At 45.0% G+C, this 111,525-nt stretch carries 125 protein-coding genes, 2 pseudogenes and 1 riboswitch (1 of these 128 only partly in view); of the genes and pseudogenes, 102 read left to right on the top strand and 25 right to left on the bottom strand.

Annotated elements, in window-relative coordinates; genetic code table 11:
- On the bottom strand, positions 1-947 hold the 5' portion of the coding sequence (locus tag RG959_RS02115) for a 4-hydroxy-3-methylbut-2-enyl diphosphate reductase (protein WP_342795759.1). It extends 10 nt beyond the left edge of the window; only the first 947 of its 957 coding nucleotides appear in the window; it begins with the start codon at positions 945-947; its stop codon lies off the left edge, out of view.
- Positions 948-1,008: 61 nt separating this feature from the next.
- Positions 1,009-1,374 carry a VrrA/YqfQ family protein gene (vrrA, locus tag RG959_RS02110; RefSeq protein ID WP_251271050.1) on the bottom strand — a complete coding sequence of 122 codons (366 nt, stop codon included), beginning with the start codon at positions 1,372-1,374 and terminating at the stop codon, positions 1,009-1,011.
- A gap of 139 nt (positions 1,375-1,513) precedes the next feature.
- Here vrrA and RG959_RS02105 point away from each other — a divergent pair, with 139 nt between their 5' ends.
- Both RG959_RS02105 and RG959_RS02100 read left to right on the top strand, forming a co-directional pair.
- Entirely contained in the window at positions 1,514-2,827 is a 1,314-nt protein-coding gene (locus RG959_RS02105; RefSeq protein ID WP_342795758.1) for a DEAD/DEAH box helicase, read from the top strand.
- Positions 2,828-2,841: 14 nt separating this feature from the next.
- Complete coding sequence (locus RG959_RS02100; protein WP_342795757.1) at positions 2,842-3,744, top strand: deoxyribonuclease IV; 903 nt, start codon at positions 2,842-2,844, stop codon at positions 3,742-3,744.
- On the opposite strand, the gene RG959_RS02095 is transcribed toward RG959_RS02100, so the two are convergent.
- Positions 3,734-4,000 (bottom strand): DUF2624 family protein, encoded by a 267-nt coding sequence (locus RG959_RS02095; RefSeq protein ID WP_315695125.1) that lies wholly within the window; start codon positions 3,998-4,000, stop codon positions 3,734-3,736. The genes RG959_RS02100 and RG959_RS02095 overlap by 11 nt on opposite strands.
- Positions 4,001-4,105: 105 nt before the next feature.
- Here RG959_RS02095 and RG959_RS02090 point away from each other — a divergent pair, with 105 nt between their 5' ends.
- The 3 genes from RG959_RS02090 to RG959_RS02080 are packed head-to-tail and all read left to right on the top strand — an operon-like array spanning position 4,106 to position 6,150.
- Positions 4,106-4,873, top strand: coding sequence for a metal ABC transporter ATP-binding protein (locus tag RG959_RS02090; RefSeq protein ID WP_342795756.1), 768 nt, complete (start codon positions 4,106-4,108; stop codon positions 4,871-4,873).
- Between the two features lie 13 nt (positions 4,874-4,886).
- On the top strand, positions 4,887-5,717 hold the full coding sequence (locus RG959_RS02085; protein ID WP_342795755.1) for a metal ABC transporter permease: 831 nt from the start codon (positions 4,887-4,889) through the stop codon (positions 5,715-5,717).
- Positions 5,718-5,733: 16 nt separating this feature from the next.
- Positions 5,734-6,150, top strand: a complete 417-nt coding sequence (locus RG959_RS02080) for a Fur family transcriptional regulator (protein ID WP_242233443.1) — start codon at positions 5,734-5,736, stop codon at positions 6,148-6,150.
- Between the two features lie 29 nt (positions 6,151-6,179).
- Here RG959_RS02080 and RG959_RS02075 read toward each other — a convergent pair whose 3' ends face one another.
- From RG959_RS02075 to RG959_RS02065, 3 genes are all read right to left on the bottom strand, one after another.
- Complete coding sequence (locus RG959_RS02075; RefSeq protein ID WP_342795754.1) at positions 6,180-6,776, bottom strand: hypothetical protein; 597 nt, start codon at positions 6,774-6,776, stop codon at positions 6,180-6,182.
- A 5-nt stretch (positions 6,777-6,781) separates the two neighbouring features.
- Positions 6,782-7,876, bottom strand: a complete 1,095-nt coding sequence (ispG, locus tag RG959_RS02070) for a flavodoxin-dependent (E)-4-hydroxy-3-methylbut-2-enyl-diphosphate synthase (RefSeq protein ID WP_342795966.1) — start codon at positions 7,874-7,876, stop codon at positions 6,782-6,784.
- Between the two features lie 95 nt (positions 7,877-7,971).
- Positions 7,972-8,505, bottom strand: a complete 534-nt coding sequence (locus RG959_RS02065; protein ID WP_342795753.1) for a DUF1189 family protein — start codon at positions 8,503-8,505, stop codon at positions 7,972-7,974.
- Between the two features lie 196 nt (positions 8,506-8,701).
- Between RG959_RS02065 and RG959_RS02060 the strand changes: the two are divergent.
- From RG959_RS02060 to pstB, 7 genes and pseudogenes are all read left to right on the top strand, one after another.
- Positions 8,702-10,335 (top strand): annotated as a pseudogene (locus RG959_RS02060) (Na/Pi cotransporter family protein).
- Positions 10,336-10,582: 247 nt separating this feature from the next.
- Positions 10,583-11,191 carry a superoxide dismutase gene (locus RG959_RS02055; RefSeq protein WP_242233446.1) on the top strand — a complete coding sequence of 203 codons (609 nt, stop codon included), beginning with the start codon at positions 10,583-10,585 and terminating at the stop codon, positions 11,189-11,191.
- Positions 11,192-11,351: 160 nt separating this feature from the next.
- The gene (locus RG959_RS02050) at positions 11,352-13,490 is read left to right on the top strand and encodes a peptidoglycan D,D-transpeptidase FtsI family protein (RefSeq protein ID WP_342795965.1); all 2,139 of its coding nucleotides are present in this window, start codon (positions 11,352-11,354) and stop codon (positions 13,488-13,490) included.
- 294 nt (positions 13,491-13,784) lie between these two features.
- Positions 13,785-14,753 (top strand): PstS family phosphate ABC transporter substrate-binding protein, encoded by a 969-nt coding sequence (locus RG959_RS02045; RefSeq protein WP_342795752.1) that lies wholly within the window; start codon positions 13,785-13,787, stop codon positions 14,751-14,753.
- Positions 14,754-14,849: 96 nt separating this feature from the next.
- Positions 14,850-15,794 carry a phosphate ABC transporter permease subunit PstC gene (gene pstC, locus RG959_RS02040; protein WP_251271042.1) on the top strand — a complete coding sequence of 315 codons (945 nt, stop codon included), beginning with the start codon at positions 14,850-14,852 and terminating at the stop codon, positions 15,792-15,794.
- Positions 15,794-16,678, top strand: coding sequence for a phosphate ABC transporter permease PstA (pstA, locus tag RG959_RS02035; protein ID WP_242233449.1), 885 nt, complete (start codon positions 15,794-15,796; stop codon positions 16,676-16,678). Before pstC ends, pstA begins: the two co-directional genes overlap by 1 nt.
- Before the next feature lie 44 nt (positions 16,679-16,722).
- Positions 16,723-17,532 (top strand): phosphate ABC transporter ATP-binding protein PstB, encoded by an 810-nt coding sequence (pstB, locus tag RG959_RS02030; RefSeq protein ID WP_251271041.1) that lies wholly within the window; start codon positions 16,723-16,725, stop codon positions 17,530-17,532.
- A gap of 45 nt (positions 17,533-17,577) precedes the next feature.
- Here pstB and RG959_RS02025 read toward each other — a convergent pair whose 3' ends face one another.
- Together RG959_RS02025 and RG959_RS02020 are read right to left on the bottom strand one after the other, a co-directional pair.
- Positions 17,578-18,009, bottom strand: coding sequence for an endolytic transglycosylase MltG (locus tag RG959_RS02025; RefSeq protein ID WP_342795751.1), 432 nt, complete (start codon positions 18,007-18,009; stop codon positions 17,578-17,580).
- Positions 18,006-18,374: a helix-turn-helix domain-containing protein gene (locus RG959_RS02020; RefSeq protein ID WP_342795750.1), complete on the bottom strand. Its 369-nt coding sequence runs from the start codon at positions 18,372-18,374 to the stop codon at positions 18,006-18,008. Before RG959_RS02020 ends, RG959_RS02025 begins: the two co-directional genes overlap by 4 nt.
- A 154-nt stretch (positions 18,375-18,528) precedes the next feature.
- Here RG959_RS02020 and RG959_RS02015 point away from each other — a divergent pair, with 154 nt between their 5' ends.
- From RG959_RS02015 to RG959_RS01975, 9 genes are all read left to right on the top strand, one after another.
- On the top strand, positions 18,529-19,095 hold the full coding sequence (locus RG959_RS02015; RefSeq protein WP_342795749.1) for a DUF4912 domain-containing protein: 567 nt from the start codon (positions 18,529-18,531) through the stop codon (positions 19,093-19,095).
- A 30-nt stretch (positions 19,096-19,125) separates the two neighbouring features.
- Positions 19,126-21,393 carry a glycosyltransferase gene (locus RG959_RS02010; protein ID WP_342795748.1) on the top strand — a complete coding sequence of 756 codons (2,268 nt, stop codon included), beginning with the start codon at positions 19,126-19,128 and terminating at the stop codon, positions 21,391-21,393.
- Entirely contained in the window at positions 21,390-22,253 is an 864-nt protein-coding gene (locus tag RG959_RS02005; protein WP_342795747.1) for a nucleotidyltransferase family protein, read from the top strand. The genes RG959_RS02010 and RG959_RS02005 overlap by 4 nt, the downstream gene beginning before the upstream one ends.
- 51 nt (positions 22,254-22,304) lie before the next feature.
- Positions 22,305-22,454, top strand: a complete 150-nt coding sequence (gene rpmG, locus RG959_RS02000; RefSeq protein WP_045850975.1) for a 50S ribosomal protein L33 — start codon at positions 22,305-22,307, stop codon at positions 22,452-22,454.
- Between the two features lie 44 nt (positions 22,455-22,498).
- Positions 22,499-23,062: a 5-formyltetrahydrofolate cyclo-ligase gene (locus RG959_RS01995; RefSeq protein ID WP_342795746.1), complete on the top strand. Its 564-nt coding sequence runs from the start codon at positions 22,499-22,501 to the stop codon at positions 23,060-23,062.
- Between the two features lie 54 nt (positions 23,063-23,116).
- Positions 23,117-24,661 carry a rhomboid family intramembrane serine protease gene (locus tag RG959_RS01990; RefSeq protein WP_342795745.1) on the top strand — a complete coding sequence of 515 codons (1,545 nt, stop codon included), beginning with the start codon at positions 23,117-23,119 and terminating at the stop codon, positions 24,659-24,661.
- Between the two features lie 16 nt (positions 24,662-24,677).
- Positions 24,678-24,887, top strand: coding sequence for a YqgQ family protein (locus tag RG959_RS01985; protein ID WP_342795744.1), 210 nt, complete (start codon positions 24,678-24,680; stop codon positions 24,885-24,887).
- 1 nt (position 24,888) lies between these two features.
- A complete protein-coding gene (locus tag RG959_RS01980) occupies positions 24,889-25,818 on the top strand; it encodes an ROK family glucokinase (protein WP_342795743.1) in 930 nt (309 codons plus the stop codon).
- A gap of 229 nt (positions 25,819-26,047) precedes the next feature.
- On the top strand, positions 26,048-27,916 hold the full coding sequence (locus RG959_RS01975; RefSeq protein ID WP_342795742.1) for an LTA synthase family protein: 1,869 nt from the start codon (positions 26,048-26,050) through the stop codon (positions 27,914-27,916).
- A 32-nt stretch (positions 27,917-27,948) separates the two neighbouring features.
- Here RG959_RS01975 and RG959_RS01970 read toward each other — a convergent pair whose 3' ends face one another.
- Complete coding sequence (locus RG959_RS01970; RefSeq protein ID WP_242233461.1) at positions 27,949-28,125, bottom strand: DUF2759 domain-containing protein; 177 nt, start codon at positions 28,123-28,125, stop codon at positions 27,949-27,951.
- A gap of 169 nt (positions 28,126-28,294) precedes the next feature.
- Between RG959_RS01970 and RG959_RS01965 the strand changes: the two genes are divergently transcribed.
- The gene (locus tag RG959_RS01965) at positions 28,295-28,924 is read left to right on the top strand and encodes an MBL fold metallo-hydrolase (RefSeq protein WP_251271031.1); all 630 of its coding nucleotides are present in this window, start codon (positions 28,295-28,297) and stop codon (positions 28,922-28,924) included.
- Positions 28,925-28,961: 37 nt separating this feature from the next.
- Here RG959_RS01965 and RG959_RS01960 read toward each other — a convergent pair whose 3' ends face one another.
- Positions 28,962-29,342, bottom strand: coding sequence for a Spx/MgsR family RNA polymerase-binding regulatory protein (locus RG959_RS01960; RefSeq protein ID WP_342795741.1), 381 nt, complete (start codon positions 29,340-29,342; stop codon positions 28,962-28,964).
- Between the two features lie 174 nt (positions 29,343-29,516).
- Between RG959_RS01960 and RG959_RS01955 the strand changes: the two genes are divergently transcribed.
- The 9 genes from RG959_RS01955 to RG959_RS01915 all read left to right on the top strand — a co-directional run bounded on the left by RG959_RS01955 (position 29,517) and on the right by RG959_RS01915 (position 34,592).
- A complete protein-coding gene (locus tag RG959_RS01955; RefSeq protein ID WP_342795740.1) occupies positions 29,517-30,209 on the top strand; it encodes a helix-turn-helix transcriptional regulator in 693 nt (230 codons plus the stop codon).
- Between the two features lie 87 nt (positions 30,210-30,296).
- The gene (locus RG959_RS01950; RefSeq protein WP_242233465.1) at positions 30,297-30,542 is read left to right on the top strand and encodes a DUF2626 domain-containing protein; all 246 of its coding nucleotides are present in this window, start codon (positions 30,297-30,299) and stop codon (positions 30,540-30,542) included.
- A 98-nt stretch (positions 30,543-30,640) separates the two neighbouring features.
- Positions 30,641-31,747 carry a competence type IV pilus ATPase ComGA gene (comGA, locus tag RG959_RS01945; RefSeq protein WP_483298839.1) on the top strand — a complete coding sequence of 369 codons (1,107 nt, stop codon included), beginning with the start codon at positions 30,641-30,643 and terminating at the stop codon, positions 31,745-31,747.
- The gene (gene comGB, locus RG959_RS01940) at positions 31,674-32,741 is read left to right on the top strand and encodes a competence type IV pilus assembly protein ComGB (protein WP_342795738.1); all 1,068 of its coding nucleotides are present in this window, start codon (positions 31,674-31,676) and stop codon (positions 32,739-32,741) included. The genes comGA and comGB overlap by 74 nt, the downstream gene beginning before the upstream one ends.
- A 17-nt stretch (positions 32,742-32,758) precedes the next feature.
- Positions 32,759-33,079: a competence type IV pilus major pilin ComGC gene (comGC, locus tag RG959_RS01935; RefSeq protein WP_309091571.1), complete on the top strand. Its 321-nt coding sequence runs from the start codon at positions 32,759-32,761 to the stop codon at positions 33,077-33,079.
- The gene (gene comGD, locus RG959_RS01930; protein WP_342795737.1) at positions 33,045-33,512 is read left to right on the top strand and encodes a competence type IV pilus minor pilin ComGD; all 468 of its coding nucleotides are present in this window, start codon (positions 33,045-33,047) and stop codon (positions 33,510-33,512) included. The genes comGC and comGD overlap by 35 nt, the downstream gene beginning before the upstream one ends.
- A gap of 7 nt (positions 33,513-33,519) precedes the next feature.
- A complete protein-coding gene (locus RG959_RS01925; RefSeq protein ID WP_342795736.1) occupies positions 33,520-33,810 on the top strand; it encodes a hypothetical protein in 291 nt (96 codons plus the stop codon).
- Positions 33,794-34,234 carry a competence type IV pilus minor pilin ComGF gene (comGF, locus tag RG959_RS01920; RefSeq protein WP_342795735.1) on the top strand — a complete coding sequence of 147 codons (441 nt, stop codon included), beginning with the start codon at positions 33,794-33,796 and terminating at the stop codon, positions 34,232-34,234. Before RG959_RS01925 ends, comGF begins: the two co-directional genes overlap by 17 nt.
- Complete coding sequence (locus RG959_RS01915; protein WP_342795976.1) at positions 34,167-34,592, top strand: hypothetical protein; 426 nt, start codon at positions 34,167-34,169, stop codon at positions 34,590-34,592. The genes comGF and RG959_RS01915 overlap by 68 nt, the downstream gene beginning before the upstream one ends.
- On the opposite strand, the gene RG959_RS01910 is transcribed toward RG959_RS01915, so the two are convergent.
- The 3 genes from RG959_RS01910 to RG959_RS01900 form a co-directional block, all read right to left on the bottom strand.
- A complete protein-coding gene (locus RG959_RS01910) occupies positions 34,593-35,360 on the bottom strand; it encodes a YqhG family protein (RefSeq protein ID WP_342795964.1) in 768 nt (255 codons plus the stop codon).
- A gap of 9 nt (positions 35,361-35,369) precedes the next feature.
- The gene (locus RG959_RS01905) at positions 35,370-36,950 is read right to left on the bottom strand and encodes a DEAD/DEAH box helicase (RefSeq protein WP_342795734.1); all 1,581 of its coding nucleotides are present in this window, start codon (positions 36,948-36,950) and stop codon (positions 35,370-35,372) included.
- Between the two features lie 112 nt (positions 36,951-37,062).
- The gene (locus RG959_RS01900; RefSeq protein WP_309091630.1) at positions 37,063-37,383 is read right to left on the bottom strand and encodes a rhodanese-like domain-containing protein; all 321 of its coding nucleotides are present in this window, start codon (positions 37,381-37,383) and stop codon (positions 37,063-37,065) included.
- Between the two features lie 218 nt (positions 37,384-37,601).
- Between RG959_RS01900 and RG959_RS01895 the strand changes: the two genes are divergently transcribed.
- Positions 37,602-38,438 carry a lipoate--protein ligase family protein gene (locus RG959_RS01895; RefSeq protein WP_342795733.1) on the top strand — a complete coding sequence of 279 codons (837 nt, stop codon included), beginning with the start codon at positions 37,602-37,604 and terminating at the stop codon, positions 38,436-38,438.
- Positions 38,439-38,635: 197 nt separating this feature from the next.
- Positions 38,636-41,197, top strand: a complete 2,562-nt coding sequence (locus RG959_RS01890; protein WP_342795732.1) for a vitamin B12-dependent ribonucleotide reductase — start codon at positions 38,636-38,638, stop codon at positions 41,195-41,197.
- 97 nt (positions 41,198-41,294) lie between these two features.
- Here the strand turns inward: RG959_RS01890 and RG959_RS01885 are convergent, their stop codons facing one another.
- The gene (locus tag RG959_RS01885) at positions 41,295-41,675 is read right to left on the bottom strand and encodes an SA1362 family protein (RefSeq protein ID WP_315695189.1); all 381 of its coding nucleotides are present in this window, start codon (positions 41,673-41,675) and stop codon (positions 41,295-41,297) included.
- Positions 41,676-41,712: 37 nt separating this feature from the next.
- Positions 41,713-42,651, bottom strand: coding sequence for a DUF1385 domain-containing protein (locus tag RG959_RS01880; RefSeq protein WP_315695191.1), 939 nt, complete (start codon positions 42,649-42,651; stop codon positions 41,713-41,715).
- A 107-nt stretch (positions 42,652-42,758) separates the two neighbouring features.
- Between RG959_RS01880 and RG959_RS01875 the strand changes: the two genes are divergently transcribed.
- The 29 genes and pseudogenes from RG959_RS01875 (at position 42,759) to RG959_RS01735 (ending at position 66,949) form a co-directional block, all read left to right on the top strand.
- On the top strand, positions 42,759-43,178 hold the full coding sequence (locus RG959_RS01875; RefSeq protein WP_342795731.1) for a hypothetical protein: 420 nt from the start codon (positions 42,759-42,761) through the stop codon (positions 43,176-43,178).
- 59 nt (positions 43,179-43,237) lie between these two features.
- Positions 43,238-43,675, top strand: coding sequence for a type II 3-dehydroquinate dehydratase (gene aroQ / locus RG959_RS01870; protein WP_342795730.1), 438 nt, complete (start codon positions 43,238-43,240; stop codon positions 43,673-43,675).
- Between the two features lie 4 nt (positions 43,676-43,679).
- Positions 43,680-44,741: a M24 family metallopeptidase gene (locus RG959_RS01865; protein WP_251271013.1), complete on the top strand. Its 1,062-nt coding sequence runs from the start codon at positions 43,680-43,682 to the stop codon at positions 44,739-44,741.
- Between the two features lie 20 nt (positions 44,742-44,761).
- A complete protein-coding gene (gene efp, locus RG959_RS01860) occupies positions 44,762-45,319 on the top strand; it encodes an elongation factor P (RefSeq protein ID WP_242233510.1) in 558 nt (185 codons plus the stop codon).
- Positions 45,320-45,427: 108 nt separating this feature from the next.
- Positions 45,428-46,534 carry an acyl-CoA dehydrogenase family protein gene (locus RG959_RS01855; protein ID WP_342795963.1) on the top strand — a complete coding sequence of 369 codons (1,107 nt, stop codon included), beginning with the start codon at positions 45,428-45,430 and terminating at the stop codon, positions 46,532-46,534.
- A 93-nt stretch (positions 46,535-46,627) separates the two neighbouring features.
- Positions 46,628-47,521, top strand: a complete 894-nt coding sequence (spoIIIAA, locus tag RG959_RS01850; RefSeq protein WP_342795729.1) for a stage III sporulation protein AA — start codon at positions 46,628-46,630, stop codon at positions 47,519-47,521.
- Positions 47,518-48,030 (top strand): hypothetical protein, encoded by a 513-nt coding sequence (locus RG959_RS01845; RefSeq protein WP_309087539.1) that lies wholly within the window; start codon positions 47,518-47,520, stop codon positions 48,028-48,030. Before spoIIIAA ends, RG959_RS01845 begins: the two co-directional genes overlap by 4 nt.
- 13 nt (positions 48,031-48,043) lie before the next feature.
- Positions 48,044-48,247 carry a stage III sporulation protein AC gene (gene spoIIIAC / locus RG959_RS01840; RefSeq protein WP_242233513.1) on the top strand — a complete coding sequence of 68 codons (204 nt, stop codon included), beginning with the start codon at positions 48,044-48,046 and terminating at the stop codon, positions 48,245-48,247.
- 99 nt (positions 48,248-48,346) lie between these two features.
- Positions 48,347-48,655 carry a SpoIIIAC/SpoIIIAD family protein gene (locus tag RG959_RS01835; RefSeq protein WP_242233514.1) on the top strand — a complete coding sequence of 103 codons (309 nt, stop codon included), beginning with the start codon at positions 48,347-48,349 and terminating at the stop codon, positions 48,653-48,655.
- A 3-nt stretch (positions 48,656-48,658) separates the two neighbouring features.
- Positions 48,659-49,744: a stage III sporulation protein AE gene (gene spoIIIAE, locus RG959_RS01830; protein WP_251271009.1), complete on the top strand. Its 1,086-nt coding sequence runs from the start codon at positions 48,659-48,661 to the stop codon at positions 49,742-49,744.
- 4 nt (positions 49,745-49,748) lie between these two features.
- Positions 49,749-50,249 carry a stage III sporulation protein AF gene (locus RG959_RS01825; RefSeq protein WP_315695208.1) on the top strand — a complete coding sequence of 167 codons (501 nt, stop codon included), beginning with the start codon at positions 49,749-49,751 and terminating at the stop codon, positions 50,247-50,249.
- Positions 50,242-50,790, top strand: coding sequence for a stage III sporulation protein AG (locus RG959_RS01820; protein ID WP_342795728.1), 549 nt, complete (start codon positions 50,242-50,244; stop codon positions 50,788-50,790). The genes RG959_RS01825 and RG959_RS01820 overlap by 8 nt, the downstream gene beginning before the upstream one ends.
- Positions 50,790-51,308 carry a SpoIIIAH-like family protein gene (locus tag RG959_RS01815; RefSeq protein ID WP_251271006.1) on the top strand — a complete coding sequence of 173 codons (519 nt, stop codon included), beginning with the start codon at positions 50,790-50,792 and terminating at the stop codon, positions 51,306-51,308. Before RG959_RS01820 ends, RG959_RS01815 begins: the two co-directional genes overlap by 1 nt.
- A 149-nt stretch (positions 51,309-51,457) precedes the next feature.
- Positions 51,458-51,940 (top strand): acetyl-CoA carboxylase biotin carboxyl carrier protein, encoded by a 483-nt coding sequence (gene accB / locus RG959_RS01810; RefSeq protein ID WP_309087548.1) that lies wholly within the window; start codon positions 51,458-51,460, stop codon positions 51,938-51,940.
- Positions 51,941-51,953: 13 nt separating this feature from the next.
- On the top strand, positions 51,954-53,312 hold the full coding sequence (gene accC / locus RG959_RS01805; protein ID WP_342795727.1) for an acetyl-CoA carboxylase biotin carboxylase subunit: 1,359 nt from the start codon (positions 51,954-51,956) through the stop codon (positions 53,310-53,312).
- A 16-nt stretch (positions 53,313-53,328) separates the two neighbouring features.
- Positions 53,329-53,748: an Asp23/Gls24 family envelope stress response protein gene (locus tag RG959_RS01800; protein ID WP_242233521.1), complete on the top strand. Its 420-nt coding sequence runs from the start codon at positions 53,329-53,331 to the stop codon at positions 53,746-53,748.
- A 102-nt stretch (positions 53,749-53,850) separates the two neighbouring features.
- Positions 53,851-54,243: a transcription antitermination factor NusB gene (gene nusB, locus RG959_RS01795; protein ID WP_242233522.1), complete on the top strand. Its 393-nt coding sequence runs from the start codon at positions 53,851-53,853 to the stop codon at positions 54,241-54,243.
- Between the two features lie 14 nt (positions 54,244-54,257).
- The gene (gene folD / locus RG959_RS01790; protein ID WP_315695219.1) at positions 54,258-55,109 is read left to right on the top strand and encodes a bifunctional methylenetetrahydrofolate dehydrogenase/methenyltetrahydrofolate cyclohydrolase FolD; all 852 of its coding nucleotides are present in this window, start codon (positions 54,258-54,260) and stop codon (positions 55,107-55,109) included.
- Positions 55,110-55,196: 87 nt separating this feature from the next.
- A complete protein-coding gene (gene xseA / locus RG959_RS01785) occupies positions 55,197-56,552 on the top strand; it encodes an exodeoxyribonuclease VII large subunit (protein ID WP_342795726.1) in 1,356 nt (451 codons plus the stop codon).
- Positions 56,542-56,772 carry an exodeoxyribonuclease VII small subunit gene (gene xseB / locus RG959_RS01780; RefSeq protein WP_242233525.1) on the top strand — a complete coding sequence of 77 codons (231 nt, stop codon included), beginning with the start codon at positions 56,542-56,544 and terminating at the stop codon, positions 56,770-56,772. Before xseA ends, xseB begins: the two co-directional genes overlap by 11 nt.
- Positions 56,769-57,650: a polyprenyl synthetase family protein gene (locus RG959_RS01775; RefSeq protein WP_242233526.1), complete on the top strand. Its 882-nt coding sequence runs from the start codon at positions 56,769-56,771 to the stop codon at positions 57,648-57,650. The genes xseB and RG959_RS01775 overlap by 4 nt, the downstream gene beginning before the upstream one ends.
- A gap of 92 nt (positions 57,651-57,742) precedes the next feature.
- Positions 57,743-59,638 (top strand): 1-deoxy-D-xylulose-5-phosphate synthase, encoded by a 1,896-nt coding sequence (dxs, locus tag RG959_RS01770; RefSeq protein WP_342795725.1) that lies wholly within the window; start codon positions 57,743-57,745, stop codon positions 59,636-59,638.
- A gap of 2 nt (positions 59,639-59,640) precedes the next feature.
- Entirely contained in the window at positions 59,641-60,468 is an 828-nt protein-coding gene (locus RG959_RS01765; RefSeq protein WP_315695228.1) for a TlyA family RNA methyltransferase, read from the top strand.
- Positions 60,469-60,601: 133 nt separating this feature from the next.
- Positions 60,602-61,051, top strand: a complete 450-nt coding sequence (ahrC, locus tag RG959_RS01760) for a transcriptional regulator AhrC/ArgR (protein ID WP_251270998.1) — start codon at positions 60,602-60,604, stop codon at positions 61,049-61,051.
- Between the two features lie 17 nt (positions 61,052-61,068).
- On the top strand, positions 61,069-62,760 hold the full coding sequence (gene recN, locus RG959_RS01755) for a DNA repair protein RecN (protein ID WP_315695230.1): 1,692 nt from the start codon (positions 61,069-61,071) through the stop codon (positions 62,758-62,760).
- A gap of 89 nt (positions 62,761-62,849) precedes the next feature.
- Positions 62,850-63,932, top strand: a complete 1,083-nt coding sequence (gene spoIVB, locus RG959_RS01750; protein WP_342795724.1) for a SpoIVB peptidase — start codon at positions 62,850-62,852, stop codon at positions 63,930-63,932.
- Between the two features lie 186 nt (positions 63,933-64,118).
- A complete protein-coding gene (gene spo0A, locus RG959_RS01745; RefSeq protein WP_315695234.1) occupies positions 64,119-64,895 on the top strand; it encodes a sporulation transcription factor Spo0A in 777 nt (258 codons plus the stop codon).
- Positions 64,896-65,070: 175 nt separating this feature from the next.
- Positions 65,071-66,012, top strand: a pseudogene (locus RG959_RS01740) (tyrosine-type recombinase/integrase).
- 436 nt (positions 66,013-66,448) lie between these two features.
- Positions 66,449-66,949 (top strand): hypothetical protein, encoded by a 501-nt coding sequence (locus tag RG959_RS01735; protein ID WP_342795723.1) that lies wholly within the window; start codon positions 66,449-66,451, stop codon positions 66,947-66,949.
- A gap of 514 nt (positions 66,950-67,463) precedes the next feature.
- Here RG959_RS01735 and RG959_RS01730 read toward each other — a convergent pair.
- Positions 67,464-67,625: a YjcZ family sporulation protein gene (locus tag RG959_RS01730; protein ID WP_342795722.1), complete on the bottom strand. Its 162-nt coding sequence runs from the start codon at positions 67,623-67,625 to the stop codon at positions 67,464-67,466.
- Positions 67,626-67,981: 356 nt separating this feature from the next.
- A riboswitch (cyclic di-GMP riboswitch) is annotated at positions 67,982-68,070 on the top strand.
- Between the two features lie 37 nt (positions 68,071-68,107).
- Here RG959_RS01730 and RG959_RS01725 point away from each other — a divergent pair.
- From RG959_RS01725 to RG959_RS01695, 6 genes are all read left to right on the top strand, one after another.
- A complete protein-coding gene (locus tag RG959_RS01725) occupies positions 68,108-68,320 on the top strand; it encodes a hypothetical protein (RefSeq protein WP_342795721.1) in 213 nt (70 codons plus the stop codon).
- 222 nt (positions 68,321-68,542) lie between these two features.
- The gene (locus RG959_RS01720; RefSeq protein WP_342795720.1) at positions 68,543-68,731 is read left to right on the top strand and encodes a holin; all 189 of its coding nucleotides are present in this window, start codon (positions 68,543-68,545) and stop codon (positions 68,729-68,731) included.
- 56 nt (positions 68,732-68,787) lie between these two features.
- The gene (locus RG959_RS01715) at positions 68,788-68,967 is read left to right on the top strand and encodes a hypothetical protein (protein WP_342795719.1); all 180 of its coding nucleotides are present in this window, start codon (positions 68,788-68,790) and stop codon (positions 68,965-68,967) included.
- 116 nt (positions 68,968-69,083) lie between these two features.
- Complete coding sequence (locus RG959_RS01710) at positions 69,084-69,461, top strand: hypothetical protein (protein ID WP_342795718.1); 378 nt, start codon at positions 69,084-69,086, stop codon at positions 69,459-69,461.
- 117 nt (positions 69,462-69,578) lie between these two features.
- Positions 69,579-69,905, top strand: a complete 327-nt coding sequence (locus RG959_RS01705) for a hypothetical protein (RefSeq protein WP_342795717.1) — start codon at positions 69,579-69,581, stop codon at positions 69,903-69,905.
- A 637-nt stretch (positions 69,906-70,542) separates the two neighbouring features.
- A complete protein-coding gene (locus tag RG959_RS01695) occupies positions 70,543-70,767 on the top strand; it encodes a hypothetical protein (protein WP_251270990.1) in 225 nt (74 codons plus the stop codon).
- 153 nt (positions 70,768-70,920) lie between these two features.
- Here the strand turns inward: RG959_RS01695 and RG959_RS01690 are convergent, their stop codons facing one another.
- On the bottom strand, positions 70,921-71,514 hold the full coding sequence (locus tag RG959_RS01690) for a restriction endonuclease (RefSeq protein ID WP_342795716.1): 594 nt from the start codon (positions 71,512-71,514) through the stop codon (positions 70,921-70,923).
- A 301-nt stretch (positions 71,515-71,815) separates the two neighbouring features.
- Here RG959_RS01690 and RG959_RS01685 point away from each other — a divergent pair, with 301 nt between their 5' ends.
- Both RG959_RS01685 and RG959_RS01680 read left to right on the top strand, forming a co-directional pair.
- Entirely contained in the window at positions 71,816-72,334 is a 519-nt protein-coding gene (locus tag RG959_RS01685) for a DUF6241 domain-containing protein (RefSeq protein WP_342795715.1), read from the top strand.
- A gap of 483 nt (positions 72,335-72,817) precedes the next feature.
- Positions 72,818-73,126: a replication initiation and membrane attachment family protein gene (locus tag RG959_RS01680; RefSeq protein ID WP_342795714.1), complete on the top strand. Its 309-nt coding sequence runs from the start codon at positions 72,818-72,820 to the stop codon at positions 73,124-73,126.
- 527 nt (positions 73,127-73,653) lie between these two features.
- Here the strand turns inward: RG959_RS01680 and RG959_RS01675 are convergent.
- The gene (locus RG959_RS01675) at positions 73,654-73,893 is read right to left on the bottom strand and encodes a DUF2627 domain-containing protein (RefSeq protein ID WP_342795713.1); all 240 of its coding nucleotides are present in this window, start codon (positions 73,891-73,893) and stop codon (positions 73,654-73,656) included.
- Positions 73,894-74,060: 167 nt separating this feature from the next.
- Here RG959_RS01675 and lpdA point away from each other — a divergent pair, with 167 nt between their 5' ends.
- Genes lpdA through RG959_RS01655 form a run of 4 tightly spaced genes read left to right on the top strand, consistent with a single transcriptional unit; the run spans position 74,061 to position 78,743 of the window.
- Positions 74,061-75,476 carry a dihydrolipoyl dehydrogenase gene (gene lpdA, locus RG959_RS01670; protein WP_342795712.1) on the top strand — a complete coding sequence of 472 codons (1,416 nt, stop codon included), beginning with the start codon at positions 74,061-74,063 and terminating at the stop codon, positions 75,474-75,476.
- Positions 75,477-75,490: 14 nt separating this feature from the next.
- Positions 75,491-76,498 (top strand): thiamine pyrophosphate-dependent dehydrogenase E1 component subunit alpha, encoded by a 1,008-nt coding sequence (locus tag RG959_RS01665; protein ID WP_342795711.1) that lies wholly within the window; start codon positions 75,491-75,493, stop codon positions 76,496-76,498.
- A complete protein-coding gene (locus RG959_RS01660) occupies positions 76,498-77,481 on the top strand; it encodes an alpha-ketoacid dehydrogenase subunit beta (RefSeq protein WP_315695249.1) in 984 nt (327 codons plus the stop codon). The genes RG959_RS01665 and RG959_RS01660 overlap by 1 nt, the downstream gene beginning before the upstream one ends.
- Before the next feature lie 20 nt (positions 77,482-77,501).
- Positions 77,502-78,743: a dihydrolipoamide acetyltransferase family protein gene (locus tag RG959_RS01655; RefSeq protein WP_342795710.1), complete on the top strand. Its 1,242-nt coding sequence runs from the start codon at positions 77,502-77,504 to the stop codon at positions 78,741-78,743.
- Positions 78,744-78,779: 36 nt separating this feature from the next.
- Here the strand turns inward: RG959_RS01655 and RG959_RS01650 are convergent, their stop codons facing one another.
- Positions 78,780-79,640: a DUF1002 domain-containing protein gene (locus RG959_RS01650; RefSeq protein WP_342795709.1), complete on the bottom strand. Its 861-nt coding sequence runs from the start codon at positions 79,638-79,640 to the stop codon at positions 78,780-78,782.
- Between the two features lie 186 nt (positions 79,641-79,826).
- On the opposite strand from RG959_RS01650, the gene RG959_RS01645 reads away from it, so the two are divergent.
- The 5 genes from RG959_RS01645 to RG959_RS01625 all read left to right on the top strand — a co-directional run bounded on the left by RG959_RS01645 (position 79,827) and on the right by RG959_RS01625 (position 86,296).
- Complete coding sequence (locus RG959_RS01645; protein ID WP_342795708.1) at positions 79,827-81,356, top strand: methylmalonyl-CoA mutase family protein; 1,530 nt, start codon at positions 79,827-79,829, stop codon at positions 81,354-81,356.
- Positions 81,353-83,536 carry a methylmalonyl-CoA mutase gene (gene scpA, locus RG959_RS01640; RefSeq protein ID WP_342795707.1) on the top strand — a complete coding sequence of 728 codons (2,184 nt, stop codon included), beginning with the start codon at positions 81,353-81,355 and terminating at the stop codon, positions 83,534-83,536. The genes RG959_RS01645 and scpA overlap by 4 nt, the downstream gene beginning before the upstream one ends.
- Complete coding sequence (meaB, locus tag RG959_RS01635) at positions 83,533-84,615, top strand: methylmalonyl Co-A mutase-associated GTPase MeaB (protein ID WP_342795706.1); 1,083 nt, start codon at positions 83,533-83,535, stop codon at positions 84,613-84,615. Before scpA ends, meaB begins: the two co-directional genes overlap by 4 nt.
- A gap of 198 nt (positions 84,616-84,813) precedes the next feature.
- Positions 84,814-85,251, top strand: a complete 438-nt coding sequence (locus RG959_RS01630) for a BrxA/BrxB family bacilliredoxin (RefSeq protein WP_251270977.1) — start codon at positions 84,814-84,816, stop codon at positions 85,249-85,251.
- Between the two features lie 58 nt (positions 85,252-85,309).
- Complete coding sequence (locus RG959_RS01625; RefSeq protein ID WP_251270976.1) at positions 85,310-86,296, top strand: aromatic acid exporter family protein; 987 nt, start codon at positions 85,310-85,312, stop codon at positions 86,294-86,296.
- On the opposite strand, the gene RG959_RS01620 is transcribed toward RG959_RS01625, so the two are convergent.
- Positions 86,289-86,345: a hypothetical protein gene (locus tag RG959_RS01620; RefSeq protein WP_311316129.1), complete on the bottom strand. Its 57-nt coding sequence runs from the start codon at positions 86,343-86,345 to the stop codon at positions 86,289-86,291. The two genes, RG959_RS01625 and RG959_RS01620, sit on opposite strands and share 8 nt — an antisense overlap.
- Positions 86,346-86,507: 162 nt before the next feature.
- Between RG959_RS01620 and mce the strand changes: the two genes are divergently transcribed.
- The 3 genes from mce to RG959_RS01605 all read left to right on the top strand — a co-directional run bounded on the left by mce (position 86,508) and on the right by RG959_RS01605 (position 89,664).
- Entirely contained in the window at positions 86,508-86,918 is a 411-nt protein-coding gene (gene mce / locus RG959_RS01615) for a methylmalonyl-CoA epimerase (RefSeq protein ID WP_251270975.1), read from the top strand.
- The gene (locus RG959_RS01610) at positions 86,915-88,465 is read left to right on the top strand and encodes an acyl-CoA carboxylase subunit beta (protein WP_342795705.1); all 1,551 of its coding nucleotides are present in this window, start codon (positions 86,915-86,917) and stop codon (positions 88,463-88,465) included. The genes mce and RG959_RS01610 overlap by 4 nt, the downstream gene beginning before the upstream one ends.
- A gap of 83 nt (positions 88,466-88,548) precedes the next feature.
- A complete protein-coding gene (locus tag RG959_RS01605; RefSeq protein WP_342795704.1) occupies positions 88,549-89,664 on the top strand; it encodes a M20/M25/M40 family metallo-hydrolase in 1,116 nt (371 codons plus the stop codon).
- A gap of 421 nt (positions 89,665-90,085) precedes the next feature.
- On the opposite strand, the gene zwf is transcribed toward RG959_RS01605, so the two are convergent.
- Entirely contained in the window at positions 90,086-91,585 is a 1,500-nt protein-coding gene (gene zwf, locus RG959_RS01600; protein ID WP_342795703.1) for a glucose-6-phosphate dehydrogenase, read from the bottom strand.
- A gap of 128 nt (positions 91,586-91,713) precedes the next feature.
- On the opposite strand from zwf, the gene rnz reads away from it, so the two are divergent.
- Positions 91,714-92,631, top strand: coding sequence for a ribonuclease Z (gene rnz / locus RG959_RS01595; protein ID WP_342795962.1), 918 nt, complete (start codon positions 91,714-91,716; stop codon positions 92,629-92,631).
- Here rnz and proC read toward each other — a convergent pair.
- Positions 92,628-93,449: a pyrroline-5-carboxylate reductase gene (gene proC / locus RG959_RS01590; RefSeq protein WP_342795702.1), complete on the bottom strand. Its 822-nt coding sequence runs from the start codon at positions 93,447-93,449 to the stop codon at positions 92,628-92,630. The two genes, rnz and proC, sit on opposite strands and share 4 nt — an antisense overlap.
- A gap of 153 nt (positions 93,450-93,602) precedes the next feature.
- Between proC and RG959_RS01585 the strand changes: the two genes are divergently transcribed.
- Complete coding sequence (locus RG959_RS01585) at positions 93,603-94,568, top strand: MBL fold metallo-hydrolase (protein WP_342795701.1); 966 nt, start codon at positions 93,603-93,605, stop codon at positions 94,566-94,568.
- Positions 94,558-95,334 carry an SDR family NAD(P)-dependent oxidoreductase gene (locus RG959_RS01580; protein WP_342795700.1) on the top strand — a complete coding sequence of 259 codons (777 nt, stop codon included), beginning with the start codon at positions 94,558-94,560 and terminating at the stop codon, positions 95,332-95,334. The genes RG959_RS01585 and RG959_RS01580 overlap by 11 nt, the downstream gene beginning before the upstream one ends.
- A 23-nt stretch (positions 95,335-95,357) precedes the next feature.
- Here the strand turns inward: RG959_RS01580 and RG959_RS01575 are convergent, their stop codons facing one another.
- Together RG959_RS01575 and RG959_RS01570 are read right to left on the bottom strand one after the other, a co-directional pair.
- Positions 95,358-96,320: an alpha/beta hydrolase gene (locus tag RG959_RS01575; protein ID WP_342795699.1), complete on the bottom strand. Its 963-nt coding sequence runs from the start codon at positions 96,318-96,320 to the stop codon at positions 95,358-95,360.
- Positions 96,269-97,192: an aldo/keto reductase gene (locus tag RG959_RS01570; RefSeq protein ID WP_342795698.1), complete on the bottom strand. Its 924-nt coding sequence runs from the start codon at positions 97,190-97,192 to the stop codon at positions 96,269-96,271. The genes RG959_RS01575 and RG959_RS01570 overlap by 52 nt, the downstream gene beginning before the upstream one ends.
- A gap of 67 nt (positions 97,193-97,259) precedes the next feature.
- Here RG959_RS01570 and RG959_RS01565 point away from each other — a divergent pair, with 67 nt between their 5' ends.
- The 15 genes from RG959_RS01565 (at position 97,260) to RG959_RS01495 (ending at position 109,553) form a co-directional block, all read left to right on the top strand.
- The gene (locus tag RG959_RS01565) at positions 97,260-97,805 is read left to right on the top strand and encodes an NUDIX hydrolase (protein WP_342795697.1); all 546 of its coding nucleotides are present in this window, start codon (positions 97,260-97,262) and stop codon (positions 97,803-97,805) included.
- 48 nt (positions 97,806-97,853) lie between these two features.
- A complete protein-coding gene (gene spoIIM / locus RG959_RS01560; RefSeq protein ID WP_342795696.1) occupies positions 97,854-98,483 on the top strand; it encodes a stage II sporulation protein M in 630 nt (209 codons plus the stop codon).
- 55 nt (positions 98,484-98,538) lie between these two features.
- A complete protein-coding gene (gene fur / locus RG959_RS01555) occupies positions 98,539-99,024 on the top strand; it encodes a ferric iron uptake transcriptional regulator (protein WP_242233560.1) in 486 nt (161 codons plus the stop codon).
- Between the two features lie 51 nt (positions 99,025-99,075).
- Complete coding sequence (gene xerD / locus RG959_RS01550) at positions 99,076-99,966, top strand: site-specific tyrosine recombinase XerD (protein ID WP_342795695.1); 891 nt, start codon at positions 99,076-99,078, stop codon at positions 99,964-99,966.
- 151 nt (positions 99,967-100,117) lie between these two features.
- Complete coding sequence (deoB, locus tag RG959_RS01545) at positions 100,118-101,299, top strand: phosphopentomutase (protein ID WP_342795694.1); 1,182 nt, start codon at positions 100,118-100,120, stop codon at positions 101,297-101,299.
- Positions 101,296-102,111, top strand: a complete 816-nt coding sequence (locus RG959_RS01540; RefSeq protein WP_342795693.1) for a purine-nucleoside phosphorylase — start codon at positions 101,296-101,298, stop codon at positions 102,109-102,111. Before deoB ends, RG959_RS01540 begins: the two co-directional genes overlap by 4 nt.
- A 15-nt stretch (positions 102,112-102,126) precedes the next feature.
- Positions 102,127-103,431 (top strand): pyrimidine-nucleoside phosphorylase, encoded by a 1,305-nt coding sequence (locus tag RG959_RS01535; RefSeq protein ID WP_342795692.1) that lies wholly within the window; start codon positions 102,127-102,129, stop codon positions 103,429-103,431.
- Positions 103,432-103,550: 119 nt separating this feature from the next.
- Complete coding sequence (spoIIAA, locus tag RG959_RS01530; RefSeq protein ID WP_242233565.1) at positions 103,551-103,913, top strand: anti-sigma F factor antagonist; 363 nt, start codon at positions 103,551-103,553, stop codon at positions 103,911-103,913.
- Positions 103,898-104,338 (top strand): anti-sigma F factor, encoded by a 441-nt coding sequence (gene spoIIAB / locus RG959_RS01525; RefSeq protein ID WP_309087638.1) that lies wholly within the window; start codon positions 103,898-103,900, stop codon positions 104,336-104,338. Before spoIIAA ends, spoIIAB begins: the two co-directional genes overlap by 16 nt.
- A gap of 18 nt (positions 104,339-104,356) precedes the next feature.
- Complete coding sequence (gene sigF / locus RG959_RS01520; protein WP_242233567.1) at positions 104,357-105,094, top strand: RNA polymerase sporulation sigma factor SigF; 738 nt, start codon at positions 104,357-104,359, stop codon at positions 105,092-105,094.
- Between the two features lie 40 nt (positions 105,095-105,134).
- Positions 105,135-105,731, top strand: a complete 597-nt coding sequence (locus RG959_RS01515; protein ID WP_285879585.1) for a stage V sporulation protein AA — start codon at positions 105,135-105,137, stop codon at positions 105,729-105,731.
- 1 nt (position 105,732) lies between these two features.
- A complete protein-coding gene (locus RG959_RS01510) occupies positions 105,733-106,149 on the top strand; it encodes a stage V sporulation protein AB (RefSeq protein WP_342795691.1) in 417 nt (138 codons plus the stop codon).
- Between the two features lie 14 nt (positions 106,150-106,163).
- Positions 106,164-107,579: a spore germination protein gene (locus RG959_RS01505; RefSeq protein WP_342795690.1), complete on the top strand. Its 1,416-nt coding sequence runs from the start codon at positions 106,164-106,166 to the stop codon at positions 107,577-107,579.
- 106 nt (positions 107,580-107,685) lie between these two features.
- Positions 107,686-109,005, top strand: a complete 1,320-nt coding sequence (gene lysA, locus RG959_RS01500; RefSeq protein ID WP_342795689.1) for a diaminopimelate decarboxylase — start codon at positions 107,686-107,688, stop codon at positions 109,003-109,005.
- Positions 109,006-109,199: 194 nt separating this feature from the next.
- The gene (locus tag RG959_RS01495) at positions 109,200-109,553 is read left to right on the top strand and encodes a GNAT family N-acetyltransferase (protein WP_251270955.1); all 354 of its coding nucleotides are present in this window, start codon (positions 109,200-109,202) and stop codon (positions 109,551-109,553) included.
- 7 nt (positions 109,554-109,560) lie between these two features.
- Here RG959_RS01495 and RG959_RS01490 read toward each other — a convergent pair whose 3' ends face one another.
- A complete protein-coding gene (locus tag RG959_RS01490) occupies positions 109,561-110,076 on the bottom strand; it encodes a DUF309 domain-containing protein (protein ID WP_342795688.1) in 516 nt (171 codons plus the stop codon).
- Between the two features lie 144 nt (positions 110,077-110,220).
- On the opposite strand from RG959_RS01490, the gene RG959_RS01485 reads away from it, so the two are divergent.
- Both RG959_RS01485 and scpB read left to right on the top strand, forming a co-directional pair.
- Complete coding sequence (locus RG959_RS01485; RefSeq protein ID WP_342795687.1) at positions 110,221-110,949, top strand: segregation/condensation protein A; 729 nt, start codon at positions 110,221-110,223, stop codon at positions 110,947-110,949.
- Positions 110,946-111,518, top strand: a complete 573-nt coding sequence (gene scpB / locus RG959_RS01480; RefSeq protein WP_342795686.1) for an SMC-Scp complex subunit ScpB — start codon at positions 110,946-110,948, stop codon at positions 111,516-111,518. Before RG959_RS01485 ends, scpB begins: the two co-directional genes overlap by 4 nt.
- Positions 111,519-111,525: the final 7 nt, after the last annotated feature.

The following is a 111,525-nucleotide window of genomic DNA, read 5'->3' as shown; positions in this document are numbered from 1 at the left end:
GTTAACGTTGATTTTTTTACTTTAGGCAAAATTTTCTCAAGCGGCACTTTTCGCTCGCGTACCCAGGTTGATTCATCTTCGGGGTCAAATGCCGCTAAAAACTGAATCACTTCTTTTACGATAGGTGTTGGTGTAGAAGCGCCGGCGGTGACAGCCACTGTTTCGGCATCTTTAAGCCAATCAATATTAATTTCAGAAACATCAGACACCCGGTATGCAGTGGTGCCGGCAATTTCAATAGACACCTGCGCAAGCCGATTGGAGTTATTGCTTTTCGGATCTCCTACGACAATCAGTACATCTGCTTCACCGGCTTGTTCAGCCACTGCTTCCTGCCGCACTTGCGTCGCAAGGCAGATTTCTTTATGCATTTCCGCATGTGGATACTTTTCTTTGATCGCATCCATAATATCAATAACATCCCATTGGCTCATGGTTGTTTGGTTTGTAACGATAATTTTATCATTTTTCATGTCCAGCGCCTTAACATCGTCTGCATTTTCCACAAGGTGAACAATTTCTGGTGCCACACCAACGGCGCCTTCCGGTTCCGGATGCCCTTTTTTTCCGATGTAAATCACATGATAGCCTTCTGCTTTTTTAGCCCGGATTAAATCATGGGTAACGGTAACATCCGGACAGGTTGCATCGATTGTCGTTAAGTTTTTTTGGCGGGCAATTTCCCGTACTTCCGGCGACACACCGTGAGCCGTGAAAATGATTGTGCCTTCTGATACCTGCTCAATAATGTCTTTTCGGTTTTTTCCGTCAAGGGTAATGATGCCTTCCGCTTCAAAAGCATCTGTAACATGTTTGTTGTGTACAATCATGCCTAAAATATAGATCGGACGCGGCAATGTTTTATCAAGAGCGGCGTTACGGGCAATAACCATTGCATCAACAACACCGTAACAGTAACCGCGTGGTGAAATTTTTATTATTTTCATACAGCATCCTCCTCCAGCTTCTCACTTTATTATAAAGGAGAAAGCAGGGAAAACAAAGCGATCAATCAAGCCGGCCCGGAAACCAGGGCACAGACTCAGCTGTCCGCTTTTTTTCACGCTGTGGAGGCGGAGTGCTTGCCGCTTCTTTTACTTCTTGCTGTGGATCGCTTTCAGGGTCCGGCATGGATTGTACGGTCCGGTAAAGCCTCCACATAGCCGGAAGGTTTTTAACAAGTGGGCCGTACTGTTCAATCAACGGCCTCATCTGTTCAGCAGTCACCATGACCTGTCTGGCTTGTTCCAGCCATCGTCCCGATTTTGCGGCTGTACCGAAGAACGGAGGCATTGGCGGCTGAACAGGCGGGTGGGTAGGGGGAGGAGTATAAAAAAATCCACGTCTGGCATTCGGTGCATATCGAGGCAGCAACGTAGTCACCCTTTCCTTTTTCTCTATCGTATTCATATTGGAAAGATCATGTGCGTAAACCTTCTTTTGCTTTCTTAACGCTTTTAGTATATTATCGTAACGTGCATAAACTTTGAACGTGAAAGGAATTTGATGCCATATGGCAAACTATACATTTGAACAATACGGTCTAAAGCCGTTTATTTATAAAGGAATCGAAGCGCTGCGCTTCAAAGAGCCTACGCCAATTCAACGTAATATGATTCCGCTTATCCTAAAAGGTGAAAGCGCAATTGGACAATCCCAAACGGGCACAGGAAAAACCCATTCATATGTACTGCCTATTTTAAACCGTATCGAAACCGACAAAAAAGAAGTGCAGGCTGTAATTACAGCTCCGACGCGCGAACTAGCCACACAGATTTATCAGGCATTTCAAAAAGTGGCAAAAGAATCGGAGGAAGAAATTTCTATCCGTCATTTTGTCGGGGGAACGGATAAAAAACGGGATATAGAGCGATTGAAAAACCCACCACACATCATGGTTGGGACACCGGGAAGAATTGCTGACCTTATTGGCGAAAATGCGATTTCTGTTCACAAAGCGGACATGCTTGTTGTAGATGAAGCCGATTTAATGCTTGATATGGGCTTTATCAATGATGTAGATCGAATTGCATCCGGTATGCCAGAAGAGCTTGGCATGTTTGTTTTTTCTGCTACTATTCCGCAGAAACTAAAACCTTTTTTGAAAAAATACATGGAAAATCCGGAATACGTACACATTGAGCCCAAACGCGCATCTGCCGCTAACATCGAACATTTGCTTGTAGCGGCAAAGAGCCGTGATAAAGTAGACGTTGTGTATGATCTACTGCAAGCCTTTAATCCGTATCTGGCTGTTGTATTCACAAACACGAAGCAAAAAGCGGATGAAGTAGCGGATAAGCTGGCGGCAAAAGGCTTGAAAACCGGTCGTATCCACGGTGACCTGCCGCCTCGTGAACGGAAAAAAATGATGAAGCAGGTTCATGACCTTGAGTACCGTTATATTGTCGCAACAGACCTTGCTGCCCGCGGTATTGATATCGAAGGCGTTAGTCATGTAATCAATTATGAGCTGCCAGCAGATCTTGACTTTTACATTCACCGGGCAGGCCGTACAGCCCGTGCCGGTGCATCCGGCATTTGTGCAACAGTTTATCTTCCGGCTGATGAAGATGCGATCGCAAAACTGGAAAAACGCGATATTACGTTTTCGAATGGTGATATCAAAGGTGGAGAAATCGTTGAAACAGCCGATCGTAATCGCCGTAAAAAACGGGAGAAAAAAGAAGATAAGATCAATCCGAAAGTCAGAGCGGTCACAAGCCGCCCGCAAAAAGTGAAGCCGGGCTATAAAAAGAAACGGAAAATGGAAGTAGCAAAAATTGAAAAACGCCAGCGCCGTATTGACGCCCGCAATAAAAAGTAACAGGGAGTTTAAGGATGTTAAAAATTGGATCACATGTTTCGATGAGCGGTAAAAAAATGCTGCTTGGTGCTAGTGAAGAAGCTATTTCTTACGGCGCATCTACCTTTATGGTGTATACAGGCGCCCCTCAGAACACACGCCGAAAGCCGATTGAGGACTTGAATATCGAGGCCGGGTGCCGCCATATGGAGCAAAACGGCATCAGTGAAATTGTCGTTCATGCTCCTTATATCATTAATCTTGGCAATACCATCAAGCCGGAAACATTCGAGCTGGGAGTAGATTTTCTTCATATGGAAATCGAACGGTCAACAGCAATTGGTGCGAGCCAGATTGTGCTTCATCCAGGCGCCCATGTTGGAGCTGGAACCGAAGCAGGGCTGAAAAAAATTGCGGAAGGTTTGAACGAAGTGCTTCAGCAAAACCAGTCCGTGCAAATTGCGCTGGAGACGATGGCTGGAAAAGGAACGGAATGCGGCCGCCAATTTGAAGAAATCGCGATGATTATGGATATGGTCCATCATAACGATAAATTATCGGTCTGCTTTGATACGTGCCATACACATGATGCGGGTTATCCAATTCGAGAGGACTTTGACGGAGTTTTAGATCAATTTGATCGAATGATCGGTGTGGACCGCCTTAAAGTGCTGCACATCAATGACAGCAAAAATGAGTGCGGCGCCGGTAAAGACCGGCACGAAAATATCGGCTTTGGCTATATTGGCTTTGATGCGCTGTCTTATATCGTGCATCATCCTCAGTTGACCGATATTCCTAAAATCTTGGAAACACCTTATATAGGAGAAGATAAAAATACAAAAAAACCCCCATACCTTCAGGAGATTGCCATGCTTCGAGGCAAGCAATTTGATGAAGGCATAAGGGAAAAAATTGTAGCAGGCGTTATAACTTAAGGAAGTGCATATATGGACGGAGCATTTTTTCAAGCGCTGCGGCTTCTCGTTTGCCGAGAATCCTTTCAGCTGCTTGAAAAAGCTCGGTCCTTTTTGTTTCGGAAAACAAATCAACTTCGTGGCGGGCGAGCCAGTCGATAAACTGATCCGCCTGCTTTTCGGTCAAGGAAACTTGGAATTTTCTTGCTTGCTCCATCAGTTCAGCTTTTGTGATGGTTTGAACACGGCGATTGATCATTTGATGAAGAGGCTGCATACCGGGCTCCTTTCCTAAGGTCACTTCATTTACTTGAGAGCGGCCATCCTGTATACTGGATAGTGTTTAAATCGTAATCATTCTTACCTTAAAGGAGTTCTATATATGAAGGAAAAACCGCCTGTCATTGATATACGCGACGTGAACTTTCGTTATGACCGCGAAAATGTTCTCGAGCGGATCAATCTGTCGATTCCAAAAGGTTCCTTCGTCGGCCTGGTTGGCCCAAACGGATCTGGGAAATCAACATTATTAAAAATTATATTAGGCTTATTAAAAGCCAAAGAGGGGCACGTAGAACTTTTTGGTGTCCCGCAAGATAAATTTAAGGAATGGGACCGGATCGGTTTTGTTTCGCAAAAAGCGAATTCTTTTAATACCGGTTTTCCGGCAACTGTTTTTGAAGTCGTCATGGGCGGACTCGTTAAAAAAATAGGATTGTTCCGTCGTCCGGGCTCTAAAGAAAAGGAAGCGGTAGAACAGGCTGTTCGCGCTGTTGGAATGGAGTCTTTTTTAACACGCAATATCGGTGATTTATCCGGCGGCCAGCAGCAGCGTGTATTCATTGCCCGGGCTATCGTATCCAATCCATCTGTTTTAATTTTGGACGAGCCAACGGTTGGGGTAGACAGCCAAAATGTCGAATCATTTTACCATATGCTGACGCATTTGAATCAAGACCTGGGGATGACGCTGCTGCTTGTCACGCATGACATTGGCGCCATTACCGACAAAGTGACACATGTAGCCTGCTTAAATAAGTATCTGCATTTTCACGGCAGTATGCAGCAATTTGTAGAACTGGATGAGCAAGAACTGTCCGATTTATATGGACACGGCATCCGCCTGCTTGATCATCATCACGATCACTGAAGGGAAGACCATTATGATAGAAGCTATTTTCACCTATGAGTTTTTGCAGAATGCGTTTTTATCCGGTGCGATTATTGGTATTATCGCGCCGTTGCTCGGCGCATTCATAGTAGTACGCCGTTTGTCTCTCATTGCAGATGCGCTAAGCCACGTTACACTGTCAGGCATTGCGGCAGGCCTGCTTCTTGGACAAACCTTTCCTGCGCTTTCCGCCATAAACCCGCTTTATTTTGGAATGGTATTTTCCGTTGGGGGCTCCCTGCTGGTGGAACGGCTGCGAAACGTATATAAACATTATCAAGAGCTGGCCATCCCGATTATGATGTCCGGAGGAATTGGACTTGGCGTTATTCTGATTTCCATTGCAAACGGGTTTAATACAGATTTGTTCAGCTATTTATTCGGCAGTGTCAGCGCGGTGAGCCGAAATGATTTATATGCTGTTATTGGAATCAGCATCATTGTTCTCGTTACAGTGTACTTACTGTATAAGGAATTGTTTGTTTTATCGTTCGATGAAGAGTATGCAAAAGCCTCAGGTATCCCATCTAAGGCCGTACATCTCGCATTTATTATTTTAACAGCTCTTGTGATTGCCGTTTCAATGAGAATCGTCGGTGTTTTGCTTGTGTCGGCTTTAATGACACTTCCTGTTGCGGCTGCTATGCGGATTGCGAAAGGATTTAAGCAAACCATCTGGCTGTCTGTTTTATTTGGAGAAGTTTCCGTGATTGCCGGCTTAATCAGTGCTTTTTATCTTGACCTGGCACCGGGCGGTACGATTGTTGTAACGTCTATTATTATTTTGTTAGGCGTCATTTTGTGGAAAAAAGAGAAAAACTAGTAAAGAGGGGTCCATCATGAATTTAACAAAAGCGATGGAAATCATGAAAGAAAAAGGCTATAAGCAGACAGGAAAGCGGGAGGAAATGCTGGCACTGTTTGCAAGACAGGATAAATACTTAACGGCAAAAGATGTTCTCGAAGAAATGAAGCATGACTATCCGGGCCTGAGTTTTGATACGATTTACCGGAATTTGGCTCTTTTTGCTGAAATGAATATATTGGAAGAAACCGAGCTGTCGGGCGAGCGCCATTTCCGCTTTGCCTGTTCTCATAATCATCACCATCACCACTTTATTTGCATGGAATGCGGAAAAACAAAAGAAATAGATATGTGTCCCATGAACGAAGTGAGGGAGCTCGCAGGCTGCGAGATCACTGGACACAAGTTTGAAGTATACGGCAAGTGTGAAAAATGCATGAAAAAAGCGTGACCAAAAGAAATTCTTTTGGTCACGCTTTTTTATGTGTGTATAAGTGGGCGGATTTCGCCTTGCTCAAGCCACTGTTGCACCCATAAATCCGCTTCATGCCAATTATTCACGCGAACGACACGATCAGGAACGGGATCTTGATTATAAGGTGTGTTAAATAAAACAACGGGAATGTGCAGCTCTTCCGCCAGCGTAACGGCATTGTCGTGTTTATCTTCAAAGAAAATATCCACCTTGTGCCGTTTTGCTGCTTCCACTTTATCGTGAGAGCCGATTAATTCAATATGATCATAATAAATTTGCTTATCTTGAAACCACTGCTCAGTGACATCAAAAAGATGCTGGCGTCTTGCGCTTATAAAAAGCAGGTGAAACTGTTTCTGCCATTTCGCTAAAATGCTGTCCGCTCCCTCCGCCAAAGGGGAAGCGGCATAAATAGCAGGCTCTGTTTGATCAAACCAATCCCGCATTTTGTCTGGCGAAATGTTCAAAGCAGCCGATAAATCATACTGTTTGATATCCTCAAGAGTAATATTAAGCGAGAAAGCTTCGTTAATAAAAGGAACGAGGCTTGCTGGACAAGTGACTGTACCGTCAATATCTATACCGAACCGTTTTTGTGACATTGCAATCACTGCTCGACCGCAAGCGCTTGTTTCCGGTGATACTCTTCCGCAATCAAATCGATCTCTTTTTTCAATTCTTCAACCATTGTTTCTTCCGGTACTTTGCGAACTGTTTTACCGTGGCGGAACAGGAGGCCTTCACCGCGGGCGCCAGCAATACCGATGTCCGCTTCGCGTGCCTCACCTGGACCATTTACTGCACAGCCAAGTACCGCTACTTTAATAGGTGCTTTAATCTTGGAAATATATTCTTCTACTTCATTTGCAATCGAAATCAAGTCGATTTCAATTCGGCCGCATGTTGGACACGAAATAAGTGTAGCGGCATTGGCGGCCAGGCCAAATGATTTCAGCAGTTCGCGTGCTACTTTCACTTCTTCAACCGGGTCGGCACTTAGTGAGATACGAAGCGTGTTCCCGATTCCTTTGCTTAAGATGGCACCAAGGCCCGCAGCACTTTTTACAGTTCCTGCAAAAAGAGTGCCGGATTCCGTGATCCCCAGGTGCAGCGGGTAATCAAATGCTTTTGCTGCTTTTTCATATGCTTCAATGGCTAAGTTTACATCCGATGCTTTCATGGAAACAATGATGTCATGGAAATCAAGATCTTCTAAAATTTTAATGTGATGAAGAGCACTTTCAACCATGCCTTCTGCTGTCGGATAGCCGTACTTTTCAAGAATTTTGCGCTCTAAGCTTCCAGCGTTAACGCCAATTCGAATGGGCACACCTTTCGCTTTTGCTGCGTTTACAACAGCTTCCACTTTCTCACGGCGTCCAATGTTGCCCGGGTTGATACGGATTTTATCAACACCTGCTTCAATCGCCTTGAGTGCTAATTTATAATCAAAATGAATATCAGCAACGAGCGGAATGTTAATTTGGCTCTTGATCGCCGCAAGCGCATCTGCAGCGCGCTCGTCCGGAACGGCAACGCGTACAATTTGGCAGCCCGCTTCTTCAAGGCGGTTTATTTCAGCAACTGTTGCTTCAACGTCGTGTGTTTTTGTTGTGGTCATACTTTGAATAACAACCTGGTCGTTTCCGCCAATCGTTAAATTGCCAACTTTCACTGGACGGGTTTTCGTGCGGTGGGTGATTTCACTCAATGGTGATTCGCTCCTTTAAAAGTTAATCTGACTATCATATCTGTTTCATTCTATCAGAGGAACGGCTGTTCAGACAACAATTCCGTTCACTGCATTGCGGGAGGAAGATAGCGTGCAGAAAAAAGAACCATAGTAAGAACAAGCAGCCAATCAAACCAATAAGTGTGTAAGAAGGTTAGGTTGCTTATATCAGCTGCTGCCATTACACAAAGCGGTAAAGTCAAAGAGTAAGCGGCCATCCTAAATAGATGGCGGTATTCGCCGCGCTTTTTTAAGAATAAGACAAGTATTAAAGCAATTAAAGCAAACGACGTTGTTTTTAGGAATAATGTAAATGAAAGAAAGAGATAATAGAAAAAAAGTACAGTGAGCAAAAAAATGGCCTCATTTACCGGCTGATTCCGGTGAGTGGCTATGAAAGGAAAAAGCTCTTTTACTTTATCTGCTGCCCAGTCGGCATTTGTAAATATATAAACGAAAGATGGCCAAAAAGCCGGTAGGAACATGATAAATGAAAGAAAAAATATATAGGTGATTGTTTTACCGATGCTTTCAAATCGAAAAGATGCAATATATTTCGGAGAGTATAAACTTTTACTAAATCTTTTGAATAATGACATGTGAGCGGAATCCTTTCTATACGAAATTACCATTTATTATATAGAAGGAAGACTTAGGAATCTATCATATTTAGTTATAACGGTTATTGTTTGTAATGTTATTGTAACAATAGGGGAGTTTTTTTAATCAAATGTAAATTTTTAAGGTAGAGGCTTTACTTTTATAATATAAAAACATCTGAGTGGAGCTGAATAAATGGAAATTAATATCCAAGAAATTCTTTTTCGATTTTTTGGAGGTTTAGGTATATTTTTATACGGTATTAAGCAAATGGGGGATGGACTCCAGGCTTCGGCCGGCGACCGCCTTCGCGATATTTTAGACCGATTTACCACAAACCCCTTAATGGGCGTTTTAGCCGGAATTTTAGTAACAATTTTAATCCAAAGTAGTTCTGGCACCACGGTAATTACGGTTGGGCTGGTCAGTGCTGGTTTTATGACGCTTAAACAAGCGATAGGAGTAATTATGGGTGCTAATATCGGCACGACTGTGACAGCATTTATCATTGGTATTGATATTGGTGAATATGCGCTTCCAATTATTGCTCTTGGATCCATACTCATTTTCTTTTTCAAAAGCAAAAAAACAAACAATGTGGGCCGGATTATTTTTGGGTTTGGTGCGCTTTTCTATGGCTTGGAGCTGATGAGCGGAGGAATGAAGCCGCTTCGCAGTCTTGAAGGATTCCACGATTTAACGGTTAGCATGGCGTCGAACCCTGTTTTAGGTGTTGTTATCGGCACGTTGTTTACGGTGCTTGTTCAAAGTTCTAGTGCCACAATTGGTATTCTCCAAGGCCTTTTTGCTGAAGGGCTTCTTAATCTGGATGCAGCTCTTCCTGTTTTGTTTGGAGATAACATCGGGACAACAATTACAGCGGTACTTGCTTCAGTTGGTGCATCTATTGCGGCTAGACGAGCTGCTGCAACCCATGTGCTATTTAATATTATTGGTACGATAATCTTCTTGGTTATCTTGCCGCTGTATACAGCTTTGATTAGTTATTTGCAGCAATCTTTAGGGCTCAATCCGGAAATGACGATTGCCTTTGCACACGGGACCTTTAACGTAACCAATACGATCATTCAATTACCATTTGTGGCAGTGCTTGCAGCGATTGTAACAAAGCTTATTCCTGGTGATGATGCAATTATTGAATACAAGCCGAAGCATTTAGATCCGATTTTTATTGAATAATCTTCCTCGATCGCGTTAAGCCAGGCGAAAGAAGAAGTTGTTCGTATGGGGAACTTTGCAGTTAAAGGCATGGAAGAAACACACGAATATTAAAAACGAGACAGCAAAAGCATGCTTCAAATGCAGAGCAAATTGAGCAAGCGATTAATAACCTTGATCAAAAAATTACTGATTATCTTGTGCAAGTCGGCGCAAAGCAATTGAGTTCTACAGATTCAGAGCGGCATTCCAGTTTATTAGATGCTGTTCGTGATATCGAAAGAATCGGGGACCATGCAGAAAATATATGCGAGTTGGTGGAATATCAACAAGCCAATAAAGTAGTTATTTCAGGATAGGCGGCAGCAGATCTTAATGAAATGTTTGAACTGACTACAGAAACTGTTTCAAAAGCAATTCGTGCCTTGGATGCTAACGACTTGGCTCTTGCACGCCAAGTAGCAGAGCAGGAAGAATTAATTGATAAGATGGAACGGAAACTTCGGAAACAGCATATTCTGCGTTTAAATGAAAGAAAATGCACAGGACAGGCAGGCGTCGCTTTTGTAGATATGATCTCAAACTTAGAACGTATGGGTGACCATGCTGTAAATGTAGCAGAAGCTGTTTTAGGCACTCGTGATTTATAAGTAATAAGCCGCCGTTATGGCGGCTTTATTTTATGTATGAGCATAAGGCTGTTATTGGCACGAAAGTAATCCGTTGAAAGGCCTTGTTTAACGGCTTTTTAGAGGCGTGGGAAGAAGCATGTTGAGTGTTGGTTTGATCGGCCTTCACTTTGCTTTTTGTTATGGGCATAATCATTGCGCCGTGTTCACAATTTTGTTAATCTTAGTTATGTTAGGTAAATCACTTTATTTTGGGAGGAATTAAACAATGGCTTTTGAATTACCACAGCTACCTTATGCGTATGACGCACTAGAACCCCACATCGATAAAGAAACGATGAACATCCATCACACAAAACATCACAACACGTACGTTACAAACTTAAACGCAGCCCTAGAAGGAAATGAAGAGCTTCTTTCTAAATCAGTAGAAGAAGTGATTGCAAACTTAGATGCAGTTCCTGAATCTGCACGTACTGCGGTTCGCAACAACGGCGGCGGCCATGCAAACCATTCTCTTTTCTGGCAGCTTCTTTCGCCAAACGGCGGCGGCGCGCCAACTGGAAAGCTTGCGGAAGCAATCGATGCAAAATTCGGAAGCTTTGACGCGTTCAAAGAAGAATTTGCAAAAGCGGGAGCTACACGCTTCGGTTCAGGCTGGGCATGGCTTTCTGTTGCAAATGGCCAACTTGACCTTTCAAGCACACCAAACCAGGACTCTCCAATTATGGAAGGCAAAACACCAATCCTTGGCCTTGACGTTTGGGAGCATGCGTACTACTTAAATTACCAAAACCGTCGCCCAGATTACATAGCTGCATTCTGGAATGTAGTAAATTGGGATGAAGTTTCAAAACGCTACGAAGCAGCTCTTTAATATAAGTACTCATAAAAGCCGGTCCGATTATCGGGCCGGTTTTTTGGTGGAAAAAACCCGTTGATTTCGATACAATGAATAATAGAGTAAATGAAACGAAGAAAGGGTTAGGCGGTTGAAAAAAGCGAATAAGAAGAAAAAAACGCATGTACCGTTTCGGATGAACATGCTGTTTTTTGTGGTTTTCCTATTGTTTTCGGCTCTGATATTCCGGCTTGGTATTGTCCAAATTGTACAGGGAGAAGATTATCAGCGCAAAATTGAGCGGACAGAAGATGTAACAGTGAACACAAGCGTGCCGCGCGGGAAAATTTATGACCGGTACGGGAAAGTCGTAGTAGATAACAAGCCGCAAAATGCAATTACGTATACACGTTCTTCCAATGCGAATCCAGAAGAAATGATGAAAACAGCAGAAAAGCTTGCCCAGTTAATTGAAAAAGAGACGGATCAAGTGACGGAGCGTGATAAAAAAGATTTTTGGATCACGAAACACCCGAAAAAAGTAGAGGCGAAAATTACCGATGCAGAATGGGCTGCTTACAAAGAGGACAAGCTTACAGAAGATGAAATTTATGACATGCAGCTGGATCGGATTACAGAAACAGATTTAAGTGAGCTGACCGCGGCAGAACTTGAAGTATTAGCCATTTACAGAGAGTTTACAGCCGGTTATGCGCAAACCCCGCAAATTGTTAAAAATGAAAACGTGACAGATGTAGAATACGCTGTAGTGAGTGAGAACTTATCATCACTGCCAGGTGTGAATACGACCACCGACTGGGAACGTGCGTATGCATACGATGGTACGTTAAAAACGGTGCTTGGCAATATTTCTTCTTCTAAAGAAGGACTGCCAAGGGAAATGGCGGACTACTATCTGGCACGTGGTTACAGCCGTAACGACCGGGTAGGGAAAAGTTATCTGGAATATCAGTATGAAGATATTTTGCGCGGTCAGAAAACAAAGATGAAAAATGTGACCGATAAATCAGGAAATGTGCTTGATTCGGAAATCATTACCGAAGGCCAGCGTGGAAATGATCTTGTTTTAACCATTGATATGGATCTTCAAACAGCTGTAGAAAAGATCATTGAAGAAGAGCTGACAAAAGCAAAATCAAGTTATCATCCATTTTTAGACCGGGCATTCGTTACCATGATGGATCCAAACACGGGTGAAATTCTTGCCATGGCAGGGAAACAATACACGACTTCTGATGGGAAACCGAAAATTGTCGATTTTGCGCTCGGTAACATGACCACATCTTATGCAATGGGCTCGGCTGTAAAAGGAGCGACTGTTTTAACAGGATACATGACCGGGGTCAATGAACCAGGTGAACGCATCGTTGATGAGCCGCTTTATTTTGGCAGCTCGGCCAAATCAAAAAGTTCGTGGTTTAACAGAAGTGGCGCTATGAGTATTAGTGATACCTATGCACTGATGCGTTCTTCCAATGTATACATGTTTAAAACCGCTATGGAAATTGGCGGTTCCCATTACGTACGAAACGGCGGCTTGGATATCAATGATGAGGCTTTTCCGACCATGCGGAAATATTTCGGCCAATTTGGGCTCGGTGTCAAAACCGGCATTGATTTGCCGAATGAACAGGCCGGCTATAAAGGATTTGTTGACCAGCCTGGTAAGCTTCTGGACTTCTCCATTGGCCAGTTTGATACGTATACGCCGCTTCAGCTTGCACAGTACGTATCTACTATTGCAAACGGCGGCTACCGCATGCAGCCGCAAATTGTAAAAGAAATCAGGGAGCCGATTTCTTCAACCAATAAAATTGGTCCGATCGCGGAAGAAATTGAGCCTAATGTATTAAATACGCTGGAGCTTGAACCTGGATGGATCGAACAAGTGCAGGAAGGCTTCCGCCTTGTTGTTCAGGGATCCGAAGGAACAGCGGCAAGCTATTTTGGGGATGCCCCGTATAAAATGGCAGCCAAAACAGGAACAGCTGAAGGTGTATATGACGGTCCTTTAAAAGAAAAAAATAAAAACCAAATGACCTGGAATGTGACCCTTGTTGGATACGCTCCTTATGACAACCCGGAAGTAGCGATGGCCGTTGTCGTTCCGTGGGCATATGAGGACAGCTCAAGTTCGATTCCGATCAACCATTATATCGGACGTCGGGCAATGGATAAGTATTTTGAGCTGAAAGAACAAAGAGCCAGTGAGAAACCAGCCCAGGCCGTGATTGATCAGGATATTGTGCCAAAAACAGGCACAGAAACATCTGATGCAGACGAATCTGAAACAGAGGAATCTGAAGACGAATAAAAAACAGCCTTTCCGCTTACTTTAACGGAAAGGCTGTTTTTTGTTGAAAAGATTATACCTGTTTTGATGGGTTTAACGAATGTATAAAAACGACAAGAAGGGATGTCAGAAAATTTTAAAAATAATTATTTTTTATAGTAATCGCTTTCAGTGATAAAAATCAACATTTATTTCTTAAAATCGTCTTCGATTTACAAAACCTTAACATTTCATTAAAACCTTATTAATACTCATCCTTTATTGTATTCAATGTAGCAGATAACAAAAAAACAAACTCGCAGGGGGAAATCAAGAATGAAACCAGTTAAAGTTCTCACACTATCAGCACTAGTAGGATCAGCGCTTGTAATGGGTGCATGCGGCAATAACAATGCTGATAATGGAGCAGGAGGAAATGGCGAAGAAGGACAGGATGCACAGCTTCAAGGCCAAATCTCAATCGATGGTTCATCAACAGTTTATCCGATTGCTGAAGCAGTAGCAGAGGAGTTTATGCTTGAACAGCCGGATGTAAAAGTAACAGTCGGATTGTCTGGTACAGGCGGCGGATTTGAAAAGTTTATCGCTGGCGAAACACAAATGAGTAATGCATCTCGCCCGATTAAGGATGAAGAAGCACAAGGCCTTAAAGATGCGGGTATTGATTACACAGAACTTCAACTTGCTTATGATGGACTATCTGTAGTCGTTAACAAAGAAAATGAGTGGGTAGACCAATTAACAATAGACGAACTGAAAAAGTTATGGCTTGATAATGGCAAAACAAAAAAATGGTCTGATATTCGTGAAGGCTGGCCGGCTGAAGAAATTAAATTCTACTCTCCAGGTACAGATTCCGGAACATTTGATTATTTCGATGAAGTAATTCTTGACGGAGGTCAAATCGACAAGTCCGCTACACTTTCTGAAGATGATAACGTTCTTGTACAAGGTGTAACAGGAGACAAAAATTCAATTGGTTACTTTGGTTATGCATACTACCTTGAAAACAAAGACAACTTGAAAGTGGTACCAATTGTAAATGGAGAAGGAAAAGCCGTTACACCAGACACTGAAACAATTAAGAGCGGCGAATATGAGCCACTTTCACGTCCATTGTACACATATGTAAGCAACTCGGCTGTTAAAGAAGAAGAAGCAGTAAAAGCTTATACACAATTTACACTTGAAAATGCAGCAGCTCTTGCAGAAGATGTAGGATATGTAGCTCTTCCTGAAGAGGAGTACACAAAGCAGCTTGAAACAATTGAAGGCTTAAAATAATTGTCACTGGATTAAAAAAAGCGGATAAAGAAAAATACACCAATAGAGGGCAGAGCCCTCTATTGGTGTACATGGGTTGAAAGGAGCAAGATTGGGTTGAAAACAACAAACAAAGAACTCAGTCCTGTTCAACAGCTGCTTGAAAAAAAATATAATAGCGGCTTTTTGAACAGAAGTGAAAAAATTATTCCGGTGGTTTTGTTTCTTATGGCTGCCGTTTCAGTGTTAACTACACTCGGAATCGTTTTAACACTGATTTTTGAAACGATCACTTTCTTCGGTGATGTTTCGATCGTTGAATTTTTTACAGCTAAAGAGTGGTATCCATTCTCAGGAACGGATCCTGTTTACGGTATTTGGCCGCTTGTATTGGGCACATTAAAAATAACAATAATTGCTTCATTATTTGCTATCCCAATCGGGCTTGCAGTAGCCTTGTATTTAAGTGAATATGCAAGTGCGCGCACACGTAAAATTATGAAGCCAATTCTTGAAGTGCTTGCAGGTGTTCCAACGATTGTTTACGGCTTTTTTGCCTTAACATTTATTACTCCGGTTTTACGCGGTATTTTCCCTTCGCTTGAAATGTTTAATGCGATCAGCCCGGGAATCGTAGTCGGAATCATGATTATTCCAACGATTGTTTCCCTGTCTGAAGATGCTCTTTCTTCGGTTCCAGAATCTGTTCGCCAAGGTGCGCTTGCACTCGGGTCGACAAAATGGGAAACCGCATCAAAAGTTATTTTCCCGGCAGCTCTTTCCGGTATTCTTGCATCGATTGTGCTTGGTGTCTCCCGCGCTATCGGGGAAACGATGATTGTATCCATTGCAGCAGGATCAACGCCATCTGCATCCTTGGATTTAACAACATCCCTACAAACAATGACATCCTACATTGTACAGGTTACGACTGGTGATGCAGGATTTGGCACGACGATTTATTACAGTATTTATTCTGTCGGCTTTACATTGTTTATTTTCACCCTTCTGATGAATATACTAGCTCAATTCATCTCGAAGCGTTTCAGGGAGGAATACTAATGGAAAACACTGCACGGGTTAAATCAGAAGAAATGGTAAGCCGTATTGACGGCCGCTTAGCAAAAAATAAAGTCGTCAAAGGAATTTTCTTGACGGCAACGATTTTTACGTCCATTATTTTAATTGTGCTGCTCTACCGTATCATTTCACAAGGTGCTCCTTATTTAACATGGGACTTTTTCCAGAATTTCGCGTCGCGCCGTCCTGAGCAGGCGGGAATTAAAGCAGCTGTTATTGGTACGCTTTGGATGATGAGTGTGGTTATTCCAACAGCCGCTATTTTGGGAGTCGGTACAGCGATTTACCTGGAAGAGTACGCAAAGAAAAACAAGTTAACTCGCTGGATTCAAATGAATATTTCAAATTTAGCGGGTGTGCCTTCTGTTGTATTCGGTCTTCTTGGCTTAACTATTTTCGTTCGTGTGTTTGGCTTTGGAAATAGTATTTTAGCTGCAGGCTTTACAATGGCTCTGCTTGTTCTTCCGGTTGTCATCGTAGCAGCCCAGGAAGCGATACGCGCTGTTCCAAAGGAACTTAAGGAAGCATCATTTGGTCTTGGTGCAACAAAGTGGCAGACGATCTACCGAGTAGTTCTTCCGTATGCGATACCGGGTATTGCAACAGGAAGCATCTTAGCTTTTTCACGTGCTATTGGTGAAACGGCTCCGCTTATTGTTGTCGGCATTCCAACATTCGTTGCGTTTCTGCCATCTGGCTACTTGGATTCATTTACAGCACTTCCAATGCAAATTTACAACTGGACAAGCCGTCCGCAAGTTGACTTCCATAACCTTGCAGCTGCGGGTATTATCATCCTGCTGGCCGTGCTTATTTTAATGAATTCTGTTGCAGTTTGGATCCGCAACCGTTATCAGGCAAGATAATAAACCTTGGGAAATCGCGATTGAAAACTTGGAGGGAATGTAAAATGGCGTTAACTGCTGTAAATACAACGAAAAACAATCAGTCTGTTCAAAACGAGGAACTGTTCGTATATAACACTAAAAATTTAAACTTATGGTATGGAGAGCACCATGCTCTTAAAAACATCAATTTAGGTATTAAAGAGCGGGAAGTCACAGCAATTATTGGTCCATCAGGCTGTGGAAAATCAACATACATTAAAACATTAAACCGCATGATCGATCTTGTGCCAGGTGTAAAAACAACGGGGCAGATTGAATATCGCAACCGGGACATTTTCAGCAAAGATTTTCTTGTAGAAGAATTGCGGACACGTGTCGGCATGGTATTCCAAAAGCCAAATCCGTTCCCGAAATCTATTTATGAAAATATTGCATTCGGCTTGAAAATTCACGGTATTAAAAACAAGCAAATCATTACTGAAACAGTGGAAAAGAGCTTGCGTGGAGCAGCTCTTTGGGATGAAGTAAAAGACCGCATCCACGAACCTGCTTATGGTTTGTCAGGTGGACAGCAGCAGCGTCTTTGTATTGCGCGCTGCCTGGCTCTTGAGCCGGATGTGATTTTAATGGATGAGCCAACTTCTGCATTAGACCCGGTTTCAACTCTAAAAGTAGAAGAACTTATTCAAGAACTAAAAGAAAAATACTCCATCATTATCGTGACACACAATATGCAGCAAGCTGCCCGTATCTCTGATAAAACAGCTTTCTTCTTAAATGGAGAAGTTGTGGAGTTTGATTCTACGGATACCATTTTTAACAATCCTGCAGATAGTCGTACAGACGATTATATTTCAGGACGCTTCGGATAAAAAAGAAAAGCCGGCGCTTTAGCGCCGGCTTTTTTGTTATGCTGTTTATTTTGTTAGTGCATCAGCCACTTCTTTTTCTGTCATGTCCTTTTTTAAAACAAACGACCCTGTTTGCAGCTTATTTGCGTATCCATTGGCTGTTAAAAATTGATTAAAAGCTGCCTGGTCCTGGATGATGCCGGATTCTTTTAGTTTGGCCGCAATTTCATTAGAAGACATGCCGGATTCAATTATAACTGTAACGGATTGAACAGCCGTTTTGGGGGCTGTCGTTTCTTTATGGGCAGAATCAAGCTGTTTTTCTGTCTGTTCGTTTTCTTTTTTTTGAACGACATAATTCTCTGCCTCCAGCCGTTGAATCATTTGTTGTGCTGATAGTTCAATAGGGCGCTCGGGCGCTGTTTGATCAGAAATATACAGGGCTGCTGAAGCCGCAAGAAGACCGAAGCCGAAAGCGCGAATAGGCTGTTTCCTCATATCGATGAACTCTCCGTCTGCATGTTTTCATCCAAAATGCTCTTTACCTGCTCGGTTGAAAGAGAGGATTGTGCAGCAATTTGGGCAATAGGTGTGCCTTGCTGATAAAGGGCAATCACCTGGCTTTGAATAATTTTATTTACAGCAGCAGCCGGCTTTTTGGTATGTACTGCAGGTGTTTCTCCAATGAGCAGCTCTTCCTCAAGCACTTTTAATTTTTTGTTAAATTGATAGTGCTCCTGTAACATTTTCATGGATAATTCCTCAATTTCTTTTTCCAGCTGCCGCTGTTTATCGGGCAGAAAAAAGGACAGCAAAATAAAAAAAGAACCGGCGCAGGCCAATCCGATGGTTAGTTCATTCATATGAAATCTCCTTTCGTTTTCTTTGTCCATATTGTACCACATTGTATCCGCAGGAAGGGGTGCGTTGGGCAATTGCCGCCTGCTATTGAACGTGATACCATAATGATATAATGATATTTTGATTAGGAAAACTGCCGGATCGAGGTGATACATATTGATTGAGGAGATTGTAAGGCTGAAAAATGAGAATTTCTCTTGGGAACAAATTGCAGCAACATTATCTATTCCAAAGCAGCAGGCAAAACAAGAGTGGCAGTATGGACTAACAGAAAAAGCAAAGCGGAACGTACAAAATAGTCTTCATACTGTATTGTTGTCGAAAGAACGAATTTATTGCAAATGGCATCTCGATCCTTTTTTATTAAGGGCGGCTTTCTATTGTGAAGCTCCGTTAAATCCTGATGTACTGGATCTTCGTATTTTTGACGTAACAGATATTTATTTTAATGGAACGAACGCTCACTCCATGACATGTGTAAAAGTAAACAAGGAGGATGGCTTCTGGATACTAAAAGGGTTAAAGAGCAATCGTTCTTACCTTTGTGAAATCGGCTATTTAACAAAAAACTATTCTTTTTGGCCGATTCTGCAATCACATCCGGTTCATACTTCATACGAGCGCAGTACAGACTATATACTTAAAGCAGGAGAAGCGGAAGCGTTTTATCAACATACTTTCAACGAGCCAGCCTGGATCGAACATCCAGATTGCTTGCAATAAACCGATACTAGCTGAAGGAGGTAAGGGAAAATGAAATATTCTTTTTCAAATATTATGATGGTTAATCATCCCTTTCGGCCTCTTGCTCTGGCTGGGTCGACAGCAGACAGCGAGGAAATCATCACACTGATGAAGGCATATGGAACCCTGCTGGAAGCAGCAAGCCGTACGGAGCCTGGAAAGCCGGTCACAGGCGTTGTGAATTTATTTACATTGGGCTGGATGAATGGAGCTCGAGGAAAGATGGCTGTCGCTTCTTTTATGAAGCTTCAATCGGACGGGGTACTGCCTGCGGTTTTACGCGCACATAACGGGTCTTTTATTCAAGCTTTTAAAGAGTTGATGACACAGCAAAAGCTTGTGCTGCTGCCCGTGTCTCTCAGCCAGTTCCCTTTGACGGCTTATACATTGAAAGGGGCAGCAAAGGAAGACTTAAAACGAACTTCTGCTATATGGAAAGAACTATTCGGCACTCCGCCTTTATCCATATGGCTTCCGCGTGGCGCTTATACACCTGGTATAGACGAACTTCTTTTGCAGGAAGGCTGTCAGTTCGTATTTCTTCCGTATGATGCTTTTCCTTTGGGGGAACAGGAAGGGGTTCAGTGGATGTCTCCGCGCGGCCTTGAACTGATTCCGTATCGGAAGGATCATCAAGAAAGCGGAACAACAGGCGTCACGCTTTTTTCTTTAGCGGGGCAGAGCGCCTGCATGCATTGGGAATATATTCAAAAAAAGCAGGTGTCCTCGTCTGATGGTTCTTCTGCAAAGCGTGTGATTCATTTTCCACTCGTGTACGAAAACTTGAATGAAGGACATACATTGATTACGGCGGAAGAACTTCATCGTTGTGATCCTATTATTCATTTAAAAGAAGAGTGGGACGAAAAGTATGCCCTCGCTATTTCAGAAGCGGCAGGTGTTTTAGATCTGGAATGGGCTTACTGTATTTATGCGGCTGTTTATGGTTTAAAAGAGGAATTAAAAAGCGCTATTGATTCCTTGCGCTATTTATTAGATGGAGCCCATAAAGAGTTTCCTGACCTCGATTATGCACACCAGCGCATGCGTCTTCATTATGGAGTAACGCTTCAATCCAAACAGATTGTTGGAGGCGTAGAAAGAATGGAAGGAGCTGTCCTGCTGCTTTCATGGGAGTATCCGCCAAACATTGTCGGGGGAATGGCACGGCATGTTCATGGACTTGCAGAAGCACTTGTTGCGTCTGGACGTGAAGTGATTGTTTTGACATCTTCCCACCATGAATCAGCAGAATATGAATGTGTCAATGGCGTTCACATTTATCGATCCGGCCCGCTTCATAAAGGAGAGCAGGATTTTTTAAAGCAAACCTCCGATTTGAATCTGTGTCTTTTTCAAAAAGCGATGGAGCTGATGCATAAGCACGACATTGCTCTTATTCATACCCACGACTGGCTGACAGGAGACGCGGCAATTCTGCTTGCCGAACAAAAGCAGCTGCCGCTCATCTCTACTATTCATGCCACCGAGCATGGACGGAATAATGGGCTGCATAATGAGCTGCAGCATGCGATTGCGTCAAAAGAGAAAAAGCTCATTGAAGCTTCCGATACGGTTATTGTGTGCAGCCAGCCGATGAAGGAAGAATTACGGGTTTACTATGAGGGATCAGGGAAAGATATATACGTGGTGCCGAATGGTGTGGAATTTGAAGAAAGCGTATCAGGCCTGACAAGGTTTCGCTCTATGGAGCCCTTTATTTTTTCAATCGGCCGTATGGTGTTTGAGAAAGGTTTTCAAACATTCTTTGAAATGAACTTAAAAAACTTGAAAAAAGAAAACATTCAGTTTATTATTGCGGGTAAGGGTCCTCTATTAGAAACATGGCGTGAAGAAGTGAAAAAGCGCGGACTTGAGGATACGATTCATTTTGTCGGCTATGTGAGTGATGAGGAAAGAAGGGCTTTGTTTCAATCTTGTAAAGCGGCTGTATTTCCAAGTCTGTACGAACCGTTCGGTATTGTGGCTCTGGAAGCCATGGCGTTCCGAAAGCCTGTAATCGCAGCTGCAACAGGCGGGTTAAAATCGTTTGTTTTACATAAACAAACCGGGCTTTTGTTCGAACCAGGCAATGCCGAAGACTTATCCAAGAAAATAGCGGCTGTTTTGGATCAGCCCGGTTATGCAAATGAACTAGGTTTGAATGGACATGAAATGGCAAAAGAACTTTACAGTTGGGTACACATCAGCGCACAAACAGAAAAGATCTACGATCAGACCGTTTTCATCAAAAAAATGGAGGGAGTTCGTACATGATAGGTATTCTGCTTGCTGGGGGGCGTGGAAAAAGGCTGCGCCCGATAACTGACCACATACCAAAGCCAATGGTCCCATTGTTGGGTAAACCTCTTTTAGATTACAATTTAAATGTTTTTAAAAGAAATAAAATTTACCGCGTGATCATGACGGTTTGTTATAAAAAGGAAGTTATTCAGCAGCATGCAGGTTTCGGCCATCAAAATGGACTTGATATTCAATATATAGAAGAGTGCGAGCCTCTGGGTACTGCCGGAAGTTTATTTGCCTCCAAAGGGTTATTTAAAGAAACACTCGCTGTTTTAAGCGGTGATGCACTGACCAATATACCGCTTCGCCAGGCGTATAATTTTCACAAAGAAAAAGGAGCCCGTGTAACCATTGTTACGGCGAGAGCAGAGCACCCTGAGCATTTTGGTGTCTGCCTCACAGATCAAAGCGGAAAGCTTCTTTCTTTTCTTGAAAAGCCTTCTAACGTGCAATTGTGGACGAATCAAGTAAGCACGGGAATTTATTTGGTTGAACCGTCCTTGTTTGAAGATTACGCACTTTATGGGAAAGCAGATTTCGCCCAGGATGTATTTCCAATGCTTCTGGCCAATCAGGAGCCGGTTTATGTGTATGAAACAAATGCATACTGGCAGGACATTGGCACCCATCCCGCATACAAGCTGGCTGAGAAGCGGCTTAAGCGGGGAATACCAGGAATTACGAACCGTCTGCAGCCTGTTTACCCGCTTTCGAATACATTTCCTGCTTCTATACTGAACGAAAACGATGGACTTGCAGAGCGGTCCGATTGTTATTCACCAATGTTGAAAAAACAGGCTGGCATTTCTGATGAAAAGGTGCTATTATAGTAAAGTCGCAAACGACTTGAAAATAAGCGAGACAAGTTTGGAGGGAAAAACATGCGTGTAAACATTACATTAGCTTGCACTGAGAGCGGTGACCGTAACTATATCACAACTAAAAACAAACGTAACAACCCGGATCGTCTCGAGTTGAAAAAATACAGCCCGCGATTGAAAAAAGTAACAGTGCATCGTGAAACAAAGTAAGCAGCAGGAGACTTTCCTGCTGTTTTTTCTTTTAGGAGGAACCAATGGATAAAAAGATACTGAGGGATGGGATAAAACAGCAGCTTGCTGCAATGAGCCGGCCCGTGTATGAGCAAAAAAGCTTTCAAATTGCCAGAAGATTGTATGCGCTTCCGGAATGGCAGGAATCAAACAAAATTGCGGTTACGATTTCAGCGGATTTTGAAGTAGACACCTGGCAGATTATTCGATCTGCGTGGCTTGCCGGCAAAAAAATTTGTGTGCCAAAGTGCCATCCGGATACAAAAGCCATGTATTTCTATCAATTGGAGAAGTTTGAAGATCTTGAAACGGCGTATGCGGGGTTGTATGAACCGATTCCTCAAAACACAACATTGATTGACGCGAAGGAGATCGAATTAATGATTGTGCCCGGCCTGCTTTTTAACCGGAAGGGGTTCAGGGTTGGCTTTGGCGGCGGCTACTACGACCGTTTTTTATCTTCATACATAGGACAAACGATTTCATTAGCGTTTTCCATTCAATTACGGCCGGATATTCCCGTTGAAGGGCATGACATCCCTGTTCAGAAAGTTTTGACGGATAGTGAAACAATCCTCTGCTCATAAACGTCCTTCTTTCTTTACCGTCTGAATGAGTTCCGTTATAGTGGAATCAACAGGATGGACGAAAGTAGTGATGAAATGACAACGCAAACAAATTTGATATTTTGGCGTCTTGCTTATTTTTTTGTCGTAGAGCAGGAGTATACATTAACAAGGCTGAGCCAGGATCGCAGAGAAATGCTGCTTGAAAATCGTTCAGTAAAAGAAGCGGCCATTATTAGACTTTCTCAGCAAAATCTTGGCTGGGCAGCTTCTCTGGGACGTGACATTGAACAAACGGCCTGGGTCGGTGAGCGCCTCCGAAAGCAAAGAGGGATGAGAAAGCTTAATATGCTCAATGTAATGGTGTCTCCTCATCTGCCCGTTGACGAATTTTCGCAGTTCATGAAACCAGTTCAAAGCGGAAAAACAAAAACAGCTGTACTGCTGTTTACTGAAGAAAACCTGGGAGGTCCGCTTCAAGAGCTGGAACAGTTTATGGAGTCTGTACCGGAGCAGCGGGATTTTGAAGGGGCTGAAGACGAAGCGGCTGCTTATGAGCGTGCTGTTTTATCCCATGAAGTAAAACGAAAAGAAGAAGAAAATCGGTTTTTTTACTACGGAAAGCCTTTTTTCACGTATGTTTTTACCGCGGTTAATGTCATCATGTTTTTTTTAATGACGATCGCAGGAGGCAGCACAGCGACTGATGTGCTTATACAATTTGGCGCAAAATTCAATCCTCTTATTTTAGAGGGAGAATGGTGGCGTTTTATCACACCGGTTTTTCTGCATATCGGACTGCTGCACCTTTTAATGAATTCAATGGCTTTGTACTATTTAGGAACGGCGGTTGAACAAATTTATGGCCGGCTGAGATTTTTGTGGATTTATTTGTTTTCCGGCTTTACAGGGAGCCTGCTCAGCTTTTTGCTGACTCCTAATCTGTCAGCGGGAGCGAGTGGAGCTATTTTTGGGCTGTTCGGTGCCCTTCTTTATTTCGGGGTAACCAAGCCAAAGTTGTTTTTTCGGACGATGGGCATGAATGTCCTTGTTGTGATTGGAATCAACCTGGCATTTGGATTTACAGTACCCGGAATTGACAATGCCGGACACATTGGCGGACTTGTCGGCGGTTTTTTAGCAACGGGCATTGTTCATTTTCCGAAAAAGCGGCGTATTCTGCAGCAGCTGTTGTTTTTGGCAGCAGCTTCGACATTTGTGGCAGCCGGTTTGTTCTTTGGGTTCCAGCACGGGTATGCCGCTCTTGACGCGCAGTCTGTGAATATTCAGGCCGCAGACAAGCTTCAGGACGGAAATAAGCAGGAAGCTGAACAGATCTTGTCGAACTTTATTCAAAAAGGCGGCCAGCCTTCTGCCGAAACGTATTTTTATTTGGGTGTAATTGAAGCGGGGGACGGGCGCTTGGAGGAGGCTGCCTCTCATTTTAAGCAAGCCGTCCGGTTAAGAAGTAATTTTCCTGAAGCACATTATAATCTGGCGCTTATTTATTCTAGCCAGGGACGGCAAGAAGAAGCGCTGCAGGCAGCCGAACAAGCCGCAGCATACGCTCCTAATGAGCAAACATATGAAGATTTAGTTCGCAAGCTGAATAATGAGTGAAAAGCAGGGTGAAAAGATGGAAACGATTTTTGATGTACAGCAGCTGCTGAAAAGATACGGTGTTTTCGTTTATATCGGCAATCGTGTAGCAGATTTACAATTAATGGAGCTGGAACTGAAAGAACTGTATCAGTCTCAGCTGATAGAGCCAAAAGAATATCAAATGGCGCTGCTTATATTACGACAGCATATTGCAATTGAAAAAGAAAAAGAACAGGGGAAATGATATGGCAGAGAAACGGCTCGCTGCTTTTGATATTGGCGGCACAACGGTTAAATTAGCTTTTTTAACAACAGAGGGAGAAATCATACGAAAATGGTCGATTCCAACCGACCGTACGGACAAAGGAAGTAGAATAGTAGCAGATATTGCCCGTTCTTTTTATAAAGAATTAGAAGCAGATGGATTAACGACTGCCGATGTGCTCGCAGCAGGAGTGGGGGCACCGGGTCCTGCCGATCCAGTATTGGGGACGATTTCTGGTGCGGTAAATATCGGCTGGCCGAATGGATACCCTCTAAAACAGCTTCTAGAAGAAGCGATTGAATTGCCTGTTTTTATTGAAAACGATGCAAACTGTGCTGCACTTGGCGAAATGTGGAAAGGTGCAGGAGGAGGCGCAGGCGACGTAGTTTGCATTACACTTGGCACAGGTGTCGGCGGCGGCGTTGTGTCAAAGGGAATGATTATTACAGGGGTAAATGGAGCGGCGGGAGAAATCGGCCACATTACGGTTGTAACAGAGAATGGATTCCCTTGTAACTGCGGCAAGCGCGGCTGTCTTGAAACAGTAGCTTCTGCAACGGGAATTGTTAATTTGTACAAACAACAAGGCAAAGACGCGCCTGATGCACGCACAGTATTCGAACAAGCTGCGGCAGGAGATGCGGCAGCGCAATATGCGGTTGACCGCTGTGCTTTTTATTTAGGTCTTGCGGTTGGAAACATTGCTAACACCTTGAACCCAGCTAAGATTGTAATTGGCGGCGGCGTTTCAGAAGCAGGTGCGGCTCTTATGCAGCCTTTGGAGAAATACGTAAGAGAGTTCACGTTCCCACGGGCGATGGATGTGCTTACGCTTCAAAAAGCACAGCTTGGCAACGATGCCGGTGTGATCGGTGCAGCTTACTTAGCAAAAGTAATGTCAGTTTCATAAAATAAAAAACAGTTCCGCTGGGACTGTTTTTTATTTTATGAAACTTTTTTTAATCGTATGCGTATGAATAAGGGGCGGAATTGTCGCGGAACTATTATAAAGCTTTGCTTTTTCGTTCTGATTGATTTTTTGTAAAAAAAGTATTAAGATTGTGAAAGACAATTTACACTAGGTTAAAGTGTATGCAATTCCCCGATCACTTTTATAGAAGTAACGAGGAGGCTGAAAGATGAAAAGAACAATACGCAGCAACATTTCTCTTATTGCTGTAACCGTTTTGTTCTTATGGATGAAAACATACATCGTCTATAAAACAAGCTTTAACATGGATATTGAAAACTCACTGCAGGAATTTATTTTGCTGATTAACCCGCTAAGCTTTATTATGCTGGTAATGGGAATTGGCTTTTTCTTTAAAAGCGACAAAGCACGCAATCGTTATTTGCTGGGCATGAGCTTTTTCTTAAGTTTTCTGCTTTATGCGAACGTTGTGTTTTATCGCTTTTTTAATGACTTTATTACGCTGCCTCTTTTATTTCAAACAAGTAACTTTGCTGATTTGGGTAACAGTGTTACAGAAGAATTTAATGTAGCGGATATTTTATATTTCGCCGATGTCATTCTTTTATTCCTCCTGCTTAAGTTCAAGCCGTCATTTGTGAAGTTTCGCCCAATGTCAAAAATGAACCGCCGCGCTTATTTTTTATCAGCTGCTGCGCTTATGTTTTTGAACCTTGGACTAGCAGAAGTGGAACGTCCGCAGCTTTTAACAAGAACTTTCGACCGTGAAATGCTTGTGAAAAACATCGGAACGTTCAACTATCACCTTTATGACATTTTTCTTCAATCCAAATCATCTGCCCAGCGTGCACTGGCAGATGGCAGCGAATTAACTGAAATTGAAAACTATGCTGACGCCAATTATGCCGAACCAAATACAGAGCTGTTTGGCGCTGCCAAAGGAAAAAACCTGATTATGGTGTCCGTTGAGTCAACACAGGCTTTTGTTTTAAACAATACCGTAAACGGCCAGGAAATTACGCCATTTCTGAATGATTTTGCAAAAGAGAGTTTAAACTTCACTAACTTCTACCACCAAACCGGGCAGGGGAAAACGTCTGATGCAGAATTTTTAACAGAAAATGCACTGTATCCGCTGAGCCGCGGTGCCGTGTTTTTTACTCACTCTGGCAACCAATTTAATTCAATGGCTGAAAAGCTTGAGGAAAATGGCTATTTTTCAAATGCGATGCATGCGAACAATAAAAGTTTCTGGAACCGGGACATTATGTATGATTCGATTGGATATGAACGTTTTTACAATGTAAATGATTATAAGGTGAATGAAGATAACAGTGTAAACTGGGGAATGAAAGATATTCCGTTTTTTGAACAATCGGCCGAGCTGATGAAAACCATGCCGCAGCCGTTTTATTCAAAAATGATCACGCTGACCAATCATCATCCGTTCTACTACGACAAAGAAGACCAGATGATTGATGAATTTAATTCATCAAGCGGCACATTAAATCGTTATTTCGTTACCGTTCGTTACACGGACGAAGCATTAAAAACGTTTGTGGAAGATTTGAAAAAAGCAGGCCTTTATGAAAACTCTGTAATTGTTTTGTATGGGGATCATTACGGCATTTCAGAGAATCATAATGAAGCCATGTCTCAATACTTAGGTAAAGAAGTGACGCCATACGTATCAGCTGAGCTTCAAAAAGTACCGTTTATGATTCACATTCCAGGCGTTAAAGGCCAGGAAATTGATACGGTCGGCGGACAGGTGGACGTGCGGCCAACACTGCTTCATCTTCTTGGCGTTGATACAAAAGGAGATATTCAGTTTGGACAAGATTTACTTTCCAGCGAGCATGAAAGCTTTGCCGCATTCCGTGACGGCCGTTTTGTGACAGAAAATTATGTGTATGCCGGCGACGTATGCTGGGATAAAAAGACGGGCGAGCAAACGGATGCTTCCTACTGTGCGCCTTATATTGAAAAAGCAGCTGCTGAATTAAATTATTCAGATCGGGTTATTTACGGGGACCTGCTTCGTTTTTATGATCCAGATGCTGCAAGAAAAGAATAAAAAAAAGCCCCTGATTTTTATCAGGGGCTTTTTTAATGGGCAGCTGGATAGCCGTGATGCAAAACCGTCATGATGGTAAACCAGCCGATTACACCAGCTGTACCCAGACTAAAAACGATGCCGAGCAGATTTTTGTTTTTTACAGCGCTGATGGTACTGAAAACGGCAAGAAGGGCAATAAGAGCAAAAATAATCGTTAACCCGTTCATTTTTCCAGGCCTCCTTATATAAAAAGCCATAAAAACCCATGTAAGCGTAAAACACACCCCTATTGTATAAGGTTTTTCCATATTTGTCGAGATGAAAGCGGATAATTCTTTTAACAGCTGCAGTTTCCTGTTACGATATCAATTGAATAAAGAAAAAGGTGGAGATGATATGGATTGGACGCAATTGCCGCTTGGTCCTCTGCAAACAAATTGCTACATACTTTCTCATGAGTCAAAATGTATTGTTTTTGACCCGGGTTCAGAAGGAGATCAGCTTGTGAGCTGGCTGAAGGAAAACAAGCTTGACCCGCTCGCTGTTTTGCTGACTCATGCTCATTTTGACCATATTGGGGCTGTTCGCCCGCTGAAAGAAGCTTTTAACATGCCGGTTTATCTGCATGAAAAAGAAGCAGAGTGGCTTGAAAATGCCGATCTGAACGGCTCAAGCCGCTTTGGCATGGGAAGCATTACGGCACCGCCGGCTGATGTTTTGATCCGTAATGAAGAAGATTTAACGATTGATCTGTTTACATTCAAACTGCTGCATACACCGGGCCATTCACCGGGCAGCGTATCTTATTATTTCGAAGAAGGCGGCGCCTTGTTTGCCGGTGACACTCTTTTTATGGGCAGCATCGGCCGTACAGACCTTGCTGGCGGCGATCACCAGACACTTCTTACGAGCATTCATGAAAAAATTATGTCACTGCCTGAGGAAACCATTGTGCTCCCGGGACATGGCCCGGCAACATCCGTGATCACGGAAATGGACAGCAATCCTTTTTTAAATGGTTTTTAAAAAAACAGAGAACGCCATTACGGTGTTCTCTGTTTTTTTATCCGGTATATTTCATAACCTGCTTTTTTTTCGTCAGGCTTCTTAGCTTTTCAAGATTATATCCAACCACAAGCGATTCTCCGTCCGTTAAAATCGGACGCCGCAGCAATTTAGGCTCTTCAATAATCAAATCGACAACGGCTGAAAGGGGCATCTCATCGACGCTTACATTTAACGATTTAAACGTTCTGCTTCGGGTGGCAAGCAGTTCATCAAGACCTTCTGAAGTCATGGATAAAAGATTTAGCAGCTCCTGGCGTGTAGGAGTTTCACGGAAAAGGTGGCGTTCCTGAACATCAACTGAATGGGCAGACAGCCATTTTTTTGTTTTTCGGCATGATGTACAGCTTGGATACGTATAAAAGGTAACAGCAGACATAAATACTCCTCCTTTTTTATTCTCAAATACACTATACAATACTTGTACAATTATTGTACGGTGATTACCCTCTTAATTGTGTCCAATTTCGTAACACGCTTATAAGTATGACTTTTATCATTTTTCACCATAAAATTGTTGCTTATAATAATTAAAAAATGACGAGGTGATAAAATGAACTCTGTTTTAAAAGTAACAGGCGCACTTGCTGATGCCACACGTTATTCCATTTATGAATATATTTTAAAAGAACATAGAGACCTGACAGTACAGGATATAGCCGCTCAATTTGGCATTCATCCGAACGTGGCACGCCTTCACTTAACAAAGCTTGAAGATGTCAATTTAATTGGTTCCTGTCTGCAGAAAACAGGAAAAGGCGGCCGGCCGGGTAAGATATATAAGCCGGCGGAAAGAGCTGTGCAGCTGGCTTTTCCACATCGCGATTACCAGCTTTTGTCGGATATTTTGCTTGGGGCTCTGGAGCTTTTTGGAGAAGACGGAGTAAAAATGGCGGAAGCGGCCGCTCAAAAAGCCGGCCGGCGTTCTGTAGAAGCAGAAATGAAAGGGGCTGTTTCCTCCCTTCCAAATAAAGAACGTCTTCAATTGCTTAAAACGTTGACTGCAAGAATTGGTTATACAGCGCATGCGGAAGAAACAGAAAAGGGGATCGTTGTTCAATTTGCTATTTATAACTGTCCATTCAAAGAATTGCTTCAGGAAAAAGCTGCAGCAACATGCCGGATTCATAAAGCGTTTTTACAAGGAGTTATGGACACCTTATTTGGGCCTGCTGTTTTAAGCCAGCATTCTACGATGCTGAATGGATGCAAGGAATGTATCTATCAGTCGGTTGCAGTAAACTGAATAAAAGAAACGCTTACATTTTTGTCTCTTATCCTTTATAATAGTGATATTAATGGACCAAGCTTTGAAAAAAGGGAGGGATACATAATGGATCGGATGTTTCGTGTTATGGCATTTTGGACCGGTATTTTTTCTTTAATGTTTTACTTGGGCCATATGAATATTACGGCTTTAATTTTTCTTGGCCAAACTGGATTTTTCTTATTACTCGGCTATTTACGTCTTTCTGAACGAATGTATATTTATGTGTTTGGTGCTTATTTAACCGTTTTTTTTGCCGCCTTTACTTATTGGTCAACCTTTATGATGACGCCGGGAAGCGGAGGGCATTAAAACAAGCAAAGCCTTTAAAGCGGAAAGCTTTAAAGGTTTTTTTGTTAAAGTTTTGTAAATATTTTGAAAAAAACAAGTCTAACCCGGCATATTGTTGTATGCTCAAAGGGAGAGAAGGTGATAATTTGCAGGTTGAGCAAAAAATGGAGCAAATCTTAAAAGAAGCTGTTCAAATGCAGGCCACCGACCTTCATTTAATGCCAAAACAAAACGGTTATTTGCTTAAAATTCGTGTCGGCGGCCAGCTGATAAAAAGTGAAACCTTTTCCATACGGGAGGGCGAACGGCTGATTGCTTATTTGAAATTTACGGCTTCGATGGATATCGGTGAAAAACGAAAGCCTCAAAGCGGCTCCTTTCGCCAGACGGTTGATCAGTTTCCCCTATCGCTGCGTGTTTCCACGCTTCCCGCTGTACCCCACAAAGAAAGCCTCGTGATCCGCCTTTTGCCACAGGAACATGTTCCATCTCTTTCCCAATTAACGCTGTTTCCTTACACAGCGGTCAAGTTAACCTCGTTATTAAACCATTCAAACGGCCTCATTCTGCTTAGCGGCCCAACCGGGAGCGGAAAATCCACTACACTTTACTCTATGATTCAGCATTGTGCCTCCCATTTAAACAAACATGTCATTACACTCGAGGATCCCGTTGAAAAACAGCAGGATGCTTTCGTACAAATTCAAGTAAATGAAAAAGCCGGCATTACGTATGCAACGGGCTTAAAAGCCATTTTACGCCACGATCCTGACGTGATTATGGTCGGTGAAATACGTGATGAAGAAACTGCACGAGCCGCTGTGAAAAGTGCACTTACGGGACACCTGGTTCTTTCGACCATTCACGCTCGCGACGCTGCAGGTGTTATCGGCAGGTTAAAAGAGCTCGGTATTACTCAGCATGAAATGACACAGACACTGATCGGCATTACCGCACAGCGGCTTGTCCGTATCTGCTGTCCGGACTGTGGTGCTGCCTGCAGGGAGGAATGTATGCAAAAAACAAAGCAGGCGATCGTTTGCGAATTACTATTGGGAAAAGCACTGTTTTCTATACTGGGGAACAAATCATCGCATCAGCCGGTATCTGTTTATCAAAAGCTGCAGGATGAGCTGCGAAAGGGGATAGCATATGGATTTATCACACGCGAGGAATGGGCTCGCTGGTGTTTTAGCGAAACGGACTTCAGCGAAAAATGGAGCTGATTTTATTACAAGGCTCGGGGAAATGATGATAAAAGGTTTTTCCATTGGAGAAGCGGTAGAATTTCTGTTGATGAACATACCGGATATAAATAAAAGGCAAACAAACTTGATTCAAAAGCAGTTGCGGGAGGGCGTTCCGCTTCACGAAATTCTGCCGGTGCTTCATGTTCCTTCCCTTATCTGCCTGCAGATTTTCTTTGCTGAACAGCACGGAAATGTTCAAGAAACGCTCGTGCATGCAGGAACACAGTGGAGCAAGACTGAACAGGCGAAAGAAAAGCTTGTACGGCTTCTGCAATATCCGATCTTCCTGCTGGCTTTGCTTATCGTATTGCTCGCGGTCTTAAATACTTTCGTTCTTCCTCAGTTTCGGGATCTTCACGCTTCAATGGGATATGAACCAAAAGGGATGATCCTGCTCCTGCTTTTTTTTCTTCAATGGGCACCCCCGGCCGTCTTAATTACAGCCCCTGTTCTGACTGGTCTGCTTCTTCTTTTGTATACCCGCTATAAACTTCTTTCTCCGCAAAAAAGAGCGGATATGATCATAAAAATTCCGTATATGAAAACTCTATTTCAGCTTTATTTTACCCGTCTTTTTGCCAGGGAATCTGCTCAACTGTTAAGCAGTGGATTTTCGGTGAACGAGCTTCTCCATGTATTTGAAGAACAAACGATTTATCCCATGCTTCGTGAAGCTTCAAAAAAAATAAACAGCCAGCTTATGTCGGGTACTTCTTTGAAAGAAGCCATTGCGAATATCACTTGGTTTGACCGAAAGCTGCCTGCTTTGATCGGCCATGGAGGGGCAAATGGCAGAATGGGAGAAGAGCTGCTTCTTTACGCATCATTCTGTGACCAGCTGATTGAAAACAAAATAAAAAAAGCAACAAGCATTATTCAGCCGGCCGTTTTTTTAATGATTGGCACGGTTGTCATGGCTGTTTATCTGTCGGTGATGCTGCCGATGTTTGAGATGATTGGCTCGGTTTAAAAAAGGAGGAAAAAAGAATGAAGCGATTCTGGAAGAATGAACGAGCATTTACACTGATAGAAATGATGATCGTCTTATTGGTGATTACCGTTTTGCTTTTCATTGCGATTCCAAACGTGGCAAAGCAAAGTAAAAATATCAATGCAAAAGGCTGTGACGCGTTTGTTCATATGGTGCAGGGGCAGGTACAGGCGTACCGGATTGATAATGGATCACTGCCTTCCTCTGTCAGTACACTCGTTACAGATGGGTACTTAAGAGATGATGAAACGACCTGCCCGGGTGGGGGGGCTGTTACGATCGATGCGGAAGGAATTGTGTCAGCCGGTGGGTCATAAAGAAGAAGGCTTTACACTTCTGGAAATGATGATTGTGCTGATGGTTTTTACTGTCTGCTTCGGAGCAGCCCTTATTCCGCTTCGGACGATTGCGGAAGACGTGCGCAACCGTCAGTTTTTTCACCAGGTAGAAAGGGATTTGTTTGCAGCCCAGGCATATGCTGTTTCGAAAAACGCAAATATTGTTGTAGACTTTTTTGAAAATAAAGACCGGTATTATCACATCTACACATTTGAAATACCGAGAAAAACGATTATCAAGCGTGAGATCCCCGAGCGTTTCATATTTGATGAGAGGGGTTTAGATACGATTGCTTTTTTAAAAACAGGTACGACCAGCCGATTCGGCACGTTTTATTTTACAACAAATGAAAAAACCACCAAGCTGATTTTTTTAATTGGAAGGGGACGTTTTTATTTTTCGGAGGAATGAAAGAGGGATGACATTAGCGGAAAGTCTGCTGGCTTTAACCGCTCTTTTTATAGCGGCAGGTGTTTTGCTGCCTTTTAGTTTAAAACTAATGGAGGGCACCTCCTGGCGCTGGGAGCAGCAGGAAGGAATGAGAAAGTTATATGAAGAAGCCGAATCCCGGATTTTTTCGGATGCTTCCTTTTCTTATGAATTGGATGGACCAGCCGCCAGGGGAAAATTGGTTTGGGAAGAAGACGGAGGAAGGGCGAAAGCGTGTGTATTCATTCAAGGGAAAAAGAGATGTGTGGAGGAGCAATAACGGCTTTACACTCATTGAATCTCTTATTGCATTAATGGTCTTTTGTGCGTGTGCTGCTTCGATTCCACTGCTTTATGATGGCGCTTATCGGGCTGTGGAAGCTGGAAAAGCCGAGAAAAACACGGAATGGGAGCTTTTTATCATTCAGCTGCGCAATGAAATGCAGGGATCTTCGAATTGGCATGTGTCTGGGACAAGACTCGCGTACCAAGCAGCAGCTTCTGGTGACATGCTAGTCACGGTTAGTCAATATCGTGACAAAATTAGAAGGCAGATCAACGGGCAAGGACATGAAGTGATGCTGCAAAATGTAAAAACGGCTTCGTTTTCAGAACAAGGAGGGAAAATGTACATACATGTTACATTTTCAAACGGTGAACAGGAAGGAGCGGTCATGTATCCTTTCTATAAGAAAGCACATTAAGCGTCAGCAGGGAATGATTTTTCCGCATGTTTTGCTTATTTTAGTACTGATTATGGCAGCATCTGTGTCAGCTGCAGATGCTGCCGTGACCAAATGGAAAACAGCGGATCATTTAACAAACTATTATGAGTTTCGTGTGGCTGAGCTGATGGCGCTGCGGCGTGTTTTAACCCAGTCAGAGCCTGCTTCTTTTGAGATAGAAACAAATCTGGGCACAACAAACGCTGCAGTAACGGAAACAGCTGAACAAAACTGGCAGATTCGAATCACAACAACTCATACTGACGGTTTTTTCCGTGCCACTTATGTATACGATCCCCGCTTGGAATCGTTTCTCAGCCGGGTTGAATACCATTAATTATTTTGTCTGAGCCAGATAGAAAAGCCCGCCATTCAAAACGGAAACACGGATCACTGGTTCAAAACGGCGCATAATGGCTGCTTTTTCCCGTTCATAATGCGTATTATCCTCTTCCTCCTGGTCAAAAAAAGACTGAAGAAGCTTAAGCTCTGCTTTTTGTTTTTTAAGAGCCGTTTGAGCCCAGCCATGCTCTTCTTCCATCAAGTCTCTCCATAATTTTTGCTTTAGCCGGTTCAAGCCGCTTGCAGGTGTAATAAGAGGCGAGAGCACATAATGGTAAGGACTGATCGAGTGGCTGAGAGACAGAGAGCCTGCTTGTTCCAAAAATTGATCCGAAAAAGCTCCGTTGATTAAATGAAGAGCAAGCGGAACGAGCTTTTCTTTTTTGCTGTTTGCTTCATAGGAAAGGTGAAAATGAACAAACAGCCAAGGATCAAGCTGAATGGTTCCCGATCCGTTTGTTGTTTCATACAATTTGACAAACGATGCTTTTTTTTGAGCATAGGAAAGAAGCTGATGAAAACGGGGGGACCCGAATGTAACATATTCTTCCTGGTGTTTGAGCGGCCGGCCAGGGTCCTTTGTGAAAAAGGTGACGCTCATCGGGTCGCCTGCCTGGCCTAGCCGGTCTTTGTAATGCCAGTAAAAAGGGCGGTTCATCAGGGAACGATCTGCTTCTTCGGTTAACTGAACCTTTAACGAGTGTTCAGATTCTTCAAGAATAGGACATTCACAGGCAGTAAAAAAGGAACGAAGAAAAGACATCAATGTTGTTCACTCCAATGCAGCTGCAAGGTTTTGCATTTTTATTTCCCACTCTCTAACACTTTTGGAAGAGTGGAATGTATCATGCAAGTGTTCTTCAATCCAGTTTTGATCCAAAATATTGTCCAGCTTTCCGATAGCCGTTTGAAAAAGAGCGATCTTTTCGTAAAGCAAAGAGAGCATGCGGTCTTCCACTGATTGTTTATAGGCAAGATGATAAATGTGGACGTTCTCAGTCTGACCGTAACGATGTACACGTCCAATTCGCTGTTCAAGTTTCATCGGGTTCCATGGAAGGTCAAAATTGATAACATGGCGGCAAAATTGAAGATTCAATCCTTCACTGCCCGCTTCCGTAGCAATCAGCACCCGCGCTGGACCTTTGAAAAGTTCAATCATCCAATCTTTTTTTCCTTTTTTGAACTTTCCTTGGAAAGAAACAGCTGGAATTTGATGATAACGAAAAAACAGCTCCAAATATTCCTGTGTTGCCCGATACTGAGTAAAAATAAGCACCTTTTCATTTTCCAGGCCATTCACAATTTCTAATGCTTTTTCAGCTTTGGAATTTCGGTCAACAGCTTGAGCGAGCGCAGCGACTTTTGTTTTGTCAAACCCTTCCTGCTTTTGCAGAGTCGCCAGGGCCGCATACTTGCTGCTGCATGCTTCCCGCTGCAGCGTCAGAAGTGTAATGGAGCTTGGCAGGCATTCGGACAGCGAATCATAAAACGCTTTTTCTTCTTTTGACGGGTCGATCCGAATAGTTTGAATAAAGCGTTTTATAGGCTCACTTTCCACATCTGTCCGGGTATTGCGGATCATGACCTGCCTGAGCAGGGCGTGAAAAGCATCATGGTTTTGAACGGAGCGCTTTCCATCTTTAAATTGAGACTGGAAGAATCCGTTGCTGCCAAAAAGCCCGGGTCTTAAAAGAGAAACCAAGTGAAACAATTCATCTGCGTTGTTCTGAACCGGTGTCGCTGTCAGCAGCAGGCAGTATGTTTTATTTAAGCGGCTGACAAACTGGTGATTTTTTGTAGCAGGATTTTTCAATCGGTGTGCTTCATCGATGATAATCATGTCAAATAACGTATCCGCAAATGCATCGGCAAACTTCGGCTGTTTGGCCGAATCAATCGATGCAATCTGAACGCCGTGCCAAGACCAGTCAGGATTTTTCCGCTGGACGAGCGCGAAAATTTGAAATTTTTCACGCAGTTCTTTGGCCCACTGGCTGACCAGGGAAGCGGGTGCTAATATAAGGATGCGGGAAGCAAGGCCCCGCAGCATATATTCTTTTAAAATAAGTCCGGCTTCAATGGTTTTTCCGAGGCCCACTTCATCTGCTAAAATAGCGGTTCCGCTCATTTCTTCCATTACGGTCTGGGCCGTTTTCAGCTGGTGGGGAAGAAACTGCATATGCGGCAGAAAATCAGGCGCCAGCAACCCATCAAAGCGGGAAGGCAAAATTTGCTTTTTCATCTCGGCTGTTAAATTAAAAAGTGCCCAGCCGCCGGGTGTTGAAGCGGTTTTTAAGTTTTGCTCGAGTGCATCTGCCCAAGTATCATCATACATAATAGCAGGCTTCATTTATCTCGAAGTCTCCTTTCGATTTCATGAGCTGTCCCTAGCCTGCCCTTAAAAAGGGGAGAACATACACAAGCGGACAAACAAAAACAGCCCTGTTTAAACAGGGCTGTTTTTATTTTGTTTTAATTTTTCCGGTCCATTTTTTAAATCCGCCTTGCAGATGGTAAATGTCGCGGTATCCTTTTCTGTATAGCATTTGTGCAGCACGGCCGCTGCGAAGGCCGCTCTGGCAATACAAATAAACAGGCTTGTCCGGGCGAATTTCTTTCATTCGCTGCTTCATTTGCGTAACAGGAATGTTCCGGGCTCCTAAAATGTGGCCGCCATTGTATTCATTCGGTTCGCGCACATCAACCAGCTGCGCTTTCCGGTATCCTTTTACAAATTCTTCCTGACTGAGCGGTTTTACTGCACGCTTTTGGGAAAAGTACATAAAGATCGCGTACAAAATAATGGCACCGAGTACCGCGGCAATAGAATAAAGCAACGTTGTGTTCCCCTTTCGAATAAACTGCTCCCTTTATTATATCGATATGGTTATAAGAAGAAAAGAAAATTCTCTTTAAAAAAAGAAGCGTGTTCGCCTTTGAATTTCAGGGTCAATTTGATAGACTGAGTGAGGAAATTTACTAAGAAAAGAAGGCGTATATGATGGCAAAAGAAACATGGGCTTTTCTTGATACTGGAAATCAAAATGCAGCTTATAATATGGCTGTGGATGAGGCGCTTCTTGATTGGCACAGCAAGGGCCTGATCCCGCCCGTCGTCCGCTTTTATGGCTGGGAGCCGGCGGCGCTGTCCATTGGCTATTTTCAAAAAGCGGAAAAAGAAGTGGATTTTGACGCTGTCCGAAATTATGGGCTTGGCTTCGTGCGCCGTCCGACTGGCGGAAGAGGCGTGCTTCATGAGCATGAGTTAACGTACAGCGTGATTGTGAGTGAAGAGCATCCAGACATGCCGACAGGTGTAACAGAAGCATACCGGGTCATTTCTGAAGGCGTGCTTCAAGGATTCCGTAAGCTTGGACTTGCTGCAGAGTTTGCTGTCCCGCGGACAGAGGAGGAAAAAGCAAGTTTAAAAAATCCGCGTTCAAGCGTTTGTTTTGATGCGCCAAGCTGGTATGAGCTTGTCGTTGAAGGAAGAAAAGTGGCGGGAAGCGCGCAGACCCGGCAAAAAGGGGTAATATTGCAGCACGGCTCTATCCTGCTTGATTTGGATGAAGACAAGCTGTTCAGCTTGTTTCACTATCCAAACGACCGGGTAAAAGAGCGGATGAAGAAGGCGTTTGGAAACAAAGCAGTTGCGATTAATGCGCTGCGGGCTGAACCGGTAACGCTCGATGAAGCACGTGTTGCGTTCAAACAAGGGTTTGAAGAAGGGCTCAATATTCACCTTGAACCGCTCGTTTTAACAGGTGGCCAAAAACGTCAAATTGAAACAATTCAAAGAGATCGGTATGAAAATCCGGATTGGAATTTTCGCAGATAAAAAGAGGTTCGACAAAATTATTTTTTTTTTGCTTTTTTCTCTTGGATTTCAAGGCCTGCCAGAGGATGAGCAGAAGGGCGGCCGCTTGACAAACCGCAAGATCTAAATCAATATATAGAATATAAAATTAAAAACAAACACAATATATTGTGTTTGTTTTCGCTTTTTTTCAACAGAATACAAAAGGAGTTGTTTCCATGTCTGCTACGTCCGCTAAGGTTATGTCACTGAACGTTGACCAGTTAAACAAGGACATCAGCATTTTCCCGCAGGTTTTCCCGATCACGCCGGAAATGAACATTACACACAAAGGCGTTTCCCGCCTGGTTATGATTGACCGATATTCATTTAAAGATACTGAAAAAATTACCCTGTCTGAAGGCGACTTTGTTGTTTTAACAATTAAAGAAGATCCTAAATTCCCAGCTCGTGGGACAGGCTTTGTCGTATCGCTCGATCGAGAAGCGAAAAGAGCATCGATTTTGATTGATGAAGAATACCGCAGTGCGATCGATGATCCAAAAGAAGCAGAAACAGGTATTATTCACCGCAGTCTTGATGTGATTGAAAAACCGCTTGAAGTTTTTTACGAGCAGATTGCTAAACGCAATGCAGCAGGGCTTTCATCTGTTGAAAAAACAGATGAAAAGAAAAAAGAATGGTTCGATAAATTTTATAACGAACTTGTAAGCTTAAACTTTATTCCGGCGGGCCGTGTGTTATACGGAGCGGGGGCAGACACAGACGTGACGTATTTTAACTGTTATGTGATGCCATTTGTAGCTGATTCACGTGAAGGTATATCCGAGCATCGTAAGCAGGTCATGGAAATTATGAGCCGCGGCGGCGGTGTCGGAACGAACGGCTCCACTCTTCGTCCGCGCAATACCCTTGCCCGCGGCGTAAATGGGAAGTCGTCTGGATCCGTTTCGTGGCTTGATGATATTGCCAAGCTGACACATCTTGTTGAGCAGGGCGGATCACGCAGAGGTGCTCAAATGATTATGCTGGCAGATTGGCACCCCGATATTGTAGAATTTATTATTTCAAAAATGCAAAACCCGCGTATCTTGCGTTATCTTCTTGAAAATACAGAAGACGAGCAAATTCAAAAAGCGGCAAAGGATAAATTAAACTTTAAGCCGCTTACTGAACGCGAGGAGCAGATGTACCAGGGTGTGGTGAACTACAAAAACATCCCCGGCTACGGCGGCTTCAGTCCTGAAATTATCAAAGAAGCGGAAGAGAAACTTCGTACCGGCGGAACTTACAGCGTTCATAACGCTGAATTTTTAACTGGTGCCAATATTTCGATCTGCCTGACGAATGAATTTATGGATGCAGTGGAAAAAGATGCGGATTATGAGCTTCGTTTTCCGGCTGTAGAAACGTACAACAAAGAAGAAATGGCCTATTACAACGAAAATTGGCACAAAGTCGGCGATGTCCGTGAATGGGAGCGCGAGGGACATAAAGTTCGCACGTACCGCAAAATTAAAGCGCGCGAGCTATGGAATTTAATTAATGTCTGTGCGACTTATTCAGCAGAACCAGGCATTTTCTTTATCGACAATGCCAATGAAATGACCAATGCAAAAGCATATGGCCAGCAGGTTGTTGCAACAAATCCATGTGGTGAGCAGCCCCTTGCACCATTTTCAGTCTGCAATTTAGCAGCCGTTAACCTTGCTGAAATGGCGGACAAGGATTTGAAAACGGTGAACTTTGATAAATTAAAACAAACGGTTCGCACAGGTGTCCGTATGCAGGATAACGTGATCGATGCGACACCGTATTTCCTTGAGGAAAACAAAAAACAGGCGCTCGGTGAACGACGGGTCGGCCTTGGCGTAATGGGACTGGCGGACCTGCTTATTTATTGCGAAAAAGAATATGGTTCTCCAGAAGGAAATGCCCTTGTTGACCAGGTGTTCGAAGCGATTGCTGTAACAGCGTACGAAACGTCTGTAGAGCTGGCAAAAGAAAAAGGCAGTTTCCCATTCCTTGAGGGAGAAACACAAGATGAAACCAATCGTCTTCGTGAGGCATTTGTTCATACAGGCTATATGAAAAAAATGCCGGATCATGTACGGGAAGCTATTCTTCAAAATGGTATTCGCAATTCGCATTTGTTAACTGTGGCACCAACGGGTTCTACTGGAACGATGGTGGGTGTATCAACGGGATTGGAGCCGTATTTCTCCTTTACGTACTACCGCAGCGGACGGCTTGGTAAATTTATTGAGGTCAAAGCGGATATTGTAAAAGACTATCTGGAGCGCAATCCGGAAGCAGATCCGGATCAATTACCGGATTACTTTGTAACAGCGATGAGCCTGGCACCAGAAGCGCATGCAGATGTTCAGTGTGTGATTCAACGGTGGATTGACAGCTCTATCTCCAAAACCGTAAACGCACCGCGCGGCTATACAGTTGAGCAGGTAGAAAGCGTGTATGAGCGTCTTTATAAAGGCGGGGCAAAAGGCGGCACAGTTTATGTAGACGGAAGCCGTGATTCCCAGGTGCTTACGCTGAAAGCAGAAGAAAACACGTGGGATGAAGAAGAGAAAACAGAACCGAAACAACATGAAAACCACGTTGTTTTAATTGATACGATTCAGGATCTTCGTTCAACGAATGTGACAATTGGCAGTGAAGTCGGCAATACTTGCCCGGTCTGCCGCAAAGGAACAGTAGAAGAGCTCGGCGGCTGCAACACATGTACGAACTGCGGCGCCCAGCTGAAATGTGGATTATAAGAAAAAGAAGGCCTCCAAAAAGCCGCCCTTGAATAAAAAGGGCGGCTTTTTATATATTGCCGGCAATAAAAAAACCCTGCGCGGATATCCGGCAGAGTCATTCAGAAGAAGCTCGGGAGCTTCGCTTTCCTTTATTTCCTTGAATAAGGGTTAAATGTGAGGCTTTCTTGCGGCGGGCTGCTTTCTTTTTCGGCTTTCCTGTCGTGAAAGCAACAGATGGTTTCGATTTAAAACCTGTTTTTGTGGCGTAGCGTTTTTTGGATTGTTTCACAGCTTTAGAGTAAGCGCGGTTTTCGCTGTGGTTTCCTCCAGTCCGGTTACGCATAAACAGCCGGAGCAAGAACATCACAATCGCAACAGTGATTACAGCAAAAGCAATTTGCTGCACGAGCTGCCCGGGAGAGGTGATCATCATTGACACAAGACCAATGGCAGCGAGTGCAGTAATGACGGAAACGACAACAGTGCGAACATTCATTAAAGCCACCTCCCGGAAAAATAGTGTTACTTACATATTAGACAATTTCGTCTGCTTTTAATCCTTTTTCAGTACTTTCTTCAATGGAAATTAATTTCTTGAAAGAGGCGATCGCCACTTCCACTTGATCATCTGATGGGTCCTTTGTGGTTAAAAGTTGAAGCCAAAGTCCAGGATACCCAAGCCACTTTAAGCCGGGAACATCACGAACTTTGTTTGTGAGCTGCAGAACCTCAAAAGAAAGGCCAAGCACAACAGGAATAAGAGCAAGCCGGTTAAGCACTCGTACATAAAATGGCTCAGTCGGTACAAGCATATACACAAAAACACCAACAATAACCGTAAATAAAATAAAGCTGGATCCGCAGCGGTAATGAAGCCGGGAAGAGGCCTGCACATTCTGCACAGTCAGCGAAAGCCCATTTTCATAAGCATTTATTACTTTATGCTCCGCTCCGTGATATTGGAATACACGTTTAATAAGCGGCGTCATCGAAATGGCCCAAATGTAAACAAGCAGCAGGAGTAATTTAAACAGCCCTTCTACCAAGATCTGGGCCATATCACTTTGAAAAATAGGCCTTGTCAGTTCAGCCAGGCCAACCGGTACAAGGGTAAAAACAAATTTTCCAAACAGGAACGATAAAATCCCAACGAGCGCTACCCCAAACATAAGGGTAAACTTCGACGGCTCTTCTGCTTTTGCTTCTTCTTCACCCGGCGGGACATCATACCGGTCATTGGCAAAGTTTAAATGTTTAGACCCTGTCGCAGCAGCTTCTAAAATGGCAACGATACCGCGAAGAAGAGGAATTTTTTTTATTGTCTGGAGGGCGGGGCGAATCGTGCGGGGCAGATGGAAATATTCAATCGATCCATCGTTGCGCCGTACGGCGGTAACCGTATGATTTTTTCCGCCGAACATAACACCTTCAACAACGGCCTGCCCGCCATACACCGGCTTTTCATTACTCATGTGTTCGTTCCTTCTTTCGTTCATCCTTTAGCAAGGACGTATAGTAATCATATTTTAGCGATAATCCGGCTAAAATAAAAGCGGGACCTGCTTGAAGGAGGAAAGAAATGATTCGAACCAACAATTCTAAACATTCTGATTATTCAAGGCGTATGATAAGTGAGACCGGCGTGATGGCAGGCCTGCTGTTGCTGCTATTCAGCTGGCTTTCTTATACCTTTCATTTTATGAACTGGGACCCTGTCTTTATGCTTGCTGTTTTCCCGCTGCCGCTGCTTGTAAAATACGGAATTGCCTTAGTGATAAGTGTGCTTATTTCTATTGTACTCTCTTTATTATACTATGCGCTGTTCCGTAAAAGAAAGCCATTCACCGTTGGAATTTCCATAACTGTTTTCTTTTTTTTGTTTGTTTTTTTCGGTGCTGACCGGTCACTTCTGCACCTGGTCACCATTTTTTCTCTTTTGCTCGGTTATTTCCTGTTTATCAGCCTCACAATTTCCTGGCATTACGAAAGAGCCAAGTAGTCAGAAGCCGGGCAAATATGGTAAACTAGTCGGGAAAATGAATAGCCGGGGGATAAGAAATGAAGAAAATTTTGCTTATTAATGGGGTAAACCTGAACCGGCTTGGAAAGCGTGAACCGCATATTTACGGAACGACGACGCTTGCCGAGCTTGAGGAACGGCTGATCAAACGCGGGGCGCAGGCAGGCGTGGAAGTGGTAACCTTTCACTCCAATTTTGAAGGAGAAATTGTGGAACGGCTTCATCTAGCAGAGGATGAAGGAATGGATGGGATTGTTTTCAATCCCGGCGCATTCACCCACTACAGCTATGCCATTGCCGATGCAGCAGCAGGGATTAACGTACCAATTGTAGAAGTACATATTTCAAATATTCATAAGAGAGAAGCTTTCCGGCATCATTCAGTTACGGCATCTCACGCGGTAGGACAGCTGTGCGGCTTTGGGCTGTATGGCTACGAAATGGCACTCGACTTTTTGGTAAACAGGGAGGGCTGAGAAAATGGGACAGATTGAAAAGCTGCGCTCAAAAATAGCTGAGCAGGGACTGGATGGCTTATTTATTATGAGCCCTTATAATCGCCGCTATGTAAGCGGGTTTACCGGTACATCAGGTGCTGTACTCGTCACAAGCGAAGAAGCCGTTTTTATGACCGATTTTCGTTATACAGAGCAGGCAGCAAAGCAGGCAGCTGGATTTACGATCGTCCAGCATACAAAATCGATTTTCGAAGAAGCTATGCAGAAAGCAGAAGCACTTGGTGTACAGACGCTTGGTTTTGAAAAAGAATACGTTTCTTACCAGGAGTTTGAATTGCTTCAGAAGTATTTCAACGGGACACTCAAGCCGGTGGCAGGAATCGTGGAAAACTTGCGCTTGATTAAGACCGAACCAGAGATTAAGATATTAAAGGAAGCGTGTGACATCGCAGATGCAGCGTTCAAGCATATTTTGGATTTTCTAAAGCCGGGAGTAAGAGAAATTGATGTATCGAATGAACTTGAATTTTTCATGAGAAAATGCGGTGCAGATTCTTCCTCTTTTGATATTATTGTTGCTTCAGGTGCCCGCTCAGCTTTACCGCACGGTGTAGCGAGTGAAAAGGAAATCCAGTCAGGCGACTTTGTTACGCTTGATTTTGGCGCATACTATAAAGGATACGCATCGGACATCACCCGTACAGTAGCGGTTGGAGAACCATCCGAGCAGCTAAAGGAAATTTATGCGATTGTATTGGAAGCGCAAATGGCTGCGGTAGATCAAATCAAGCCTGGAATGACAGGTGCCGAAGCAGATGCTGTAGCACGCGATATTATTTCATCAAAAGGATATGGAGATGCATTTGGCCACTCCACTGGACATGGTCTTGGCCTTGAAGTGCATGAAAGCCCGAGACTCTCGGTAACAAGTGATAAACCGCTCGAATCCGGTATGGTTGTAACAGTGGAACCGGGCATTTATTTGCCGGGTATCGGCGGCGTCCGGATCGAAGACGATATCCTGCTTACAGACAGCGGGAATGAACGGCTCACACATTCTGCTAAAGAACTTATTATTTTGTAAAAACCCCAGGAGGAACACACATGATTTCAGTAAACGATTTTCGTACAGGCTTAACGATTGAAGTAGACAACGGCATTTGGCGCGTTGTAGATTTCCAGCACGTAAAACCAGGAAAAGGAGCAGCGTTTGTTCGTTCAAAGCTGCGCAACCTTCGTACGGGTGCCATTCAGGAAAAAACATTCCGTGCCGGTGAAAAAGTAGGGAAAGCACAAATCGACAACCGTCGTATGCAATACTTGTATGCAAACGGCGACCAGCATGTGTTCATGGATAACGAATCATATGAACAAATCGAAATTCCAGCATCTCAAATTGACTATGAGTTAAAATTCTTAAAAGAGAACATGGAAGTATCCATTATGATGTTTGGAACAGAAACACTTGGTGTAGAGCTTCCAAACACAGTAGAATTAAAAGTAACAGAAACAGAACCAGGCATCAAAGGCGATACAGCATCAGGCGGTACAAAGCCGGCAACTGTAGAAACAGGACTTACTGTAAACGTGCCGTTCTTCGTAAACGAAGGTGACGTACTGATCGTAAATACAACAGACGGATCATACGTATCGCGTGCATAATGATTTTTTAGGGCGTACCTGACAGGTATGCCCTTTTTATTTGCGTTCTGTCCTGCTTATTCGTACGATGAAAGAAGATAAAGAGAAAGAAGGTCGATCGTATTGTATATGAAAGAAAAAATCGAGCCGCTGATTCCGGCCTTTCAATCTAGGGAACCGGCATTAGACGAGCTGAATTCTTTTCCGTTTGAAAATATAAAAGATTTAAAGGAGATCAGCTATACAAAAGCGATGCTTCCACAAAACGGAGGAATGTCACTCGTTGATTTTATCCAGCATCAGGAATTGATCGCAAAAGGATGCGGGGCAACGGGCCTTTCGATTGGTTGGCACACCGGCATCCTGATGGAATATGCAGAGTACCGGCACTGGAACCCGGCGATTGCTGACTTTCTTGTAGAAGAAATCCAAAACGGCAAACTGGTCAATGCGGCAGCAAGTGAACGCAATGCAGGAAGCCCGCTTCGAGGGGCACGATTTAAAACAAATGCCGTTCGTGACGGCCAGGAATATGTAATCAACGGGGAAAAAACATTTACCTCTGCAGCGCCCGTCTTGGATTACGTATTTGTCTCTGCATCCATTGGTGAGACAAAAGAGGCAGCTGTGTTTCTTGTACCGATGTCTGCCGAAGGAGTTTCCATACGGGAAACGTGGGACAGTGTAGCCATGCGTGGAACAGCGAGCCATGATTTAATTCTCGAGAATGTGAGAATTCCAGCTGATTATATTGTGGAGAAGCTTGATCAGTCCCAGCGGCTTCGCCGAAAAGGGTCTCTTCTTCACATCCCGGCTTGTTACATTGGCATTGCCGGTGCCGCCCGTGATTATGCGCTCAAGTTTGCGGCCTCTTATACGCCGGCTGCACTCGATCATCCGATCGGCGAATTGCCGGTTATGGAGCAGTCTATTGGTGAAATGGAAACCAAGCTGATGGCTGCCCGTCAATTTTTGTACCGAACGGCAGAGCTGTATGACCGGGAACCAGAGAATCCGATCGGTCCGCAAATGGCCGCCGCAAAAGCGTTTGTAACCAACACGGCTATTGAAGTAACCGATATAGCCATGCGGATTGTCGGTGCCAGAAGCTTGTCTGCGAAAAACCCGCTTCACCGGTACTGGCAAAACGTTCGTGCAGGCCTTCATAATCCGCCAATGGACGATATTGCTTACCGGACGCTTGCCCAAAGTGCGCTGCCGCAATTTCGCTCATAAATATTAAACCGCCAATCTCTTGGCGGTTTTTTTTCATGGATAATATGCCTTCTTCAGTCATACAATGTGGAAAGAGCGGAAGGAGGCGGCGGATTGCCCTATAAAACCATTATCCCTTATTTACCCGAATCGACGCTACAAGCTGTCAGTCCTCTTTTGAGAAGCGATCCGGCGATTGAAGAAATCCGGCTTCGAACCGGGCAGCGTATAGAGCTGTCAGGACCAAAGCCGTACGTGCTGTCTACTTGTTTTTCTGAGCAGGACCGTGCCGCGTTTGTTCATAAAATCACCAAGCATTCTGTATACCGGCTTGAGGAGCAATTAAAGCGCGGTTATTTAACAATCGAAGGAGGACATCGAATCGGTCTGGCGGGACAAGCTGTTTTAAAAGCCGGAACGGTGTCTTCGATGACAAACTTATCATTCTTCAATATTAGGATCGCCAAGCAAAAAAAAGGAGCAGCTCTTCCGTTGCTGGCATCTTTATGTGAAGACGGATGGAAAAGTACGCTGCTGATTGGTCCCCCAAGGTCCGGTAAAACAACGCTGCTGCGGGATATTGCCCGCATTGCGGGTACGGGGGAGGACAAGCGGAATATAAAGCCGGTGAAAACATGCATCGTCGATGAAAGATCTGAAATTGCCGGCTGTCTCTATGGGGTTCCCCAGCTCGACGTTGGCATGAAAACAGATGTACTCGATGCATGTCCTAAATCGGAAGGCATGATGATGATGATCCGTTCGATGAGCCCGGAAGTTTTGATTGTGGATGAGATTGGACGGCCAGAGGATGCACAGGCGCTTTCTGAAGCTCTGCATGCAGGCATTGCGGTGATTGCCACTGTTCATGCACGTTCCTTAGAAGAAGCGCTTCGTCGTCCCGTTATTCGCCATATTAAAGAAAGCGGCTTGTTTGATACGTATATTGAGGTAAACCAGGAGCATGGCTTTACGATTTTAAAAAAGGAAAGGCAAGCGGCCGGATGAAGTGGGCAGGGGCTCTTTTTATTATCGCAGCGAGCTTGTTTATCGGCTGGCACAAGTCCAGGTCATACGGGGAGCGTGTTCGTCAAATTCGCCAGTTTGAAACAGCCCTAATGATGCTTGAGTCTTCTATTGCTTATGGTGCTGAATCGATGGAAACGGCTGCGCGCTCTATTTCCCAAACGATTGAAAAGCCTGCCAATCTGGCTTTTGCAGAATTTGCTGAAGCGCTGGCCGTCTCAGAAAAAAGTGCCGGTGATCTTTGGTCCGCTGTTTTAAAAAAGCAGGGAACCGGGCTGGCATTGAAAAAAAGGGACTTACAGGTTGTAGAACAGGCAGGCTGTATGCTGGGGACTGTAAACCAGACGGCAGAAGCGAGAAAGCTCCAGCTTGTTTTAAAGCAGCTTGAAAAGCAGCGGGAAGAAGCAGCGATCGAAGAAAAAAGGCTTTCCGGCATGACACGGTCCGTCAGCCTGCTGTGTGGACTTATGACAGCCATTTTGCTCCTATAGGGTGGGTCGATAGATGGATATGGACGTGGATTTACTGTTTAAAATTGCAGGCATTGGCATTGTCGCTGCTTTTCTGCACACCATTTTAGACCAGCTTGGAAAAAAAGAATATGCCCAGTGGGTCACGTTGTTTGGATTTGTTTACATTTTATTTATGGCGGCTACTATTGTTGGCCAGCTGTTTGAAAAAATCAAATCCGTATTTTTATTTCAATGACAGGAGCGGTGAATCATTGCCATTACTCATATTGCCGCTATTATACTCGTCGCTGTTTTTTTAGCCATTCTGCTTCATGAATATAATCCAGGTTTTTCATTGCTGTTTGTCCTGTTTACGTGCAGCATTCTTTTATTTCAATTTGCAGACGAAATGGCCAAACTGATCGCGGCCGTCCGGAAAATGGCTGCCTATGCAGGAGTGGAAGCCCTTTATATTGAGACCGTTTTAAAAGCGGTCGGCGTAGCCTTTATATCGGAATTTATCGCCAATATTGCGAAAGATGCCGGTCAGCAGGCTCTTGCAGCAAAAATGGAGATAGCCGGGAAAATTATTATTATGGCGCTTATCCTGCCGATTTTGACCATTTTGATTGAAACAGTGTTAAACATGCTTCCGGGGCGGTGATCCATGGGATCTATATGGCAGCCGATAATGGAGCAAGCGGATTTATCGGCGCTTGAAAAAAGGTGGAGTGAATTAAAGCAGCTGTACGGCCCTTTTTTGCCAAGAAAAATGGAGTTTGATTCCGGAAATATTGATTTAGCTGCTTTGTTTTCTCCCGAAAGCTGGATGTCGGCATTGAAGTCTTACGTGCTTTTCGAAGTTACCACACACGCGCAAAGCTTAGCCATTATTTTTTTGTTGTCCATTTTGGCAGCTGTGCTTAAAACAGTAGGACAAGCATTGGAAACGCAGACGGTAACGAAGACAGCAGAAGCCGCCGTATTGATTCCGATTTTTATACTGGCGATGGGCACATTCCGGCTCGCTGTCGAGTCTATTTCGGGTGCGGTAGAGCAAATGACCGTTTTCATGATGGCCTTTATGCCGGTCTTGATCGCTTTACTGACGATAAGCGGCGCTGTAGCCTCTGCTGCTTTATTTCCGCCGCTGCTTCTTTTTATGATGAACGCGTCCGGCATTTTAATTGACCAGATTATTTTGCCGTGCTTGATCTTCTCGGTTGTTTTCAGCCTGGTCAGTTTGCTTTCCGACCACTACAATGCCGATCGGATTGCTGCACTCCTTAGAACAGTCAGTATCTGGCTTCTCAGTGCGTTTATGACGGTGTTTCTGACCATTTTGACTTTAAGGGGCGTGACTGCTGCGGCGGCAGACGGTTTAACCGTCAAAACAGCAAAATTTATAAGCGGTACGTTTGTGCCAGTTGTAGGGCGCATGATGGCGGATGCCGCGGACACGGCTTCCGGGGCCGCTTTAATGATTCACAATACAGCCGGTGTGGCCGGCATTGGGCTTTTGGCGCTGACGGCCCTTTTTCCCGTCGTAAAACTAATGGTGCTCGTCATCCTGTATAAGGCATCTGCCGCCGTACTGCAGCCGCTTGGTGACTCAGCGGCTGCGTCACTTCTGGATATTATTGGAAAAACGATGTCATTTATGCTGGCTGCGCTGGCACTCGTGTCTTTTATGTATTTTCTATTCATGGCCGCTGTTGTAGCGGCTGGAAATGCCGCTTACATGATGAGGTGAGGAAATGCAGGGGCTTTTTGACTGGCTTGCATCAGTGCTGGCACTTCTTTTATGCGCTTCTATCGTAGACATGTTTTTGTCCGAATCACCGATGAAAAAATATGTCAGGCTGGCGGCAGGACTTGTGATCATGGCAGCCCTGGTCAAGCCGCTATTTTCTGCTGATTGGTCCTTTTCTTTTTCGAATGAGCGAACCGTTTCTTCGTTTGAGCAGGAAACGAAACAGCAGGTCGAGCAGTTGTCCGGTGTTTCTGAACTGGCTTCTGATACCTATGTCAACCAAGCGCTGCAGCAGGAGGCACAGGCGACTGTTTCTGCTTTTTCTTCCTGTGAAGTAACCACTGTTGAAGCAGAAGTGGCAGAAGAGCAAGTAAAACAGGTGGACATAGAGATGAAAGGGCAGTGCCCGGAACAAGAAATTGAGCGCCGTTTAACGGAAAAATGGAATATTGGGGCTCATCAGCTGAATATGGTGATGGAAAAGGAGGAAACAGGAGGTGGCTGACCGGCAATCGCTTTTAACATGGTGGAAAAATGGAAAAGCGGACAAGCCGCTGAAGTGGGCAGCAATCATGCTGGGCGCCGGTATCGCACTGATGGCGCTTAGTGATTTAACCGGACCGGAACAACCGCCTGAGAAAGAAGAAAGCAAGCCTGCTGCTGCGAATACAGAAGCAGATTGGAAAAAAAGCTACGAAACAGAATTAAGAGATGTATTAAATAAAATTGAAGGTGTCTCGGATGTTTCAGTAGTCGTAAACCTGGCTTCTTCTGAACGAAAGGTATACGAAAAAAACATTGTTTCTTCCGATGGAGAAAGTGAAAGCACGAGGGATGAACAAATCGCTCTTGTGCGGGATGGCGATGTAGAAAGTCCGGTCATGATTGAAACGCGCAGGCCGGATATTCAAGGAGTGCTCATTGTTGCCGGAGGGACAGAACGGGCTCAAGTCAAAAAAAGGGTGGTAGAGGCGGTCACACGGGTGCTTGGTGTTCCGGTGCACCGCGTAGCCGTCATGCCCGGAAAATCAGGAGGGAAAAACTAATGCCGAAAAAACAAACGGTTTGGCTGTTTACAATGGTTAGTTTAACGGCTGTGCTTGGTGTGTATTATATGACTGGTCCGGAGAAGCTGCTGCCAGCCTCTACCCTTGAGGAAAAAGTGTCAGAACCGGAAAAAGAAGTAGATGTAGCCGTCGAAGAAACGCCAACGGATGAAGTATTTGAAATGATCCGGCTTGAAGCGGAAGAAGAGCGCAGCCGCTTAAAAGAAGAATTAACCGCTAAAGTAGCTTCTGCGGACCTGTCAGCGGAAGCAAAAGATGAAGCTTATACAACGATGCAGGAGCTCGATGAGCAGGCTGCAAGCGAGCGGATGCTTGAAACGGTGATTAAATCAAAAGGGTATGAAGACGCACTCGTACGAACAATGGATGGAGAAGTTCGGATTACCGTCAAAGCGGACAGCCATTCCACCGAAGCCGCCAATGAGCTGATTCGGCTTGCCAAAGAGGAAATGGGCGACAAAATGCCTGTTTCGGTAGAATTTGAACCCTTAAAATAAAAAAAGCCTCCCGCTTTTCGTAAAGCGGGTTCCTTTCATTTAGATTCTATATTTGCTAATTGACGAAAAAAAGATAAAATGAGAAAAGGAGCTTTTTTGTTATGTAAAAACGGCTCGTTTATTTTTTTCCTAAAAGGGGTGCTCTGTACATGAAAGTACAAGAAATTAGAGAATTAATCAAACTGGTTGATCAATCAGGAATTGATGAATTTGTATTTGAATCAGCAGGAAGTAAGCTGAAAATGAAAAAATCAACAGGAACGACTACATATGCTGCAGCACCGGTATCACACGTTCAGCAAGTATCTGTTACACCGGAAGCGCCAGCCGCGCCTGTTATGCAGGAAACACCGGCACCAGAAGCGCCAAAATCAGCAGCGGATGATTCCAGCCTACATAAAATTACTTCACCAATGGTCGGAACGTTTTATCAATCGCCATCGCCGGATAAAGAAGCATATGTAAAAGCAGGGTCAAAGGTTCAGCCGGACTCCGTTGTCTGTATTGTGGAAGCTATGAAGCTGTTTAATGAAATCGAAGCAGAAGTGAGCGGAGAAATTGTTGAAATCCTTGTAAAAGATGGCCAGCTTGTTGAATATGGCCAGCCGCTTTTCTTGGTGAAACCGGAATAAAGGAGCATTTGCGATGATTAAAAAAGTATTGATTGCCAATCGTGGAGAAATCGCGGTTCGAATTATCCGCGCCTGCAGGGAGCTTGGGATCGACACAGTGGCGGTTTATTCAGAAGCAGACCGCGAAGCGCTACATGTACAACTGGCCGATGAAGCGTACTGCATTGGCCCGACTGCTTCGAAAGACAGCTACTTGAACTTTACCAATATTGTCAGCGTAGCGAAGTTAACAGAATCAGACGCCATTCATCCCGGTTACGGCTTTTTAGCAGAAAACGCAAGCTTTGCGGAATTATGCCGCGAGTTGAATATTACCTTTATCGGTCCGTCGCCAGAAGCGATTACGCAAATGGGAACAAAAGACGTAGCGCGCGATACGATGGAACAAGCAGGAGTGCCGATTGTTCCTGGTTCAGATGGGATCATTAAAGATATTGAGGAAGGACTGAAGGTTGCTGCCGAAATCGGATATCCGGTGATTATCAAGGCGACAGCGGGCGGAGGCGGAAAAGGGATCCGCGTAGCCCGTGATGAAGCGGAACTGGAAAAAGGCATTAATATGACGCAGCAGGAAGCAGCGACTGCTTTCGGCAATCCAGGTGTGTATTTAGAGAAATTCATTGAGGATTTCCGTCATGTTGAAATTCAAGTGCTGGCTGATACGCATGGAAACGTGATTCATTTGGGTGAGCGTGACTGTACAATTCAGCGCCGTATGCAAAAGCTGCTTGAAGAAACGCCGTCTCCGGCTTTGAACGAAGAAACAAGAGCCCAAATGGGTGAAGCAGCCGTTAAAGCAGCCCAAGCAGTTGATTATACAGGGGCAGGCACGGTAGAATTTATTTATGATGCGCATGCGGGCACATTTTATTTCATGGAAATGAATACCCGTATTCAAGTAGAGCATCCTGTCACAGAAATGGTCACCGGCGTTGATTTGATCAAGGAGCAAATCCGGGTCGCTTCCGGTGAAACATTATCACTGACACAAGAAGACGTCACATTTGACGGCTGGGCGATTGAATGCCGGATCAATGCAGAAAACCCGGAAAAGAATTTTATGCCGTCTGCAGGAAGAGTAGAAGGATACCTTCCGCCGGGCGGATTCGGGGTACGGATCGATTCTGCAGTGTATCCAGGCTATATGATTCCGCCTTATTATGATTCAATGGTTGCGAAATTAATTGTTCACGGGAAAACCCGGGAAGAAGCGATTGCACGGATGAAGCGGGCGCTTTCAGAATTTATGATTGAAGGTGTTCATACAACCATTCCGTTTCATCAGAAGCTGCTTGAGCATGAAGTGTTTGTAAGCGGAGATTTCAATACGAAATTTCTTGAAATCCATGATGTAATGCAAACTCAATCATAATCCGGAGGTGCTTAAAATGTCGGAACAGCAATCTGTAAATCAAGTACTTGAAATGAGCAATGGAGAGGGCGGCCATGGCCGTATTGAAATTGCTCCTGAAGTGATAGAAGTGATTGCCGGTATCGCTGCATCAGAAGTGGATGGCGTTGAAAAAATGCGCGGAAGCTTTGCATCGGGTGTAGTGGAACGGCTTGGAAAGAAAAACCACGGCAAAGGTGTCCGGGTTGATTTAACGGAAGACGGCATTAAAGTAGATGTTTATTGTGTTGTGAAATTTGGTGTATCGATTCCGCGTGTTGCCAAATTGATGCAGGAAGGAATCCGCCAGACACTTCTCAACATGACGGCACTCGAAGCTGACGAGATTAACATTCATATTGTTGGGATACAATTTGAAACGAAACAGCCGGAACCTGAATATCAGGATGAAGTATAAGTGAAAAAGCGCTCTGGCATTGCCGGAGCGTTTTTCGTATGTTTTCCACGGCGCTTTTTTATGCTATGATCAAAAAGGCATTAAACAAAAAGGAGCAATCGAATGAACAGACGTACGGCACGGGAAAAGGGCATCCAGGCTCTTTATCAAATGGATTTAAGTGGAGCGGAGTCAGCGGAAGCAGTTGCAAACGTATTAGAGGACAGCGACAGCGACAGCAGTTACTTGCGTGAAATCGTCACGGGAGTGGAACAGCACCGTGAGGAAATCGATACAATTATTAAAAATAATCTGGAAAAGTGGTCGTTTGACCGCTTGGCAAAAGTGGACCGGAATATTTTACGTCTCGCTGTATATGAAATGCAATATTCAGACGATGTTCCAGCAAAAGTAGCCGTGAACGAGGCAATTGAGTTGGCGAAATATTTTAGTGATGAACGAGCCGGTAAATTTATTAATGGCGTTTTATCAAAAATTAATCAATCAATGGACTAAGTGAGGGATTTTCAATGGCAGCTATTATTGACGGAAAAGCAATTGCAAAAGACATTCGTGCAGAATTAAAAGAAGAAATCGATGCAATGAAAGCAGCAGGTACAACACCAGGACTCGCTGTTGTGATCGTCGGAGATGATCCGGCATCCCATACGTATGTAAACAGCAAGGAAAAAAGCAGCAAAGAAATTGGCATTTACTCGGAAGTACACCGTTTTCCAGCCGATTTCACGGAAGAAGCACTTTTAGAAAAAGTGGATGAATTAAACCGTGACAAAAATATCCATGGCATTCTTGTGCAGCTGCCGCTTCCTAAACATATTTCTGAGGACAAGGTCATTGACGCCATTTCACCTGAAAAAGACGTGGACGGCTTTCATCCTGTAAACGTTGGTAAAATGGTCATCGGTAAAGACTCGTTTTATTCATGTACACCATACGGAATTATGAAGATGCTCGAGAAAGAACATATTTCGCTTGAAGGCAAGCATGTAGTGGTCATTGGACGCAGCAACATTGTCGGCAAACCAGCTGCTCTTCTTTCCTTAATGAACAACGCAACCGTCACAATCTGCCATTCCCGCACGAAAGATTTAGCGGCGATCACCCGTCAGGCTGATGTTGTAATCGCGGCTGTCGGCATTCCGAATTATGTGACAGCAGACCACTTAAAACCAGGCGCTGTTGTGATTGATGTCGGCATTAACCGCAATGAAGAAGGCAAGCTGTGCGGCGATGTAGATTTTAACAGCGCGAAAGAGGTAGCGGGTGCGATTACTCCAGTGCCAGGCGGCGTGGGCCCGATGACAATTACAATGCTTCTTTACAATACAGTCAAATCAGCGAAAGCATTCGCAGCGAAATAAATTCATAGCAGATGAATGAAACTGTCTTTTCGATCATGTTATAATCGGAAAGACAGTTTTTTAATGGACAGAAAAAGGTGATCGGAAATGGAACCAGGACGGCATTTAACTGTTAAAGCATTAACCAAATACATAAAGCGAAAATTTGATGCGGATCCGCATTTGAAAAATGTGTCTGTAAAAGGCGAGCTTTCAAACGTAAAGCACCACTCCAGCGGGCACTTATACTTTACATTAAAGGACGACAGTGCGCGTATCATGGCGGTTATGTTTGCCGCATCTGCCCGGCATTTGGCGTTCCGGCCGGAAAACGGGATGGAAGTAATTTTAACAGGGGATGCCACCGTTTATGAATCAAGCGGGCAGTACCAGCTGTATGTAAAAACGATGCAGCAGGAAGGCGCTGGGAATTTGTTTGCGGCTTTTGAGCAGTTGAAAAAAAAGCTTGAGCAGGAAGGGCTTTTTCGTCCGGAGGCAAAGCGCCGGGTTCCGGCGTACCCATCCGTTATCGCCGTTGTGACATCTCCAACCGGTGCAGCGATTCGGGATATTTTAACGACCATTAACCGGCGCTATCCATCAGCGGAAGTGCTCATTTATCCTGCGCTTGTTCAAGGAGAGCGTGCACCTGAGTCGATCGTCAGGCAGCTTCAGAAAGTGAACCAGGATGGCCGGGCGGACGTGGTGATTGCCGGGCGCGGCGGCGGCTCTATCGAAGAGCTTTGGGCATTTAATGAAGAAGCCGTTGCGCGGGCGATTCGTTCTTCAAAGGTTCCGGTTATTTCTGCTGTTGGCCATGAAACCGACTTTACTATTGCCGATTTTGCAGCAGATCTGCGCGCACCAACACCGACAGCCGCTGCGGAAATGGCGGTTCCCCATGTGGAGGAAGTATCGGAACGGATCAAAGCAAAAGAAAGCCGTCTGATGCGGGCAGCTTCAGAAATGGTCCGCTCTTCACGGAATCGTCATCAAGCCGTAATGAACTCATACGTGATGCGCAATCCAGAAGCGCTTTACAGGCAGCAGTTTGAGCGGGCAGACCGGCTGCATGAGCAGCTTATCCGCAGCACCAACGCTTTAATTGACCGCAAAAAAACAACAGTGCAGCATGCGTCGTTCCGCCTGTCGAGAACAGGACCCGGCCCGCGCATTGCATATGAGACAGAGCAGCTTGAGAAATTGAAAAAAAGCTTATACCGGCTGACTCAGTCGATTGTAAACGAAAAAAAATCGACATTTGGGCGTCATATTGCCATGCTAGAAGCGCTTAGCCCGCTGAAAGTGATGGAAAGAGGGTACAGCCTCGTATACAGTGAAGAGAAAAAATTAATCAAAACGGTTCAAGACGTACAACAAGGAGACCGCATCCATGTGCAGATGACAGATGGCACCATTTACGCACAGGTTGATTCAATTGGGAGGAACAAAGATGAAACGTGAAGACATCAGTTTTGAAGAAGCAATGGAACAACTAGAAAAAATAACAGCCCGCCTTGAAGAAGGGGATGTCCCGCTTGAAGAAGCGCTCGAAGAGTATAAACGCGGAATGGAATTGTCTGCTTTATGCCACAGCAAGCTGAAAAAAGCGGAAACAGAACTGGCTAAGCTTGTAACCAATGACGGCGACCAGCCATTTTTGCTGGATGGTGAAGACGCATGACGAATATTAAAACATACATCGAAGAAAAGCTGCCGTTATTTGAAGCGCATATGATGGAACGGATAGACGCGCTGCAGGCACCGGGTTCGCTTAAAGAAGCAATGATCTATTCACTCAAAGCGGGAGGCAAACGAATCCGTCCCATGCTCCTGTTTGCGGCGCTTGAAACGTACGGTAAAAAAGCGGACGCCGGCCTTGATGCAGCCTGTGCGCTAGAGATGATTCACACGTATTCGCTGATTCATGATGATCTGCCGGCAATGGATGATGATGATCTGCGGCGAGGAAAGCCGACCAATCATAAAGTATTTGGTGAAGCAACCGCTATTTTAGCGGGAGATGCCCTCCTAACGTACGCATTTGAAGTGATTGCGCGTTCCGAAGCGTATTCGCCGGAGCAGGCGGTTGAGCTGATTCGAATGCTGTCATTTGCAGCAGGACCGGCCGGAATGGTCGGCGGGCAAGTGGCGGATATGGAAGGGGAACAAAAAAAGCTGTCTCTCGGAGAGCTTGAATATATTCACCATCATAAAACGGGCCGTCTGCTTGCTTTTAGTGTAATGGCCGGCGCATTGATCGGCGGGGCGGACGAAATGGAAAAAGCGCTGCTGGAGACCTATGCCCGCCATATCGGCCTTGCTTTTCAAATCCGGGACGATATTTTGGATATTGAAGGCACTGAAGAAGAGATTGGCAAGCCCGTCGGCAGTGACGAGTCGAATGAAAAAAGTACGTATCCGTCCCTGCTGACAATGGCAGGAGCCAAAAAGAAATTAGAGGAAGAGCTGCAGGGAGCGCAATCTGCCCTTGCCTCATTAAAAAGACCAGCACCTCTTCTCGAAGCCTTTGCGGATTTGATTGCCAAACGCACGTCGTAAAATGCCGAAAATTGTTAGCACTCTGAGCGTGTGCTATAATAGCGGTACATTTTAACCAAAACTGAAACAGTCAGGAAAGTGAGCTGATCCACTTGGATCTATTATCCATTAAAGACCCATCTTTTGTGAAAAAAATGAATGTGCATGAAATGGAGCAGCTGAGTTCAGAAATCCGTAAATTTCTTATTGAAAAATTGTCGGTTACAGGCGGACACATCGGTCCGAACCTTGGAGTTGTTGAATTAACGATTGCCCTTCATCACTGTTTTACAAGCCCAAAAGATAAATTTTTATTTGATGTTGGACATCAGTCCTATGTTCATAAAATCTTAACCGGACGTGCCGACAAATTTGATACGCTGCGGCAATACAAGGGTCTATGCGGATTCCCGAAAACGATTGAAAGCGAGCATGACGTATGGGAAACCGGCCACAGTTCAACATCGCTGTCTGCGGCAATGGGTATGGCAATTGCCCGTGATTTAAAAAAGTCAGGCGATCATATCGTACCTATTATTGGAGACGGCGCTCTAACAGGCGGAATGGCACTCGAAGCGCTTAACCATATTGGCCATGAAAAAACCAATATGATTGTTATTTTAAATGATAACGAAATGTCCATCGCGCCGAATGTTGGAGCGATGCATAATATGCTTGGCCGAATGAGAACTGGCGGCAAATACAATAAGCTTAAAGATGAATTGGAAGTGCTGCTCAAGCGAATTCCAGCTGTAGGCGGGAAAGTAGCTTCAACAGCGGAGCGCATGAAAGACAGCTTGAAATATATGTTTGTTCCGGGCATGTTTTTTGAAGAATTTGGATTTACTTATCTCGGTCCCATTGACGGCCACAATTTTGATGATTTGATTAAAAGCCTGGAGCAGGCGAAGCGGACAGAAGGGCCAGTCCTTGTGCATGTGATCACGAAAAAAGGAAAGGGATACAAGCCGGCCGAAACGGATACGGTTGGTTCCTGGCATGGCACCGGCCCTTATAAAATGGACACCGGCGATATGATTAAAGCAAGCGGTGAACCGCCTGCCTGGAGCGCGGTTGTCAGCGAGACAGTCCGGGAGCTTGCTCGTACAGACGAGCGTATTGTGGCGATTACACCAGCTATGCCGGTCGGGTCAAAACTGCTTGGTTTCGCAGGCGAATTTCCGGATCGGATGTTTGATGTTGGGATTGCCGAACAGCACGCGGCAACCGTAGCAGCCGGCCTTGCCACACAGGGCATGAAGCCGTTTCTCGCCATTTACTCAACATTTTTGCAGCGCGCCTATGATCAGGTCGTTCATGATATATGCCGGCCAAATTTAAATGTATTTATTGGCATTGACCGCGCCGGTCTCGTTGGAGCGGATGGAGAAACACATCAGGGAGTGTTTGATATTGCATTCCTCCGTCATGTGCCGAATATGGTGCTGATGATGCCAAAAGATGAAAATGAAGGACGCCATATGGTAAATACGGCCATTCAGTACGACGGTGGGCCCATTGCGATGCGCTTCCCGCGCGGCAACGGGCTTGGCGTGGAAATCGATCCAGAGCTTGGGGTTATTCCAATCGGATCGTGGGAAGTGATCAGGGAAGGCAGCGATGCAGCTATTTTAACGTTTGGGACAACCATTCCGATGGCGCTTGAAGCGGCAGAGAAGCTTGAAGCCCGCGGAATCAGCGTAAAAGTAGTGAATGCACGCTTTATTAAGCCGCTTGATCATAACATGCTGAATGTTCTTTTCGCGCAAAAGATGCCGGTTTTAACGATTGAAGAAGCAGTGCTTGAAGGCGGATTTGGCAGTGCTGTGCTTGAGTATGCACACGAGGCAGGCCATCACGGTGCGGTCATTGACCGAATGGGAATCCCGGATCAATTTATAGAACACGGCAGTGTGGGTAAGCTGCTTGAAGAAATCGATTTAACGAAAGAAGAAGCGGTTCGCCGGGTAGCTGCTTTTGTTCGGGAAAAGCAAGAGGAACGTGCATAAACATGGCAAAAAAAGAACGTATTGATGTATTGCTTGTAGAAAAAGGATTAATTGAAACACGAGAAAAAGCAAAACGCGCTGTTATGGCAGGAATTGTTTATTCTAATGAAGAGCGAATCGACAAACCTGGGGAAAAAATTCCTGTTGATGCTCCGCTTGAAATAAAAGGAAAAACGATGCCTTATGTAAGCCGGGGCGGCTTAAAACTTGAAAAAGCACTGCAGGTGTTTGATTTGACCGTTCAAGACAAAACGTTAATTGATATTGGTGCTTCAACGGGCGGCTTTACTGACTGCGCGCTTCAAAACGGCGCAAAAATGTCTTATGCACTTGATGTAGGGTACAATCAATTAGCGTGGAAGCTTCGGCAGGATGAGCGTGTAGTCGTCATGGAACGAACAAATTTCCGCTATGTAACACCGGCGGATTTGGAGAGGGGCATGCCGGATTTTGCTGTTATTGATGTATCATTTATCTCGCTGTCCCTCATTTTACCTGTTTTAAAAACATTGCTTGTGCCGGGTGCTGATGTGATGGCCCTTGTAAAGCCCCAGTTTGAAGCAGGGCGTGAAGAAGTAGGCAAAAAAGGGATTGTGCGTGATCGCAAAGTACACCAGGCGGTTATTGAAAAAATCGTACAGCTGGCTTCCTCACTGGGGTACGATATCATCAATCTATCCCATTCACCGATTACAGGCGGAGACGGAAATATCGAATTTCTGCTGCATATACGCTGGACAGGTGAAGAAAAAAGCGGAAATATCAAGCTGCCTATTACACCTGAACAAGCCGTTAAAGCTGCACATGAGGAATTTAACCAAAAAAGCTAACAGATTCAGCTCCAAAAAAGCGGCCGATTCCGTAAGTGTAAATGGAAACGTGCCGCTTTTTCTATACTTTTTAAATTAGATACAGTATGATAATGTATAAGAAAGTATAATTATACATTATGAGGTGAACGATATGAATAAAGGACAACGACATATAAAAATTAGAGAAATGATTGCCAATAATGAAATCGAAACGCAGGACGAGCTTGTCGATTTGCTGCGTGAATCAGGATATAATGTAACACAGGCAACGGTATCGCGCGATATTAAAGAGCTTCACCTTGTCAAGGTGCCTTTAATGGATGGGCGTTATAAGTACAGCCTGCCTGCGGACCAGCGTTTTAATCCGCTGCAAAAACTAAAACGAACGCTTGTAGACAGCTTTGTCAGCATTGACTCAGCTGGTCATTTTGTCGTTATGAAAACCCTGCCAGGCAATGCTCAGGCTGTCGGAGCGCTTATTGATAATCTGGACTGGGAAGAAATTATGGGAACGATATGCGGCGATGATACATGCCTGCTTATTTGCCGCGCGCCAGAGCATACAGAGGTTGTCTCGGCTCGCTTTTTAGAAATGCTTTAATAAGGATGTGACCGATTGTGCTTCAGGAATTATCCATTCGCCATTTCGCCATCATTGATTCCCTGGCGCTCTCATTTGAACGGGGACTCACGGTATTAACTGGTGAAACAGGAGCAGGGAAATCGATTATAATTGATGCCCTTCAGCTTTTAACCGGCGGAAGAGGTTCAGGCGAATTTGTTCGTCATGGAGAAAAAAAGGCGGAAATCGAAGGGATGTTCACAATTCATAGTGAGCATCCATGTGCCCAAGTCTGCCGGGAGTTCGGCATCGATGTGGATGAAGAGACCATCATTTTACGGCGGGAAATTTCCGCGGCAGGTAAAAGCGTCTGCCGGGTCAATGGAAAAATGGTGACGCTGTCTATTCTCCGGGAAATAGGCGCCCGTCTGATGGATATTCATGGACAACACGAGCATCAAGAATTAATGAATGCAGGAAGCCACATTCGGCTGCTAGACGATTTTGGCGGTTCGGCTGTTTTGGGCGCACGTGCACAGTATGGAGAAGTATATGAGCGCTACGCGCATTTACAAGCTGAGATTCGCCGTTTAAGTGAAAACGACCAGCATCTGGCACACCGGCTCGATTTGATTCAATTTCAGCTCAATGAAATTGAAAAATCGGCGCTGGTGCCTGGCGAAGAAGAAAAACTGGAAGCAGAACGCCAGCAGCTGGCGAACTTTGAAAAATTATACGGAGCGCTGTCTGAAGCATACAATGCCTTATCCGGCGAAGGCAGAGCACTGGATTGGCTCGGAGTGGGAGTGAATGGGCTCGAATCCGCTGCCGACATTCATGAAGAATACAAAGCTCTTCACGAATCTGCGGCAAACAGCTTTTATGTACTTGAAGATACCGTGCGGGATGTGAGTTCACTGCTTGATACACTTGAGTTTAATCCAGAGCGGCTAAATGAAATTCAAAGCCGCTTAAATGAAATCAGCCAGCTCAAGCGTAAATACGGATCCACTATTGATGAAATTTTACAATACGGAGAATCCATTGCCAAAGAAATTGATCAGCTGACTCACCGTGATACGCATGTAAACCGCCTTCAAAAAGAATTGGCCGAAGTGGAAGTTCTTGTACAGAAGGAAGGAGAAAAGCTCTCCTCTCTTCGCCGCGAAGCAGCCGTGAAGCTTGAAGAAGCGATTCACAGAGAACTAAAAGAACTTTATATGGAAAAAACCGTTTTTAAGGTACATGTAGTGAATGAATCCGGGCAATTTAAAAGAGACGGAATGGATCAGGTTGAATTTTACATGACCACCAATCCGGGAGAACCGTTAAAGCCGCTTGTGAAAATTGCTTCCGGCGGGGAAATGTCCAGGGTGATGCTGGCAATGAAAACGATTTTTTCAAGACACCAGGGTATTACCTCCATCATTTTTGATGAGGTCGATACAGGTGTAAGCGGGCGGGTTGCCCAGGCCATTGGCGAAAAAATTTATAAAATTGCCATTCATTCGCAGGTGATGTGCATTTCGCATTTACCGCAAGTAGCAGCGATGGCCGATACACACTTATACATTCAAAAGAATCTGGAAGGGGAACGGACAAGCACGTCTGTAACACCTCTGGATGAAGAAGAAAAAGCGGCAGAAATCGGCCGTATGATTTCCGGTGTAGAAATGACCGACTTAACGAAAAAACATGCGAAAGAGCTGCTGGCTCTATCTGCAAAATTAAAGCAATCGGCTGTTTGAAAAGCCATCCATCTAGCCCCCTAATTACCGTTATAAGAACACGCACCTCCGGACAAAGTAACAACGCAGGATGAAAAGGAGGGAGTGGGATGGCGGTAGTAAGTCGGGGTCTTTTTTCATTTTTACTACTGTTTACGTTTTGGACGGCAGATGGAGCCGTCACGAAGGCAGAGCAGACAGAGACAGAGCTGCTGCAATCGGCTGGCTTTTTAAAAGCAGAGGAAAAGCGTGAACGTGTTTTTGTTGTACCCGGCGGACAGTCGGTTGGTGTACAGCTTGAAACAAAAGGGCTTTATGTAGTCGGCTTTCATTTTATCCAAACAGATACAAACCGTATTTCTCCAGGTGAAGAAGCAGGTCTCCTGCCAGGTGATGTCATTACACGTATAAATGGCCACAAAGTAACAGAACCTCAAGCCATTCGGCCGTATGTACAAAAAGCGGCTGATGGAAAAACCTCCGTAAAGCTCACAGTGTTACGCGGCAAGAAAACGCTGAGTCTTTCAGTAAAACCGATCAAGGATACAGAAACAAAAAGTTCAAAGCTGGGCTTATACATTAAAAATAAAACCGCAGGAATTGGGACATTGACGTTTTATGAACCAAAATCGAAAAAATTTGGCGCACTTGGCCACGTCATCAGCGACGTGCAGTCAGGAAAGCCGTTTGCACCTGTTAAAGGTACGCTTTACCCTGCCCACGTAACTGGAATCAAGCGTGCAACGGAAGGGATTCCGGGAGAGAAAGCGGCTGAGATTCCTACAGAAGAGAGATGGGGAACGGTCACATCTAATACGCCATTCGGCTTGTTTGGACGGCTGGATCGCGAATTGAGCAGAACAAAGTTGTATCCGGCGGCGCATCCGGATGAAGTAAAAGAAGGACCGGCGCAAATTTGGACGGTGACAAAGGACAATAAAATCGAAACATTCGATATTTCCATTGTTCGCACGGTTGAGCAGTCAAAGCCAGCCATTAAAGGCATGATTATTAAAATGACCGATCCCCGTTTAATTGAAAAAACAGGCGGTATCGTTCAAGGAATGAGCGGCAGCCCTATCTTACAAAATGGCCGGGTGGTTGGAGCTGTTACGCATGTTTTTGTGAACGATCCACTTTCCGGATACGGTGTCCACATTGACTGGATGCTTAAAGATGCCGGAGTGTTGTAGAGCGCAGCTGCGCTCTTTTTTTGGCGAATTTTTTCTGGAAAGAAAGTCGAAAAATGACAGAAAACGGTGTAAAATAAATATTTTGAATTTTTTAAAGGAATCCATTTCGCTTTGTCGAAAAAACCTTTAGAATAACCTTATGGATGGAGCATCGCCTTAAGGATTGAGAAGTGAGGAGGAAATGATTTGAGTAAAATAAAGGTAGCAATTGCGGACGATAACCGGCAGCTTGTACAGCTGCTTGAAGAAGTGATAACAAGCCAGGAAGATATGACAGTTGCAGGAACGGCATTTAATGGGCAGGAGTGTCTCGGCATGCTGCCGGAAACAGAAGCAGATGTGTTAATTTTAGACATTATTATGCCGCATATGGACGGGCTGGCTGTACTTGAGCGTCTCCGGGCAAGCGGCCAGAAGCAGCCTCATGTGATTATGCTGACCGCATTCGGCCAGGAAGATGTAACGAAAAAAGCGGTTGATCTGGGGGCTTCCTACTTTATGCTGAAGCCATTTGACATGGAAAGTTTAATCAGTCAAATCCGCCAGGTGGCCGGTGCAGAACAGCCGATGCGCCATGTAGAACGAAAAGAAGAGCCGAAAAAGCAAAAGAAAAATATTGACGCCAGCATTACGGCAGTGATTCATGAAATCGGTGTACCCGCGCATATAAAAGGCTATTTGTATTTGCGCGAAGCAATTACAATGGTATTTAATGACATTGAACTGCTTGGCTCAATCACAAAAGTACTTTATCCAGAAATTGCCCGGAAATACAACACAACACCAAGCCGGGTGGAACGGGCGATCCGGCATGCGATCGAAGTAGCTTGGAGCCGCGGCAATATGGAATCCATTGCGGCTTTGTTCGGGTATACAGTATCTGTATCCAAGGCCAAACCGACAAATTCAGAATTCATTGCCATGGTGGCAGATAAGCTCCGCATTGAATACATGGCTTCTTGAAAGCCGTCGTGACGCGGTTTTAGCCGTCAAGACAACGCACACTTATGACCGATAAACTGCTGTTGTGACCCGATAAATATTCGGTGAACTGACCGGCAATTAACGCGTACCTCTTTATCGTAAAAGGGGGGCGCTTTTTTTGTTTAATGAAATCGAATTTCAAATCGATAACTACATGCTATACTGCGATTCAAAAAACTTCACGCGCAAAACAAAGGCAAGCTATGAACAGTCGTTAAGACTCTTCTCGGCTTACCTGCGCAACCACTATAACATAACGGAGCCAGCCGAAATTAAGACGGCACATATCCGTTCCTACATTCAGTATTTGCGCGACAGGGGAAAGTATACCGTCGTTGCAGACGAATATTCCAAGAATAAAAACAACCCGGACGGCCTCACAGACCGAGCCAAGCCGATAAGCGATACGACGATCGCAAACTATCTACGCAATATTAAAGTATTTCTTAATTTCCTCGTTGAAGAACGCGAGTTAAAGGAAAATCCGGCCAATAAAGTGCCGAACATAAAGCTTCAGCGCAAGCAAAAGCGACTAATGGCACCAAACGAAATAAAAAGGCTGTTGCAGACGTTTGATCTGACAACCTTCCACGGGTATCGAAATTGGCTAATGACCCGTCTAATGCTCGATACAGGCATGAGGGCAGGCAAGTGTACACAACTCAAGCCGGAAAATATTGACTTCCATAATCGTTCTGTCCTCATTATCAATCCGAAGAATCATCGTGACCGGTACGTTTTCTTTTCAGATAGACTTTCAACGGACCTCAGGCGGTGACTTCATTATCGTGACCGCTTTAGTAATAGCGCGTATCTGTTCCCGACAACTCGCGGTAATATGATCGACGCCAATGTGTTTGAAAAATCGTTAAAAAAGGTTGGGGCAGAAGCTGGAATACCGGATATACAGTCTCACCAGTTACGGAATAACTTCGCTAAGTATTACCTTTTGAACGGCGGGGATTTTGTGACGCTAAGCCGGATTCTCGGACATAGCAGCGCGGATGTGACGATGAAGGCGTATTTAGACTTTAAACATAATGAGATCGCTAAGAAGTATCAGCAACACTTGCCATTCAATAACTGGAAATTTTAAAGAAAACAAAAAGGCCACCGTTGCCGAAACAACGATGACACCCGTGGTAAGGTCAGTCTATCAAAAATTTCGGCTTTAGGCAAATTCTGCCTGTCTGTCCATATGACAGAACGTACGTACTTATTTGCTTGCGGTGTCCATAAAAGGAGCCGTTCAAAATGATCGATATTGTGTTCGATAAAATACAAAAATCATATTTTGCAAAATTCAAAAACGTAAAAGAACTAAGAACCGTAGTTAACTAGCATGTTCGCAATATCGAAGCGAGCGATCTGTCTGCCGCCTGAAAACGCAAGCTCATCCATTTGCTGGATTATTTGCGCGACATTTCCTGTAAGTATCCTGACTTGTCGTTCCGTAGCCAGCGCACGATTGCCGCTGACTTTGGCGTGAAGAAACCTGATACGATTGGCATATGGCTTAAAAGCTGGCGTCCATGGGCATCGTTAATATCCTTCCAACAAAGCGCAGCTCAATGATGCAGCAGACCGTAAATTTAGTACAAATCATGCCCGCTGAGCCTGCGGAAAATGAAAAACGTGGACAAGATACGACAGAAAACGGGGAGCATGAAGTCAATATCTCTCCTAAGACCAATACTAATACTAATACGTATCAGCCTGCGGCGCCGCTTACGTTTTACCAACGTTTCAAGTCGTTCATCTCATCAACCATTGGCGAGGATCAGCCGTTAATCAGTCGTCTTTTTGGCGTCTACAAAGAACAGACAGCCATTCTAACCGCATACGACAAGGATGATCTTGAAAACATCGCTATAAGCGCACTGCACATCGCTGTTATGTCGACCAAAAACCGACGTATTCGCAATCTGCCAGGTTTCTTTAACGGGATTATCAGTCGCATGCTGGATCGTTGTATCCGCGAGGTGATTCAGCAGGAATCCGTTCCATTGACGGAGCTGCTGCCGGTTTGGTGAATTGCGCACAAAAAAAGCCACAGGAGATCAGTCCGCGGCAATAACTATTAGAACGGAGATTAGTGGCGATGTGGGGGCCACTGCTTTACAGATACCCGTTGTCGAGAGATATAAACAAAAAAAGGCCGCGGTATCAGCACCGCAGCAAACAAGACGAACTATGTAGAGTTCAGGAGATGTGGCGGGTGTGTGCCACAAGATAACATTTACCCACTTCGGCGCTAATGTAAACCAAATAAATAAAAAAGGCTACGGACGCGACTCCGCAGCAAATGACGAGATATAGGGTAGGTGGTTAATGTGAAACCATGCTTATCGTTACCCGCCCAGCTAGAAAAATAAACAGTAAAGAGGGCAATTGTGAAATAACGCCGTAATGGACACTGTGCACAAAAAAATACCGCAGAGGGCTCCGCGGCAAAAATTTGAAAGTGACGCACAATAAAAATGCCATTTCTAAGTGCTCGAGAACTCTGAAAGTGGGAGTCACTGAAATGGTGTTAGATCATTTAAATTAACAGTCGCCGCTGTAGCTCTTTTTGAATGAAGCGCCAATGATGATAAGAAGAATGAACAATACTACAATCAGCGCAAAGCCGCCGCCGTAGCCACCGTTAGAACCGCCACAGCACTCATATCCACCGTAGCCGCCGCCGTAACCGCCGAAGAAACCCATACTATTTCACCTCTTTTACAGAAAAGTAGCGAAGCAATTATATAAATCAATTTCTCGGAATTAATCTATAATAATTGAATCTATGTTATATGGTATGAACAGAGATCCATATTGGATTGAGCGGTTGTCTCCTCTAATAATCTTTTTCTATGAAAGAGAACAATAATTTAAACTGGAGGTCGGCGAATCGATAACGCAAGCGGAAGTCGAAGCGATGGAAAGAGTAGTGCGACATGTCTCATCTGTAGAAAACACCGCACTATACTCACGGGTAAAAAGATCAACTGAATAAAAAACAACCAAAAGTATTTTGTTTTTGGGTATTTTGTCGTAATATAAAGGATATAATTAAGAATTGTACGAAAGGGCAAAGCCATTGAAAAATGGTGACGCAAAACTATAGGGGCTAAAGTTAAGACTAGGACTATGCCAGCCAGTTACCGAATACGGGCCTCCGTACGATTGAGAGTGGAGGGAAAACAATGAATAAGGTGAAAGAAAATAATTTAAAGGCATTTAAACTTTTTTCCGAAATCAGCAGAATTTGGCACAAACATAGTTATCTGAAATACGAGCACTTAGAAGTGGGTTGTATTAATAAAAAAATTAGAAAAGAACTCAATGAAAAGAAAGCATATCACTATAAAAAATATGTGCAATTATCTTTAAGCAGTGAAGAAAAGGTGAGAGCTTAGGATAAAACCAAATAATGCAACTCTACGGGCGGCCTCATGCGGGTGGCTCATTTTTGTTTTGCGAACAAAGGGGCTCGTTTGAAGGACTAAGGAACAAGAAAACAGTCGTAGCCTCAACACAGGGCGAATATCTTGTAATGACCGGCATGTCCAGCTCAGGCGCAGCATCGGAAGTGGGGCATGTTCAGCCGGAATCCGAAAGTACGGAAGGAGGGCTGGGGCATGAAACAACGTTGGAAGAGCTATGGATTGTGGATCGCAGTTGCAGCGCTTGTCGGTATGGTGCTACAGGATTTTGGTGTAATGATCCCATCGGAAAGGTACGATGCTTACGTAGATATCTTACTAACGATCGCAGTACTGGCGGGCATCATCAACAACCCATCAGGAATCAGTAAAGAAAAGAAATAGCGAGCGGCCTCCGGGCGGCTCGTTTTTGTATTGCGCAAAAAGAAAGGATGAGGAAAATGGACGGACAAATCGAGAAACTAAAAGCGCTATTCGGCGCGGTAGATAACGTAATTAAGGCAACCGGCAATAGCAATTGTATCAGCCAGCTGTATGTGAGCAAATTGGAGGCGCACAAAGCGGCTTTTTTAAGTGGAAAACCCGATCCGATTGCGGTTTCTGGCGTTAAATTTAATTAAAAAGACGCAACAGTATATCACTGTCTATAACGAAGGAACGAATTTCGGTGAATTGAAAAAGGCGGTTGCTGATGTAATGGATGTGATGGACGCAGTAGAAAAGGTGTTGAATTGATATGAGTTGGCAACTGACTGCGGTTTTAGAATTAAAAGATCGGATGTCTAAGCCAATGAAACAAGTGGCGAGACAGGTGGAAACGCTCAACCGCATGAGTGAACAGACGTCGAGCAACATGGCGGTATTTGCATCAAGGATGCCGGCAATCGCCCCACTCGGAGCAGCTGCCGGCGGTCTTGCATCATCAATGGCAAGCGCTGGGCTTGCTGCGGCATCATACGGGGCCGTTGCATCATCCGCCTTAATTGACGTGTTTGAAGCGGCAGATGAAGTAACGGAAATTAATGAGAAGCTCGCCGCAGCGGATACCGCAAAAGAGCAGATTGCAGCTCAAAAGGAACTTGCGGCAGTTTACGCGGATATGAGCCAGTCGTAACAAAGCGCGTTAAAGGATCTACAGAGCTTCAAATCGTTTTGGGCCGGCTTTACGAGGGAATTTGAGAATCCGATATTTGATGCGTTTGGACAAGGGTTACAAGCGACGGAGAAATTAATGAACAGGCTCAAACTAACGATTATGAGTGTAGCCACCGTAACAACGGACGTCATGACGCGGATCAACTCAGCGATGGAAGGTACAACAATGAGATCTTTCTTCGCCTGGCTGGAAGGAAATGCGGCACGATCGTTAAGCAACTTCGCTACAATGGCGGGTAATTCAGTCGCCGAGAACAAGGAATATACAAACGGTAGCGGCAGAACTATTATCAATCTTAATGTCGCTTATAACTGTGTCCAAAAATTAGATAAAGCCGAGATGGACCGTTTCGCAGCGTATATGAACCGTAAATTAGCGGAAGTAATGAATGGAGGGGCGTAATCGAAATAAACAACGGGCTGCCTTCGGGTGGTTCGCTTTCTTCCTATTTATATAACGACAAAAGAAAACGAAATTCGACGCTTGCTTACCGAAATTTCCCAAATGAAATAACTCGCGGACTAGAGCGGTATTCGTTACAATCAAGACAACGAACACTCAGCGATAAACTGCCGGGTGAATGACCGATAAAGAGTTACGTAAAAATCGAATAAGTGTGCATTAAACGTCTATATCGACGGAGTAGACCGCCAAGGCCAAACCGACAAATTCAGAATTCATCGCCATGGTGGCAGATAAGCTCCGCATTGAATACATAGCTTCTTGAAAGCCAAAATAATATTGCTTTACACGTTAAGATACAATGATTACAGATGGGCTTCCGATGCAGGCCGATAAGGGCGACAACAGCTTTCCAGTTATAAAAGCGTACCTCTGCCATAAAAAGAGGGCGCTTTTTTTGTGCCGCCCAACCGATTTTCAGGCTGACAAATCGCGAGCCGAAGAGCTGCATAAGCAAAAAATTACACGGGTTTTAAAGCTGATGGGTATGAGTTCAAATTTAAAACATAAATTTAGGGTAAAGCAAGGTTCGCAAAAGCGAGGTAAAATATCAGGACCGAAAGAAGGCGAAAAAATCATGCTGAAAAGAGTATACTGGTCTAAATTAAACGACTCGCATGATAAAATAACAGCAAAAGCGGGCTTTAGAAAAGAAAGCAACAAGCTGTATGAGCCTTATGAACTTTATCTTGAAACATGGGAAAAAGAAGAGAGCGGCTGGGTGTATAAAGGCAGCCAGCCGGAGCAAAGACAGCAGCAATTAGAGGCGCACCCGGCGATAGAACCACTTTTAAAGAGCTGATACGGTAAATAAGTAATACCAAATGAGCGCCGCAAAAAGGTGCTTTTTTCTTTTTTACTTATTATCCGCTTCCTCGTCTCTATCATCCTCTTCTGTATTAAAAAGCCCCCATCTGACGCACAATATATTGAAAATCACGGCGTGTGCTATTCGTTACGTTGGCCGGGTTTCCTGCGGTTTAGCCATAACACTGTTTTCTGAGAGCAGCCCAATCAAATCATTGCGGTCGATTAGTTTTACGTTCAGTTTCTCTGCACAATGATACGCATTTTTAGTAAATGCATGATTGGTGACAGCCCAAACTTCATTTGTTTTATAGTACGCTTTGCCGCAGCTCGCTTCTTGCACGGCTTTGACACCGGCTGAGCCATTGTATCGTTTTGCCTGCACAGCGATACTGTCGTTTCCCTTGCGTAAAATGAAATCAGCCCCATAATCACCTGGTTTCGGCGTATACTCAATGGCGTACCCTCTGCTTTCAAATAAGGCACCCACATATTCTTTAAATTGAACGCTATCCATACTGTCAAGTTCGTTTAATCCTGATTGAAGGAATTGTTGTTTTTTCTTATCTTTTGTATACCAGCACAGCAAAAAATACGGGATCGCTAACAGGGAGACGAGTATTGTATAGCCAATGAACACTTCGATATGCTGCAGGATAACAATCAAAACGACAGCATACAGCATGTAGATCAGTATTTTATCGCTGCTAATCCTAAGTCCTTTATGGCCCCTTCCTGACATCGTCCCAGCTCCTTTAAACCTGTTTTTTTTTATTTTTGACGACGAAAGCGAGAACTATCCAAAAAGATAAAATAAAAACACTCATTCAAGAGCGTGGACCGAAGAATTTTTTAATCATGATCTTTTTTATGGCAAAAAAGCAATAAAAGAAACGAACTTTGCCTGTTTGGTTAAAGCGGGAAAAGAAAGATCGGCAGAATGATTAAAAAGATAAATTAACTCTTAAAGAAACTTTTTCCAACACCCTGTAAATACCCTCCAGTTTTATGGTAAAGTTGTTTTATAGATTGGAGCTGGGAAAATGAAGAAGATCATTGGATGGACCATCGTTGTTTGTATCACTCTTCTCATTGCCGGGCTGGGGACTTATGTATTAATAGAAATGAATAATACAAAAGCAACTCAACAAGAAAAACTGAATGGCGGGAACGATGAGAAAATTGGCGGTGTTCAAAATACAACCCATTTAAAAAAGGGTGACGATGAAGAAAAAGTCGTTTCTGTTATGCATAAAATGACGCATCAAAAAGTAGCAGCTGATGAAAAATGGGGAGCCGTGCCCATGACACCTTCTACTATCAAGGAAGTTATTTCAATTGTAGAAAAAGAGGATTATAAAGAAAAGAAGCCTCTTCTTGACATACTTCAAAAATGGCAGGCGGGCAATTTTACAGAAGTTGACCAGGATCATAATTATTTATGGACACTTCAAGATGGAACAGAAGGCAAAGCATACGGAATCATGAGCCCTATTCAGGAAAGGCAATTTGTTCATCAAAACTTTAACGACACTGTGGCAAAAGAGCTTGGTTACCTATAGGAATGTCTATAAAAAAGCGTCCACTTTGTTTAAAGAGGCGCTTTTTTCGCTATAGGGGAGCTTGGTTTATACATATTTCATAATGTGCAAAATTCATAATATAAATACTTGTATAAAAAGATTGTACTGCCGACAGGAGAAACGTTAAAGGAGGCAAAGCATAAGCGGAAGATGCCTCTCTTTCATAGAAAGGTTTAAAATAAGTGCATGACGGAAATAGTAATACATGGAGCTTTCGGTCAGATAACGTCAAGCAAGCCGGTACACAGTACAAGCCGCTTTGATGGATCAAAACGACCAAAGCTGTCAAATGCTTTTAGGGAGGCATGAAGCTTCACTTATTTTTTCTCCATTCGCTCGTATTAAAGGCTGCAATATTTACGGAACAGCTCCGGCTTGTTTGGCTGAAATGAAGTTCTGCCAATAAAACTGACGCTGACCGTTAGACCCTCCAGTATCTTTCAAAAGGGGTTATGCAGCCGAATGACAGAAGACGAACGCAAAATCATCACATATGTCAGAGAAGTCAGCACAGCTCAATTAGTTCAAGAGCTGTCTGACGGAAAAGTATTAGGAACGGACCTGAGGGCGATTGGAAAGCTGCGGTTGTACCGCTTGCCTGAAGAAGTAAAAAACGTTCTGATATACTGTGCAAAATGTAAAATGAGCAAACACATAAATTATAGGGACGTTTATAAAATAGCCGCCCGCTGGAACAGGCTCCGTGTTCAAACAGCAGAAGAAGCGTTCGAATTAGCGAAGCAGGAGGGTTGTTTTCAACAACAGAAGTAAGTGTCTCCCATTGAAACTGCACTCTTTATGAGTGCAGTTTCAGATTGTAGACAAATAAAATGTTTTGTCAAAAGATCTCTTTCGTTTCTTTTTCATGTAAGACGTTCGAGTGATTGGGAAGAGAGTCGATAAGGCGGCGGATGCGCGGCTTCGCTTTCCATGAGGCAGGCGTTGAGCCCGTCTTTGCAGCCGTGCGGTCCAGCCGGTCTCAGCCAGCCGGAGGGGGGTCCACAGTGAGTCGGGAGACCTCGCAGGCACATGTTGCCGAGAAGGCTCCCGCACTGCCCTAAGGTCCGCGCAGTCTGGCCGGCTTCCCCTATTGGCTCTTTTTAAGAAGCAATGTTTCTCGAAAAATCTCCTGCCCGTTTTCAGCGGTGAAAACTTTCATAAAAAAAGACTGACCACTTTGTCGACAGTCCCAAACTGCATTCTTTATGAGTGCAGTTTTCTTTGTTTATAGAATGGCTCAGATAATGCGAAGAAAAAATGTGAACAGGCGAAAAGCAGTCCTCGGGAAGGAACTGCTTTTATTTTTTCTCTTGGAATTTTGCCTGCACCTTGTTGTATTTGCGGTCCCGTCTAAAAATAAATCCGGCAACAAAGCCAAGACCGCCACTAAAAAGAAGGAAACCGGCCATAAATTGCATCCATAATGAAGGAAAAGGGGGCTGCAAAATGCCAAAAAGCATATCCCGCATCCATTTAATTCCGACGCCGGCTAAAAAGCCGGGAATGACTAAAATAAGCAGGGCAATAATCCGGATCATGTAAACCCTTCTTTCAAGATTCTTCTTTTTCACATCATAGCGCAAACGCTTTATTTGTCAAGAACAGGATAAAGAGTAAAAAAACAAATAAAATTTGGTTTATTACATGACATAGTTTTAAAAACCGTATAAAATGATAGAGGAATTATAAATAAGGAGCGAAGTACATGACAATAACATATGATCTTGTCATTTTAGGCGGAGGAACCGGTGGATACACGGCAGCCATTCGTGCAGCTCAGCTTGGGTTAAAAACAGCCCTGGTTGAAAAAGGGAAAGTAGGCGGTACTTGTCTGCACAAAGGCTGTATTCCAACAAAAGCGCTGCTGAGAAGTGCAGACGTTCAGCGGACAGTAAAAGAGGCTGCATCGTTTGGTATAGAAGCCGGCAGTCCAGTTGTTCATTTTGAGCGGGTACAGGAAAGAAAAGAAGAAATTGTACATACATTATATAACGGTGTAAAGTCCCTTTTAAAACGAGGAAAAATTGACCTTTATGAAGGGACGGGGCGCCTGCTGGGTCCATCTTTATTTTCACCGATGGCCGGAACGGTTTCGGTTGAAATGAATGATGGAACAGAAAATGCAATGCTCGTACCACGGAACGTCATTATCGCAACAGGATCGCGTCCAAAGCATCTTCCGGGCCTTCAGCCGGATGGCGAAATCGTTTTGTCTTCGGACGAAGCACTTGAGATGAAAGAGATCCCGGCGTCGATTGTCATTGTAGGCGGCGGTGTGATTGGAGTGGAATGGGCATCTATGCTTGTTGACTTTGGCAGCAGGGTCACCATTCTTGAATACGGAGACCGGATTTTGCCGTCTGAGGATAAAGCAGTTTCGGCCGAAATGGCACGCCAGCTTTCAAAAAGAGGCGTTCAAATTATCGTAAATGCAAAAGTCAAAGCAGATACGCTGCAAAAAAAATCGGGTACTGTTTCAATTCAAACAGAAGCAGGCGAAACCTTTTCGGCAGAGAAAATACTTGTTGCCGCCGGTCGTACAGCAAACACGGAACAGCTTGGACTTGAAAACACGGACATTAAAGTTGAAAACGGCGTGATCCAAGTGAATGAGTGGATGCAGACAAATGAATCGCACATTTATGCGGTGGGTGATGTAACGGGAGGGCTGCAGCTGGCACATGTAGCTTCTTACGAAGGAATCACAGCCGTTGAACATATGGCAGGAAAAGCGGCAGACCCCGTTGATTATTCGGCTGTTCCGCGTTGTATTTATTCACATCCGGAAGCGGCCAGTATCGGTATGACGGAAGAGCAGGCTGCTCTTGAAAGAACAAAAATTAAAACAGGCGTATTTCCATTTCAAGCGAATGGGAAAGCTCTTGTATATGGTGAAGCGGAAGGATTCGTAAAAATAGTGGCAGATGCTAAAACGGATGATATACTAGGAGTTCATATAATTGGACCGCATGCAACCGAGCTGATCTCAGAAGCTGCATTGGCCCAGCTGCTCGATGCATCCGGCTGGGAGCTTGGGGCAGCCATTCATCCGCATCCTGCTTTATCGGAAGCGATAGGAGAAGCAGCGCTAATGCTGGATGGAAAAGCGATTCACTTTTGAAGGGAGCGGAAAAAATGGAATCTAAACATAAACAAGCAGGATTAACCGATCAGGACGTAATCGGCATGTATGAAACAATGCTCCTTACACGCCGTCTCGATGAAAGAATGTGGCTTCTAAACCGGTCAGGAAAAATTCCATTTGTCGTATCGGGCCAGGGCCAGGAGGCGGCGCAGGTCGGTGCTGCTTATGCGTTAAATAGAAAAGAGGACTACATATTACCTTATTACCGTGATTACGGGGTCGTACTTGCTTTTGGCATGACGGTTCGCGACCTGATGCTTTCTGCTTTTGCGAAAGCAGAAGATCCAAACTCCGGAGGGCGCCAGCTGCCAGGACACTTCGGACAACGGAAAAACCGGATTGTGACAGGATCATCCCCCGTAACGACCCAGGTGCCGCATGCTGTCGGCATCGCGCTTGCAGCGAAAATGGATCGAAAACCGATCGTTTCATTTGTGACGTTCGGAGAGGGGTCTTCCAATCAAGGCGATTTCCATGAAGGAGCAAACTTTGCGGGCGTGCACAAGCTGCCGGTTATTTTTATGTGTGAAAACAACCAGTATGCTATTTCTGTACCGTTAAACAAGCAAATTGCAGCCCGCGTATCAGACCGGGCAGCAGGGTACGGGATGCCGGGCTATACGATTGATGGAAACGATCCGATCGAAGTGTACAAGTGCGTAAAAGAAGCCGCCGACCGTGCGCGTCGCGGCGAGGGACCTACGTTAATTGAAGCACTCACATACCGGTTGACACCACACACATCTGATGATGATGACCGTTCGTACCGGACAGCAGAAGAAGTGGAAAGCGCGAAAAAAGAAGATCCGCTTCACTCCTTCCGGCTATACGTAAAAGAAGCAGGTCTTTTAACTGACGAGCGTGAAGAGCAGCTTGAAAAAGAAATTGCTGCCGTCATTAACGATGCAACGGAGTATGCGGAAGAAGCACCTTTTGCAAATCCAGAATCGGTTCTTCAATTTGTTTACGCCGAAGAAGAAAGAGAGGCGGAAAAATAATGGCTGTTATTTCGTATATCGAAGCAGTGACCATGGCGATGCGCGAAGAAATGGAACGCGATCCGAACGTATTTATCCTCGGTGAGGATGTCGGGAAAAAAGGCGGTGTTTTCAAAGCAACAGCCGGGCTTTATGAACAGTTTGGAGAAGACCGGGTGCTTGACACGCCTCTTGCTGAATCGGCGATTGCCGGCGTAGCTATCGGTGCGGCCATGGTTGGAAAACGACCCATCGCTGAAATGCAGTTTGCCGATTTTATTATGCCAGCAGTGAACCAAATTATTTCAGAAGCTGCGCGGATCCGGTATCGGTCCAATAACGACTGGCACTGTCCGATTGTCATTCGGGCGCCGTATGGAGCCGGCATTCAAGGGGGATTATATCATTCTCAGTCGGTAGAAGCCGTTTTTGCCAACCAGCCGGGACTGAAAATTGTGATTCCATCTACACCGTATGACGCAAAAGGACTTTTAAAAGCTGCTATCCGTGATGAAGATCCGGTATTGTTTTTTGAGCATAAAAAGGCGTACCGTTCCATTAAAGGGGAAGTGCCGGAAGATGACTATGTACTTCCAATCGGCAAAGCGGACGTAAAGCGTGAAGGAGAAGACATTACCGTGATCACGTATGGTCTTTGCGTTCACTATGCTCTGCAGGCGGCCGAAAAGCTGGCAGGGGAAGGCATCAGTGCAGAAGTAGTCGATCTTCGGACGGTTTATCCTCTTGACCAGGAAACAATTATTCAATCCGCCTCCAAAACAGGGAAAGTACTTTTGATTACAGAAGACAATAAAGAAGGCAGTGTAATCAGTGAGGCAGCGGCGATTATTGCCGAACACTGCTTGTTTGATCTGGATGCTCCAATTGCGCGTCTGGCTGGGCCTGAAGTGCCGGCTACGCCATATGCAGCACCTTTAGAAAAGCATTTTTTAGTCAATCCCCAAAAAGTAGAGAAAGCAATGCGTGATCTCGCTGAATTTTAATAAGAAAGAGGAGGCGCATCATGGCAATTCAAGAAATGAAAATGCCAAAACTCGGCGAAAGTGTAACAGAAGGGACCATTACCAAATGGCTTGTTGCACCGGGAGATTATGTGAATAAATATGACCCGATCGCTGAAGTGCTGACCGATAAAGTAACAGCTGATATTCCGTCTTCTTTCGCCGGAGTCATTAGTGAAATTGTAGCAAAAGAAGATGAAAAAATGGCTGTTGGCGAAGTGATCTGCACCATTGAAACAGAAGCAGCCACAAAAGAGCCAGAAAAGCAGCCCGAAGCTCAAACATTTGTAAAAGGTGAAATATCTGCTCAATCAGCCGCTGATCAAAGCAGCCGATATTCGCCGGCAGTATTAAAGCTCTCGCAGCTTCATGGCATTGATTTAAAAGAAATCAAAGGAAGCGGGAGAGGCGGCCGCATTACCCGTAAAGATGTGCAGGCAGTCATCGACAGCGGAGTAAAAAGCGTTGTGCCGCCAACGGCAACGGCCAGCACTGCTGCCAGCGCTCCGGCCGCTGAAACAAAGAAATCATTTGAAACGCAAACAGGCGATATTATTGTACCAATCGATGGCATTAAGCAGACGGTTGCAGCCAATATGGTGAAAACAAAGCAGGAAGTGCCTCATGCGTGGATGATGGTAGAAGTGGACGTTACCAGCCTTGTGCGTTACCGGGATTCCATTAAAACGTCATTCAAAGAAGCGGAAGGGTACAACGTAACGTATTTTGCTTTTTTTGTGAAAGCAGTCGCGCGTGCGTTAAAAGAGTTTCCGGAAATGAACGCCATGTGGGCGGGCGACCACATTATCCGCAAAAAGGATATTAATATCTCGATTGCCGTCGCAGCAGACGACAAGCTGTTTGTACCGGTTGTGAAGCATGCGGATGAGAAAACCGTCAAAGGCATTGCCAGAGATGTAAATGACTTGGCCAAAAAAGCGCGCAGCGGTACACTGACAACTGAAGACGTCAGCGCGGGTACTTTTACGGTAAACAATACAGGCTCGTTCGGATCTGTTCAGTCAATGGGCATTATCAATTATCCGCAGGCGGCTATTTTACAGGTAGAATCGATTGTAAAGCGTCCTGTAATTATTGATGGTATGATCGCGGTGCGGGATATGGTGAACCTGTGCTTGTCACTCGACCATCGCGTGCTTGACGGGCTTGTATGCGGGCGGTTTATGCAGCGTGTGAAAGAATTGTTAGAGACGGCTTCAGAAGATACAATGCCGATTTATTAAAAAAACAGCTTCTCCTAAATAGGAGAAGCTGTTTTTTTATTTAAACAAGCCGGCAATGCTGTCGACGATCGATTGAAGGAAATCGATAATGGACTGTAGAAAGCCTTGTCCTTCTTCTGAATTTTTAAAGCTGTCCCACTGTTCTTTTGCTTTATCAATTTGGGAGTTTACTTGATCCCAGTTGATATTTAAATCTTTCATCTTATTGAATAAACCAGCAAGCTGGTCTGTCTGTGCGTCGGTCAGCGTAATATTAAGCTCGTTGGAAATATTATTGACAATCACTTTAATTTCCTGAAGCGTTTGTGGATTCTGAGCGGCCACTTCTTCTTTAATTCGTTCAATCAGCTGAGTGGCATCTTCCTGTCCGATGTCCTCACCAAGCTTAGCCGTTGTCACCATTTCTTCATTGGCTACTTGTTTTTGTTCTTCGGGAATTTTTTCACCAGTCGTCGTTTCATAGGCTTTAATAATGCCGGTTAGAGCAGCTGTACCGGACACCTCAAACGGGGCTGTAATGAAAATATCAGCATCTTTTACACTCGCAGTAGATAAGGCATTGGTGTACATTTCTTTCGATACCCATGAAATGTTTTGGGTTTCTACATTTAATCCGGAACCAGATTCCGTCGTTGTAATTTTGCTTGATGAGATGGCTTTTGTCCCAATTTGGGCTTTTGGAATATATTCACCCAAATATTTGTGTTCCTCTGCATTGGATACCGTAATCGTTTGAACATCCGCTGGTACGTTCATTTCTTCAAGCACCTTTTCTTTTTGGGCAGGTGTTAAATTTTCGCCAAGCGTGACCATTGTATCGCCGGGCGTACTATCTGCAGAAACGGCAGTACCAAAACTCAAAACGGCAACCCCAAGCAAACCCATTAATTTTCTCATACTCTCTCTCCTGAATTCTAAAATTGGCTCCGTAGAGCTAGTAATAGAATAGCATGCGGCTGATATTTTTTCACGTTTTGGCTAAAGTGCATTGCTTCTAAAGCGATGCTTATATTACAATAAAGAGAATATCCAATTGCTTACTTTTTATTTGTAACCGATTACAAAATGAAGAGGAGTGGGAACTTGGCTGATCAATTATTTCCACCGGTATCAGAGGCAGATTGGAAAGCAGCTGCAGAAGCTGCATTAAAAGGCGCTTCTTTATCGGCATTATGTACAGAAACTGCAGAAGGATTTCAATTGAAACCGTTGTATGTGAAGGAAGATCGCAGCGTACTTTCACCTTTGCCAGGTGAAAAGCCGTTTACAAGAGGATTTCGAGCGATGTGGTCTTTTCCGGAAACAAATGCTGAGCTCGGGATCGACCCTATTTCTTCCGGTGCTGCAGCCGGCGTTTTTCCGGAAGATTCCGCTCTTCAGGCTGTACGAAAAGGAGAATGGGTTACCGTTAATACTGTTCCTTACCATACAGCCGGAGCAAATGCGGTTCAGGAGCTCGCGTTGGCGCTTTCAGAGGCGGCCTGCTTTTTAAAAGCTGAAAGAAAAGAATGGGAGACGGTCTCAAAGTGGCTATTTCATTTTGCCGCCGGCACTAGCTTTTTTACAGAAATAGCGAAAATCCGGGCTTTCCGCACGCTTTGGTCTGCCTTTGTGGATATATATCAGCTTGAAGGCCACCAAAAGCCGGTGCTGAGTGTGGAAACAAGTGAATCGATGCTGTCTGTCCTAGATCCTCATGTAAACCTGTTACGTACAAGCAGCGCCATGTTTGCTGCTGTCGTTGGAAATGTTGATTATGTAAAAGTATCCCCATTTGATCAAATAAAAGAAGGAGCTTCCTCCGAGCTTGCTGAGAGGATGGCCCGCAACATACCGTCCATTTTAAAGCACGAGGCACTGCTCGACAAAGTAATGGACCCTGCAGGCGGCTCTTATTATATCGAGTCACTTACTGAAGAAATTGGCCGAAGAGCCTGGGATTTATTTGCGGAAATCGAAGAAGGCGGCGGGATCAAGCAGGCCTTAACGGCTGGATCGATTCAAAAAAATATAGAAGCGGTCCGAACAAAAAAAGAACAAGATACAGCGAAGCTCCGGTTTAAAATGATCGGGGTTAACCACTACGCTGATCCAGGAGGGCAGGTCCAGCAGCCGAAGAAGCCGGCTGTACAAAAAGCAGCACGGGGAGAACCTATCCAGCCTGTTGTGCCAAAAAGAACGGCAGAGCCATTTGAAGCGCTTCGATTGGAAGCTGTAAAGCTGCGACAAACTGGACAGTCTCTTACAGCGGGAGTGATTTGTTTCGGTGAACGGAAAACTTATCAAAAGCGGGCCGATTATGCGGCAGGTGTTCTGTCTGCGGGAGGAATTAAAACAATTTGTTCTGAGGGATGCCGCACAATAGAGGAAGCTGTTCAGTTTATCCAAAACCACCCAACAAGCTACTACTGCATTTGCGGCTCCGATGAGACCTATGAACAATTCGGCTCCTCTCTGGCATCTTCGCTGAAAAAAGCAGCAAACGGTGCGGTGATTGATAGTGCCGGAAGCCAGGAAGTGGAGGGGGCTGACGGACGGATTGCGGCTGGAGACGACATGGTAAAAAAACTCACACAAATCCTTGCCGTGTTTAAGGGAGGCCGTCCTGCATGAATTTAAAAAAGCAGAATCCGTTTAACCGGCCGTCCAAACCGTCATCAAAACGGGAGCAGGAACAAGCATCAGCCAGCTTCAAGCAGTTGTATGACGCACTATCCTTCCAAACAAACGAATCCATTCGCCTGCGTGCCCTCTACACAGAAAAAGAAACTGAGGGACTTGCTCATACAAATGATTATCCGGGTATTGTCCCGTTTACCCGCGGCCCTTATCCAACCATGTACATCACGCGTCCGTGGACCATTCGCCAATATGCCGGCTTTTCAACAGCCGAGGAAAGCAATGCGTTTTACCGGCGCAATTTAGCAATGGGGCAAAAGGGACTTTCCGTTGCGTTTGATCTGCCGACCCATCGGGGGTATGACTCTGATCATCCGCGTGTGGTCGGGGACGTTGGCAAAGCTGGCGTCGCCATTGACTCTGTAGAAGATACCAATATATTGTTCAAAGGCATACCGCTTGATCAAATGTCGGTTTCTATGACCATGAATGGCGCTGTCCTGCCCATTATGGCTTTTTATATTATTTCGGCAGAAGAGCAGGGAGTAGCGAAGGAAAAACTGGCCGGCACGATTCAAAATGATATTTTAAAGGAATATATGGTGCGCAACACGTACATTTATCCGCCGGAAACCTCCATGCGGATTATCACCGACATTTTGGGCTATACATCGGCTCATATGCCAAAGTTCAATTCGATTTCCATCTCCGGCTATCATATGCAGGAAGCCGGTGCACCGGCCGACCTGGAGCTTGCTTATACGCTTGCTGACGGATTGGAGTATGTCCGCACAGGACTTGCTGCCGGCATTGACATTGATTCTTTTGCTCCCCGGCTATCCTTTTTCTGGGCGGTCGGCATGAATTATTTTATGGAAGTGGCGAAAATGCGTGCCGCCCGGCGGATGTGGGCAGAGTTGATGAAGCCATTTGGCCCCAAAAATCCAAAATCGCGCATGCTGCGGGCCCACTCGCAAACATCCGGCTGGAGCTTAACCGAACAGGACCCGTTTAATAATGTGACAAGAACGTTGATTGAAGCGCATGCCGCAGCGATGGGGCATACACAATCCCTTCATACGAATGCCCTTGATGAAGCCATCGCTCTTCCAACCGATTTTTCGGCGCGGATTGCCCGTAACACACAGCTGTTTTTACAGGAGGAAACAGGTATTACCAATGTAATTGATCCATGGGGCGGTTCGTATTATGTAGAAACACTCACCGATGAGCTGATGACACGTGCATGGGCCCATATTGGAGAAATTGAAACGCTTGGCGGGATGACAAGAGCGATAGAAACAGGGCTTCCGAAGTCTAAAATCGAGGAAGCGGCTGCCCGCCGCCAGGCAAGAATCGATTCAGGCGAAGAAGTGATTATTGGCGTAAACCGGGACCGGCTTTCACAGGAGGAAGCGATCGACATTTTGGACATTGACAATACGGCTGTCCGTTTAGAACAAACGGACCGGCTGAGAAACGTGCGGCAAAACCGTGACAATCACCAAGTTAAACAATCACTCGAAGCGATTACAACAGCTGTTAGATCAGGTAAGGGAAACCTGCTTGAATTGGCTGTTCAAGCGGCAAGACTGCGGGCAACGCTTGGTGAAATCTCTGCTGCTGTAGAAGCAGTAAGCGGAAGGCATAAGGCGGTGATCCGGACAGTGAGCGGTGTGTACAGTGAACATTACTCGGATGCAGAACAAATAGAATCGGTTCAGAAGATGACGGCAGAATTCAAAGAACAGGAAGGGCGGCGTCCACGGATTTTAGTTGCTAAAATGGGGCAGGACGGCCATGACCGGGGAGCGAAGGTGATTGCTTCTGCTTATGCAGACTTAGGCTTTGACGTGGATATCGGACCGCTTTTTCAAACACCAGAAGAAACAGCCAAACAAGCAGTTGAAAATGATGTTCATGCCATTGGCTTTAGTTCTCTTGCTGCTGCTCATAAAACGCTGCTGCCTGCGTTGGTAGAGGAATTGAGAAACCGCGGGCGGGAAGACATTGTAGTGTTTGTCGGCGGTGTGATTCCGCCAAAAGATTATGCTTTTTTAAAAAGCCATGGCGCTGCTGCTATTTTTGGGCCGGGAACCATTATTCCTGTTTCTGCTCAAGTAATCTTAGAAAAAATTTATGAACGGCTTGGGTATGAGGAAGTGGTGGAATGAGCGGTAAACAAAAAGGAGGAGAGGAAAAAAGCAACGCGTCTCATGATGGCATGACAGCACCGCCGCCCAAAAGGTTTCGCAAAAAGAACCGTCCGCTGCCTGAGCCAGCATCACTCGCTGCTGCAGTAAGGAGCGGATCGGTAACGGATTTGGCAAAGGCGATTACTTGTATAGAAAGCATCACTCCGGCTCATTTTGAATATAGCGAGCAGCTGCTTCAACTGTTGCTGCCGCATACAGGAGAATCGATCCGGGTTGGAATAACGGGAGTGCCGGGGGCAGGAAAAAGCACGTTTATTGAATCATTTGGCCTTATGCTATGTGAACAGGGCCGCCGGGTTGCTGTTTTGGCCATTGATCCGAGCTCCTCCATTTCAGGAGGCTCTATTTTGGGTGATAAAACAAGAATGGAAGAGCTGGCGAAGCATTCAAATGCTTTTATCCGCCCTTCGCCATCCGGAGGAACGCTTGGCGGTGTACACGGAAAAACACGCGAAACCATTCTTTTATGCGAAGCCGCCGGCTTTGATGTTATCCTGGTAGAAACAGTTGGTGTAGGCCAAAGTGAAGGCATCGTTCGCGATATGGTTGATTTTTTTATGCTGCTTGTGTTAACGGGGGCCGGAGATGACCTGCAGGGAATAAAAAAAGGGATTATGGAACTGGCAGATGCCATTGTGATCAACAAAGCAGATGGTCCGAATAAGCTGCTGGCTGAACAAACGAGAAAGGAATATGAACAATTTCTTCATGCGATAAAGCCGTATACGGAAGGATGGAAATCCAACGCTTATACGTGCTCCGCTTTGAAAAACGAAGGCATGGATATGCTCTGGCAGGCGATTCAATCTTTTCAATCCGTTACACAAAAAGCGGGTACATTTGATAAGCGGCGCCGTACTCAGGTAAAAACATGGATGCATACGTTGATTGCAGATGAGCTGGAGCGCTATTTTTACCATCATCCATACGTGAAGGAGCATCTCGATGGCTGGGAACAGCAGTCCATGGCGGGCAGTGTAACGCCAGCCCAGGCCGCCCGGGCACTTTGTAAACAGGTATTTCAAGCTTATAAATAAAAAAGGACCGGCCGAGTTGCACTCAGCCGGTCAATACAGGGAGTTTAGGGGTATGGATCCAGTTGCCTTATTATTCTACCCGCGTTTTAAAAAAGTAAACATTATTTTTAAAGGCCTGTAAAAGAGAGATGCCGCTTTATTGAAATAAACGTTTTTTTCCCTTATGATTAAGCTACTAATCATAAAGGAGAGAAAAACATGGGAATGAATTTTAATTTTTTCATGAATGATGTTGTTCGCCAGGCGCGCGATGAAATCAAAGCGGCCGGCTATTCAGAGCTTACAACACCCGAGGAAGTCGATGCGGCTCTAAACGAAAAAGGAACAACACTTGTAATGGTGAATTCTGTATGCGGCTGTGCCGGAGGAATTGCCCGTCCAGCAGCTGCGCATGCGATTCACTATGATAAGCGCCCGGATCGTTTAGTGACTGTATTTGCAGGGCAGGATAAAGAAGCGACGGCTCAGGCGCGCAGCTTTTTCACTGGTTATCCGCCGTCTTCTCCATCTTTTGCTTTATTAAAAGATGGACAGATTCAAGCAATGGTGGAACGCCATGAAATTGAAGGGCATCACCCGATGTCTGTCGTTGAACATCTGCAATCACTCTTCGATCAGCACTGCGAAGAAGTGTAAGGATGACCTGAAGCCCTGCCGTGTGCGGCAGGGCTTTCTTTAATTCGAGGTGAATGTAATGATCAAAATCGGGTACCGAACGTCCAAAACGGCTCTTGGTATAGCGGTGTCTATTTTAATTGCTGAATGGATCGGCCTTCACAACTCAGCTTCTGCCGGCATTATTGCCATTTTGTGTATTCAAAACACGAAGCAGCAGTCTTTAAAAGCTTCCTGGACCCGTCTTGTAGCCGGGATGCTCGCTCTTTTTTATTCCGCCGTTTTTTTTGAATTGCTTGCTTATCATGCGGTTGTGATCGGCCTGATCTTAATCGTCTTTATTCCGACAACCGTGGCGCTTAAAGTACAGGAAGGCATTGTTTCAAGCACCGTTCTTATTTTGCATATGTATGCTGCAAAAGAAGTTTCTACAGCGCTTCTCTTAAATGAAATGGCTCTTGTCATCATAGGAGTAGGCATAGCACTTGTGCTCAATTCCTACATGCCGAGCGTAGAAAACGAGCTTGTAAAAATGCAGCAGCAGACAGAAGAACTGTTCGAGCGTATTTTCAAAGAAATTATCTCTTACTTACGAACGAATGAACACACTTGGGACGGAAAAGAACTGACGGAAACGGCCGAGTTGCTTAAACGGGCAAAATCGCTTTCCTACAAAGACGTACAAAACCATTTTACCCGCCATAACAGCTTGTTTTATCAGTACTTCACGATGCGTGAAAAGCAGTTTGAAATTATCGAACGGCTTATTTCAGTCGTGATTTCTATTTCTCACCGTCCGGAGCAGGCAGAAATGATCGCTTCTTTTATGGAAGAAGTAAAAGGGAATATTCACCCAGGCAATACTGCCAAGCTGCACTTAAGCCATTTAAATGATTTAAAACGGGAATTTGAAGAAATGCCTTTACCGAAAACACGCGAAGAGTTCGAAGCACGTGCTGCCCTTTTGCAGTTTGTAAGGGAAATGGAACGATATCTCCGTATTAAAGCACGGTTCCGGGGCATGAAAAAAAGAGCAGCCCATAGGCGCCGCCCTTCTGTTACATAAACATCGTTAAGCCAAACATAAGTGTTGAAATCAACATTGCAAATAACATTAAATACACAACAATCTTTTGAAATGTTTTATTACGCATGAAACTCTCCTTTAAGGGTTGTTGAGTATTATTGTACCGGCAATGAAACGGATTTTCAACAGGCTCACTGCAGAAGAAACGCCATTTAACCGCTTATCTATTTTCATCAAAGGGGATGGGAGCATGAATAAAGTCGATCATATTGGCATAGCCGTTTCATCATTGGAAGCAGCACTTTCACTGTATACCGGGCAGCTTGGCATGACTCATATCAAAACAGAAACAGTCGCGTCACAAAAGGTACGCGTCGCTTTTATTGATGCTGGTAATGTAAAATTGGAATTATTAGAGCCGGCTGCGCCTGACAGCCCAATCGCCCGGTTTATCCAAAAACGAGGGCCTGGCATCCACCATATCGCGTTTAACGTGAAAGATATCGAGACGAGAATAGCAGAGATGAAAAGCCGGGGAATTGAGATGATTCAAGAAGAGCCGGCCGCCGGTGCGGGAGGAGCTAAAATTGCTTTTATGCATCCGAAGTCAACAGGCAGCGTGCTGATGGAACTGTGTGAAAAAGGGGAGGGCAAAGCATGAAGGATATGTTTGATGCTATTCATTATTTGCAGGATAAACGGCGGGAAGTGGAATTGGGCGGCGGCGACGAGCGAATTGACAAGCAGCATGAAAAAGGAAAACAAACAGCGCGTGAGCGGATCGACCTGCTTGTGGATGAAGGTACATTCGTCGAATTAAACCCATTTGTCAAACATCGGAGCACAGACTTTGGACTTGACCGCATCGAGGGACCTGGAGACGGAGTTGTCACGGGATACGGGAAAGTAAACGGCCGTCCGATTTATTTGTTCTCACAGGATTTTACCGTTTTCGGAGGCGCTCTCGGTGAAATGCACGCACAGAAAATTGTTCACGTAATGGACTTAGCGGCTAAAAATGGTGCTCCTTTTGTCGGTTTAAACGACTCAGGAGGAGCACGTATTCAAGAAGGAGTCCTTTCGCTTGATGGATACGGCCAAATTTTTTATCGGAATGCGATTTATTCAGGAGTGATTCCGCAAATCTCAGTTATTTTAGGCCCATGTGCAGGCGGCGCGGTGTATTCGCCGGCCATTACTGATTTTGTTTTTATGGTCGACCAAACGAGCCAGATGTTTATTACAGGCCCCAAAGTGATTGAAACGGTAACAGGTGAAAAAATTTCGGCCGAAGATTTAGGCGGGGCGAAGGTACATAACACCGTCAGCGGCAATGCCCATTTTCGCGGCCGTACAGAAGAAGAAGTACTAGAAGGCGTGCGCACATTATTAACCTATCTCCCCCAGAACAATCATCAAAAAACACCTCTTTCTGCAGTAAAAGATGAAAGCGATTACCGAGACGACTTGGCGGATATAGTGCCATTTGACGGTCTTCGTCCATATGATGTGCGCCTCGTTGTCAGCCAAGTTGTCGATACAGGCTCTTTTATGGAAGTTCAAAAAGAATTCGCCAAAAACATTGTAGTCGGCTTTGCCAGAATAAAAGGAGAAGCGGTCGGCCTTGTCTGCAATCAGCCAAAATGTATGGCAGGAGGGCTCGATATCGATTCATCTGATAAAGCAGCCCGGTTTATCCGCTTTTGTGATTCGTTTAATATTCCCCTTATTACATTTGAAGATGTTTCAGGCTTTTTTCCGGGTGTGAAGCAGGAGCTGGGCGGAATTATCCGCCACGGTGCCAAAATTCTGTACGCTTATTCAGAAGCGACCGTGCCGAAAATTACAGTGATTTTAAGAAAAGCGTATGGCGGTGCTTATGTTGCCCTTAATTCAAAGTCGATTGGCGCTGACCTCGTATTTGCCTGGCCGAATGCGGAAATTGCCGTTATGGGGCCTGAAGGCGCTGCAAATATTATTTTTGCCCGTGAAATTGCCGAAAGTCCAAATCCGGAAGCGGCCCGTCAGGCGAAAATAGAAGAGTACCGCAGAAAATTCGCCCACCCTTATGTGGCGGCTGCCCATGGGATCGTGGATGATATCATTGATCCGCGCGAAACACGCATTAAATTGATTCAAGCGCTTGATATGATGCGGACAAAACAAGAGGACCGGCCAAAGAAAAAACATGGAAACATGCCTTTATAAACGGTGCTGCAGCGCGTGCTGGCTGATTTTTCCGTTTGAAATGTTTATAATGAAAAAGTGAGAAAATGTGGAGGTGCTGCGCGATGAATGAAGAACGTTTAGTAAATGAATTTTTAGAACTTGTACAAACAGATTCAGAAACAAAGCATGAACAGGTGATTGCCCAGCTGCTTAAAAAGAAATTTGAAGACCTTGGCTTGGATGTTCATGAAGACGAGGCAGCGGCAAAAACAGGACATGGAGCCGGCAATTTAATTTCTACCCTGACGGGAAATAAACCGGGCATTGACCCGATTTATTTTACCTCCCATATGGATACAGTGGTTCCGGCCAACGGGGTAAAGCCTGTTGTAGAGAACGGCATCGTTAAAACAGATGGCACAACCATTTTAGGAGCGGATGATAAAGCCGGGCTTGCGGCCATGTTTGAAATGATCCGTCAGCTCAAAGAGCGTAATATCGAGCACGGAGACATTCAATTTATCATTACCGTCGGGGAAGAGTCCGGGCTTGTAGGAGCGAAAGTGCTTGATCCATCTCTTATCAAAGCTAAATACGGGTTTGCTCTTGATAGTGACGGGGATGTCGGAAACATTATTATAGCCGCACCGACGCAGGCCAAAATTACGGCGCATGTATACGGGAAAACAGCGCACGCCGGTGTAGCACCTGAAAAAGGTGTCTCAGCGATCACAATGGCTGCTAAAGCGATTGCGCGCATGCCTCTTGGCCGGATTGACGAGGAAACGACTGCGAATATTGGCCGCTTTGAAGGCGGACAGGCAACCAATATCGTTTGTGATTATGTTAAAATTTTGGCAGAAGCCCGCTCGCTTGTACCGGATAAAATGGAGGAGCAGGCGGGTAAAATGAAAGCCGCTTTTGAAAAAGTGGCAGCCGAAATGGGCGGACGTGCAGAAGTAGAAATTGAAGTCATGTATCCAGGCTTTAAATTTAGTGCTGACGATCATGTTGTACAAGTAGCACAAAAAGCTGCCGCGAAAATCGGCCGGCCATCCGAGCTTTTAACAAGCGGCGGCGGAAGCGACGCCAATGTCATTGCCGGTTTTGGCATTCCAACTGTCAACCTGGCTGTCGGATACGAAGATATTCATACAGTGAACGAAAAAATGCCGGTAAAAGAACTAGTCAAGCTTGCCGAAATGGCGGTCGCTATTGTGGAAATTACAGCAGAATAAAAAAAGCAGCTGCCGAAACGGGCAGCTGCTTTTTGCTTGTATAAGAGCTCTTCAACCATTTTTTTAAAGGAGGCTTTTTTGTGATGAATGTTTGCTGGTGAAAAGTCAGGGGAAATCATTTCTGCCTTTCGTAAAATAGTTGAATGAGAGCGGGAAAGGAGTCACGCTGCTATAGACAACACAGCCTTGCTGCGTCTTTATTTTTTACTCATTGCATGCAAATATCTCTTTTACAAAAGGGATAAGCATCTTCATACATGAGCTCATTCGTGAAAAATAAAGAAATATAATAGTTTTACGGTACCTTTATAGTATATTATAGGAAAATGAACGCAATGGCGGGCGCTGTTTGACCGTAAAGACCGACATCGATATGGGCACGAAAAAAGACGCCTTTTAAAAGGCGTCTTCATAAGCAAGATTAGTTATATACATCTACATCAAGCATGTTCAGCGGCCACCAGAAGAAGCCGTCTTTCTCAAGGAGTGCATCGGCTGCCTGTGGTCCTTTCGTGTTAGCCGCGTAATTTGGAAACGGAGCTTTTTCCTCACGCCATGCTTTTGAAATGACATCCACAAAGCTCCAGGAAAGAGATACTTCGTCCCAATGCGTGAAGTTCGTTGAATCGCCGCGCATGGCATCATGAATGAGCTTTTCATATGCTTCAGGTGTATTCATAATATCAACGCCGTTGTTTGCGTAGCTAAGCTTAACCGGTGTTGTTTCCAGCTGATGGCCGGCACGCTTTGCATTCAAGTGAAGCGTAATACCCTCTTCCGGCTGAATATGAATAACGAGCAGGTTTGGCTCCAATTCCTGATCATCCGGACGATAATACAGGTTCATTGGGATATCTTTGAACTGAACCACAATTTTTGTCGATTTCATCGGCATCCGTTTTCCTGTGCGGATATAAAACGGAACACCCGCCCAACGGAAATTATCAAACATGATTTTTCCAGCTACATATGTTTCTGTATTGGACTGGGGATCCACATTGCTCTCCTGGCGGTAACCAAGAAGAAGTTCACCTTCATTCGGACCGTACTGGCCGCGGACAAAATAATCATTGACCGTTTCAGGCGTTAACGGACGCATAGAACGGAAAGCACGAACTTTTTCCAGCCGGATTTCTTCATCCTGAAGGCTGATTGGCGGTTCCATAGCAAGAAGGGCTACCATTTGCAGCATATGGTTTTGAACCATGTCTTTTAATGCGCCGCTTGTTTCATAATAACCGCCGCGCTCTTCCACACCGAGCGTTTCGCTGGATGTAATTTGAATATTTGAAATATATCGGTTATTCCAAAGCGGTTCAAACAGTGCATTGGCAAAACGGATCGTTTCGATGTTCTGCACCATTTCCTTGCCAAGATAATGGTCAATTCGGTAAATGTCTTTTTCATCAAATGATTGACGAATTTGGGTATTCAGCTCTTGAGCAGAAGGAAGATCATGGCCAAATGGCTTTTCAATCACAAGACGCCCAAAGCCTTCTGTATCCGTTAAACCGTCTGCTTTTAAATGATCGGCGATTGTTCCAAAAAATTCTGGTGCCATCGCCAGGTAAAAAAGACGATTGCCGCCGAGAGCATAAGTTTGGTCAAGCTCGTCGGCGAGTGTCCGCAATTCAGCATACGACTCGGAATCCGATACATCGTGCGGCAGATAATAAAAATGTGAAATAAATTCATCTATTTGGTCATGAAGAGAAGTAGATTTCATGACGGATTCTTTCACGTGTTCCCGGAACACTTCATTGTCCCATGGGCGGCGTGCTGTTCCGATCACGGCAAAGCCGGAAGCCAAATGTCCTTTCCGGTAAAGACGATAAAGGGACGGATATAATTTTCTTTTAGCCAAGTCTCCTGTTGCGCCGAAAAGGATTGTCAGCGCTGATGGCGTTTCGAATTGTTTCACGATAGTAACCCCGCTTTTGAGTTTTCATTTTTATACTATTGCATTTTTTCACAAAACAGTGAAAGTGACAAGTATTTTTGTTTATGATACATATATGTCAAAAGAAGATAAACAAAGGAGTGTTTCTGATCGAACTTTTATTTCTTGGTACCGGGGCTGGCGTTCCTGGAAAACGGCGTAATGTAACGTCCATCGCCCTGAAAATGCTGAATGAGCGCGGTGCAGTCTGGCTAATTGACTGTGGTGAAGCCACACAGCATCAAATTTTACATACGAGCTTAAAGCCGCGCCGCATAGAGAAAATTTTCATTACGCATTTGCACGGCGATCACCTTTTTGGGCTGCCTGGATTACTTGGCAGCCGTTCATTTCAAGGCGGGACGGAACCGTTAACCGTGTATGGGCCGTCCGGCATAAGAGCTTTTATTGAAACAGCTCTTTTAGTCAGCAATACTCATTTACAATACCCTCTTTTAATCGAAGAAATTCAAGAAGGAACGGTGTTTGAAGACAGCCACATGCTTGTAACAGCCGAAAAGCTTGATCACGGAATTGATTCATATGGCTACCGGTTTGCTGAAAAGGAAAAGCCAGGCGAACTGCTTGTTGAGAAGCTGCGCGAGGATGGGATTCCGCCGGGCCCTGTTTATAAAAAAATAAAAGAAGGACAGACGGTTACCCTCCCGGGTGGGCGTGTTATTGACCCAGTTCCCTATACAAGCGGCCCACAGCCGGGAAAAATCATCACTGTCCTTGGTGATACAAGACAGTGTGAAAGTGCCGTCCGGCTGGCCCGCAACGCAAACGTACTCGTTCATGAAGCGACGTTTGATGCGAAAAGTGAAAAGATGGCCCGTGATTATTTTCATTCAACTACGAAACAGGCAGCCGAAACAGCGGAACGGGCTGGAGCGAAAAAACTATGCCTGACCCATATCAGCTCCCGCTATACAAAGGAAGAAGAGCAGCAGCTTGTAAAGGAAGCGGCTGAACGGTTCCCATCTGTTGTGATTGCACATGATTTCCTGGAAGTTCCGATTGATTAGCGGATATAAGCATTGCCAAGGCGCTTTGACTGGACAGCCGCTTCTTTAACGCCTGCTTCAATCGCCTGTTTTACCCGAAATTCATCAAATGTGCGCACAGCCGCTTCGGTTGTGCCGCCAGGACTTGTGATGGCTTTTCGGAGGGCAGCGGCCTGTCCGTTATGTTTGGAGAACATGCTGGCAGCGCCGAGCAGTGTCTGCATGAGCAGTTCCTTCGTTGTATCGTGGTCCAGGCCAAGATCTTCGCCAGCCTGCTGGATCGCTTCTGCTACATAATAGAAGTAAGCAGGACCGCTTCCAGAAACAGCCGTTACAGCATCCATTTTCGATTCATCGACCGTAATCGCGGTGCCGATAGCCGAAAATAAATGAATGGCAGCAGCATGCTGTTCTTCTGTAACAAAGCGGTTCAGGGCAATCGCCGTAGCGGATTTTCTGACTGCAGCGGACGTATTAGGCATCGAGCGGATAATGGCGCACGGCTTGCCGATCGTTTCCTCAATAAAGTCAAGGCTGACACCAGCAAGTAAACTGACGATAACCGAATTCTCCTGAATAAAAGGCTGAATGCTTAACAGGCCGGCTTCTACATCTTTCGGCTTCATAGCCAGCACAACCAGATCAGCATCCCGCACAGCGGCGCCGGCTTCATAGCCGGTTTGAACCCCGAATTCATCCGCGAGCTGCCGCAGCCTGGCATCGTTGGCTTTATTGGTTACATATGTATGGTCAGCCTTTAATGCACCGCTCTGCAGAGCTCCAGCGATGAGGGCTTCTGCCATAGAGCCCGCGCCGATAAAAACAGTTTTCAATTTCATTCCTCCCATTGCCTAAACATTTTGACTTTTCAAGTGATTATGCGGAATAATCACCCATCTGTCAAGAGGAGAGGATAAAGGGAGTGACAATTCCTTTCTGAAACGCTGCATGAAGTAGAACAATGAGTACATAAGCAAGAATGAGGTGAAAAAATGGCGATTGAAATGTATAAGGATATTGTAAAAATAACCGTGCCAACCCCTTTTCCAATCGGTGATGTCAATACATATGTTGTAAAAGGAGACCGGCTGACCCTGATCGACGCGGGTATTCGTACGGAAGAAGCAGACGCCGCCTTAAAAGCGGGATTGAAAAACGCCGGCTACGAGGTTTCGGACATTGAACAAGTGGTCTTAACCCACCATCACCCTGACCATACCGGGCTTTTAGATCAATTTAACGTCCATATATATGGTCATGAGTACGCCAAAAACTGGCTTTCCTATAACGAGCCCTTTATGCAATGGCGCAAAGCGTTTTTCCTTGCTCTTTTCAAAGAGTTTGGTATTCCGGCAGACAAATACGAAATGGCAGCGAATCTGGAAAAAACATTGCCTTTTGGATCGCAGAGGAGCCGGCTCAGCGGCTTTTTAAAAGAGGGAGATACTATTCCGGGCCTGCCGGAGTTTCGTGTGTTTGAAACGCCGGGCCATGCGCAGAGCCATCTTGTTTTTTACCGGGAAAAGGACGGTCTCCTTCTGGCCGGAGACCATATACTAAAAACTGTTTCGTCCAATCCTTTGATTGAACCGCCAATGGAGGTGGGAGGGAAACGAAGCAAGTCACTGCTTCAATATCATCATTCATTGAAAAAAATAATGGATCTGGATATCAGCCATGTGATGACAGGGCATGGAAATGATCTTTCATCGATCAAGCCGCTGCTTCAGCGCCGCTTTGAACGGCAGCACGAACGGGCTATGTTTGTTTTATCCATGCTTCAAAGCCGGCCTATGACTATGTTTGAGTTATGTATCCAGCTGTTTCCGGAAGTATACGAAAAACAAACCGGCTTAACGCTGTCTGAAACAGCCGGGCAAGTCGATTATTTGCTCCAGCAGGGAAGTATTCGTGCAGACCGGGCAGAGGACGGAGCGATTTATTACTATGGAGCGTAACCAAGAAAAAGTTGTGGTGATCACAGGTGCTTCATCCGGACTTGGTGCAGAACTTGCGAGGGCTGCCGGAGCAAAAGGATACCGCCTTGTGCTTCTTGCAAGACGGCTGGACCGGTTAAAGAATCTGCAGAAGGAGCTGAACGGCCGGGGCGTCTTTGTCCGTGTGTTTGAAGCGGATGTGGCGGACAGGCAAAGGATGAAAGAGGTATTTAAAGAAATAGGCACGGTTGATGTACTCATTAACAATGCGGGAGTCGGTTTTTTTACATGGGCACACGAAGCGAAGGTGGAGGAAACCAAGCAGATGCTTGATGTAAATGTGAGCGGGCTGATTACGTGCTGTGAACTGGTTATTCCGCACATGATGGCGCGCCGGAGCGGTCATATTATCAATATTGCGTCACAAGCCGGCAAGATGGCTACGCCAAAGTCAGCCGTTTATGCGGCAACAAAACATGCAGTACTCGGTTACACGAACAGCCTGAGAATGGAAATGAGCCGGGCCGGGGTGCTGGTGACGGCCATTAATCCCGGCCCGATTGCGACGCCGTTTTTTGATCAGGCCGACCCGGAAGGCACGTACGTAAAAAATGCCGGCCGTTTTATGCTGGACCCCAAAAAAGTAGCCGAAAAAACAATTGCCATCATCGGACGGCCGGTGCGGGAAGTGAATGTTCCGCGCTGGATGGCCGCAGGCAGCCGCATTCATTCCCTGTTTCCAAACGCAGTTGAAAAACTTGGGAAAAACGCTTTTTTCAAAAAATAAAAAGGAGCCGATTCGGCTCCTTTTTATGATGGATATAAATCAAACTCTGCCAGAAAGCGATCAATGGCTTCTTCATATTCTTCTGGATTTTCATTATAAGATTGAGCGTGTCCGCCTGTTTCGGCCATAAAGAGCTGTTTCGGCCCCCTTTTTGCTTCAAACAGCGCTTCTGTCATATCAGGAAGGATAAAGTCATCTTCTTTGCTGTGAATAAAAAGAACCGGCTTCTCGATGGATTGAATCGCTTCAAGCGGAGACAGCTCCGTCATTTTGTAACGCCCGCGCAGCCAAACGGCCCATTCAGCAATCGTCATAAAAAAGGGAGGAGAAAAACCGAGCTCTCGTTTCATTTGATGACGCACCTGCTGCCGAAAATCTGAAAACGGACAATCGGCTATATAAAAAGATGCTTTGTCTTCTACCGTGCCGGCATAAAGTAAAAGCGTAACGGCACCCATTGATTCCCCATGGATGCCAAAGCGGATACCCTCACCTTCCCGGCGGATCAATTCATCGATGACGGCTTTTAAATCATGCTTTTCAAAATGACCATAGCTTGTAAAAGACCCCTCAGACTCTCCGTGCCGGCGGTGGTCAAAAAGAATTGCGTTAAAGCCGCGTTTTAAAAATACATTCATATATTTTACGGAGTTGATTTTATGCTCGGTAACTCCATGGCAGAAGATCACATATGGACGGCCGGGATTGGGCGTAATAAAAACACTTTTTAAACGGGTACCGTCTATAGAACGGACCCACACTTCCTCTTTTGGAAGCTGCCTGTATAGCTCAAGGTCGAATCGCCCGGCTTTTGTTTCCCGTTCTGCAACTGCTTCTTCCGCTTTTTTGGCGATATACAAAATCCGCTGGGACAAATAAAGACCGGTTCCTGCTATGGCCAGCACCGCAGAAGCACTGGCAGCCAGGCCTTTTTTTACAGCCGATGCGCGTCGTAGTCGGCTGTTTTTGAGATATCTTGTATCCATTTGTATTCTTCCTCCGTCAGCGCTGCTTCCCGTACGGCACGGGCATTTTCTTTCAGCTGCTCAACGGAGCTTGCCCCGGCCACAACAGTAGCAGCAGCTGGATGACCGAGCACATAGCGGAAAGCAAGCCCGTTTAATGTGCGTCCTTCCGGCACGTTTTTCTCAAGTGTTGACAGCACCGATTCGAGTTCCGGCTCACTGTACCAGTTAACCCCTTTTTTTGCCGCCTTTGAAAGCTTGTCACGCCAGTGGCTGGTTAAAAGTCCGAAGGCCACCGGACCGCGTGCGGCGACAGTGACGCCATTCTCTGCTAAAATAGGAAGCGCCTGTACTTCAGGACGGCGGTCCAGTATGCTGTACTGCATCATGACATTTGAAAGATTCGATCTTTTTACATATTCATTGATCACAGTCGGTCGAATGGAGGAAATACCATAAGCGCGGATAAGCCCTTCTGCTTTTAATTCCTCAAATGCTTCGATTGTCTCATCAATAGGATCTTCAAGGGTGCCGCCGTGTAGCTGGTATAAATCAATATAGTCAATACTGAGCCGTTTTAAACTTTGTTTGGCTGCTTCTTTTATGTATGCCTTTGAGGCATCCCACGTCCAGCTGTCTTTCGACTCGGTCCAGCGGTTGCCTGCTTTTGTCGCGATCACGACCTGGTCACGAACTGCGCGCAATGTTTTGCCGACCAGCTGTTCATTAACACCAAAGTCGTATAAATCAGCTGTATCAAAATAGGTGATGCCTTCATCTAGAGCTGTTTTTAAAAGCGTTTCTGCCTGCTTTTCTTCGGTGCCGATGGACATGCATCCAAGACCCAGTTCGCTGGCGTAAATACCAGATTTCCCAATTTCACGTTTATTCAATTTGCATCACCTTCCTTTTTTGTACAGTGTAACATATGGAAGAAAAAAATGGAAAAGAGGGACCTTTATGCACAAATTTGAAGAGAAAACAACGAAAAGCGAATCGATTTTCAGCGGAAAAGTGATACAGGTACGAGTGGATGAGGTTATACTGCCGGATGGAAAGTACTCAAAAAGAGAATTAATTAAACATCCGGGTGCGGTTTGTGTGATCGCGATTACAGATGAAAAGAAAATCATTTTGGTAGAACAGTACCGGAAAGCACTGGAGCGCCCACTCGTTGAAGTGCCAGCAGGAAAGCTGGAGCCAGGAGAAGAGCCGTCTCTTTGTGCCGCGCGGGAGCTGGAAGAAGAAACAGGCTATCGTCCAGGCAGTATTCAGCCTGTTCAATCGTTTTATACATCGCCGGGATTTGCCGATGAACTTGTACATGTTTTTTTAGCGGAGCAGCTTCAAAAGGTTGAGGGCGGACTTGTAGCAGATGAAGATGAGTTTGTAGACCTGCTCGAAGTCACGCTGGAAGAAGCAGAGGAACTGGCGAAAAATGAACGTATTTTTGATGCCAAAACACTTTGGGCACTGCAATATATCCGCTTAAACGGCCTGGCATAATAAGGGCTCCCCTCTCATATAGTGCGAAAAGAGAGGGGGCCTCCATTTATGTGGACTGCCATCATCGAACACATTCAAAAAAGAGCCGCATTATATCTGTTTTCAGCCGTATTGTTTATGACGGGAACAGCATTCGGAGCCATTACAGTCAACAGCATGGAACCGGTGCAGAAATCGGAGCTGTACACGTATGTAAAAGAGTTTTTCGGCCAGTCTTCGTCTGGAACTGTTGCCAACCCGACTGATCTTTTTGTGGAGAGCTTAATTCATAACATAAAGTTTACAGGGGCGATGTGGGTCGCCGGCATTTCGATTATCGGACTGCCGCTTATTTTTATTCTTCTTTTTATTAAAGGAGCTGTAACAGGGTTTTCTGTTGGCTTTCTTATCCAGCAAATGAAATGGGACGGGCTCTTTCTGTCGCTTCTGGCCATTTTGCCGCAAAATCTGATTCTCATTCCCGTTTTTCTTTTTACCGCTGTGATGTCGGCATCCTGCTCGATCCGTCTCGTGCAAAAAATTACAACCCGGCAGACAATGCCTCTTCCGGTTGCCAAAAGTGTTTTTTCTTATATGGGGTACGCCGCAGCAGGAGCGGCGGCTATTTTGCTTGCGTCTTTAACAGAGGCGTTTATTTCAAGCCAATTTATGAATATTCTCGTAAATAAATTCTTTTGATTCATTGATGCCTTTTGTTATAATAGGGAATACATCGGCGAGGGAGGGAACAAATATGGAAAGCCGGATTGACCGAATAAAAAAACAGCTGCATGCGGCAAGCTACAAATTAACACCGCAGCGTGAAGCTACTGTGCGTGTTCTTCTTGAGCATGAAGAGGACCACTTAAGTGCTGAAGACGTGTACCTCCTCGTTAAAGAAAAAGCTCCTGAAATTGGGTTGGCCACAGTCTACAGAACGCTTGAATTACTAAATGAACTTAAAGTTGTTGATAAAATAAATTTTGGAGATGGTGTCTCCCGCTATGATCTTCGTCAGGAAGGCGCTGCGCACTTTCATCATCATCTCGTTTGCATCGAGTGTGGAGCAGTGGATGAAATTCAAGAAGATTTGCTTGATGATGTGGAAGCCATTGTGGAAAGCAGATGGAATTTTAAAATTAAAGACCATCGTTTAACTTTCCATGGTATTTGCAGCAGATGCCATTCAAAGCAGCAGGAAGATGAGCAGGAAGATTTAGAAAAGCAGCATGTAGAATAAAACCTTTCGATCCAAGTCGAAAGGTTTTTTTATCATGAAGGAGGCAGGCGGATGAATGACTATGTAAATGATTTCCTGCATTTTTCACTTGTAGAAAAAGGACTTTCTGATAATACCATTTCAGCATACCGGCGTGATCTTCGCCATTATACAGAATACATAGAAAAAGTAGAGCAAGTGAAAATACCGGATATCACCCGGCTGCATATTTTGCATTTTTTAGAACAGCTGCGGGATCAGGGAAAGTCATCGAAGACGATTGCACGCCATATTTCCACGATCCGCTCTTTTCATCACTTTTTAATTCAAGACCGGATTAGTACGCATGATCCGACACATCATATTGAAACACCGAAGTCGGGCCGTACGCTTCCGAAAGTGTTAAATATGGATGAAACGGAAGCACTGCTGGCAGCACCGGATGCCACGACGCCTCTTGGCATGCGGGATAAAGCAATGATTGAACTGATGTATGCATCAGGGCTGCGGGTCAGTGAATTAACGGCTTTAAACAAAGAAGACGTTCACTTAACAATGGGATTTGTGCGTTGCACAGGAAAAGGCGGCAAGGAAAGAATTATCCCGGCCGGCAGTCATGCATTGAGCGCCATTGAACGATACTTGCAGGAGGGCCGCCCCAAGCTTGTATCACCGAAGCGGCGCGATGAAGCCTTATTTTTGAATCATTATGGACAGCGGCTGACGCGGCAGGGATTTTGGAAGGTGATTAAATCGCTGGCGAAAAAAGCCACCATTGAAAAAGAGCTTACGCCTCATACGATTCGCCACTCGTTTGCGACCCACCTGCTTGAAAACGGAGCGGATCTGCGGGCTGTCCAGGAAATGCTCGGCCATGCCGATATCTCGACCACGCAGATCTACACACATGTAACAAAAACACGACTAAAAGATGTATACAGCCAGTTTCATCCCCGCGCCTGAAGAAGGTCAGGCGCTTTTTGTTTTTTATAAAGAAATGGATTATACTAGAAACGAGAAGTCAGACTTCTGACAATTACCAGGCAAAGCATGATTTATCCGGCAGTCTGGGTAAAAATAAAGAAGAATGTGATTAGAAGGGAGAAGCGGCCAGATGAATCATTCATTTAAACGGATTCACTTAATCGTTCTCGACTCAGTAGGTATTGGAGAAGCACCGGATGCTTCTGCTTTTGGAGACGAGGGCGCTGATACGCTTGGGCATATTGCCGAAAAAATGAACGGGCTCAATATGCCGAATATGGCAGCACTTGGCTTGTCGAATATTAAAGAAATTCAAGGTATCCCGAAAGCGGACCATCCGGCGGCTTTTTGGACGAAAATGCAGGAAGCATCAAACGGAAAAGACACCATGACAGGACACTGGGAAATCATGGGGTTGCGTATCGATACGCCTTTCCAGGTGTTTCCGGATGGGTTTCCTGCTTCACTGATTGAAGAATTGGAAGAAAAATCAGGGCGCAAAATTATCGGAAACAAGCCGGCCAGCGGTACCGAAATTTTAGATGAGCTTGGAGAAGAGCATATGAAAACCGGGGCCCTGATCGTGTATACATCAGCAGATTCCGTTTTGCAAATTGCTGCTCACGAGGACATCGTGCCGCTTGATGAGCTGTATCGTATCTGTGAAACGGCGCGTGAAATGACCAAAACCGGTGATTATATGGTCGGCCGCGTGATTGCCCGCCCGTTTGTCGGCGAACCAGAGCAGTTTAAACGAACGGCTAATCGGCATGACTATGCACTGAAGCCATTTGGCCGCACGGTCATGAATGAATTGAAGGATGCCGGATTAGATGTAATTGCAGTAGGGAAAATTTCTGATATTTATGATGGGGAAGGCGTTACCGAAGCCATTCGAACTGTATCAAACATGGATGGAATGGATAAGTTTATTCAAACGGCGGAAAAAGACTTTACCGGCTTGTCTTTTTTAAACCTGGTTGACTTTGACGCTCTTTTTGGACACCGCCGGGACCCAGAGGGTTATGGCAAGGCGCTCGAGGAATTTGATGCGCGGCTGCCGGAGCTTTTAGAAAAACTGACTGAACAGGATCTGCTTATTTTAACGGCGGACCATGGCAATGACCCTGTTCATCATGGAACCGATCATACACGCGAATTTGTACCGCTGCTCGTTTATTCAAAAGCGTTTGCCGAAGGCCGCGAGCTGCCTCTTCGCAAAACGTTTGCGGATGTTGGCGCATCGGTTGCGGACAACTTTAACGTCAAAAAGCCAGAACATGGAAAAAGTTTTATGGGGGAATTAACATGAACATTCAACATATTGAAGAAGCTGCCGGATTTTTAAAAGAAAAACTAAATGTCACACCAGAAATCGGATTGATTTTAGGGTCTGGTCTCGGCGTATTGGCGGACGAAGTGGAGAACGCTGTTTCGATTCCATATGAAACCATTCCACACTTCCCGGTTTCAACAGTAGAAGGCCACGCCGGAGAACTTGTCATTGGAACTTTATCCGGAAAAACTGTTGCGGCCATGAAAGGACGCTTTCATTATTATGAAGGTTATTCATTTCAAGAAGTGACATTCCCGGTGCGTGTGATGAAAGCACTGGGTATCGAAACGATTATTGTGACGAATGCAGCGGGCGGCGTAAATGAATCGTTTGAGCCGGGCGACTTAATGCTCATATCAGATCATTTAAATTTAATGGGCGGAAATCCGCTGATCGGCAAAAATGATTCACGTCTTGGCGTTCGTTTTCCGGATATGTCCGTTGCTTACAGCCGGGAACTAAGAGAACTGGCAAAAAAAGCAGCGGAGCGGATTGGCTTGAACGTTCGAGAGGGCGTTTATGCAGGCAATACGGGTCCAGTTTATGAAACACCGGCGGAAGTGCGTATGGCACGTGTTCTCGGCGCGGATGCGGTCGGCATGTCTACAGTGCCAGAAGTGATTGCAGCCCGCCACAGCGGCATGAATGTACTCGGTATTTCTTGCATTTCCAACATGGCAGCTGGTATTTTAGACCAGCCTCTGGCACATGACGAAGTAATTGAAACAACAGAAAAAGTACGCGCGGAATTTCTTGCTTACGTGAAGGAGATTGTTCAATCTTTGTAAAGGTGTGATGGATGAATGAGAATGGTGGACGTAATTCATAAAAAGCGTAACGGACAGGCACTGACAGACGAGGAAATTCAATTTTTTGTTCAAGGTTATACAAAAGGCGAAATTCCGGATTATCAGGCATCTGCTTTTATGATGGCAATTTATTTTCAAGGAATGACCCCGCAGGAAACGGCTGTTTTAACAAAAGCGATGGTTGATTCAGGTGAAACGATTGATTTGTCTGGCATTAAAGGCCATAAAGTTGATAAGCACTCAACAGGCGGAGTCGGAGACAAAGTCACGTTTATTGTCGGGCCGCTTGTTGCTTCGGCAGGTGTACCGGTAGCAAAAATGTCCGGCCGCGGCCTTGGCCATACCGGGGGCACGCTTGATAAGCTCGAAGCGATAGCGGGCCTTCAAATTGAAATGTCTAAAGAGCAGTTTATTGATAATGTGAATAAACATAAGCTTGCTGTTGCCGGCCAGACCGGAAATCTCGCTCCAGCCGACAAAAAGCTGTACGCTCTGCGTGATGTAACAGCAACAGTCGAAGCCATTCCGCTGATTGCCGGCTCCATCATGAGTAAAAAGCTTGCGTCTGGTGCAGACAGTATTGTATTAGATGTAAAAACAGGGTCTGGTGCGTTTATGAAAACGCTGGAGGACTCCGAGGCTTTAGCAAAAGAAATGGTCGCCATCGGCAATAACCTTGGCCGCAGAACGGTTGCGATTATTAGTGATATGAATCAGCCGCTCGGATTTGAAGTCGGCAATGCCAATGAAATCAAGGAAGCGGCGGCCATTTTGCAAGGGGAGAATGTAGAAGACCTCCGGACCCTCTCGCTTGAAATTGCTTCTCATATGACAGTGCTGGCCGGTGCGTTCAGCGATTACAAAGAAGCACGTGACGCACTTGAGGCGAATCTGGAAAATGGCAAAGCATTCGAAGTATTCCGCCAGTTTGTGATCGCTCAAGGCGGCGATGTGGGAATGATTGATGATCCTGCCAAGCTTCCACAGGCCGCTTTTCACATTGATGTTGAATCAGAGCAAGAAGGCTTCGTAGCCCAAATTGACGCAGAGTCCATTGGGATAGCCGCCATGTATTTAGGGGCGGGACGCGCAACAAAAGACGATCAAATCAATCACGCTGTCGGTATTACATTAAAGAAAAAAATCGGTGACTTCGTTCAAAAAGGAGAGGTACTCGTTACGCTCCACGCGGATAACGCCACACCAAAAGACTCCATTGAAAAAGTAAAGCAGGCATATCGTTTTTCGAATGAAAAAGTAGAACGGCCTACGCTTATTCATAAAGTGATCAGGGACTGACAATTGTCAGTCTCTTTTTTTGTCGAAAATTAAGAGCTTTTTTCTAGTTTTGGCATGGGGGAGGAAAATGGCTCCTCGAAAAAGAATTCAACGTATCAGCATCTAAAGGAGGAATGACGATGGTAACCATGAAAGCAGAAGCGAAAGGAAAAGTTCTCATTATTCGATTAACGGGAGAGCTTGACCACTACTATTCCGAGCAGGTTAAGGAATTTACAGAGCAGCAAATTGACAGCCATCAAACGCAGCACTTGATTTGGAACTTGTCGGGTCTGCCTTTCATGGACAGCTCAGGTCTTGGAGTGATTTTAGGGCGCTATCGCCAGGTAAATGAAATGGGCGGCAGTGTGACCGTTTGTGGATTGAATACACAGGTGAAACGCCTATTTCAGCTTTCGGGGCTGTTTAAAATTATGTATGTGGATCAAACTGAAGAAGAAGCGCTGGGGAGATTGGAGGAATCTTCATGCAAAACACAATGACGATCTCATTTAACGCACTGGGAGAAAACGAAGCGTTTTCGCGGGTAGCCGTTGCTTCTTTTGCAGCAAAACTCAACCCTACTGTAGACGATTTAGCAGAATTAAAAACAGCTGTTTCAGAAGCGGTTACAAACGCTATTATTCATGGATATGACAGTAATCCGGCGGGAATTGTTTATATAAGCGCCACCATTGAGGACGGAGAAATCGACGTGATTATCCGGGATGAAGGACGCGGAATCGGAAATATTGAAGAAGCGAAGGAACCTCTTTTTACAACAAAGCCTGAAATGGAAAGAGCCGGTATGGGCTTTACGATTATGGAGCATTTTACCGACCTCTTGGAAGTGGAATCGAGCACATCTTCGGGTACAGTCGTTCGCTTTAAAAAGCGGCTGGCGGGAAAGCGTGTTAACTGTGTTTAAGGAAAGAGCGGATTTCTTATGAAGCAGGCTGTACAGTTAACCGATGGTGAAGTCAAGGAGCTGATTCGGCAAAGCCAGGAGGGCGACGTGGAAGCGCGCAATAAGCTGGTTGAGTGGAATACACGGCTCGTCTGGTCGGTGGTGCATCGATTTTTAAATCGTGGTCACGAGTCAGAAGATTTATTTCAAATCGGCTGTATTGGTTTAATTAAATGTATTGATAAGTTTGATCTTTCCTATAACGTTAAGTTTTCAACATACGCGGTTCCGATGATTATCGGTGAGATTCAGCGGTTTTTGCGTGATGATGGAGAAGTAAAGGTGAGCAGGCGCTTAAAGGAAACAGCCGGGAAAATGAGGCGCGAACGTGAAGCGTTTATTGCAGAAAGCGGACGCCCTCCTACTGTACAGGAACTGGCCGGAAAGCTTGGTATATCGATGGAGGAAGCGATGATGGCTCAAGAATCTTCCCGGCGTCCGGCGTCTATCCATGAAACCGTTTATGAAAATGAAGGAGAACCTATTACGCTGCTTGACCAGCTTGCAGCACCAGAAGCCAAGTGGTTTGATTCATTGGTTGTAAAAGAAGCAATAGAAAAGCTGCCTGAGCGGGAACAGCTTATCGTATTTCTTCGTTTTTTCAAAGACTGCACGCAGTCGGAAACCGCAAACAGACTCGGGATTTCCCAAGTTCAAGTATCAAGACTTGAAAAACAGATTATTAAAAGCCTGCGGTCAGATATGAATAAAACCTAGTCGGCACGGGGAAACTTCGTAAAAAGCGGAGGTGCTTGCTATGGGTCAAATCGTGTACATCACCTTAAAGCGCCATGTTCGCCTCGACGAACGGCGCATTTCTTTTTTTGATGTGGCTGAAGCCGAAGTCGACCAGGAAGCAAAGCCCATTTTAGAAAAACTGATTGTGAAAACGGCAAAGCCATCATCAGGCAATGTAGTCATTGTAACGATTTTAGATGTTGTGAAAGCATTAAAAACGGTTTTTCCTGATGCGCAAACGGTGATCACAGGCGATACAGAAACGATTGTCAGCCTGCAGCCTGTACGTGCACGAGCCCCGCTTTGGAAAATAGCATTTGTCTGGCTTGTGCTGTTTACAGGTGCTGCACTGACCATTATGAATTTTCATGAGGACGTATCCATGCAGAAAGTGCATGCGATTTTATATGAAAAAATAACAGGCATTAAAAATGAAAACCCGCTTATGCTTCAAATTCCTTATTCTATAGGGCTGGGGCTCGGGATGATTTTATTTTTTAATCGGCTCTGGCAAAAAAGACTCAATGAAGAGCCGGGCCCGCTTGATTTAGAAATGTTTAAGTATGAGGAAGACATCAATGCCTATCTGGCAGCCAATGAAAAGGAAAAGCCGTAGCATGACGACGCTTTTTGTTTTGTTTATAGGTCTAGCAGGCGGATTGGCTACAGGTGCTGGGTATGTGGCGTTTATTTCAGTCCTTGGAGTGATCCCGAGGCTGATGTCAGCTACGAAAACACAGCCGTATATTCACTTGTACGAGCTTTCACTGGTGCTTGGTGTACTCACAGGAACACTTCTGCATATTTTTAATACGCATTTTCACTGGCCATCTGTTACAACTGCCTTTATCGGTTTATTCAGCGGCTTGTTTATAGGCATGGGTGCAGCTGCACTGACTGAAGTACTGAATGTGTTTCCTATACTAGCCAGGAGAGTAGGGGTTTTTGCCGAGGTGAACATGCTGATGATGGCTGTGGCACTTGGCAAGATAACAGGCTCACTTATTCAATGGATTTTACTTTCACCGATGTAAAAGGAGGCAGCACGATGATTTCGCCAGAAGAAATGGATGTTTACTTAGAAAAAGAAGCAGGGCTTGGTAAAAGTTTTGATACCGGCATAAGAAGGCTGACAGTAGCAGGGGAGCCGCTCCATATTTATTTCATTAACGGGCTTTGTGAAACACGGTTTATTATCGAAATTATGGAATCATTGATTGCACTTGAAAAAAAGGAGGAGAAAACGACTGCTGCCCTCGTCAAAGAGCATCTTGTCCATCAGGCAGTCGAAGAAGTCACGGATCCATCAAAGCTGCCGGCTGCGATCATGTCGGGACTGATTGGTATTTCAGTACCGGGAACGGCGTTTATCATTGATGTAAGAAGTTATCCAGGACGGCAGCCGGCAGAGCCTGATACAGAAAAAGTCGTGCGCGGCTCCCGTGACGGTTTTGTGGAAAATATCATCGTGAACACCGCTCTTACACGAAGAAGAATTCGTGATGGCCGTCTTCGGTTTGAAATTATGAGAGCGGGAAGTGTTTCGCAAATGGATATTGCTGTCGGCTACATGGAAGGTGTAGCTTCCGATGAATTGGTTGAGCGGGTTAGGAAAGAAGTCACTTCTATTAAAACAGCCGGTCTCCCTATGGCAGACAAAACAGTAGAAGAATTTTTAATTAAACAACACTATAACCCCTACCCTCTTGTTCGTTATACTGAACGAGCGGATATTGCCGCCGCCCATTTAATTGAAGGGCACGTCCTCCTTTATACCGATACGTCACCAGCGGTTATGATCATGCCGGCTACTTTTCTGCAGCATATGCAGCATGCCGAAGAATACAGGCAGCTTCCGGCAGCAGGCACATTTATCCGTCTGCTTCGTTTTGTCGGTTTATGGATGTCCTTATTTCTGCTGCCGCTCTGGTATCTGTTCGCTGCTTATCCCGCCATGCTTCCTGAAGCGCTTTGGTTTATCGGTCCACGTGAAACAACAGAAATCCCCCTTGTTTTACAAATCTTTATTGCCGATCTTGGCATAGAGTGGCTGCGAGTTGCTGCCATTCATACGCCGCAGCCGCTTTCAACTGCTATGGGGCTTGTTGCTGCCGTGTTAATTGGACAAATGGCCATTGATACGGGGCTTTTTGTGCCTGAGGTAATATTGTATACAGCACTTGCAGCCATTGGCACGTTTTCCACACCCAGCTATGAGCTGGGGCTGGCGAATAAATTGACACGCCTTTTTATTCTGGCAGGAACGGCCCTGTTTGGTCCAATTGGATTTGTTGTGTCGGTTATGCTTGTATTTGTATATCTTGTTCGTTTAAAACCGTTCGGAGCTCCTTATCTATGGCCGCTGATTCCCTTTGACGCTTCATCGCTATGGACGATCCTCATTAGACGGCAGGCACCGGAGCAAACCGGAATTCCAGAAATCAACCGAACAGATTTACGGTAAACAGGAATATTTCGTGTATTGAGCGAGGGGTGAATGTATGATATAGTACTTTTATTCTCATGCCGGGTAAAAGGCATAAAGACAATAGAACGGGGCGATTATGCATATGCACACATATGGGACAGCAGCTGTGAATGACCGCGGACATTTAGAAATTGGCGGTGTTGACGTAGTAGAAGCGGCAGCTCAATTCGGCACACCGCTTTATTTATATGACGTAGCGCTTATTCGTGAGCGTGCAAGAGGATTTAAAGAAACATTTGATAAATTGGGAGTCAAAGCGCAGGTGGCGTATGCGAGCAAGGCATTTGCTTCGGTAGCCATGATGCAGCTGGCCGAACAGGAAGGACTCTCGCTTGATGTTGTATCGGGCGGGGAATTATATACAGCACAAAGAGCCGGGTTTCCGGTAGAGCGAATTCATTTTCATGGAAACAACAAAAGCCGTGAAGAAATCGAAATGGCTTTTGAAGCAGGGATTGGCTGTATGGTAGTCGATAACTTCCATGAATTAGAGCTTATTGGTAAAATTAGTGAAGCCCGCAGTCAGGTGATGGATATTCTGCTTCGCATTACGCCGGGTATTGAAGCTCATACGCATGATTACATTTTAACGGGTCAGGAAGATTCAAAGTTTGGCTTTGATTTAAATAATGGACAAGCGGAAGAAGCATTGAAACTGGCACTTCAAAAGCCGTTTATCCACGTATTAGGCCTTCACTGCCATATCGGATCGCAAATTTTCGAAACAACAGGCTTTATTTTAGCAGCCGAGAAAATTATCGGAAAATTGGCTGATTGGCAGCATCGTCTCAATTTTGAAGCGAAAGTATTAAACCTTGGCGGCGGTTTCGGTATCCGTTATACCGCTGAGGATGATCCGCTTAAACCGGCGGCATATGTAGAAGAAATTATCAGCAAAGTGCAAAGTGAAACAAAAAAATATGGAATGAGTATGCCTGAAATTTGGATTGAACCGGGCCGTTCCCTTGTGGGTGACGCAGGTGTGACAATTTATGAAACAGGTTCAGTGAAAGATGTGCCGAATGTGCGCAAATATTTAGCCGTGGATGGCGGCATGAGTGATAATATCCGTCCTGCTTTATATGAAGCGAAATACGAAGCGGTACTCGCAAACCGTGTAAACGACCCGGTTGAAGAAACGGTATCGATTGCCGGAAAATGCTGTGAATCCGGTGATATGCTCATTTGGGATCTGCCGCTTCCGAAAGCAGAAGCCGGTGATATGCTCGCGATGTTCTGTACGGGCGCTTACGGCTATTCCATGGCGAACAACTACAACCGTATTCCGCGTCCGCCAGTTGTATTTGCCGAAAATGGCGAGGCGAGACTGGTCATTCGTCGTGAGACATTTGAGGATTTAGTGAAATTAGACTTGCCGCTTGGGCTGCCGCAGACAAACTAATTGGAGCAGGCAGTATGAAAAACAATGTTGTTTTACTCCTTTTATTCACTGTGCTGGCACTGGGATGGGGACTGTATTACTGGTTTTTTATTGCGGGTTAACATCGCCTCTTGCGGTCGGGCTTTAGATTTAGTAAGATAAAGTACGTGGCGATATCAAGCAGGTAAATCCTGCTAATTGAAGAGGGATTTTAAATGCTGATTCGATATAAAAAGTCGTTTAAAAAAATTGCAATGGGCTTGCTTTCCTACATGCCCCGCGAAAAAGAACTGCGGACGCTGACCGAAACGATGGAAAGCTACGAAGCAGATGACAGCAGACAGCTGTTTCTTTGGAAAGAGGACGAGGACATTGTAGGAGTAGTTGGTGTAGCCGTCAGCGATACAAGAGCTGAGATATTGCACATAGCGGTCAACCCGTCTTTCCGCGATGAAGGAATTGGAACGGAAATGATTGCCGCTGTAACAAAATTATTTTCGGACCGGACTGTTGCGCCAAGCGAAGCAACGAACCGATTTTTTGAAAAGTGTACGAAAGAAAGCCGGTAAAGGACGATTATCTCGTCACCTTACCGGCTTTTTTCAATGCGATTGCGGCTGTGCGGGCATCCAATACGTCCGTACGGTCACGCAGTTTATGTTTGTTGAGTAGAAATTGTTCATTGGATTCCGGCTCAAAAGCAGCAGTAAACTGCTTCAATTCGTTTTGAAGCTGTGGATCCGCAATCGGAATCTCAATTGGCTCAAAAGGAACATCGGCTTTTACATCGTCTGCCGCCTGCTCAATCAGGAGAAGAAAGTGCTCTGGATCAACACCGAGCTCCCTCAGAGCTTCCTGGCGGCGGATCAAGCAGGAGATTGATTTTTGAGCCATGCGGAGTGCGCCGGCTTTGTTTCCGCGCCGGTAATGATAAAGGAAAACAGCACACTGGATAAAGCCAACCCAGACGGAATCACGCGTGCCATCTATTTTTTTCCAATACTCTTCTAGCAGCTCGTGGCATTCAAAATAATCACGGTCAATATGAAAATGTGCCAAAAAAGCCAGGTAAGGCACTGGATATGAATACATTCGGTTTCCCCCAGTTCAAGTGGTTGAATCGAAGTAAGCGTATCATGATTTAATTCTTTTCTCAATAGCAGCCGTCTGAATGCGCTGATGACCAGCGGAAGGGAATAGAATGTAAAAAATGCAAGAAGTACAGGGGAGCAACCAATGGAATATAAAGTGAAAATTGATTCTTTTGAAGGGCCGCTTGATTTGCTGCTTCACTTGATCCAGCAGCTTGAAATAGACATATACGACATTCCTGTATCGGAAATTACGAATCAATACTTATTGTATGTGAATACAATGCAGCAGCTTGAACTTGATGTAGCCAGTGAATATTTAGTGATGGCCGCTACATTAATTGCCATGAAAAGCCGTTCACTGCTGCCGGATCATTCGGCGGAAGAAGAAGATTTTATAGAAGAAGAAGATCCGAGAGAAGAGCTGGCCCGCCGGTTAATTGAGTATAAAAAGTATAAAGAGGCAGCCGGCCGTCTTCAGGAGCTTGAGGAAGAGCGGACAAAGCTTTTTTCAAGACCGCCCGCAGACCAGCTTTTTTCATCTAATGAAGAAGGGCCGCTCAATGTGTCCCTTTTTGATATGCTCGGCGCTTTTCAGAAAATGGCCCGCCGTAAAAAGCTGGCTGTGCCGCCACGAGCGACGGTCCGCCGGGAAGAGCTTTCAGTAGAAAAAAGAATGGAGCTGCTCAAAGAAAAGCTGAGGCTGTCAAAAGAGCCCATTCTTTTTGATGACTTGTTTGACTCTCATGAGCGGAACGAGCTTGTGGTTAGTTTTTTAGCCATTTTAGAGTTGATGAAGCAAAATGAAATTGTTGTTTCACAAGAAGGAAATTTTGCCGACTTATATGTAACGGCTGGAGGAAATAAAGGATGAAACATAAAAGCATTATAGAGAGCCTGCTGTTTGCAGCAGGAGACGAAGGGCTGACAGCGGAGCAAATCGCCGAGGTCATGGACTTGCCGATACAGGAGGTCAAAGACATTCTTCAATCGATGGAGGAAGCTTTGAAACAAGATGAAGCGAGGGGAACAGTGATTACCTCCTTTGGCGACGAATACCGGATGATGACGAAAAAAGAAAATGCGGCCTTTATTCAAAAGCTCGCTGAAAAGCCGTCACCGAAAACACTGTCCCAGGCAGCGTTGGAAACGCTCGCCATTATTGCTTATAATCAGCCGGTTACACGCATCGAAGTGGAAGAAATCCGGGGAGTGAAAACAGAGCGTCCCATTGCCACCCTGTGCGCACGGGGGCTCATTGAAGAAGCTGGCCGTGCAGATGCCCCGGGCCGGCCTATTTTGTATGCGACTACAGCTGAATTTTTAGACGCTTTTCAGCTTAAAAGCATCAAAGATCTGCCGCCGCTCGAAGAAAGCAATGGATCTATGCAGCAGGAAGCCGACTTGTTTTTCGGCCGATTCGAAGAAGCCCTTGAGGATTAGTCATGCT

Origin of the sequence: Domibacillus sp. 8LH (genome assembly GCF_038806185.1) — a bacterium.
Classification (GTDB): Bacteria; Bacillota; Bacilli; order Bacillales; family Domibacillaceae; genus Domibacillus; species Domibacillus indicus_A.
This window is presented reverse-complemented; position numbering and strand designations above follow the sequence as displayed.

What these genes read in the sequence shown, in the direction of transcription:
- RG959_RS02105 (WP_342795758.1), top strand. Translation starts at nt 1,514, where the DNA reads ATGGCAAACTATACATTTGAACAATACGGTCTAAAGCCGTTTATTTAT.
- RG959_RS02100 (WP_342795757.1), top strand. Translation starts at nt 2,842, where the DNA reads ATGTTAAAAATTGGATCACATGTTTCGATGAGCGGTAAAAAAATGCTG.
- RG959_RS02095 (WP_315695125.1), bottom strand. Translation starts at nt 4,000, where the DNA reads ATGCAGCCTCTTCATCAAATGATCAATCGCCGTGTTCAAACCATCACA.
- RG959_RS02090 (WP_342795756.1), top strand. Translation starts at nt 4,106, where the DNA reads ATGAAGGAAAAACCGCCTGTCATTGATATACGCGACGTGAACTTTCGT.
- RG959_RS02085 (WP_342795755.1), top strand. Translation starts at nt 4,887, where the DNA reads ATGATAGAAGCTATTTTCACCTATGAGTTTTTGCAGAATGCGTTTTTA.
- RG959_RS02080 (WP_242233443.1), top strand. Translation starts at nt 5,734, where the DNA reads ATGAATTTAACAAAAGCGATGGAAATCATGAAAGAAAAAGGCTATAAG.
- RG959_RS02075 (WP_342795754.1), bottom strand. Translation starts at nt 6,776, where the DNA reads ATGTCACAAAAACGGTTCGGTATAGATATTGACGGTACAGTCACTTGT.
- RG959_RS02065 (WP_342795753.1), bottom strand. Translation starts at nt 8,505, where the DNA reads ATGTCATTATTCAAAAGATTTAGTAAAAGTTTATACTCTCCGAAATAT.
- RG959_RS02055 (WP_242233446.1), top strand. Translation starts at nt 10,583, where the DNA reads ATGGCTTTTGAATTACCACAGCTACCTTATGCGTATGACGCACTAGAA.
- RG959_RS02050 (WP_342795965.1), top strand. Translation starts at nt 11,352, where the DNA reads ATGAACATGCTGTTTTTTGTGGTTTTCCTATTGTTTTCGGCTCTGATA.
- RG959_RS02045 (WP_342795752.1), top strand. Translation starts at nt 13,785, where the DNA reads ATGAAACCAGTTAAAGTTCTCACACTATCAGCACTAGTAGGATCAGCG.
- pstA (WP_242233449.1), top strand. Translation starts at nt 15,794, where the DNA reads ATGGAAAACACTGCACGGGTTAAATCAGAAGAAATGGTAAGCCGTATT.
- pstB (WP_251271041.1), top strand. Translation starts at nt 16,723, where the DNA reads ATGGCGTTAACTGCTGTAAATACAACGAAAAACAATCAGTCTGTTCAA.
- RG959_RS02025 (WP_342795751.1), bottom strand. Translation starts at nt 18,009, where the DNA reads ATGAGGAAACAGCCTATTCGCGCTTTCGGCTTCGGTCTTCTTGCGGCT.
- RG959_RS02020 (WP_342795750.1), bottom strand. Translation starts at nt 18,374, where the DNA reads ATGAATGAACTAACCATCGGATTGGCCTGCGCCGGTTCTTTTTTTATT.
- RG959_RS02010 (WP_342795748.1), top strand. Translation starts at nt 19,126, where the DNA reads ATGAAATATTCTTTTTCAAATATTATGATGGTTAATCATCCCTTTCGG.
- RG959_RS02005 (WP_342795747.1), top strand. Translation starts at nt 21,390, where the DNA reads ATGATAGGTATTCTGCTTGCTGGGGGGCGTGGAAAAAGGCTGCGCCCG.
- rpmG (WP_045850975.1), top strand. Translation starts at nt 22,305, where the DNA reads ATGCGTGTAAACATTACATTAGCTTGCACTGAGAGCGGTGACCGTAAC.
- RG959_RS01995 (WP_342795746.1), top strand. Translation starts at nt 22,499, where the DNA reads ATGGATAAAAAGATACTGAGGGATGGGATAAAACAGCAGCTTGCTGCA.
- RG959_RS01990 (WP_342795745.1), top strand. Translation starts at nt 23,117, where the DNA reads ATGGACGAAAGTAGTGATGAAATGACAACGCAAACAAATTTGATATTT.
- RG959_RS01985 (WP_342795744.1), top strand. Translation starts at nt 24,678, where the DNA reads ATGGAAACGATTTTTGATGTACAGCAGCTGCTGAAAAGATACGGTGTT.
- RG959_RS01980 (WP_342795743.1), top strand. Translation starts at nt 24,889, where the DNA reads ATGGCAGAGAAACGGCTCGCTGCTTTTGATATTGGCGGCACAACGGTT.
- RG959_RS01975 (WP_342795742.1), top strand. Translation starts at nt 26,048, where the DNA reads ATGAAAAGAACAATACGCAGCAACATTTCTCTTATTGCTGTAACCGTT.
- RG959_RS01970 (WP_242233461.1), bottom strand. Translation starts at nt 28,125, where the DNA reads ATGAACGGGTTAACGATTATTTTTGCTCTTATTGCCCTTCTTGCCGTT.
- RG959_RS01965 (WP_251271031.1), top strand. Translation starts at nt 28,295, where the DNA reads ATGGATTGGACGCAATTGCCGCTTGGTCCTCTGCAAACAAATTGCTAC.
- RG959_RS01960 (WP_342795741.1), bottom strand. Translation starts at nt 29,342, where the DNA reads ATGTCTGCTGTTACCTTTTATACGTATCCAAGCTGTACATCATGCCGA.
- RG959_RS01955 (WP_342795740.1), top strand. Translation starts at nt 29,517, where the DNA reads ATGAACTCTGTTTTAAAAGTAACAGGCGCACTTGCTGATGCCACACGT.
- RG959_RS01950 (WP_242233465.1), top strand. Translation starts at nt 30,297, where the DNA reads ATGGATCGGATGTTTCGTGTTATGGCATTTTGGACCGGTATTTTTTCT.
- comGA (WP_483298839.1), top strand. Translation starts at nt 30,641, where the DNA reads ATGCTCAAAGGGAGAGAAGGTGATAATTTGCAGGTTGAGCAAAAAATG.
- comGB (WP_342795738.1), top strand. Translation starts at nt 31,674, where the DNA reads ATGGATTTATCACACGCGAGGAATGGGCTCGCTGGTGTTTTAGCGAAA.
- comGC (WP_309091571.1), top strand. Translation starts at nt 32,759, where the DNA reads ATGAAGCGATTCTGGAAGAATGAACGAGCATTTACACTGATAGAAATG.
- comGD (WP_342795737.1), top strand. Translation starts at nt 33,045, where the DNA reads ATGCGGAAGGAATTGTGTCAGCCGGTGGGTCATAAAGAAGAAGGCTTT.
- RG959_RS01925 (WP_342795736.1), top strand. Translation starts at nt 33,520, where the DNA reads ATGACATTAGCGGAAAGTCTGCTGGCTTTAACCGCTCTTTTTATAGCG.
- RG959_RS01915 (WP_342795976.1), top strand. Translation starts at nt 34,167, where the DNA reads ATGTTACATTTTCAAACGGTGAACAGGAAGGAGCGGTCATGTATCCTT.
- RG959_RS01910 (WP_342795964.1), bottom strand. Translation starts at nt 35,360, where the DNA reads ATGTCTTTTCTTCGTTCCTTTTTTACTGCCTGTGAATGTCCTATTCTT.
- RG959_RS01905 (WP_342795734.1), bottom strand. Translation starts at nt 36,950, where the DNA reads ATGAAGCCTGCTATTATGTATGATGATACTTGGGCAGATGCACTCGAG.
- RG959_RS01900 (WP_309091630.1), bottom strand. Translation starts at nt 37,383, where the DNA reads ATGTACTTTTCCCAAAAGCGTGCAGTAAAACCGCTCAGTCAGGAAGAA.
- RG959_RS01895 (WP_342795733.1), top strand. Translation starts at nt 37,602, where the DNA reads ATGGCAAAAGAAACATGGGCTTTTCTTGATACTGGAAATCAAAATGCA.
- RG959_RS01890 (WP_342795732.1), top strand. Translation starts at nt 38,636, where the DNA reads ATGTCTGCTACGTCCGCTAAGGTTATGTCACTGAACGTTGACCAGTTA.
- RG959_RS01885 (WP_315695189.1), bottom strand. Translation starts at nt 41,675, where the DNA reads ATGAATGTTCGCACTGTTGTCGTTTCCGTCATTACTGCACTCGCTGCC.
- RG959_RS01880 (WP_315695191.1), bottom strand. Translation starts at nt 42,651, where the DNA reads ATGAGTAATGAAAAGCCGGTGTATGGCGGGCAGGCCGTTGTTGAAGGT.
- RG959_RS01875 (WP_342795731.1), top strand. Translation starts at nt 42,759, where the DNA reads ATGATTCGAACCAACAATTCTAAACATTCTGATTATTCAAGGCGTATG.
- aroQ (WP_342795730.1), top strand. Translation starts at nt 43,238, where the DNA reads ATGAAGAAAATTTTGCTTATTAATGGGGTAAACCTGAACCGGCTTGGA.
- RG959_RS01865 (WP_251271013.1), top strand. Translation starts at nt 43,680, where the DNA reads ATGGGACAGATTGAAAAGCTGCGCTCAAAAATAGCTGAGCAGGGACTG.
- efp (WP_242233510.1), top strand. Translation starts at nt 44,762, where the DNA reads ATGATTTCAGTAAACGATTTTCGTACAGGCTTAACGATTGAAGTAGAC.
- RG959_RS01855 (WP_342795963.1), top strand. Translation starts at nt 45,428, where the DNA reads ATGAAAGAAAAAATCGAGCCGCTGATTCCGGCCTTTCAATCTAGGGAA.
- RG959_RS01845 (WP_309087539.1), top strand. Translation starts at nt 47,518, where the DNA reads ATGAAGTGGGCAGGGGCTCTTTTTATTATCGCAGCGAGCTTGTTTATC.
- spoIIIAC (WP_242233513.1), top strand. Translation starts at nt 48,044, where the DNA reads ATGGATATGGACGTGGATTTACTGTTTAAAATTGCAGGCATTGGCATT.
- spoIIIAE (WP_251271009.1), top strand. Translation starts at nt 48,659, where the DNA reads ATGGGATCTATATGGCAGCCGATAATGGAGCAAGCGGATTTATCGGCG.
- RG959_RS01825 (WP_315695208.1), top strand. Translation starts at nt 49,749, where the DNA reads ATGCAGGGGCTTTTTGACTGGCTTGCATCAGTGCTGGCACTTCTTTTA.
- RG959_RS01815 (WP_251271006.1), top strand. Translation starts at nt 50,790, where the DNA reads ATGCCGAAAAAACAAACGGTTTGGCTGTTTACAATGGTTAGTTTAACG.
- accB (WP_309087548.1), top strand. Translation starts at nt 51,458, where the DNA reads ATGAAAGTACAAGAAATTAGAGAATTAATCAAACTGGTTGATCAATCA.
- accC (WP_342795727.1), top strand. Translation starts at nt 51,954, where the DNA reads ATGATTAAAAAAGTATTGATTGCCAATCGTGGAGAAATCGCGGTTCGA.
- RG959_RS01800 (WP_242233521.1), top strand. Translation starts at nt 53,329, where the DNA reads ATGTCGGAACAGCAATCTGTAAATCAAGTACTTGAAATGAGCAATGGA.
- nusB (WP_242233522.1), top strand. Translation starts at nt 53,851, where the DNA reads ATGAACAGACGTACGGCACGGGAAAAGGGCATCCAGGCTCTTTATCAA.
- folD (WP_315695219.1), top strand. Translation starts at nt 54,258, where the DNA reads ATGGCAGCTATTATTGACGGAAAAGCAATTGCAAAAGACATTCGTGCA.
- xseA (WP_342795726.1), top strand. Translation starts at nt 55,197, where the DNA reads ATGGAACCAGGACGGCATTTAACTGTTAAAGCATTAACCAAATACATA.
- xseB (WP_242233525.1), top strand. Translation starts at nt 56,542, where the DNA reads ATGAAACGTGAAGACATCAGTTTTGAAGAAGCAATGGAACAACTAGAA.
- RG959_RS01775 (WP_242233526.1), top strand. Translation starts at nt 56,769, where the DNA reads ATGACGAATATTAAAACATACATCGAAGAAAAGCTGCCGTTATTTGAA.
- RG959_RS01765 (WP_315695228.1), top strand. Translation starts at nt 59,641, where the DNA reads ATGGCAAAAAAAGAACGTATTGATGTATTGCTTGTAGAAAAAGGATTA.
- ahrC (WP_251270998.1), top strand. Translation starts at nt 60,602, where the DNA reads ATGAATAAAGGACAACGACATATAAAAATTAGAGAAATGATTGCCAAT.
- spoIVB (WP_342795724.1), top strand. Translation starts at nt 62,850, where the DNA reads ATGGCGGTAGTAAGTCGGGGTCTTTTTTCATTTTTACTACTGTTTACG.
- RG959_RS01735 (WP_342795723.1), top strand. Translation starts at nt 66,449, where the DNA reads ATGGGCATCGTTAATATCCTTCCAACAAAGCGCAGCTCAATGATGCAG.
- RG959_RS01730 (WP_342795722.1), bottom strand. Translation starts at nt 67,625, where the DNA reads ATGGGTTTCTTCGGCGGTTACGGCGGCGGCTACGGTGGATATGAGTGC.
- RG959_RS01725 (WP_342795721.1), top strand. Translation starts at nt 68,108, where the DNA reads ATGAATAAGGTGAAAGAAAATAATTTAAAGGCATTTAAACTTTTTTCC.
- RG959_RS01720 (WP_342795720.1), top strand. Translation starts at nt 68,543, where the DNA reads ATGAAACAACGTTGGAAGAGCTATGGATTGTGGATCGCAGTTGCAGCG.
- RG959_RS01715 (WP_342795719.1), top strand. Translation starts at nt 68,788, where the DNA reads ATGGACGGACAAATCGAGAAACTAAAAGCGCTATTCGGCGCGGTAGAT.
- RG959_RS01710 (WP_342795718.1), top strand. Translation starts at nt 69,084, where the DNA reads ATGAGTTGGCAACTGACTGCGGTTTTAGAATTAAAAGATCGGATGTCT.
- RG959_RS01705 (WP_342795717.1), top strand. Translation starts at nt 69,579, where the DNA reads ATGAACAGGCTCAAACTAACGATTATGAGTGTAGCCACCGTAACAACG.
- RG959_RS01695 (WP_251270990.1), top strand. Translation starts at nt 70,543, where the DNA reads ATGCTGAAAAGAGTATACTGGTCTAAATTAAACGACTCGCATGATAAA.
- RG959_RS01690 (WP_342795716.1), bottom strand. Translation starts at nt 71,514, where the DNA reads ATGTCAGGAAGGGGCCATAAAGGACTTAGGATTAGCAGCGATAAAATA.
- RG959_RS01685 (WP_342795715.1), top strand. Translation starts at nt 71,816, where the DNA reads ATGAAGAAGATCATTGGATGGACCATCGTTGTTTGTATCACTCTTCTC.
- RG959_RS01680 (WP_342795714.1), top strand. Translation starts at nt 72,818, where the DNA reads ATGACAGAAGACGAACGCAAAATCATCACATATGTCAGAGAAGTCAGC.
- RG959_RS01675 (WP_342795713.1), bottom strand. Translation starts at nt 73,893, where the DNA reads ATGATCCGGATTATTGCCCTGCTTATTTTAGTCATTCCCGGCTTTTTA.
- lpdA (WP_342795712.1), top strand. Translation starts at nt 74,061, where the DNA reads ATGACAATAACATATGATCTTGTCATTTTAGGCGGAGGAACCGGTGGA.
- RG959_RS01665 (WP_342795711.1), top strand. Translation starts at nt 75,491, where the DNA reads ATGGAATCTAAACATAAACAAGCAGGATTAACCGATCAGGACGTAATC.
- RG959_RS01660 (WP_315695249.1), top strand. Translation starts at nt 76,498, where the DNA reads ATGGCTGTTATTTCGTATATCGAAGCAGTGACCATGGCGATGCGCGAA.
- RG959_RS01655 (WP_342795710.1), top strand. Translation starts at nt 77,502, where the DNA reads ATGGCAATTCAAGAAATGAAAATGCCAAAACTCGGCGAAAGTGTAACA.
- RG959_RS01650 (WP_342795709.1), bottom strand. Translation starts at nt 79,640, where the DNA reads ATGAGAAAATTAATGGGTTTGCTTGGGGTTGCCGTTTTGAGTTTTGGT.
- scpA (WP_342795707.1), top strand. Translation starts at nt 81,353, where the DNA reads ATGAATTTAAAAAAGCAGAATCCGTTTAACCGGCCGTCCAAACCGTCA.
- meaB (WP_342795706.1), top strand. Translation starts at nt 83,533, where the DNA reads ATGAGCGGTAAACAAAAAGGAGGAGAGGAAAAAAGCAACGCGTCTCAT.
- RG959_RS01630 (WP_251270977.1), top strand. Translation starts at nt 84,814, where the DNA reads ATGGGAATGAATTTTAATTTTTTCATGAATGATGTTGTTCGCCAGGCG.
- RG959_RS01625 (WP_251270976.1), top strand. Translation starts at nt 85,310, where the DNA reads ATGATCAAAATCGGGTACCGAACGTCCAAAACGGCTCTTGGTATAGCG.
- mce (WP_251270975.1), top strand. Translation starts at nt 86,508, where the DNA reads ATGAATAAAGTCGATCATATTGGCATAGCCGTTTCATCATTGGAAGCA.
- RG959_RS01610 (WP_342795705.1), top strand. Translation starts at nt 86,915, where the DNA reads ATGAAGGATATGTTTGATGCTATTCATTATTTGCAGGATAAACGGCGG.
- RG959_RS01605 (WP_342795704.1), top strand. Translation starts at nt 88,549, where the DNA reads ATGAATGAAGAACGTTTAGTAAATGAATTTTTAGAACTTGTACAAACA.
- proC (WP_342795702.1), bottom strand. Translation starts at nt 93,449, where the DNA reads ATGAAATTGAAAACTGTTTTTATCGGCGCGGGCTCTATGGCAGAAGCC.
- RG959_RS01585 (WP_342795701.1), top strand. Translation starts at nt 93,603, where the DNA reads ATGGCGATTGAAATGTATAAGGATATTGTAAAAATAACCGTGCCAACC.
- RG959_RS01580 (WP_342795700.1), top strand. Translation starts at nt 94,558, where the DNA reads ATGGAGCGTAACCAAGAAAAAGTTGTGGTGATCACAGGTGCTTCATCC.
- RG959_RS01575 (WP_342795699.1), bottom strand. Translation starts at nt 96,320, where the DNA reads ATGGATACAAGATATCTCAAAAACAGCCGACTACGACGCGCATCGGCT.
- RG959_RS01565 (WP_342795697.1), top strand. Translation starts at nt 97,260, where the DNA reads ATGCACAAATTTGAAGAGAAAACAACGAAAAGCGAATCGATTTTCAGC.
- spoIIM (WP_342795696.1), top strand. Translation starts at nt 97,854, where the DNA reads ATGTGGACTGCCATCATCGAACACATTCAAAAAAGAGCCGCATTATAT.
- fur (WP_242233560.1), top strand. Translation starts at nt 98,539, where the DNA reads ATGGAAAGCCGGATTGACCGAATAAAAAAACAGCTGCATGCGGCAAGC.
- xerD (WP_342795695.1), top strand. Translation starts at nt 99,076, where the DNA reads ATGAATGACTATGTAAATGATTTCCTGCATTTTTCACTTGTAGAAAAA.
- deoB (WP_342795694.1), top strand. Translation starts at nt 100,118, where the DNA reads ATGAATCATTCATTTAAACGGATTCACTTAATCGTTCTCGACTCAGTA.
- RG959_RS01540 (WP_342795693.1), top strand. Translation starts at nt 101,296, where the DNA reads ATGAACATTCAACATATTGAAGAAGCTGCCGGATTTTTAAAAGAAAAA.
- RG959_RS01535 (WP_342795692.1), top strand. Translation starts at nt 102,127, where the DNA reads ATGAGAATGGTGGACGTAATTCATAAAAAGCGTAACGGACAGGCACTG.
- spoIIAA (WP_242233565.1), top strand. Translation starts at nt 103,551, where the DNA reads ATGGTAACCATGAAAGCAGAAGCGAAAGGAAAAGTTCTCATTATTCGA.
- spoIIAB (WP_309087638.1), top strand. Translation starts at nt 103,898, where the DNA reads ATGCAAAACACAATGACGATCTCATTTAACGCACTGGGAGAAAACGAA.
- sigF (WP_242233567.1), top strand. Translation starts at nt 104,357, where the DNA reads ATGAAGCAGGCTGTACAGTTAACCGATGGTGAAGTCAAGGAGCTGATT.
- RG959_RS01515 (WP_285879585.1), top strand. Translation starts at nt 105,135, where the DNA reads ATGGGTCAAATCGTGTACATCACCTTAAAGCGCCATGTTCGCCTCGAC.
- RG959_RS01510 (WP_342795691.1), top strand. Translation starts at nt 105,733, where the DNA reads ATGACGACGCTTTTTGTTTTGTTTATAGGTCTAGCAGGCGGATTGGCT.
- RG959_RS01505 (WP_342795690.1), top strand. Translation starts at nt 106,164, where the DNA reads ATGATTTCGCCAGAAGAAATGGATGTTTACTTAGAAAAAGAAGCAGGG.
- lysA (WP_342795689.1), top strand. Translation starts at nt 107,686, where the DNA reads ATGCACACATATGGGACAGCAGCTGTGAATGACCGCGGACATTTAGAA.
- RG959_RS01495 (WP_251270955.1), top strand. Translation starts at nt 109,200, where the DNA reads ATGCTGATTCGATATAAAAAGTCGTTTAAAAAAATTGCAATGGGCTTG.
- RG959_RS01490 (WP_342795688.1), bottom strand. Translation starts at nt 110,076, where the DNA reads ATGTATTCATATCCAGTGCCTTACCTGGCTTTTTTGGCACATTTTCAT.
- RG959_RS01485 (WP_342795687.1), top strand. Translation starts at nt 110,221, where the DNA reads ATGGAATATAAAGTGAAAATTGATTCTTTTGAAGGGCCGCTTGATTTG.
- scpB (WP_342795686.1), top strand. Translation starts at nt 110,946, where the DNA reads ATGAAACATAAAAGCATTATAGAGAGCCTGCTGTTTGCAGCAGGAGAC.